At 66.8% G+C, this 115,343-nt stretch carries 87 protein-coding genes and 2 tRNA genes (2 of these 89 only partly in view); 44 read left to right on the plus strand and 45 right to left on the minus strand.

Going from position 1 to position 115,343, the window contains the following annotated elements; genetic code table 11:
• Together sufB and H1343_RS09610 are read right to left on the minus strand one after the other, a co-directional pair.
• Positions 1–1,119, minus strand: partial view of a Fe-S cluster assembly protein SufB gene (sufB, locus tag H1343_RS09605; RefSeq protein WP_185982708.1) — the 5' portion only. Its footprint begins 408 nt before the window's first position; only the first 1,119 of its 1,527 coding nucleotides appear in the window; the start codon lies at positions 1,117–1,119; the stop codon falls past the left edge of the window.
• Between the two features lie 138 nt (positions 1,120–1,257).
• On the minus strand, positions 1,258–2,523 hold the full coding sequence (locus tag H1343_RS09610) for a cysteine desulfurase family protein (protein WP_246332911.1): 1,266 nt from the start codon (positions 2,521–2,523) through the stop codon (positions 1,258–1,260).
• 99 nt (positions 2,524–2,622) lie between these two features.
• Between H1343_RS09610 and H1343_RS09615 the strand changes: the two genes are divergently transcribed.
• Positions 2,623–3,300, plus strand: coding sequence for an alpha/beta hydrolase (locus tag H1343_RS09615; RefSeq protein WP_185982709.1), 678 nt, complete (start codon positions 2,623–2,625; stop codon positions 3,298–3,300).
• A gap of 59 nt (positions 3,301–3,359) precedes the next feature.
• A complete protein-coding gene (gene tyrS / locus H1343_RS09620) occupies positions 3,360–4,607 on the plus strand; it encodes a tyrosine--tRNA ligase (protein WP_185982710.1) in 1,248 nt (415 codons plus the stop codon).
• Positions 4,608–4,662: 55 nt separating this feature from the next.
• On the opposite strand, the gene H1343_RS09625 is transcribed toward tyrS, so the two are convergent.
• Positions 4,663–7,968, minus strand: a complete 3,306-nt coding sequence (locus H1343_RS09625) for an AsmA-like C-terminal region-containing protein (RefSeq protein ID WP_185982711.1) — start codon at positions 7,966–7,968, stop codon at positions 4,663–4,665.
• A 215-nt stretch (positions 7,969–8,183) separates the two neighbouring features.
• Between H1343_RS09625 and H1343_RS09630 the strand changes: the two genes are divergently transcribed.
• The 3 genes from H1343_RS09630 to H1343_RS09640 all read left to right on the plus strand — a co-directional run bounded on the left by H1343_RS09630 (position 8,184) and on the right by H1343_RS09640 (position 10,793).
• Positions 8,184–8,663 (plus strand): peroxiredoxin, encoded by a 480-nt coding sequence (locus H1343_RS09630; protein WP_185982712.1) that lies wholly within the window; start codon positions 8,184–8,186, stop codon positions 8,661–8,663.
• Positions 8,660–9,478, plus strand: coding sequence for a ferritin-like domain-containing protein (locus tag H1343_RS09635; RefSeq protein ID WP_185982713.1), 819 nt, complete (start codon positions 8,660–8,662; stop codon positions 9,476–9,478). The genes H1343_RS09630 and H1343_RS09635 overlap by 4 nt, the downstream gene beginning before the upstream one ends.
• Positions 9,479–9,563: 85 nt before the next feature.
• Positions 9,564–10,793, plus strand: a complete 1,230-nt coding sequence (locus H1343_RS09640; RefSeq protein ID WP_185982714.1) for a M23 family metallopeptidase — start codon at positions 9,564–9,566, stop codon at positions 10,791–10,793.
• Here the strand turns inward: H1343_RS09640 and H1343_RS09645 are convergent.
• Both H1343_RS09645 and H1343_RS09650 read right to left on the minus strand, forming a co-directional pair.
• Positions 10,790–11,266 carry a DUF192 domain-containing protein gene (locus H1343_RS09645; RefSeq protein ID WP_185982715.1) on the minus strand — a complete coding sequence of 159 codons (477 nt, stop codon included), beginning with the start codon at positions 11,264–11,266 and terminating at the stop codon, positions 10,790–10,792. The two genes, H1343_RS09640 and H1343_RS09645, sit on opposite strands and share 4 nt — an antisense overlap.
• Positions 11,266–11,844, minus strand: a complete 579-nt coding sequence (locus H1343_RS09650) for a cold-shock protein (RefSeq protein WP_185982716.1) — start codon at positions 11,842–11,844, stop codon at positions 11,266–11,268. Before H1343_RS09650 ends, H1343_RS09645 begins: the two co-directional genes overlap by 1 nt.
• Before the next feature lie 234 nt (positions 11,845–12,078).
• Between H1343_RS09650 and H1343_RS09655 the strand changes: the two genes are divergently transcribed.
• The 4 genes from H1343_RS09655 to H1343_RS09670 all read left to right on the plus strand — a co-directional run bounded on the left by H1343_RS09655 (position 12,079) and on the right by H1343_RS09670 (position 15,561).
• Positions 12,079–12,519: a VOC family protein gene (locus tag H1343_RS09655; RefSeq protein WP_185985585.1), complete on the plus strand. Its 441-nt coding sequence runs from the start codon at positions 12,079–12,081 to the stop codon at positions 12,517–12,519.
• 183 nt (positions 12,520–12,702) lie between these two features.
• Positions 12,703–13,734: a YcbK family protein gene (locus tag H1343_RS17005; RefSeq protein WP_246332913.1), complete on the plus strand. Its 1,032-nt coding sequence runs from the start codon at positions 12,703–12,705 to the stop codon at positions 13,732–13,734.
• A gap of 82 nt (positions 13,735–13,816) precedes the next feature.
• Positions 13,817–13,891, plus strand: a tRNA-Glu gene (locus H1343_RS09665).
• A gap of 476 nt (positions 13,892–14,367) precedes the next feature.
• Positions 14,368–15,561: a TDT family transporter gene (locus H1343_RS09670; RefSeq protein WP_185982717.1), complete on the plus strand. Its 1,194-nt coding sequence runs from the start codon at positions 14,368–14,370 to the stop codon at positions 15,559–15,561.
• Between the two features lie 17 nt (positions 15,562–15,578).
• Here the strand turns inward: H1343_RS09670 and H1343_RS09675 are convergent, their stop codons facing one another.
• Positions 15,579–16,469 carry a LysR family transcriptional regulator gene (locus H1343_RS09675; RefSeq protein ID WP_185982718.1) on the minus strand — a complete coding sequence of 297 codons (891 nt, stop codon included), beginning with the start codon at positions 16,467–16,469 and terminating at the stop codon, positions 15,579–15,581.
• A gap of 494 nt (positions 16,470–16,963) precedes the next feature.
• Here H1343_RS09675 and H1343_RS09680 point away from each other — a divergent pair, with 494 nt between their 5' ends.
• Positions 16,964–17,674, plus strand: a complete 711-nt coding sequence (locus H1343_RS09680; RefSeq protein ID WP_185982719.1) for a response regulator transcription factor — start codon at positions 16,964–16,966, stop codon at positions 17,672–17,674.
• 179 nt (positions 17,675–17,853) lie between these two features.
• On the opposite strand, the gene H1343_RS09685 is transcribed toward H1343_RS09680, so the two are convergent.
• From H1343_RS09685 to H1343_RS09700, 4 genes are all read right to left on the minus strand, one after another.
• Positions 17,854–18,462 carry a hypothetical protein gene (locus H1343_RS09685; RefSeq protein ID WP_185982720.1) on the minus strand — a complete coding sequence of 203 codons (609 nt, stop codon included), beginning with the start codon at positions 18,460–18,462 and terminating at the stop codon, positions 17,854–17,856.
• On the minus strand, positions 18,462–19,769 hold the full coding sequence (locus tag H1343_RS09690; RefSeq protein ID WP_185982721.1) for an HlyD family type I secretion periplasmic adaptor subunit: 1,308 nt from the start codon (positions 19,767–19,769) through the stop codon (positions 18,462–18,464). The genes H1343_RS09685 and H1343_RS09690 overlap by 1 nt, the downstream gene beginning before the upstream one ends.
• Positions 19,762–21,483 carry a type I secretion system permease/ATPase gene (locus H1343_RS09695; RefSeq protein ID WP_185982722.1) on the minus strand — a complete coding sequence of 574 codons (1,722 nt, stop codon included), beginning with the start codon at positions 21,481–21,483 and terminating at the stop codon, positions 19,762–19,764. The genes H1343_RS09690 and H1343_RS09695 overlap by 8 nt, the downstream gene beginning before the upstream one ends.
• 90 nt (positions 21,484–21,573) lie before the next feature.
• A complete protein-coding gene (locus H1343_RS09700; protein WP_185982723.1) occupies positions 21,574–36,963 on the minus strand; it encodes a carbohydrate-binding protein in 15,390 nt (5,129 codons plus the stop codon).
• A 278-nt stretch (positions 36,964–37,241) separates the two neighbouring features.
• On the opposite strand from H1343_RS09700, the gene trhO reads away from it, so the two are divergent.
• Positions 37,242–38,123: an oxygen-dependent tRNA uridine(34) hydroxylase TrhO gene (gene trhO / locus H1343_RS09705; protein ID WP_185982724.1), complete on the plus strand. Its 882-nt coding sequence runs from the start codon at positions 37,242–37,244 to the stop codon at positions 38,121–38,123.
• Positions 38,124–38,382: 259 nt separating this feature from the next.
• On the opposite strand, the gene guaA is transcribed toward trhO, so the two are convergent.
• The 5 genes from guaA to H1343_RS09730 form a co-directional block, all read right to left on the minus strand.
• Positions 38,383–39,939: a glutamine-hydrolyzing GMP synthase gene (gene guaA / locus H1343_RS09710; RefSeq protein ID WP_185982725.1), complete on the minus strand. Its 1,557-nt coding sequence runs from the start codon at positions 39,937–39,939 to the stop codon at positions 38,383–38,385.
• A gap of 41 nt (positions 39,940–39,980) precedes the next feature.
• Positions 39,981–40,571 (minus strand): 5'-methylthioadenosine/S-adenosylhomocysteine nucleosidase, encoded by a 591-nt coding sequence (locus H1343_RS09715; RefSeq protein WP_246333583.1) that lies wholly within the window; start codon positions 40,569–40,571, stop codon positions 39,981–39,983.
• Between the two features lie 53 nt (positions 40,572–40,624).
• Positions 40,625–41,077 (minus strand): TspO/MBR family protein, encoded by a 453-nt coding sequence (locus tag H1343_RS09720; protein ID WP_185982727.1) that lies wholly within the window; start codon positions 41,075–41,077, stop codon positions 40,625–40,627.
• Positions 41,074–42,369 carry an RsmB/NOP family class I SAM-dependent RNA methyltransferase gene (locus H1343_RS09725; protein WP_185982728.1) on the minus strand — a complete coding sequence of 432 codons (1,296 nt, stop codon included), beginning with the start codon at positions 42,367–42,369 and terminating at the stop codon, positions 41,074–41,076. The genes H1343_RS09720 and H1343_RS09725 overlap by 4 nt, the downstream gene beginning before the upstream one ends.
• A gap of 124 nt (positions 42,370–42,493) precedes the next feature.
• Positions 42,494–43,999, minus strand: coding sequence for a catalase (locus tag H1343_RS09730; protein ID WP_185982729.1), 1,506 nt, complete (start codon positions 43,997–43,999; stop codon positions 42,494–42,496).
• Between the two features lie 100 nt (positions 44,000–44,099).
• On the opposite strand from H1343_RS09730, the gene H1343_RS09735 reads away from it, so the two are divergent.
• Positions 44,100–45,047 carry a LysR substrate-binding domain-containing protein gene (locus H1343_RS09735; protein ID WP_185982730.1) on the plus strand — a complete coding sequence of 316 codons (948 nt, stop codon included), beginning with the start codon at positions 44,100–44,102 and terminating at the stop codon, positions 45,045–45,047.
• Positions 45,044–45,709, plus strand: a complete 666-nt coding sequence (locus H1343_RS09740) for an MgtC/SapB family protein (protein ID WP_185982731.1) — start codon at positions 45,044–45,046, stop codon at positions 45,707–45,709. Before H1343_RS09735 ends, H1343_RS09740 begins: the two co-directional genes overlap by 4 nt.
• Before the next feature lie 10 nt (positions 45,710–45,719).
• Here the strand turns inward: H1343_RS09740 and guaB are convergent, their stop codons facing one another.
• On the minus strand, positions 45,720–47,225 hold the full coding sequence (guaB, locus tag H1343_RS09745) for an IMP dehydrogenase (RefSeq protein ID WP_185982732.1): 1,506 nt from the start codon (positions 47,223–47,225) through the stop codon (positions 45,720–45,722).
• Between the two features lie 111 nt (positions 47,226–47,336).
• Positions 47,337–48,341 carry an MBL fold metallo-hydrolase gene (locus H1343_RS09750; RefSeq protein WP_246332915.1) on the minus strand — a complete coding sequence of 335 codons (1,005 nt, stop codon included), beginning with the start codon at positions 48,339–48,341 and terminating at the stop codon, positions 47,337–47,339.
• Positions 48,342–48,465: 124 nt separating this feature from the next.
• Between H1343_RS09750 and H1343_RS09755 the strand changes: the two genes are divergently transcribed.
• Positions 48,466–49,854 carry an MFS transporter gene (locus H1343_RS09755; protein ID WP_185982734.1) on the plus strand — a complete coding sequence of 463 codons (1,389 nt, stop codon included), beginning with the start codon at positions 48,466–48,468 and terminating at the stop codon, positions 49,852–49,854.
• Positions 49,855–49,856: 2 nt separating this feature from the next.
• On the opposite strand, the gene H1343_RS09760 is transcribed toward H1343_RS09755, so the two are convergent.
• Both H1343_RS09760 and H1343_RS09765 read right to left on the minus strand, forming a co-directional pair.
• Positions 49,857–50,576 carry an RlmE family RNA methyltransferase gene (locus H1343_RS09760; protein ID WP_185982735.1) on the minus strand — a complete coding sequence of 240 codons (720 nt, stop codon included), beginning with the start codon at positions 50,574–50,576 and terminating at the stop codon, positions 49,857–49,859.
• Positions 50,573–51,667, minus strand: coding sequence for a Ppx/GppA phosphatase family protein (locus H1343_RS09765; protein WP_484463077.1), 1,095 nt, complete (start codon positions 51,665–51,667; stop codon positions 50,573–50,575). The genes H1343_RS09760 and H1343_RS09765 overlap by 4 nt, the downstream gene beginning before the upstream one ends.
• A 615-nt stretch (positions 51,668–52,282) precedes the next feature.
• On the opposite strand from H1343_RS09765, the gene H1343_RS09770 reads away from it, so the two are divergent.
• Positions 52,283–52,356, plus strand: a tRNA-Gln gene (locus tag H1343_RS09770).
• 368 nt (positions 52,357–52,724) lie between these two features.
• Here the strand turns inward: H1343_RS09770 and H1343_RS09775 are convergent.
• The 6 genes from H1343_RS09775 to H1343_RS09800 form a co-directional block, all read right to left on the minus strand.
• Positions 52,725–54,179, minus strand: a complete 1,455-nt coding sequence (locus H1343_RS09775; RefSeq protein ID WP_185982737.1) for a rhamnan synthesis F family protein — start codon at positions 54,177–54,179, stop codon at positions 52,725–52,727.
• A 624-nt stretch (positions 54,180–54,803) separates the two neighbouring features.
• The gene (gene recJ / locus H1343_RS09780) at positions 54,804–56,600 is read right to left on the minus strand and encodes a single-stranded-DNA-specific exonuclease RecJ (protein WP_185982738.1); all 1,797 of its coding nucleotides are present in this window, start codon (positions 56,598–56,600) and stop codon (positions 54,804–54,806) included.
• Between the two features lie 22 nt (positions 56,601–56,622).
• Positions 56,623–57,612, minus strand: a complete 990-nt coding sequence (glpX, locus tag H1343_RS09785; RefSeq protein WP_185982739.1) for a class II fructose-bisphosphatase — start codon at positions 57,610–57,612, stop codon at positions 56,623–56,625.
• 78 nt (positions 57,613–57,690) lie between these two features.
• Entirely contained in the window at positions 57,691–58,995 is a 1,305-nt protein-coding gene (locus tag H1343_RS09790) for a homoserine dehydrogenase (protein ID WP_185982740.1), read from the minus strand.
• A gap of 22 nt (positions 58,996–59,017) precedes the next feature.
• On the minus strand, positions 59,018–60,244 hold the full coding sequence (locus tag H1343_RS09795; RefSeq protein ID WP_185982741.1) for an LL-diaminopimelate aminotransferase: 1,227 nt from the start codon (positions 60,242–60,244) through the stop codon (positions 59,018–59,020).
• Between the two features lie 92 nt (positions 60,245–60,336).
• Positions 60,337–60,768, minus strand: coding sequence for a hypothetical protein (locus H1343_RS09800; protein ID WP_185982742.1), 432 nt, complete (start codon positions 60,766–60,768; stop codon positions 60,337–60,339).
• Between the two features lie 170 nt (positions 60,769–60,938).
• Between H1343_RS09800 and phaC the strand changes: the two genes are divergently transcribed.
• The 3 genes from phaC (at position 60,939) to radC (ending at position 64,424) form a co-directional block, all read left to right on the plus strand.
• On the plus strand, positions 60,939–62,771 hold the full coding sequence (gene phaC, locus H1343_RS09805; RefSeq protein WP_185982743.1) for a class I poly(R)-hydroxyalkanoic acid synthase: 1,833 nt from the start codon (positions 60,939–60,941) through the stop codon (positions 62,769–62,771).
• 110 nt (positions 62,772–62,881) lie between these two features.
• Positions 62,882–63,721 carry a type I methionyl aminopeptidase gene (map, locus tag H1343_RS09810; protein WP_185982744.1) on the plus strand — a complete coding sequence of 280 codons (840 nt, stop codon included), beginning with the start codon at positions 62,882–62,884 and terminating at the stop codon, positions 63,719–63,721.
• The gene (radC, locus tag H1343_RS09815; RefSeq protein WP_246332924.1) at positions 63,699–64,424 is read left to right on the plus strand and encodes a RadC family protein; all 726 of its coding nucleotides are present in this window, start codon (positions 63,699–63,701) and stop codon (positions 64,422–64,424) included. Before map ends, radC begins: the two co-directional genes overlap by 23 nt.
• A 6-nt stretch (positions 64,425–64,430) precedes the next feature.
• Here the strand turns inward: radC and H1343_RS09820 are convergent, their stop codons facing one another.
• The 5 genes from H1343_RS09820 to H1343_RS09840 all read right to left on the minus strand — a co-directional run bounded on the left by H1343_RS09820 (position 64,431) and on the right by H1343_RS09840 (position 68,021).
• Positions 64,431–64,712 carry an usg protein gene (locus H1343_RS09820; protein ID WP_185982745.1) on the minus strand — a complete coding sequence of 94 codons (282 nt, stop codon included), beginning with the start codon at positions 64,710–64,712 and terminating at the stop codon, positions 64,431–64,433.
• Positions 64,713–64,796: 84 nt separating this feature from the next.
• A complete protein-coding gene (locus H1343_RS09825; RefSeq protein ID WP_185982746.1) occupies positions 64,797–66,398 on the minus strand; it encodes an NTP transferase domain-containing protein in 1,602 nt (533 codons plus the stop codon).
• Entirely contained in the window at positions 66,395–67,111 is a 717-nt protein-coding gene (locus tag H1343_RS09830; protein WP_185982747.1) for an XdhC family protein, read from the minus strand. The genes H1343_RS09825 and H1343_RS09830 overlap by 4 nt, the downstream gene beginning before the upstream one ends.
• On the minus strand, positions 67,108–67,443 hold the full coding sequence (locus H1343_RS09835) for an XdhC family protein (RefSeq protein WP_425484579.1): 336 nt from the start codon (positions 67,441–67,443) through the stop codon (positions 67,108–67,110). The genes H1343_RS09830 and H1343_RS09835 overlap by 4 nt, the downstream gene beginning before the upstream one ends.
• Before the next feature lie 83 nt (positions 67,444–67,526).
• Positions 67,527–68,021, minus strand: coding sequence for a flavin reductase (locus tag H1343_RS09840; protein WP_343048869.1), 495 nt, complete (start codon positions 68,019–68,021; stop codon positions 67,527–67,529).
• A gap of 234 nt (positions 68,022–68,255) precedes the next feature.
• Here H1343_RS09840 and H1343_RS09845 point away from each other — a divergent pair, with 234 nt between their 5' ends.
• Genes H1343_RS09845 through H1343_RS09860 form a run of 4 tightly spaced genes read left to right on the plus strand, consistent with a single transcriptional unit; the run spans position 68,256 to position 72,110 of the window.
• On the plus strand, positions 68,256–69,080 hold the full coding sequence (locus H1343_RS09845) for an ABC transporter ATP-binding protein (protein ID WP_210270021.1): 825 nt from the start codon (positions 68,256–68,258) through the stop codon (positions 69,078–69,080).
• Positions 69,077–69,781: an ABC transporter ATP-binding protein gene (locus H1343_RS09850; protein ID WP_185982748.1), complete on the plus strand. Its 705-nt coding sequence runs from the start codon at positions 69,077–69,079 to the stop codon at positions 69,779–69,781. The genes H1343_RS09845 and H1343_RS09850 overlap by 4 nt, the downstream gene beginning before the upstream one ends.
• Positions 69,782–69,820: 39 nt before the next feature.
• Positions 69,821–70,807, plus strand: coding sequence for a branched-chain amino acid ABC transporter permease (locus H1343_RS09855; protein WP_185982749.1), 987 nt, complete (start codon positions 69,821–69,823; stop codon positions 70,805–70,807).
• Position 70,808: 1 nt separating this feature from the next.
• Positions 70,809–72,110 carry a branched-chain amino acid ABC transporter permease gene (locus H1343_RS09860; protein WP_185982750.1) on the plus strand — a complete coding sequence of 434 codons (1,302 nt, stop codon included), beginning with the start codon at positions 70,809–70,811 and terminating at the stop codon, positions 72,108–72,110.
• A 78-nt stretch (positions 72,111–72,188) separates the two neighbouring features.
• Here H1343_RS09860 and H1343_RS09865 read toward each other — a convergent pair whose 3' ends face one another.
• The gene (locus H1343_RS09865; RefSeq protein WP_185982751.1) at positions 72,189–73,391 is read right to left on the minus strand and encodes an ABC transporter substrate-binding protein; all 1,203 of its coding nucleotides are present in this window, start codon (positions 73,389–73,391) and stop codon (positions 72,189–72,191) included.
• 129 nt (positions 73,392–73,520) lie between these two features.
• On the opposite strand from H1343_RS09865, the gene H1343_RS09870 reads away from it, so the two are divergent.
• The 5 genes from H1343_RS09870 to H1343_RS09890 all read left to right on the plus strand — a co-directional run bounded on the left by H1343_RS09870 (position 73,521) and on the right by H1343_RS09890 (position 78,156).
• A complete protein-coding gene (locus tag H1343_RS09870; RefSeq protein ID WP_185982752.1) occupies positions 73,521–74,576 on the plus strand; it encodes a branched-chain amino acid ABC transporter substrate-binding protein in 1,056 nt (351 codons plus the stop codon).
• On the plus strand, positions 74,573–75,574 hold the full coding sequence (locus tag H1343_RS09875) for a P1 family peptidase (protein ID WP_185982753.1): 1,002 nt from the start codon (positions 74,573–74,575) through the stop codon (positions 75,572–75,574). Before H1343_RS09870 ends, H1343_RS09875 begins: the two co-directional genes overlap by 4 nt.
• Complete coding sequence (locus H1343_RS09880) at positions 75,571–76,293, plus strand: DUF2259 domain-containing protein (protein WP_185982754.1); 723 nt, start codon at positions 75,571–75,573, stop codon at positions 76,291–76,293. Before H1343_RS09875 ends, H1343_RS09880 begins: the two co-directional genes overlap by 4 nt.
• Before the next feature lie 61 nt (positions 76,294–76,354).
• Positions 76,355–77,656 (plus strand): adenylosuccinate lyase, encoded by a 1,302-nt coding sequence (gene purB, locus H1343_RS09885; protein WP_185982755.1) that lies wholly within the window; start codon positions 76,355–76,357, stop codon positions 77,654–77,656.
• A gap of 125 nt (positions 77,657–77,781) precedes the next feature.
• Positions 77,782–78,156, plus strand: coding sequence for a hypothetical protein (locus tag H1343_RS09890; RefSeq protein WP_185982756.1), 375 nt, complete (start codon positions 77,782–77,784; stop codon positions 78,154–78,156).
• Between the two features lie 61 nt (positions 78,157–78,217).
• Here H1343_RS09890 and H1343_RS09895 read toward each other — a convergent pair whose 3' ends face one another.
• Entirely contained in the window at positions 78,218–78,997 is a 780-nt protein-coding gene (locus H1343_RS09895) for an endonuclease/exonuclease/phosphatase family protein (protein ID WP_185982757.1), read from the minus strand.
• A 385-nt stretch (positions 78,998–79,382) separates the two neighbouring features.
• Here H1343_RS09895 and cls point away from each other — a divergent pair, with 385 nt between their 5' ends.
• Together cls and H1343_RS09905 are read left to right on the plus strand one after the other, a co-directional pair.
• Positions 79,383–80,822: a cardiolipin synthase gene (gene cls, locus H1343_RS09900; RefSeq protein ID WP_185982758.1), complete on the plus strand. Its 1,440-nt coding sequence runs from the start codon at positions 79,383–79,385 to the stop codon at positions 80,820–80,822.
• Positions 80,823–80,867: 45 nt separating this feature from the next.
• Positions 80,868–81,434 carry an RBBP9/YdeN family alpha/beta hydrolase gene (locus H1343_RS09905; RefSeq protein WP_185982759.1) on the plus strand — a complete coding sequence of 189 codons (567 nt, stop codon included), beginning with the start codon at positions 80,868–80,870 and terminating at the stop codon, positions 81,432–81,434.
• Between the two features lie 3 nt (positions 81,435–81,437).
• Here the strand turns inward: H1343_RS09905 and H1343_RS09910 are convergent, their stop codons facing one another.
• Both H1343_RS09910 and H1343_RS09915 read right to left on the minus strand, forming a co-directional pair.
• On the minus strand, positions 81,438–82,190 hold the full coding sequence (locus tag H1343_RS09910) for an HpcH/HpaI aldolase family protein (protein WP_185982760.1): 753 nt from the start codon (positions 82,188–82,190) through the stop codon (positions 81,438–81,440).
• Between the two features lie 4 nt (positions 82,191–82,194).
• Complete coding sequence (locus tag H1343_RS09915) at positions 82,195–82,512, minus strand: DUF1476 domain-containing protein (protein WP_185982761.1); 318 nt, start codon at positions 82,510–82,512, stop codon at positions 82,195–82,197.
• A gap of 191 nt (positions 82,513–82,703) precedes the next feature.
• Between H1343_RS09915 and purC the strand changes: the two genes are divergently transcribed.
• The 10 genes from purC to H1343_RS09965 all read left to right on the plus strand — a co-directional run bounded on the left by purC (position 82,704) and on the right by H1343_RS09965 (position 90,373).
• Positions 82,704–83,468: a phosphoribosylaminoimidazolesuccinocarboxamide synthase gene (purC, locus tag H1343_RS09920; RefSeq protein WP_185985591.1), complete on the plus strand. Its 765-nt coding sequence runs from the start codon at positions 82,704–82,706 to the stop codon at positions 83,466–83,468.
• Between the two features lie 73 nt (positions 83,469–83,541).
• Entirely contained in the window at positions 83,542–83,781 is a 240-nt protein-coding gene (gene purS / locus H1343_RS09925; protein WP_185982762.1) for a phosphoribosylformylglycinamidine synthase subunit PurS, read from the plus strand.
• Between the two features lie 7 nt (positions 83,782–83,788).
• The gene (gene purQ / locus H1343_RS09930; protein ID WP_185982763.1) at positions 83,789–84,472 is read left to right on the plus strand and encodes a phosphoribosylformylglycinamidine synthase subunit PurQ; all 684 of its coding nucleotides are present in this window, start codon (positions 83,789–83,791) and stop codon (positions 84,470–84,472) included.
• Complete coding sequence (locus H1343_RS09935; RefSeq protein ID WP_246332926.1) at positions 84,469–84,861, plus strand: hypothetical protein; 393 nt, start codon at positions 84,469–84,471, stop codon at positions 84,859–84,861. The genes purQ and H1343_RS09935 overlap by 4 nt, the downstream gene beginning before the upstream one ends.
• 21 nt (positions 84,862–84,882) lie before the next feature.
• On the plus strand, positions 84,883–85,509 hold the full coding sequence (locus H1343_RS09940; RefSeq protein ID WP_185982764.1) for a hypothetical protein: 627 nt from the start codon (positions 84,883–84,885) through the stop codon (positions 85,507–85,509).
• Between the two features lie 38 nt (positions 85,510–85,547).
• Positions 85,548–85,928 carry a hypothetical protein gene (locus H1343_RS09945; RefSeq protein ID WP_185982765.1) on the plus strand — a complete coding sequence of 127 codons (381 nt, stop codon included), beginning with the start codon at positions 85,548–85,550 and terminating at the stop codon, positions 85,926–85,928.
• A gap of 80 nt (positions 85,929–86,008) precedes the next feature.
• Entirely contained in the window at positions 86,009–88,222 is a 2,214-nt protein-coding gene (purL, locus tag H1343_RS09950; protein WP_185982766.1) for a phosphoribosylformylglycinamidine synthase subunit PurL, read from the plus strand.
• A gap of 77 nt (positions 88,223–88,299) precedes the next feature.
• Positions 88,300–88,533 (plus strand): BolA/IbaG family iron-sulfur metabolism protein, encoded by a 234-nt coding sequence (locus tag H1343_RS09955; RefSeq protein WP_185982767.1) that lies wholly within the window; start codon positions 88,300–88,302, stop codon positions 88,531–88,533.
• 67 nt (positions 88,534–88,600) lie between these two features.
• The gene (grxD, locus tag H1343_RS09960) at positions 88,601–88,942 is read left to right on the plus strand and encodes a Grx4 family monothiol glutaredoxin (RefSeq protein WP_185982768.1); all 342 of its coding nucleotides are present in this window, start codon (positions 88,601–88,603) and stop codon (positions 88,940–88,942) included.
• A 153-nt stretch (positions 88,943–89,095) separates the two neighbouring features.
• Positions 89,096–90,373, plus strand: coding sequence for a multidrug effflux MFS transporter (locus H1343_RS09965; protein WP_185982769.1), 1,278 nt, complete (start codon positions 89,096–89,098; stop codon positions 90,371–90,373).
• A 4-nt stretch (positions 90,374–90,377) separates the two neighbouring features.
• Here H1343_RS09965 and ttcA read toward each other — a convergent pair whose 3' ends face one another.
• The 3 genes from ttcA to H1343_RS09980 all read right to left on the minus strand — a co-directional run bounded on the left by ttcA (position 90,378) and on the right by H1343_RS09980 (position 92,323).
• On the minus strand, positions 90,378–91,232 hold the full coding sequence (gene ttcA / locus H1343_RS09970; protein WP_185982770.1) for a tRNA 2-thiocytidine(32) synthetase TtcA: 855 nt from the start codon (positions 91,230–91,232) through the stop codon (positions 90,378–90,380).
• 98 nt (positions 91,233–91,330) lie between these two features.
• Entirely contained in the window at positions 91,331–91,948 is a 618-nt protein-coding gene (gene rpsD, locus H1343_RS09975; protein ID WP_185982771.1) for a 30S ribosomal protein S4, read from the minus strand.
• A gap of 216 nt (positions 91,949–92,164) precedes the next feature.
• Positions 92,165–92,323, minus strand: a complete 159-nt coding sequence (locus H1343_RS09980; RefSeq protein ID WP_185982772.1) for a YqaE/Pmp3 family membrane protein — start codon at positions 92,321–92,323, stop codon at positions 92,165–92,167.
• A 97-nt stretch (positions 92,324–92,420) separates the two neighbouring features.
• On the opposite strand from H1343_RS09980, the gene H1343_RS09985 reads away from it, so the two are divergent.
• Entirely contained in the window at positions 92,421–92,930 is a 510-nt protein-coding gene (locus H1343_RS09985) for a hypothetical protein (protein ID WP_185982773.1), read from the plus strand.
• Here H1343_RS09985 and murI read toward each other — a convergent pair.
• On the minus strand, positions 92,927–93,709 hold the full coding sequence (gene murI / locus H1343_RS09990) for a glutamate racemase (protein WP_185982774.1): 783 nt from the start codon (positions 93,707–93,709) through the stop codon (positions 92,927–92,929). The genes H1343_RS09985 and murI overlap by 4 nt on opposite strands.
• Entirely contained in the window at positions 93,706–94,473 is a 768-nt protein-coding gene (locus H1343_RS09995) for an RNA methyltransferase (RefSeq protein WP_185982775.1), read from the minus strand. Before H1343_RS09995 ends, murI begins: the two co-directional genes overlap by 4 nt.
• 189 nt (positions 94,474–94,662) lie before the next feature.
• Here H1343_RS09995 and H1343_RS10000 point away from each other — a divergent pair, with 189 nt between their 5' ends.
• Entirely contained in the window at positions 94,663–95,880 is a 1,218-nt protein-coding gene (locus H1343_RS10000) for an NADP-dependent isocitrate dehydrogenase (protein WP_185982776.1), read from the plus strand.
• Positions 95,881–96,424: 544 nt separating this feature from the next.
• Complete coding sequence (locus H1343_RS10005) at positions 96,425–96,793, plus strand: hypothetical protein (protein WP_185982777.1); 369 nt, start codon at positions 96,425–96,427, stop codon at positions 96,791–96,793.
• A 110-nt stretch (positions 96,794–96,903) separates the two neighbouring features.
• On the opposite strand, the gene alaS is transcribed toward H1343_RS10005, so the two are convergent.
• From alaS to cckA, 3 genes are all read right to left on the minus strand, one after another.
• The gene (alaS, locus tag H1343_RS10010) at positions 96,904–99,567 is read right to left on the minus strand and encodes an alanine--tRNA ligase (protein WP_185982778.1); all 2,664 of its coding nucleotides are present in this window, start codon (positions 99,565–99,567) and stop codon (positions 96,904–96,906) included.
• A gap of 138 nt (positions 99,568–99,705) precedes the next feature.
• Positions 99,706–100,773: a recombinase RecA gene (recA, locus tag H1343_RS10015; RefSeq protein ID WP_185982779.1), complete on the minus strand. Its 1,068-nt coding sequence runs from the start codon at positions 100,771–100,773 to the stop codon at positions 99,706–99,708.
• 231 nt (positions 100,774–101,004) lie between these two features.
• Positions 101,005–103,563 carry a cell cycle histidine kinase CckA gene (gene cckA, locus H1343_RS10020; RefSeq protein ID WP_185985593.1) on the minus strand — a complete coding sequence of 853 codons (2,559 nt, stop codon included), beginning with the start codon at positions 103,561–103,563 and terminating at the stop codon, positions 101,005–101,007.
• 277 nt (positions 103,564–103,840) lie between these two features.
• Here cckA and H1343_RS10025 point away from each other — a divergent pair, with 277 nt between their 5' ends.
• On the plus strand, positions 103,841–105,316 hold the full coding sequence (locus H1343_RS10025) for a flagellar biosynthetic protein FliO (RefSeq protein ID WP_185982780.1): 1,476 nt from the start codon (positions 103,841–103,843) through the stop codon (positions 105,314–105,316).
• Between the two features lie 109 nt (positions 105,317–105,425).
• Here H1343_RS10025 and H1343_RS10030 read toward each other — a convergent pair whose 3' ends face one another.
• Complete coding sequence (locus tag H1343_RS10030; RefSeq protein WP_185982781.1) at positions 105,426–105,746, minus strand: 2Fe-2S iron-sulfur cluster-binding protein; 321 nt, start codon at positions 105,744–105,746, stop codon at positions 105,426–105,428.
• A 398-nt stretch (positions 105,747–106,144) separates the two neighbouring features.
• Here H1343_RS10030 and H1343_RS10035 point away from each other — a divergent pair, with 398 nt between their 5' ends.
• Positions 106,145–112,726 (plus strand): apolipoprotein A-IV repeat region-like domain-containing protein, encoded by a 6,582-nt coding sequence (locus tag H1343_RS10035; protein ID WP_185982782.1) that lies wholly within the window; start codon positions 106,145–106,147, stop codon positions 112,724–112,726.
• Between the two features lie 146 nt (positions 112,727–112,872).
• Here H1343_RS10035 and H1343_RS10040 read toward each other — a convergent pair whose 3' ends face one another.
• Together H1343_RS10040 and H1343_RS10045 are read right to left on the minus strand one after the other, a co-directional pair.
• Positions 112,873–113,466, minus strand: a complete 594-nt coding sequence (locus H1343_RS10040) for an ABC-type transport auxiliary lipoprotein family protein (RefSeq protein WP_185982783.1) — start codon at positions 113,464–113,466, stop codon at positions 112,873–112,875.
• A 53-nt stretch (positions 113,467–113,519) separates the two neighbouring features.
• On the minus strand, positions 113,520–115,343 hold the 3' portion of the coding sequence (locus H1343_RS10045; protein ID WP_185982784.1) for an MlaD family protein. Its footprint extends 111 nt past the window's final position; the window shows 1,824 of its 1,935 coding nt (coding positions 112–1,935); the start codon falls outside the window, past its right edge; its stop codon occupies positions 113,520–113,522.

A 115,343-nucleotide genomic window follows, 5' to 3' on the forward strand; every position in this document is an offset into this window, starting at 1 on the left:
CTTCGTGCCCGAGTCGATCTGCTGGCGCCCGTTGGACACCGCGATCGAGTAGAACTCTCCGCGCGAATTGTCGCCGCGCAGGATGCAGGACGGGTACTTCCAGGTGATCGCCGAGCCCGTCTCGACCTGAGTCCACGAGATGCGCGAGTTCGCGCCCCGGCAGTCGCCGCGCTTGGTGACGAAGTTGTAGATGCCGCCCTTGCCTTCCTTGTCGCCCGGATACCAGTTCTGGACGGTGGAGTATTTGATCTCGGCATCGTCGAGCGCGACGAGCTCGACGACGGCGGCGTGAAGCTGGTTCTCGTCGCGCTGGGGCGCCGTGCAGCCCTCCAGATACGAAACGTAAGAACCCTTGTCAGCGATGATCAGCGTGCGCTCGAACTGGCCGGTGTTGCGCTCGTTGATGCGGAAATAGGTCGACAGCTCCATCGGGCAGCGGACGCCCGGCGGCACGTAGACGAAGGAGCCGTCCGTGAAGACGGCGGAATTCAGCGTGGCGAAGAAGTTGTCGGACACGGGCACGACCGAGCCGAGATACTTCTTCACGAGTTCGGGGTGCTCGCGCAACGCCTCGGAGATCGGCATGAAGATCACGCCGGCTTTCTCGAGCTCCTTCTTGAAGGTCGTGGCAACCGAGACGGAATCGAACACCGCATCGACCGCGACCTTTCGGCCGTATCCGTTCTCGGTCGGCTCGCCGTCCTCGTCGAGCGTCGACGGCTCGTCCGCCCGGCGCACGCCTGCCAGGATTTCCTGCTCCTTCAGCGGGATCCCGAGCTTCTCGTAGGTGCGCAGGATTTCCGGATCCACCTCGTCGAGCGAGGCGGGACCGCTCATCGACTTCGGCGCGGCGTAATAATGGATGTCCTGGAAATCGATCTCGGGATAGTCGAGGCGCGCCCAGGACGGGCTCTCCATCGTCTTCCAGCGCTCGAAGGCGGCCAGGCGCCATTCGAGCATCCATTCCGGCTCGTTCTTCTTGGACGAGATCAGGCGGATGATGTCTTCGTTCAGGCCCTTCGGGGCCACGTCCATCTCGATCAGCGTCTCGAAGCCGTATTTATACTGATCGACATCGATGCGGCGGACCTGATCGATGGTTTCCTGGACTGCAGGCATTGGTCGTCTCCATACTCGCCGGGTTCAAAGCCCGGTGGACGGGGCAGGCGCGATTCACGCCTCTTTATAATCGTTCAAATGGGCACGCCAGCATCAAACTTGAAGTCAGAGCACAAGTTTAACGCCGACCGCTGCCGATCATGCGGCCTCTCTCGCACGCGCTCTGCCAAGCAGGCCCGCGATGGCGTCGGCCATAGCATCGATCTCGGCGTCTGTCGTCTCGAAGCCGAAACTGATGCGGACAGCGCCGAGCGCAGGCTCGATCGCGAGTCCGCCTCGGGCGTAGGCGGACAGGACGGGGCTGACGTCTACCTTGCCCGACGCGCAAGCCGAGCCGGACGAGACGGCGAAGCCCTGCAGGTCGAGCGCGATCTGCGCGGTTTCGCCGCGAAGGCCGGGCGCGGCGACGAGCAGGGTGTTCGGCAGGCGCACGGCGCCCTCGCCAACGAAGACCGCCTCAGGCGACGCGCCTCGCAGACGAGCCTCCAGCCGTTCGCGCATTGCGAGCATCGCCGCGCGCTCAGTATTTGTGCGCCGAAGGGCGATCCTGGCTGCCGCGCCGAAGGACGCGATCGCGGCGACGGCCTGCGTTCCGGCGCGCAGACGGCCTTCCTGCGCACCTCCGCGCAACAGCCGGGCCGGCGCGGTGTGTTCGTCCCGCAGGACGAGGGCGCCGACGCCCGTCGCCGCGCCGATCTTGTGACCGGAAAGGATCAGCGCATCCGCGCCGAGCGAGGCGATGTGGAGCGGCATGCGCCCTGCCGCCTGCACCGCATCGACGACGACCATCGTGTCCGAGCCGGCGAGGCCTTCTCGAACGGGATCGACCGGCTGGACGACGCCGCTTTCGTTGTTGGCGAGCGCGAAGGCCAGAAGTCCGGGGGCGCCCTGCCCGGCCCACGCGCGAAGCATCGAGCCATCGATCACGCCGCGCGCATCGACGTCCAGTTCCTCGACCGCCGCCGGATCGAAGCGCCCGCCCGCCGTCAGGCAGGGATGATCCCCCGCGCACACTGCGAGCCTTTCGCGGCGCAGAGCCTCGCCGCTGCGGGTCCAGTCCGGCGTCAGCGCGAGATTGGCCGCCTCGGTGGCGCCGCTGGTGAAGACGACACAAGCCGGCTCGGCGCCGACGAGCGCGGCCACGGCCTCACGTGCATGTTCCACGGTCGCATGCGCGCGCCGCCCCTCGGCGTGCACGGAAGACGGATTGCCGCCTGCGTCAAGCGCTTCGAGCAGCGCCTCGCGCGCCTCCGGCAGAAGCGGGGCGGAGGCGTTGTGATCGAAATACAAACGGGATGCGCCGTGCGTCATCGCGTTGGTCGGCTCCCCTTCGAAATCGGCGCCCATGCGCAAATTTCTTGAATTCGCGTCATGCCACGGACTACATAGCGCCGTCACGGACATCGCGTAGTTTTGAATTGTTCTAAACTGGAACGTACGAGGCTGCCTATCCTCCGTCAAGGCGGAGCCACCGACCGCCGGTCGATCCTATAGGACAAGAGAATGCCCGAAGTCATCTTCAACGGCCCGGCTGGGCGCATCGAGGGCCGCTATCAGGCGGCGAAGGAAAAGAACGCCCCGATCGCCATCGTCCTGCATCCGCATCCGCGCTTCGGCGGGACGATGAACAACCAGATCGTCTACCAGCTCTTTTACATGTTCCAGGAGCGAGGCTTCACCACGCTGCGCTTCAACTTCCGCGGCATCGGCCGCAGCCAGGGCGAGTTCGACCACGGGGCGGGCGAACTGTCGGACGCGGCCGCCGCGCTCGACTGGGTGCAGGCGCTCCACCCCGACTCCAAGAACTGCTGGGTGGCCGGATATTCCTTCGGCGCCTGGATCGGCATGCAACTCCTGATGCGCCGTCCGGAGATCGAGGGCTTCATGTCGATCTCGCCGCAGCCCAATTCCTACGACTTCTCCTTCCTCGCCCCCTGCCCGTCCTCGGGCCTCATCATCCACGGCGAGAAGGACCGGGTGGCGCCGCCGAAGGACGTCCAGACGCTGGTCGAGAAGCTGAAGACGCAGAAGGGCATCCTCATCACCCAGAAGACGATCGAGGGCGCGAACCACTTCTTTTCCGATCACATGCCCGAACTGATGGCGGAGTGCGCGGACTATCTCGACCGGCGCCTTGTCGGCGAGCTGACGCCCGGCGCTCAGCCCAAGCGCCTGAAATAGCCAGACGGGAGCGCGCTCCCCGCGTTCCCCAGCACACGCATGTTCCGGAAGACCACCCGATGAGCCAGTACAAGTCCGATTTCCTGCGCGTTCTCGACGAGCGGGGCTTCATCCATCAGATCTCGGACCCCGAGGGCCTCGACGCGCTTGCGATGAAGGGACCGATCACCGGCTATGTCGGCTACGACGCGACCGCGACGTCGATCCACATCGGCAATTTGATCACCGTCACCATGCTCTACTGGCTGCAGGAGACCGGCCACAAGGCGATCAGCCTCATGGGCGGGGGCACGTCGATGGTGGGCGATCCGTCGTTCCGCGACGACCAGCGCCAGCTCCTGACCCCTGAGCAGATCCAGACGAACATCGACGGCATCCAGCGGGTCTTCGGCAACATCCTGAACTACGGCGGCTCCAACCCCGCCATCATGGTCAACAATGCCGAATGGCTTTTGAAGCTCAACTACCTCGAATTCCTGCGGGACGTCGGCCGGCACTTCTCCGTCAACCGCATGCTGTCCTTCGATTCGGTGAAGCTCAGGCTCGACCGCGAGCAGTCGCTGAGCTTTCTCGAATTCAACTACATGATCATGCAGGGTTACGACTTCACCGAGCTTAACCGGCGCTACGGCACCGTGTTGCAGATGGGCGGCTCGGACCAATGGGGCAACATCATCAACGGCGTCGACCTGTCGCACCGTATGGGCGGCCCGCAGCTCTACGCGCTGACGACGCCGCTTCTGACGAAGTCCTCCGGCGAGAAGATGGGCAAGTCCGCCTCCGGAGCCGTGTGGCTGAACGGCGACCTCTTCAGCCCCTATGATTTCTGGCAGTACTGGCGCAACACCGAGGACGCCGATGTAGGCCGCTTCCTGAAGATATTCACGCGCCTGCCGCTGGACGAGATCGCCAAGCTCGCGAGCCTCGGCGGATCGGAGCTCAACGAGGCCAAGAAGATCCTCGCCACGGAAGCGACGGCCATCGTTCACGGACGCGAAGCTGCCGAAAAGTCCGCCGAAACCGCGCGGATCGCCTTCGAGGAAGGTTCGCTCGCAGTGGATCTGCCGACGATCGAGGTCGCACGCGGCGAACTCTCGGGCGGTCTTGGCGTCTTGACGCTACTGGTCCGAGCCGGCCTTGCCGGCTCCAACGGCGAGGCGCGCCGTCACATCCAGGGCGGCGCGGTGCGCGTCAACGACGCCTCCGTTTCGGATGAGCGCCAGACGGTCGACGACGCCGATCTTCGCGAAGGCGTCGTGAAGCTCTCGGTCGGGCGCAAGAAGCACGTTCTCGTGCGCCCGGCCTGACCGCAGGCCGGCCGCCGTCGAATCCGGGGCGCCCTCTGGGCGCCCTTTCTTTGTTTCAGTATTCGAAGATCTGCCGGAAGACGCCGGGGGCGACGAGCGAGATCGGGTTCACCGTCAGCGTCGGCGAGGCAAAATTGCCGGAGAGCTGGTAGGTGATCCCGAGGAGCCCGCCCTCGTTGCCGTTACCCAGGATCTGGCCCACCAGCGGCAGCGCGCCGAAGATGCGGTTCACCGTATAGGCGGGCATGAACGAGCCGGCGATGTCGATGCGGCTCTGGCTGTCGTAGAGTGTGCCCTCGAAGCTCGACCCGAAGATCGGCCCGCGGATGATGCCGTTGCGCGCCGCGAGCCTGCCGTCGGCATAAAGAAGCTCCGCCGAGGCCTGGTCGAAGAAGGCGCGGCTCGTGCGCAGATCCTTGCCGACCGCCTGGCTGAGGCTCTGCTGCCCGGGCGCGGGAGACGAGCCCACGAAACGCTCGAGGCGCGGCTCGTCCACGATGGTGAAGTTCGCGAGTTGGAGGCGGCCGACATAGCGCCCCTCGGCAGTGCCCGAGAGATCGAGGCTGCCGGCACCGCCGTCCATGTTTCCGTAGACGCCGGCAAAGCCAACGAAGGCACCCAGATCCTCGCTCGCGATGCGGATCGCCTGCCGTTCGCCGCGTGGCGAAAGGTCCGCACGCACCACGCCCGCCCCGATCCGGCCCGTGAGGGAGAGCGCCGCGACGCGCCCCTCGTAGCTCGCGTAGTTGACGGAGACGCCCTCCATCACCCGCTCGTCGAAGCCGCGCACGCGGTCGATCCGTGCCTCGATGTCGAAGGTCTGGCCGCTGCGGTTCGGCTCGCGCGAGCGGCCGGCATCGTTGCGCAATTGCTGGAGAAGCGGACGGGCGTCGAACTGCGTGCCCTCGACCGAGACCGAAAACCCGTTGGAGCTCCGCTGCATCGCCAGCGAAACCGCATCCCCCGGGTTCAGCGCGATGTCGCCCAACCGCGCAGACGAAAGGCCTCTTCCGTCGACCACGGCCGAGCCACTTGCGGAGAATCCGTCGCCCGTCAGACGCATGTCGCCGAGCCGCATCTCTTCGCCGTTCTGCTCGATCGAAAGGTCGAGCTTACCAGCGATGCCCGGCCCCTTGCGCCAGGCGATGGCCGGGATGGAGAGCCCGGTGCGCGTGAGGTCGAGCGTGGCGCGCAGGCCTGATGCGTCCTGGCGCAGCTCGCCTGCGATGGAGCCCTCCAGCGAGCCGGCGAGCGCCGGCACGATCTCGGTCGCCTTGCTTGCGGAGATATCGAGGTCGATGTCCACAGCCCGCTCCACAGTCGGGCTTTGGCCGACGGGGAAGCTCGCCGCAATCGTTGCGGGGATTGCATCCATCATGCCCGTAAGATTGGCACGCGCCGCGCCCGGGTCGACCGCAACCTCCCCCGACAGATGCTCGAAGCGCCGTCCTTCGATGGGCTTCGTGACAGAAGCGTCCATCAACTCGGCGATCACGCTCCAGTCCTGAAGCTGGTCAGCCGGTTCGAGATCCTGGCTGAGCCGCAGCGAGACATCGGCCTTGGCATGTCCGGTGCCCGTCGCATCCTGCGGCGTGAAGTCGAGGGCGCGAAGGGCGCGGATCGGGTGTGCGTCAGCGATGCGAAGGAGGTCGCCTGCCCCCCCGGAGACGTCGATCGCGATGTCCAGCAACGCGTCGCGCCGGTTGCCGTCGCGCGGCTTGGTGAAAGTCAGGGTCGAGGTGCCGAGCGCAGCCGCGTCATGGCCCTCTATCATCGCGTCCTGCGCGGTGATGACCGTGCGCGTGCCGCGCAGGCGTACATTGCCGTTGGTGTTGTAGAGGCGCGGAAGTTCGCCGAGGGTGGAGAGATCGGCCCCTTCGACCGCGACATCGACGGCGATCTCGCGCGGTCGGGCCTCGCCCCCGGGCCCGAACGCACGGCCGAAGCGCTCCCGCGCGACATCGAGGCGGATCGATGCCTGCGGCACCCGCCCCTCGTCGCCGAGATTGTCCACCACCCAGCCGCGCGCACGGCCCGCGATGTTGAAGGGCCAGAGCGCCTTGACGGTGGGGGCATCGAGGGTGGTGCCCTCGATCGTCAGGCTGCTGCGGGCCTGAGGCGCCGAAAGGTCGAGTACGCCCGTCCCGGCCAGCCGGTTTTCGCCGGACCGAAGGTCGAGGCTGGAAAGCTCGAAGCGCCCGGCCGAGAGGTTGACGACGCCCGCGACCGAGACGTCGGCCCGTATCGGCTCGTCCGCCTCCTCGGGCAAGCCGATGCGCGAGGCGAGATCGCGCGCCGCGGCCTCAAAGCGCAGTTCCTCGCCGTCTTCGCCCGCCACGGCCTCCACCTGGCCGGTGAGGCCGAAGGAGACGTCGGCAAAGCGCATGCGGCTCGGCGCGACCTCGATCCGGTCGGCGCCCTCCTCGTGTCGAAGGCGCAGGGCGATCTCCTCGACGCGGGTGTGGTTCCGGCCCGCCTGCACGGCGCCCGGCCCGACGGTCATCGTGAGCTCGGAGGAAAGCTTATCGGTCTCGCTCGAGCGCGAGACGCTCATCGTGAGGGCCAGATCTGCATCGGTCGCGAAGGGGCGGTCGTCGCGCGGATCGTCGGCCGGCCCAGGCGGCACGACGAGGCCGAGGTCGACCGGACCGGACCGCAGGCTGATAGCGTCCAGCCGGGCATCCTCGTCGAACTCGGCCCGCCCGTCCAAGGCCAGCGGAAGGCGGCCGAGCGTGACGGCCGCCGAAAGATCGAGCGTGCCACCGCCGTCGCGGCGCAGTTCGGCGAACTGCACATGGCCGGGCCGCCCCTCGCCGAGCGGGCCGGGAAGGCCCTCGATCGCGATGTCGCGGAACGCCAGCGCGTCGAAGCGCAGGGCATTCAGCGTCGAAAGCTGGCGCTCCAGCGCGACGACGGCGCCATCCGCCATCTGGGAGACCGAACGCCCTTCCTGCGGCGGCTCGGCCGACTGGCCGGAAAGGAATGCGCCAAGATCGATCTCCGCGCCCTCGATCTCCAGCCTGCCGAATTCGAGCCCCCCGCCCAGAAGCGGCATCAGCCGTACGGCGACGCCGATGCGGTCGATGCGCGTCGGCGGTTCGGTGCCGTCCGCGCGCGAAAGCGTCACGCCTTCCCAGCCGATGGCGAGCGTGCCGTCCCCGCGCATCTCGAAGCTCTGTTCGCCGAGATCGCCGACATAGGAGGGGCCGAGAAGGCGTGCGATCGTCGCCTGCGTCCGCTCGCGCGCGAAGCGATTGCCCGGTTCTGTGAAGACCACGAAGGCCACGGCACCGAGCGCCAGTATGACGAGAACGAGCGCGAGGCTCAGCGCCGCGACGAGAAGGCGACCCGCGAGCCTCATACCGTGCCGAGGACCCGCGGAAGGGTGGCAGCTGCACGATCGAAGAGGCGACGCAACGCGCGAGGACACCCGGATACGATCATGTGCAGGTTCATCGTCGGCTTCGCTCCGCTTTCGGTTTGTCGGCCCGGCCCGGTCGCGGCCGGGAGTGCCTGAATCGAACGGATACGGTAGGAGACATCTTCCACTTCATATGGCCGAAAGGAAGGCGTTCCATGCCGACGATCCACGAAGGCGACCCCTGCCCCGACTTCTCCCTGCCTCTGGCTGGCGGCGGCACGATCGGGCTCGACGACTTCAAGGGCCGCCCCTTCGTCCTCTATTTCTACCCCAAGGACGACACGGCCGGTTGCACGGTCGAGGCGAAGGACTTTTCGACGTTTTCGCCTGCCTTCGAGGAGATCGGCGTCAAGGTGCTCGGTGTCTCGCCCGACCCCGTCGCCTCGCACGACAAGTTTCGCGCCAAGCACGACCTCACCATCCGCCTAGCAGCCGACGAGGACAAGGCGCTGATCGGCGCCTTCGGGCTCTGGGTCGAGAAGAGCATGTACGGGCGGACCTATATGGGCGTCGAACGCGCGACCGCGCTCGTTGACGCCGGCGGCCGGATCGCCCGCCTCTGGTCGAAGGTCAAGGTGAAGGGCCATGCCGAGGAGGTTCTGGAGACCGCTCGCGCCCTTGGAGCCTTGGCGTGAGCGCTTGCGCACGCAGCCTGCGCGGCGCGGCCATCGCCGCTCTTTCGGCCCCCGTCCTCGAGGACAAGCTGGCGCTGACGGAGGACGCGGGGGCACGCTGGTTCGCGCGGCGCCTCGGCCTGCACGCCCCCGCCGACGGGCCGCTGCCGACGCGCCCCGGGCGCCCGGCCAAGCCCGACCTCGTCGCACCGCGGCATGTCCCGCGCCGCTCCGCCCACACGCTGGACGGGCGGCTCGCGATGATCCACGCGCTCGCCCATATCGAGCTAAACGCCATCGATCTCGCTCTCGACATCGTCGCGCGCTTTGCCGGCGAGCGCGTGCCGCGTTCCTTCTTCGATGGCTGGATGACCGTGGCGATGGAGGAGGCCAAGCATTTCCGCCTCCTGTCGACGCGGCTCGTGGAACTCGGCTCCTTCTACGGTGCGCAGCCCGCCCATGACGGGCTCTGGCAGGCCGTCGGCGTCACCGCCCACGACCTTGGCGCCCGGCTCGCAGTGGTGCCGCTGATTCTGGAGGCGCGCGGGCTGGACGTGACGCCGTCCCTGCTCGTGAAGCTGCGCGAGGCAGGTGACGAGGAGACGGCCGCGATCCTCGAAATCATCTACAACGACGAGAAGAAGCACGTCGCGATCGGCGCCAAATGGTTCCGCTTCCTATGTGCCCGGCAGGGGCTCGACCCGGCGGCGCGTTTTCAGGAGTTGGTGCGCCAATGCTTCCGCGGCGACGTCAAGCCGCCCTTCAACGATCGCGCACGCGCCGAGGCCGGCCTGACGCCGACCTTCTATCGCTCGCTTTCCCCGCTTTCGAGCTGAACGCACGGCGGAGGACTCACCGATCCTTAACCCTAACGATGCGTAATGGCTGCGTCAGATCGCTCTCTTCCTGCCCCGGATCGCCATGAAGCCCGCCTCGCGACCCCCGCTCTTCGAGACCGTTCGCCCGGCCCACACGCTGACGATCTCGTCAGGCGCGCGCACACGCAGTATTCGCCTGCGCCCCTGGGCACTGAAGACCGGGATCGCCGCTCTCGCTCTGTCGGCCACCGGCTGCGTGGCGCTCGCCGCACTCATCCTGTCGGGAGACAATGTCGCCGCTGCCTTCAAGGCGCGTGAGGCGCGCACCGTCTCGGCCTACGAGGAGCGGATTTCCGACCTTCGCCGTCAGCTCGACCACGCCGCCAGCCGTCAGGTCGTCGAGCAGCAGCGTATTGCGGCGCGCATGGAGACCATCCTCGAGCGTCAGCGTGCCATCGAGGCGCGCGCCGAGCTGATGGCCCCTCTCGTGGAGGAGGCGCGTCCCGCCGTCCTGACGCCGGCACCTGCTGCGTCCGCCTATGCAGCGGAACCTGCGCCTGCCCGCATGCCCTTCGAGGGGTTCGATCTGCGCACGGATCGCGCGAGCGATGCTCGCCTCGCTCTGGTCGAGGACGCCCCGCGAGACGTGCTGCTCGACACGATCGAAGCGAAGCTTGCCGTCGCCGAACGCCATCAGGCAGCCGAGCTCGACCGCCTCGCCGCCGAAGTGGAAATGCGCGCGGCGCAGGCCGCGTCCGTCATCGAACAGGCCGGCTACACCGTGCCGGCGGACGCTTCGGCGATGGGCGGCATTTTCATTCCGCTTGGGTCGGCCGGATCAGAGAAGGCCGACGAAGGCATCGCCCGTCTTTCCGGCGCGCTCGTCGAGCTTCGCCTTTCGCGCGAGGTGGCCAGCAGCCTGCCCCTCGGTCGGCCGGTCAATGGTGCCCGGCGCTCCAGCGCCTTCGGCGTACGCACCGATCCGTTCCTGCGCCGCCAAGCTCTGCACTCCGGCGTCGACTACGCCGCACGGACCGGCTCCCCCGTGCTCGCCACCGGCGACGGCGAGGTCGTTCGGGCAGGTCGCAACGGAGGATACGGGCTCGCCGTCGAGATCCGCCACCCGTCCGGCCATATTACCCGCTACGCGCATCTGTCCGCGATCGATGTCGCCTTGGGCGATCTGGTGGAGCGTGGCGAGACGGTTGGTCGTGTCGGCTCGACCGGGCGCAGCACCGGTCCGCATCTCCACTACGAGGTGCTCAACGAAGGCACGGCCGTCGATCCGGCACCCTATCTCAACGCCGGGCGCGGCCTCGAGATGCTTCTCTAGCGCGTGCCGATGACGGGGTGGACCAGACGGTCCCCCACCGCGACGCCGTAGTCCTGAGCTGCCCCGCCGTTGAGTTCCAGCACGTAACGCACCGGTTCGCTCGACGGGATCGGCGTCAGGGAGAACGGGCGGGCGTTGCGCGCGATCGTTGCGACACTCCCGTCTTCTCGCAGGAAAAGCATGTCGAGCGGGATCAGCGTGTTCTTCATCCACATGGAGACCGGCTGGGTCTCGTCGAAGACGAAGAGCATGCCGTGGTCCTCGTCCAGGCTCTCGCGGTGCATCAGGCCGGTCGCCCGCGTGTCCGGCGTGTCCACGACCTCAACCTCGATGCGGTGAGTGCCCCCTTGCGTGACGAGGGTCGCGCTCGAGCCGATCGAGTTGGTCGTGAAGACGAAGACCGAGGCGACGGCGAGGACCAGCACCAGCGCCAGGACGCGCCAGTTGCGGCCGGCAGCGGCGAGCGCGCCCATCAGTGCGACACCGGATGGACGGGCCCCGAAGCCGGATGGATTTCGGCGGCCATCAGGCCTTTGGCGCCATTACCGAAACGAACCATCACGGTCTGGCCCGGCCGCAGTTCCGTCATGCCGAATTGGCGAAGGGTTTCCATGTGAATGAAGATGTCCTCGGTCTCTCCGCCGCGTGAAAGGAAGCCGTAGCCCTTCGTGCGATTGAACCATTTGACGGTGGCATGCTCCAGATCGCTGGTCGCATCGACCTGAACATGGGTGCGCGCCGGCGCCATCTGCGACGGATGCACCGCGGTGGAGGAGTCCATCGATACGACGCGGAAGGCCTGAAGGCCACGATCTCCGCGCATCACCTCGCAGACAAGCCGAGCGCCCTCGATCGCGGTGGCGAAACCATCCCGCCGCAGACAGGTGACATGCAGGAGGATGTCCTCATCCTCCCCGTCCGGCACGATGAAGCCGAAACCCTTCGCGACGTCGAACCACTTGATCGTGCCCGCCACGACGCGGCACTCCACCTCCGGCGTATCGCCGGTGCGCTCGTCGTCCCGCGTTGCCGCGGAGGCCCGCTGCGTCATCGTGGAAATCCCGTCTGGCATCCTCGCCGAATCATGCATCAACCAGATTATTCGGCAAGGCGTTCCGTGTCAGCCACCGCCGAACATAGGGCCCCTCACAAGAGCGACAGGACCCTTCCGCAAAGCTTTCCGGGTCCTCGACTTGAACGAGGCTGGAGCCTGGCCCGTCCCGGACCTTGGCGTGTGCGACAGGCCTGCTATGTGTCGCGGCGTCATCGAACGGAAGGGACAATGATGCGATATCTCCACACGATGGTGCGCGTCGCCGACATCGACAGCGCGCTCGACTTCTGGTGCGGCAAGATGGGCATGGTCGAGACACGCCGGATCGACAACGAAGGCGGGCGCTTTACGCTGATCTTCCTCGCAGCGCGTGACGACGAGGAGAGAGGGCGCGCCGATATGGCGCCGTTGCTGGAACTGACGTACAACTGGGACCCCGAAGAGTATTCGGGCGGGCGCAATTTCGGACATCTCGCCTACGAGGTCGACGACATCTACGAGACCTGCCAGTCGCTGATGGACAAGGGCGTGACGATCAACCGTCCGCCGCGCGACGGCAACATGGCTTTCGTGAAGTCCCCAGACGGAATCTCCATCGAACTTCTTCAGAAGGGACCGGCCAAAGAGCCTGCCGAACCGTGGTCCTCTATGCAGAACACGGGAACGTGGTAACATCGCTGTCATCCTGACGCCGTAATCGAGCGCCAGTTCTGACCGATGCAGTGAGCGGCGAGCCGCCTCAGGCTCGCCCCGTCGAGGGGATCGACGTACCGAAAAGCCGGAAGAAGCGCCCCGTCAGAGAGGGGTGCGTCCGGCCACGAGAGGGTGGACAGGGGATTGAAAACCCGAAAATGCTTGCCGTCGGGCCAACCGCGCCGACGCTTCACGCCGGCTCTCGCCTCGGGGACCATTCTCCTTTCAGGGCTGCTGATCCTGTCGGGCTGCGTTTCAGCCGTCGATGACACGAGCGCCTTCGGTTTCACCCCGAACACCTCCCTTCAGGATGTCGCGCAGTCCGATGTCGCGCAATCGGGGGACGGCGCGCCCGCAGATGGCGAAGCCATCGCCTCGGTCGAGCGCGAAGCCTCCGGCGACGAGGCACAGGCCGTGCAGGTTGACGAGGCTGCGGCGGAGACCGGCACCGAAGTTGCTGCCGTTCTGCCGGGCGAGGAACCCTTGCAGGGCGACCGGGCTGCAACCGCCGAATCGGCCCGCACGCCTTCCGTGGTCGCCTTCGCGGCTCCCAACGCCCCCAGCCGCGATTCGAACCGCTCCCTCTACGCTTCCCTCTTCACCGATTCCGAGGCCCGCACGCCGGTCCGCAATGCCGAGCAGGGCAAGAGCGGCCGCGTCGTCGTCACTCAGACGGATGGCGCCGGGAGGGCTCAGCCCATGGAGGCCCTGCCCGGCGTCGACCCCTCATCGCTTTTCGAGATCGGGCAGCGGGCATCGGTGGATGACGAAGACTTCCTCGACGATATCGGCGGCTCCTATCAGGTCGCGTCGCTCTCGGGCATGGCGCGCCTCGCGCCCAGCGGCTTCCTTGTCCAGCGCGAGGACATCGTCACCAACTGCTTCGACACGAAGCTGGTCGGTCTTCTCCAGCAGATCGAGCGGCGTTTCGGCGAGAAGGTCGTGATCACGTCGGGCTATCGCTCGCCAGCGCACAACAGGCGCGTGCGCGGCGCGAAGGCCTCGATGCACATGGCGTGCAAGGCAGCCGACCTTCATGTTCCGGGCGTGAGCGGCCGTGCGGTCGCGGAATTCGTGCGCGCTCTGCCGAACCGCGGCGGCGTCGGCACCTATTGCCATACGGCTGCGATCCACGTGGACAGCGGCACGAAGCGGGACTGGAACTGGGCCTGCCGCAAGCGCCAGGACGGCTAACGGCAGGCTTGTCGGAAGCAAGGCTTCTTCGTTCGCGGACGCCTTGCGCCATCGGGCGACTCGCCTTATAGGTCCCCTCGCTGCGCCCATCGTCTAGCGGTTAGGACGTCGCCCTTTCACGGCGAAAACAGGGGTTCGATTCCCCTTGGGCGTACCAGCTCCCGCCCCGATCCTTCGGCGCGGTTTAAGCAATGCCAATTCCCGATCGAAGATGATGTGTGGACCGGGCTGCTCGGCAGTGGTGCCGTTTCCGTATCGGCCGCGTGATCGTCCTCTTCAATCGAATTCTCGAGCGAGCGTCACGAAATGCCGGCACGATCTCGGTTGGTGGCGCGCGTGGCCCATCGACTGCGACCGACATCCCAGCCTGGATCCGGGCCGCAAGGTCTCGGCCATTGGCGCCGACGCGCCGTGCGGCCCCAGTTCAAAGGCGCGTTGCGCCACTCTTTGTCGCCGAGAAGCGCTCCCGAGTGCGTTCCAACGCTGGGTTTGGCAGATCTGCCGTTCAAGAAAGGCTCGGCGTCGCATCGTATGACTAATCGATATTTCCGAACGAATCGACATTGATTAATCATTGGATCAGCAGGTCGGCGACCGTCATCTTTCCCATGACGAACCCGAAAGCCCTATTCAATGACGTTCGAACAGATGCGAGCCGTCTCGCTCGGCCTTCGACCTCTTTCTCGCCTCGACAGCCCGCGCGAGGTCGTCAGGCAGTTCACCCCCAACTGGTTCGCGGTGACGATGGGGACCGGCGTTCTATCGATCGCGCTGGCGCAGGTCGGTCGGTCTGTACCGGTGCTGCATGGTCTGGCTGAAGGGCTTTGGCTCTTTAACACCGGCCTCTTCGTACTGTTCACAGGGCTCTACGCCGGCAGATGGATTTTCTTCTTTGACGGCGCGAGGCGTATTTTCGGCCATTCCGTCGTATCGATGTTCTTCGGCTGCATTCCTATGGGGCTGGCGACGATCATCAACGGCTTCCTGATCTTCGGCCTGCCGCGCTTCGGCTCGGCGGCCGTTGAGATCGCTCACGCGCTCTGGTGGCTGGACGCAGCTATGGCCACTCTCTGCGGTATCGCGATCCCTTACATGATGTTCACACGCCAGAGCCACTCCGTGGACCAGATGACGGGGGTCTGGCTTCTGCCGATGGTGGCAGCAGAAGTCGTGGCCGTCTCGGGTGCGCTTCTCGCGCCGCACCTGACCGACCCGCAGAGCCAGTTCACAATCCTGACGGTATCCTACATCCTCTGGGCGCTGTCGGTCCCGCTCGCCATGAGCGTCCTCGTCGTCCTCGTCTTGCGCCTCGCCGTCCACAAGCTGCCGCACGCATCGATGGCAGCTTCGAGTTGGCTGGCGCTGGGTCCGATCGGAACGGGCGCTCTCGGGCTAATGACGTTGGGCGCCGCTTCCCCCGCGATCCTGGCCGCGAACGGACTGGAGCGGTTCGCCGGCACGGTGGAAGGCCTCGGCTTCGTCGGCGGGCTTCTCCTGTGGGGCTACGGCCTATGGTGGCTGGCAATCGCGACGCTCGTGACCCTGCGCTATCTGCGCGAGGGCCTACCGTTCAATCTTGGCTGGTGGGGCTATACCTTCCCGATCGGGGTCTACGCGTTGGCGACCCTCAAGCTCGGCACGATCCTGCCGGTGCCGGCGATTCATGTGTTCGGCGTCGCGCTTGTCGTGCTGCTCGCCGCCGTCTGGACGATCGTGGCCGCTCGGACGCTGCGCGGCGCGTGGCTCGGGGAGCTTTTCGCAGCGCCATGCCTCAAGGCCGAGCATGGTAGCCCGCAAGGCGATACGATAAGGACGGCTGCCTTCTGAACCCCAAGCCGTGCTATTCAGGGGTCGGACCTCGTGTGCGCGAGTGACAGGAAGGCGGCCGCCGCGCGGCTGATGTGGCGCTGGCGGTGGTGGACGGCGCTGAAGTGGCGCACCGGCAGGTCGAACGGCAGGACCTTCAGCCGTCCTTCTTCGATAGAGCTTTCGACGACGAGCCGCGACAGCGCCGCGATGCCGGCGCCGGCGAGGACCGCGGAACGCACGGCCTCGTTCGAGGGCAATTCGAGCGCGATGCCGATCGCGTTCCTCGCGATGCCGAGATGCTCGAGTGCCTTTTCCAGCATGGTCCGCGTGCCCGAGCCCGGCTCTCGCATGATCCAGTCAGCGGCGACGAGATCGTCTCTGTCGATACCCTCGCGACCAGAGAACGGGTGATCGCGACCGACGATGAGCGCGAGTTGGTCCCGCGCGACGTCCACACTGGCGAGGGCATCGTCGCGCGGCGTGTCCTCGACGAAGCCGAGATCGACCTCTCCTTCGAGAACGTCCGCCTCGACCCTAGCCGAATTGGCGATGCGGACGACGCAGTCGATACCGGGATGGGCTACATGGAACAGGGAAAGCAATGGCGGCAGCCAATAGTTCGCCACGGTGTGGCTGGCGGCGATCCGCAGGCGGCCATGCCGCAGATCCGTCACCGCGGAGAGCATCGCGGCAGCCTCCTCAGCGCGGGCCAGAACGGATCGTGCCTCGGGCAGGAACATTCTGCCCGTATCGGTCAGTTCGATCCGGCGCCCGACCCGGTCGAACAATCTGACGTCGTGGCGTTCCTCCAGAGAGGCGATCGCCGCGCTCGCAGCGGACTGCGTCAGGTTCAGGGCGCGGGCCGCCTCGGTTACGTGCTGTCGTTCCGCAACGGCGACGAAGATGCGAAGTTGCTCGAGGGTCATGGAGGCCTGGGGTCTTCCCGATAAGCGATCTGTTGCTCTTTTTGCTTCTCTTCGCCGTCTACGCCACCACGATCGGCGGGACGATGGCGTGAGAGGACTCCATCCCGCTGCGCGCACAGGCTCTGGCCGGCCGCGCCGCTCGTGCTTACGCTCCGGCCAGAAGGCTCTGCGCTGACGGCGTGGTCCTGCCCCGAACTCTGGTTCGCGATGAGCCGCCGGTGTCGGCCGTACGGACTGAAGTGCGATGACCTGATGGACGCACATCTCCCGCTGGGTAACACGTTTCAACGGCATGTTGCGGGCGAACAACTTCGCGATTCCCGCTAGGGAAGACGACACTAAAAACCTGTTGCTTATTGTTGGTGATTCGGGGATGATGAGTTGACAACAACTCTCGAATGAGCCCTCGACGGAGAATCGAGGTGTAGGAAATTATTGAATACACTCACTTTTTAAATGTTGCGCCGACGAGGGGCGATGGGAGAACTGAAGGTATGATGCCTGAAGTTTACTTGTCCGGCATGATAGACGCCGAACGCCACCCTGCGTTCGAGACCATCATCGTTTCGCGTCACAGCCTCCTGCGCCACAGCCTGCAGAAGCTCATCGAACCCCATCACGGGCCGGTCCGTGGCTATCAGCGCGTCGAGCAGCTCTCGCTCAGTGGTTATGTAGCGCCGGTGGGCAGCATCCTCCTTCTGGACCCGACGGGCGAGACGTCGCTCTGCAGGCAGATTCAACAGGCGGCTGGCTGCCTGCCGGGTGCGCGCGTCGTTCTCCTGCTCAAATCCTCCGACGAACTGGACATGACGGTTGCAATCCACGCCGGCGCGCGCGGCTGTATCGCACAGGAAGCCGCACCGGAAACGATTGCCTCGATCATCAGCCTGATCGCGGACGATCATGTCGTCTGGCCCTTCACCGCACGCACGGGCGTGCAGACCGATCGCCGGGCGACCGACACCGCCTCCAATGTCGCGCACCAGCGGCGGCCGCACGATTTCGACGCCCGCCTCGTCACCCTCTCCAAGCGCGAGATCGAGGTGCTGGAGCGCGTGGGCGAAGGGCTCGGAAACAAGCGGATCGCCAGTTCCCTGCACATCTCCGATACGACCGTGCGGCTCCACATGCGCTCGATCATGCGAAAACTCGGCGCGGAAAACAGGACGCAGGTTGCGCTGTTCGCCATGCATGGCCGCCATTAGATCGATCAAGCGACGAGGCTGAGGCGGTCGAAGGGCGCGGCGGAGTCAAAGTCCACGCGGCGGGTGAGGTAAGGTGCGTCGCTGTCAGAATGCTCTTGTCCAGGCGGCGGCACGGCTGCACCTTGCCGTCGATCGGTCCGGCCGATGTAAGAGGACCGAGACGCGGATGATGGGAGGCCTCACTCCCCGGTCCGCGCAAAGAGATCTGCCAGACCTCCTGCGCCTGAACCGATCGCGGCGGACGCCTCAGCTACGCCGCTCCGGACGATCGGGCTGGCGGATTCGACCATGCGACTCATCATACCGCCCTGCATCTCTGCCGCCAGCGCCAATCCGAGGACCAGATTGGCGCAAAGCGCGAGGGCCAGCCATCGGCGCGTGCGTGCCTTGGCTTGCTCCGCCGCGAAGACGACCGACAGCTTCGACGTAATGATCTCGTCGAGCTTCGGCGGCAACGTGATCGAGAAGTAGGCCTCCAGATGACGCATCGCGTCCCGGATCTCGACGATCGCACCATCGTCTTGGGGGGCGGACCCAGCATCCTTCCGGCCGAGCGCTGCGCGCAGCTCGGCAAGATCGGCGCTGAGCCGGGCGATATCCGATGGCGAGTGATCGTCGGCGGCTGTCTCTGGCGGGGATTGTGTCCGCGCCCCAAGTCGCACGACCCCGCGCGCCGGCGCCGGCACACTGCCCGGCGCGGCAATGGGGCCTCGCACCGCGTCGTTCTGCCCGCCATCCAAACGCCCCGCGACGCCGGCGCCGCTTTCCATCGTGAGGCTCGCCATCATCAATTCTCCCGCATGGCGTGGGTGATCTGGTCGTGCAGAGGCTTGGCCAGATAGGACAGGATCGTACGCATGTTCGTCTCGACGAAGACCTCCGCCGGCATACCCGGTCGCAGGACTTTCGCGTCGATCCGCGCTTCCTGATCCTCGGGGATATCGATCCGCGCAGTGTAATAGGACATTCCAGTCTTCTGGTCCGTGGTCAGGTCCGGCGAGACGTCGAGCACGTTTCCGTAGAGTTCGGGCGTGACGCGTTGATCGAGCCCGGTCAGGCGAATGCGTGCGACCTGACTGGGGCGGACCTGATCGACATCGGTCGGGCTCAGCTTGGCCTCGACGATCAAATCGTCGTCGTCGGGCACCACCTGCAGCAGGGTCTCGCCGCCCGCTACGACCCTTCCGATCGTATGGACGGAGAGTTGATGCACGAAGCCTGAAAGCGGCGAGCGGATGTCCAGCCGATCCAGCCGATCGAGCGCGGCGACCCGTTCCTCGCGCAGTCGCGCGATCTCGACCCGCTTGTCCTCCAGCTCCGTCAGCACCTGTTCGAGAAAGGTCTCGTCGACCTGGATCATCTGGAGTTGGCGCTCACCGATCGCCTGGCGCGCCTCGACGATCTCGGAGCTGAGCGCGGCGTGGCTTCCCATGAGCGAAGCACGCTCGCGCTTGATGGTGATGAACTGGGAGTCCACCACGAGGCCGCGCTCGTGGAGATGGGCGATGTCCTCGATCTGCTCCTCCAGAAGGCCCAGATTCTCGGCAATGGCGCCCTGCTCAGCGTTCAGTGCGGCGATCCGTTCGTGGAACTGACGTATCTGCTCCTCGAGTTGCGCCTTCCGGCCGTCGAGCGTGGCGCGGCGGGCATTCAGGAGTTCGATCTGACCGGAACGCAGAAGCACGGTGCGGTCGTCCTGACCGCCGAGGCTCGCGGGGAAGTCGATCTCCGTCTGCCGGCTCTGCTCCGCCAGCAGCCGGGCCTCGACGGCCTGAAGCTGAAGGAGCTGGCTCGTGACGATCGCCAGATTGGCACGCACGACCGTGCCGTCGAGACGGAAGAGGACTTCGCCCGCCTCCACCCGCTCGCCATCATAAACCTCGATCTCCGACACGATGCCGCCGTCGGCATGCTGCACCTCCTTGGCACGGCCCGCATTGATGACGGTGCCGGATCCGATGACGGCTGCGCTGATCTCGGCATAGGCCGCCACGCCGCCGAAGCCGCCGAGAAGGACCAGGATCGACGCCAGCGCCGTCGTGATCTGGAAACGCAGGGAGCGGTCGATATCGCGGTCGAGTGAGTTCTTAGCCATGATGGACCTTCCTCTGCGTGTCCTGCACGCCGACGGGGATGACGTTTCCAAGCATCTCGTCGCGAGGGCCGAACCCGGCCTGCTGCGCGTTGCGGATGATCAGGACCTTGTTGACGGCGGCCAGCGCGCTGGTGCGATGGGCGACGATGACGACGATCGAGCCCTGCGCGCGGATCGAGAGGATCGCCTCGGCCAGGGCACGCTCACCTTCGATGTCGAGATTGGAGTTCGGCTCGTCCAGAACGACGAGGAACGGGCGGCCGTAGAGCGCGCGGGCGAGGCCGATGCGCTGGCGCTGGCCCGCTGAGAGCCGAGCGCCTCCCTCGCCCACCATGCAGTTGTAGCCATCCGGCAGGTTGGCGATCATGTCGTGGACGCCGGCAAGTCGTGCCGCCTTGATGATCTCGACGATGGAGGGCTCGTTGCCGAAGCGCGCGATGTTGTCCGCCACCGTCCCGTCGAAGAGTTCGACGTCCTGCGGCAGGTAGCCGATGAAGGCGCCACGTTCGGCCTCCGGCCACTGGTCGAGCGTCGAGGCATCGAGGCGCACGGAACCTCGCATCGCCGGCCAGATGCCGACGAGCGCGCGGACGAGGCTCGTCTTGCCCGAGCCGGACGGCCCGATGACGCCAAGCCCGTCGCCCGCCACGAGGTCGAAGGTGGCGCCCTGCAGCGCCAGCACCGGTTCGCCGGGCGCGGCGGTCGCGAGTTCGGAGACGACCAGTTGGCCGCTCGGTGCCGGCAGGCTGCGCGTGCCGCCTTCCGGCAGGCACTTCTTCAGCGCCTCGGCCAGCCGTGTCGCGGCCTGGCGTGCCGAGACGAAGGCAGGCCAGTTGCCGACTGACTGCTCGATCGGGGCCAAAGCCCGCGCCATGATGATCGAGGCGGCGATCATGACGCCCGCCGTGATCTCCTGGTGAATCGCGAGGTAGGCCCCAAGGCCGAGCATTGCCGACTGCAGGAGGAGACGCAGCATCTTGGTGACGGAGGAGAAGAAGTTGCTGCGACCCGATACCGCCTGCTGCGCAGCGTAGTAGTCCGCCAACCGGTCATCGTAGCGCCGCGACACATTCTCGAACATGCCCATCGCCCGCAGGACTTCGGCATTGCGTCGCGAACCGGAGACGAGCGTCGCCTGCGCCGCGCTCTGCGCGTTCAGCTCGCGGCTCGGGGCGCGCGCGGTCAGCTCGTTGGCCAGGACGAGGACGAAGATCACCGCTCCACCGGCGAGAGCCAGCGCGCCGAGCCAGACGTGGAACAGGAAGAGGATGGCGAAGTAGAGCGGCATGAAGGGCAGGTCGAAGATCGCCGCCGGCCCGGACGAGGCCAGGAAGCGCCGGACCTGATCGAGGTCTCGCGTCGGGTCGACGGACGCGCCCTTGCGCCCCATCAGCAGCGGCGCCTGCACCGAGGCCTGGAAGGCCGGCCCAGAAAGCCGCGTGTAGACCCTCATGGCGATCAGCGAGAGGGCTTTCGACCGAAAGATGTCGAGCAGCCCGCTGAAGAGATAGAGCGAGATCGCGATCGCGGAGAGCGCCACCAGCGTGGGCACGGAATTGCTCGCCAGCACCCGGTCGTAAACCTGGAGCATGAAGAGCGGACCGGTCAGCATCAGCGCGTTGAGGACGGCGCTGACAATGAAGATGCCGAGAAGAGCGCTCCGGCATGTCCGCATTGCGGATCGGACAGAAACGCTACGCTTGTCCTTGGTCATGGCAGACCTCAGTCGTCGAGATTGGGAAACACCGGCGCACCGGGCGTCGGCAAGGAAGGGTCGGGCGCCGGCGGGCCGGCGCCCGGAGGATCAGACGACGAGGTCGTAGTGGAACAGCGGGTCGGGCGTGCCGCCGGTATCGTCCACACCGGCCGAGCCGTCGTCGGCTATCAGTGCGACGAAGGCGTCGAGCGGATCATCCTGCGCGAAGTCCGATGCGAAGGCCGTGGTCGTCATCGCGGCCGGGGCCAGCGGCGCCTTCTCGATCGAGATGGATTGCAGGTCCATGGCTCCACCGTTGAAGGCGAGGCGCACGGTCTGCACGCCCGCATTCAGCTCGACCCGCGCCGCCTCGCTTTCCGCGAAGGTGTCCCAGCCTCCCGTGAAGCCGATCGCGACGGACGGCGCGGTGCGGTAGATCACGCCGTTCTGCTCGAAGGTGGTGACGATCGAGCGTGATCCCGCCGCATCCCCGCGAGAGGTCAGGAACGAGACGTCGTAGAAGCCCGCTTCCTCGACGCTGATCGTGTATTCGATCCACTCACCGTTCGCGATCCAGCCAACCGAACTCGTGGCCGCCACGATGTCCACCGCTGTTCCCGGCCGGACTGCATTGGTGCCGAGCTGCGCGGGCGTCGTGTCGTTGTAGGCGACGCCTTGCCCGCCATTGTCGAAGGCAGTGGCGGAGAGCGTCAGCCCGTCGGCATCGACCAGATGCGGCGTGCCGCCGAAGGGCGTCTGCGCCGAACCCGGCTGCTGGGTCATGGTGAAGGACGCGAGGTCGAGGACGTAGCCGTTGGATGCCAGCGGCCCGTCGAAGGTCAGGCGGAGCGTCTGCGGACCGCTCGGCAGCGAGATCGTGATCGGCGTGCTGTTGGCGAATGCCGCCGAGCCGAAATTGCTGCCGCCCGCGTGGCCATCGGCCAGCGCCACCGTCCCGAGCGTCTGCCCTCCGGCGAGCGAGACCGCGATGGTCGCCCCCGTCACCGGTGTCTTGGCGTTCGCCACGAAGGTGTAGAGCCCGCTTGCCGGAACGTTGATCGTGTACTCCACCCACTCGCCCGGCAGCACATGGCCGATGTCGTTGCCCGGTCCGACGAACTCCACCCCGTCGCCCGGACGGAAGTTGGTGCCGCCGTCCTTGCCCGGATTGTCGTTATAGGCAACGCCCTGCCCGCCCGTGTCGTAGAACGAGGCATCAACCGTCAGCGCACCGTTGGTGAAGCTCGGAGCCGTGCCGCCATAGGGCGCCTGCGCCGAACCCGGCTGCTGGGTCATGGTGAAGGACGCGAGGTCGAGGACGTAGCCGTTGGATGCCAGCGGCCCGTCGAAGGTCAGGCGGAGCGTCTGCGGACCGCTCGGCAGCGAGATCGTGATCGGCGCGCTGTTGGCGAATGCCGCCGAGCCGAAATTGCTGCCGCCCGCATGGCCATCGGCCAGCGCCACCGTCCCGAGCGTCTGCCCTCCGGCGAGCGAGACCGCGATGGTCGCCCCCGTCACCGGTGTCTTGGCGTTCGCCACGAAGGTGTAGAGCCCGCTTGCCGGAACGTTGATCGTGTACTCCACCCACTCGCCCGGCAGCACATGGCCGATGTCGTTGCCCGGTCCGACGAACTCCACCCCGTCGCCCGGACGGAAGTTGGTGCCGCCGTCCTTGCCCGGATTGTCGTTGTAGGCAACGCCCTGCCCGCCCGTGTCGTAGAACGAGGCATCAACCGTCAGCGCACCGTTGGTGAAGCTCGGGGCCGTGCCACCATAGGGCGCCTGCGGCCCGGTGACGGGGGGTGTCGTCGTGTTCGGATCGAAGAAGTCGACCGTACCGTCGTTGTCGGTGTCCTTCTCGAGTGCGTCGTTGACACCGTTGCCGTTCGCGTCCTCCGCCGCGGTCAACGCGTGCGGGCGGACGTTCTTCACCACGAACATATGGTCGTTGTAGTCGTAGTTTCCGGCGCCCGGGTAATCCTGGATGCCGATATAGGTGCCCTCGATGACGTTGCCGTCCGCGTCCAGCGCCTGGAAGAAGCGGATGAGGTGCCCCTGCTGATCGTTGACCAACTGTCCGAAGTTCGGATCGATGCGGTTGGCGTTCGGGTCCGTCCACGAAGAGTAGGTCGGTCGCCCGTCCACCGAGATGTAGAGGCCGAAGGGCGTGCTCACGTTGATCGTGCCGCGTGCCACGCTGGCACCTGCGCCGGGGCCCGCAAGCAATTGGTCCGGCAGGACCGTCTGTCCCTGCTGGTCGTCATTGGCGAAGAGGTTCGTGACCTGCGAGGACCCGAGGCCGTGGAAGCCGAGGCGTGCAACGTTGCCCTGGTTGAGAAATGCCGCGATCTGGATGATCTCGATCGGTTTGGTGCCGTCGAGGCGCTCCAGATAGGGCATCAGCACTTCGTCGCCGATGGTCTCGACGAGGCCGCCCCCGGCGAGCTCGCCCTGGGCCACGTCCGTGCCGTAGCCGAACGCCTCGACGATCTGGGCGACGGTGGGCTCGGAATTGTTCTCGGAGAACTCCTGCGCCAGACCGGCAAGCTGGATGACCTGCACACCGTTCGAGATGTCGTCCGTACGGATGGTCAGGGTCGACTTGTAGAGATCGGCGCCCGCCGCGGTCCCGGCGTGGGTGCCGATGAAGCGGACCGTGATCGTGGCGCTCGCCCCGGCCGCGATGCTCGTCGGGATTGTCCCGACGATCTCGAAGGCAGCCGCATCGGCGATATCGATCCCGGCGATCGCCAGGGGGGCGAAGCCGTCATTGGTGATCGTGAAAGTCGCCTCGTTGCGGAAGGCCTGCGTGGCGCTGGCTGGCTGGTCGATACTGGTGAAGACGAGGCGATCGTCGGCCGCCGCGTCATCGAGACCAGTTACGACGAGGTTCTGCCCGAAGCCGACCGGTTCGACGCCCTCAATGATGAAGAGGTTGTCGTTATAGTCGTAGTTGATGCCCGTGTAGTCCATGATCCCGAGATAGACGTTGGGAATCACGTTGCCCTTGGCGTCGAGCGCCTGGAACATCTTCACGGTATGGCCCTGCTGGGCACCGGGCACGATGACCCCTCCTGTCGGGTTGAGGCGCGGATCGGTCGAGAGACCCGCCACCGAGATGCCGAAGACCTCGTTGCCCACCCAACCGTCCGGGATGGTCGCGTTGTCGAAGGTGCGGGTGGCGAAGGTCGCGTCGTTGCCGGCGTTGGGCAGGAGGCGTTGGTTGTCGTTGCCCTGGTGGTTCCAGAACTGGACGTTGGCGCCCTTGTTGCCTGGATTATGGATGTGGAGGGTCGCCCCGCCCGGCCCATGGAAAGCGGCGATCTGCGTGATCGTCGCGCTCGTCGCGCCGTCGGCGATCCGCCAATAGGGCGAAAGGACTTCCGTCTCGTCGGTCTTGGCGAAGACGTCGTTCGTCGACAGAACCGAGTTCTCGCCGCCGCCGCTCAGCGTCAGCCCTTCGATGACATTTCCGAACCCGAAGATCTTCCAGATCTCGTTGACGTTCGGCTCCTGCCCGCCCTCGTCGCGCGCCTGCCAGAACCCGGAAAGCTGGACCTTCGAGACCGGGTTGCCGGCATCGTTTGTAACGATGGTCAGCACGCCCTCGAAGATGGTCGAGGTGGCATCCACGTTCGTCGTTGGCGGCGTGTAGGCGGCGCGGTTGAAGTTCACCTGCACGTCGATCGACTGTCCGGCCGCAAGGACGAGTCCGTCGAGGATCGCGGGATTGGCGAGGACGAACGGGCCTGTCAGTTCGAAGTCGATGAACTCCAGCGGCTCCGTGCCCGTGTTGGTCAGCCGGACGGAGCCGGTGTCCTTGTAGTCGCGCGGGTCCGCCGGAACGACGGCACCCGGATTCTCGAGGTACGAGAAGTGGAGGCGGTCGGCGAAGAAGGCAGGATCGAGGCTCTCGACGAGGATGTCCGCATTCGGATTGCCCGGCGCAGGCTGCACGTCGAGATAGTCGATGCCGCTGGCGCCCGGCGCGTCGGAGACGATGCGAAGCTGATACTGCGTCCCCGCCGTCAGCTCGACATAGATCGACGTCTCGCCCGTCACGCCGACACCCGGGAAGGCGCTGTCGTCGATCGCGACACCGTTGAGGAACCAGGTCAGCCCCTGCCCGTTGGGCGCGCCGGCATTGGCCGCGACGTCGAGCTTGTAGATCCGATCCGTGTCGACCGTGAAGTAGAAGTCGACGGTCGAGCCGTTGATGGTGTTGGCCGAACCGTCCGTCGCCTCCAGCTCGATCCGCCCGCCCTCCCCGGTGATCTCGGCCGGATCCGGCTCGAAGACCGAAACCGGCTCCTTGGTGATGCGCAGGCTGTCGACGTTCGGCCCGTTGGCCGCCGGCGCGACGAGGGTGATGGTGTGAGTGCCGGCCGCGAGGTCGAGGGTGAAGGACTGCGGACCCCACAGCGTCTCACCGCCGTTGCTGTTGGCGACAAACGGCAGCGTCTGCGGCGGACCGCCGTCCACCGACACCGTCATCGGGCGCGCCGCCTTGCCGGCGCCGAGTGCGTAGAGGATGTCGATCCCGTAGGTGCCGGCCTGCGAGACAGAGACCGTCCACACGATGGACTGGTCGGCCGTGCCGACGAAATCGACGAAAGCGCCGCCCGTCTGGTTGCGGTTCTCTGTCACGATCGCCGCGCCGTCGAGCTCGGCCTTCTCGGCCTCGTAGATGAGATAGGTCGTCCCGTCGACGACGACCTCGCCGTCGTTCGGGAAGGTTTCGCGTTCCGCCGGTACCAGCACCTCCATCTGATCGATGTTCGGACCGGTGGCGTTGATCGAGCGCAGCGTGACGGTGTTCTGCCCGCCGAGAAGCGCGACGGGGACCTCCACTTCGGCCCACACCGTCCAGCCATCCGTTACGGCGCCGGTGGCGGTGGGCGCAAAGGACTGGATCTTGACGATCGAGCCGTTCACTTCGAGCTGCAGCGGGCGGTCCGCCGTGGCGCCGTTCGAATAGCGGAAGCGCAGCACCGCCGAGCCAGCCTGATCGGAGGGCACCTGGAAGGTGAATGTGATGAAGTCGGCATTGGTGGAGCCGAAGTCGGCATAGCCACCCGGAACGCCATCGGAGTTGTCGGTATTCCCGTCAGTTCCGAAGGCGCCGGGCCGCAGGCCGTTTATGTACCCGGGACCCGATCCGTTGAGCTCCGGGTTTATAGCATCGCGGATCTGGATCTGAGCGGCGGTGCCGGTGGCGATGGTGACGGCGGTGCCGTCGCCGGGCGTGCGGTCCTCCGCCTGGATGGTCACGAGATTGACGAGCTCACCCGCCAGCTCGCCGACAGTGAAGGAGACGTTGGCGCTCGCGGTGTTCAGGGCATCGTCGGTGACCACGATGGTGCCGGTGGCAGCGCCGGTGACGGCGCCCAGATCGATGGTGAAGCGGTTCTGCGCGTTCAGCGTCACCGTCGTCGCCGGGCCGCCGTTGAAGGAGACACGGATGGCGGTGATGTCGTCATCAAGGCCGTTGACCTGGAAGACCGCGGCCGAAGGATCGGTGACGTCGACCGGTACGAGCGCGAGGTCGTTTCCGACGTCGGCAGTGTCGTCCGTTGTCACGCCGCCCGGTGCAGGCGTCAGAAGGATGAGCTGGCTGGCGCCCGTGCCGCGATTGAGCGTCATCAGATAGAGCTGGCCCGTGGCCGGGTTCTCGATGATGTCGAGCGGGTCGATGTAATTGTCGATGATCGAGCCGTCGGGCCGGCGCAGGACGTCGTCGGCGATGATCTTGCCCGACGCATCGACCTGGATCATGCGCACATTGTCGCCGACCGAGAACTGGGCGAAGAGGATTGCGCCCGTCAGGTTCGAGCCGAACGCGTTGCCCATGTACTCGATCGCGCCGTTGGGCGAGCGGTTGTAGCCGAGATTGTAGACCCCGTCGAAATCGTAGTTCGGATCGACCTGGGTGCCCGGTGCGTAGCCGTTGGTGTTGGGGTTGCCGTCGTTGCCGCCGACGACCTCATGGGGATCGGCGCCGCTCGTCGGATTGCCGCCGTTCAGGATGTACTCGCCGTGCAGCGCGTTCGGGTGGCCGTAATATTTGCCCTCGTCGACGGTGAAGAAGTAGTCGTACTGCTTCGGCGAGTTGGTGATGACCTGGCTGCCGGGCTGGGTCGGGTCGTCCGGCGTGCGGCCGCCCGCAGCCGTGCCGTTGGTCGGCACGTACAGATTGCCGTTGGAGTGCCAGACGAGATCGTAGGCGTTACGCACGCCGGTGGCGAAGATCTTCAGAACCGCATCGGCCGCGTAGGGGTTGTAGAAGCCCGGATAGGTGCCGTCCGGGTTAAAGGCGCTGAGCGGATTCGTCGTCGTCGGCGCCGTCACAGGCTCGGTGCGCACGTCATAGCCGCCAGCCGGGGCGTCGCGCGTCGGGTCGATCTCGAGGATCGAGGCGTTGAGCAGGCGCTCGGGGCGGTTGCCCCAGGCACCGTCCGCCTGGCCGGCGGCCGAGTTGGAGCCCTGGCTGACATACAGGAGATACTCGGGTTCCCCGGCCGTGCCGAAGTCCGGGTTCTTGCGGAACTCCAGGCTGTTCGTCAGGTGGTCGCCGCCCGAGCGCGGCAGGCCCGAGATGTAGGTTTCGGCCGTGGCCCCGGCGAAACTGCCGTCTTCGCCGAGCGTTATCTTGGAGATGCGACCGGAGAATTCGGGTGTGTCGAACGCCTTGTTCTCGCGCGGGATCGGCGCATTGTCGCTGATCCAGATCGTGTTCGGGTCGTTCGGGTCGAACACAAAGCCAACGATACCGCGACGCTCGCCGCCGCCCGCGTTCAGGTAGTCGAGGCTGAGCGTCTCGATCGAGGCCTTGTCGATCGTGCCGTCCGGGTTGACCTCCCAGCGATGAACCTCGCCGGTGATCGTGGCGACATAGAGCTTGCCGTCGGGACCGAACTCGATGGTCGTGAAACCGCCGGCGCCGTCTGCGAAGCCGTTGAGGATGACGTTGGTGGTGAAGGCGACGTCGCGGGCCACCTCCTCCGGCGCCGTGCCCGTCACGAAGGTCGTCGTCAGGTCCTGGAACTGGCGCAGCGCGCCGTTCGGGTCCTCGATGCTGCCGAGGTCCATCACGTCCTGGACCTTCAGCGTGTAGCTCGTGTTCTCCTTCAGCATCTGGAGCGGACGGATGGTGAGCGAGTCCGCGCCGCCCGAAATCTGCACGTCGATCGCCACCTCGACGCCGGTCAGCGTCTCCACAAGCTTGATGTTCTCGACATACTTGATGTTCGGGCCGCGATTGCCGTCCGCCTGGAGATTGACGCCGACCACGAGGAAGGAGGTCGGGTCGATACCCACCGGCAGCTCGCCGTTGGCGCCAATGGCCAGCGACACCTGCCCGTCATTGTTGGCGGCCATCGGGGCGACGAACTGTGAGAAGTCGAGATCGGCGGAGCGGCCGTCATCAGGGGTGATGTCCGGCACCCGCTCCACTTCGAGATACTGGATTTCCGTGTTGGTGCCGCCGATCGAGTCGATCGTCAGGCGGCCGTCCGTGACGGTCACCACCTTGGTGACGAGCGTGGAGCGGAAGCCGCCGCCGCCCTGGCTTCCGTCGATCGGGTTCGCTGGAACCCAGCTCGGCAGCGCGCTCTCACCCTCGATGTTGATGACGTAGTTGGAATCGAACGCCCCGGCCGTATCGCCGATCGAAAGCGTGATCTGGTAGGTGCCGTTCTCCAGCGCCATCTCCCAGGCCCGCGCGCCAGCCGCGCCGGCGCCCGGATACTCGAAATGGGCATAGGTCTTCTGAAGATCGGAGGCACCCGGAACAGTGTTCTTGTACCAGTGAGCGTTCGCCGGCTGGGCCGCCGCGATTGTGCCGTTGCCCGTGCCGTCGGCGACGCTCGCCTCCGTCACCCAGCCGTAGGAGAAGCCGTTACCGCGATCTCCGAAGGCCGCACCGATGTCGGCGAGGTAGCCGTCGGGCGTGACGTAACCGCTCGGCAAGCCCTGCGCCGCCTGGCCCGGAGCGGGCTGGAAATTGATCTTCACGACCTCCTCGAAGCGAATCTGCTCGCGGGTGTCGATCGGCTCGCTGCCCTCGCGGCTGACGGTGACGTTGTCGATGTTCGGGCCGTTGGCCACGGTGTTGGAGATGGTGACAGTGTTGGAGCCGGCAGCAAGGTTCACCGTTACCGTCGCGGTCTGCCAGTTGTCCCATGCATCGACCCCGGTTCCCGGGAAGGAGACCGTCACGGTCTGCCCGCCGACGGTCAGGCTCATCGGCCGGTCGCCGTTCGCGCCGCCGCCGCCGTTGGAGTAGCGGAAGGAGAAGGTGTAGGCGCCGGCCGTCGGGGCATCCACGGTGAAGGACGCCGCATCGCCGATCTGGGTGCCCATGTCCATGTAGCCGGTGCCGGTGAAGCCGTCCCACAGGCCATCGCCGTTGGCGTCACGCGGCAGGTCGCGCGTCTCGGGGTTGGTGGCCGTGCGCGCCTGCGTCAGTTCGGCCGCGGTGCCGGTGTTGTCGATGGGCGTGAAGCTCTCACCCTCGACTGTGACCGAGAAGGGCGGCTGCACGACACCGCCGACGACGATCGGCATCGAACTGGAGGCCACATTGCCGGCGTCGTCCGTGACGTAGACCGTCGCGGTGTAGTTGCCGGCCGTCAGACCCGAGCCATCGGCGACGAGGTCGCCATCCGCATCCGGGTTGACGAGCGTGCGGGTGACGCCGCCGTCGAAGCTGATTTCGACCTTCACGATGTCGAGGTCGATGCCGGCGAGATTGAAGTTGATGGATTCCAGCGCTGCACCGGTGAGCGGGCCGTCCGGGCCCGAGAGGAAGAGGTTGCCGTCCTCGTCCGCAGACGTGTCCGGCACGCCGCCCTGCCCGGTGATGGTGATGGAGTCGACGTTCGGGCCGGTGTTCGCCCCGGCCGGGATGGCGATCGAGATCGTGTTCTCGCCCGCTGCGAGCGTCACGGAAATTGTCTGGACGCCCCAGTTGTTGAAGCCCTCGCCCGGCCCCTGCACGTTCGTGCCGGTGGCGACGAAGGGCAGGACGATCGCCGTGCCGCCGTTGACCACGAAGTCGAGCGGCCGGTTGGAGTTCGTCGCGTAGCGGATGGCGATCTCGTAGACGCCAGCCGTCGGTGCGGTGAAGGTGTAGCTCGCCTTGTCGCCGGCCGTGTCGCCGAAATCGAGATAACCCGTGCCGGTGAAGCCCGGCCGCAGGCCGTTGACGAGTTGCGTGTTGGTCGAGTTCTCGGGGTTCGACGGGTCTCGAACGGTCGTGTCGTTGTCGTTCGCGTCATTGTCGAGGATCGTCAGCACGCCGTCCTCGGCCTGGATGGTCAGCGCGAAGGGTTCTTCGGTGCCCGGCTCCGCCACGGTGAGCGTGAAGGAGACGGACTCCGAGTCCAGAGCGCCATCGCTGGCGAAGACGGTGATCTCGTAGGTGCCGACCGGCAGCGATGAGGCAACGACCAGTTGGCCGTCCTCGACCGTGATGCCGCTCGGCAGCGCCGCGCCGCCGGACAGAGCGATGTAGGAGACCGCAGCACCTTCGGGGTCGGTGGCGCCCAGAAGCGCCGCGAGGTCGAGCGTCTGCGTCGTGCCGGCCGTCAGCGTCAGGTCATCGATCCCGGCGCCGGCTGCAAGGACCGGCGCCTCGTCGACGTCGCCGACGGTGATCGTCAGCTCGCTCGTCGTGGAAAGGCCCTGGGCGTCGGTCGCCGTCACCGAGACAGTGACCGTATCCGCCGCCTCGTGGTCGAGCGCGACGCCGTCCGCGAGGCGCAGCGTCGCGCCATCGACGACGAAGCGCGCGTCATCGACCGTGTAGACGATGGCGGAAGGATCGCCGTCGGGATCGGTCGCCGAAAGGAGGCCGATAACGGCGCCGGCCGCGTTCTCGGCGACGCTCGCATTGTCGATCTGCGGGGCGCCCGGCGCCAGCTCCGGCGTCGGCGCGCGGGTGAAGCTCAGCTTGTCGATCCGGAGGAATTCGCCGCCGTCCGCGCGACCTGTGAGGCTGGCGAGCGTGCCCGGCTCGATGAAGACCGGCGTCTGGAAGGTGATGGTCTTTAGATTGCCCGTCTGGGCGCCGTCGCCACGCGGCTGCGTCGGGTTGAGGAACATGCCCGGCGCGTCGAAGCTGACGTTCTCGGCGAGAACCGTGTCTCCGATGGTCAGCGTGAACACGGCCGAGCCGTCCGTTTCGTCGTAGACTGTGATCGAGACCGTGTACCAGCCTTCCGACACGCCGTTGGCCGACAGGTCGGTCGTGATCTCGCCGGTCTGGTTGGCGTTGGTGCGGATGATCTGGTTTCCGGACGCGCCGACGGCGGCCGCCGCATAGAAGCCGATGGCCGAGCTTAGGCCCGTGAAGGCTTCGGCCTGGACGGTCGTCACCTCGCCGATCTGCGGGCCGGAGACGGTGAAGTCGAGGACGAGCTCGGCACGCAGGCCGAAGGGATCGGTGGCGACAATGGTGATCGTGCCGTCGCCAGTGCCCGTCGGCGTTCCGACGATAACGCCCTCCTCGTTGACCGTGAGGCCCGCAGGCAGGCCCTCGACGCTGAGCGTCAGCGTGTCTCCGTCCGCATCTGTGAAGGCGTCGGCGAAGAGCGCAAGGTCGATGCCCTCGATCTCCTGCCCGATCCTGCCGAAGAAGGGTTCGTAGGCCATCCCCTCGACCAGGGTCGGCGCGTCGTTGACGTCCTCCACCGTCAGTCGGAACTCCACCGATGCCGTGCCGCCGCGCCCATCGTCGGCCGTCACCGTCACGACGTAGGGGACGGTCGAAGGCGCAAGGCCGAGCGGTCCGGCGAGCGTGCCGTCAATGACCGTGAGGCCGCTGGCACCGGCGACGACATTGCCGTCTGCATCCGTGATGGTCACGGTGTAGGTCAGTGCGTCGCCATCGGCGTCGACGAAGGGCAGATCGATTTCCACCGCGCTGCGCTCGGGCAGCGTCAGGTCGGCGATGCCGCCGCCCACCACGCTCGGCGCGCGGTTGTCGACCGGCTCGCCGGCGCCCTCGCTCAGTTGCACAGCGCTGAAGCTGACGGAGCCGAGGCCGTTGCTGGCAACGTCGTCGTCAGCCACGAAGACCAGCGAGTTGATCGTCTTGCCGGCATGAGCGGAAAGATCGATCGTCAGGGTGATGACCTGGCCCGGCGTACCGATCGCGCCACCGCGGAGGTCCACGAAGGACGCCTGCCCCTGCGAACCCGCGATCTGGTAGACTGAGCGGTCGCTCATCTCGAAGGGCGAGTTGTCGTCGTCGAAGCCGATGGCGATGATCTCGGGCAGGTACTGTCCGATCGTCACCGTCACGGTCAGCTTCGTCTCGGAAGTGATCGTATAGTTCTGCCCGAGGGGGGCGCGCTTCCACAGATTGCCGCCGAGATCGAGCGATGCACCGTCCTGCGAGACGGACGCCGTGCCCGGCCCGTTGTCCTGCGCGCTGTAGGAGGTCAGCGTCGAGACGTCGAAGAGCATGCTCGTGGGGCCGACAGGCTCCACGACGTCCGTAACGGCGAGCGTCAGGGCACGCGTCGTCGTCTGCGTACCGTCCGATGCGACGACGCTGAGCGAAAGTTCGGGTTCCGCTGCAAAGTCGAAGACGGCGCCTTCGGCGACCACGATTTGGCCGGCAGCGTTGATGACGAAGCGATCGTCGTCGACCGTGAAGGTGACAGGCGCGCCCTCGGGGTCGACCGAGGAAAGCGTCCCGATCACCGTGCCGGCCGCTGCGTTCTCCGGCAGGGAGAGCGTGCCGGCGAAGGTGATTGCGCCGGGCGCCTCATCGACGTCGGAGACGGTGATCGAGATGTCCTGAGTGACCGACGTCGCGCCGTCTCCGACGGTCACGGTGACCTCGTACGTACCGTCGCCATCCGCGTCACCGGGCGCCTCGAAATCGGCCGCCGCCTTGAAGGCGATCGCGCCGGTGGCGTCGATGGTGAAAAGGTCGGCGTCCGCGCCGGAAAGCGCGAAGGTCAGTGCGTCGGCGTTGGCGTCCGTGGCGACGACGCTGCCGACGACGAGGCTGTTCTCGGGGATGACGAAGATCGGCTCGCTGGTGATGACCGGCGCGCTGTTCTCCGCCGGCGGCGCCTCGTCGACATCCGTGACCGTCACGGTGATGGATTGCGCCACCGTCGACCAGCCGTCCGAGACGGCCACCTCGACGGTGTAGACATTGCTGCCGGCCGCGGAGGCAGGGTTCTCGAAGTCTGGCGAGGCCTTGAAGGAGAGAACGCCGGTGACGGGGTCGATCGCAAAGAGGGAATTGTCGGCGCCCCCCGCCGTCAGGCTGTAGGTGAGCGTGTTGCCGTCCGCATCGCTCGCGTCGATGTCGATGACGGGCGCAGTGCCGTTCTCGGCGTAGGTCACTGTCGCGGCGCTGGTGAAGACCGGCACGAAGAAGGATGGCTCACCACCGACCTCGGTGATGGCGATGGCATCGATATTGGGGGCACCGCCACTCGCCATCTGCATGATGCCGATGGTGAAGGGCCCCTCACCCGTCAGTGTCACGGTGAAGGCGCGCACCTGCCAGACATCGAATCCGCCGGTGTTGGTCGTCTGGGCCTCGCCCTGCTGCGCGCCGTTCACCACCACGGCGATCGGGCGGTTGAAGCCGGGCGAGGTTGTCGCGCCCGTGCCGCCATTGGCGAGGCGGACATGCAGGACATAGGTACCGGCCGGAACGTCCAGGTCGAATGTGGCCCGCACGCCCGTGCCGGTGCCGTTGATGTCGAGATAGCCCTCGCCGGTATAACCCGGCCGCAGGCCGTCGGTGCCGTAACCCGGCGGCGGCGTTGGAGACGGCGTCTGCTCCAGGTTCTGCGTGCGGGTGCGGATGAGTGTGTCATCGGTCGCGACGCTGTTGCCGTCCGGCACGATGGTGAATGTCTCGCCCTGCCGCACGAAAGGCGAGAAGGCGCCCGGCTCTGGGTCGATGACGGCCGGCTCGATCGTCAGTTCGAAGCCCACCGCTCCGGACAGGAGCGTGCCGTCGCTGGCGACGATCTCCAGGCCGTACGCTCCTGCGGGCGTGCCGGCCGCAACAACGACCTTGCCAGCCACGAGGCTGATTCCGGCGGGAAGCGGATCCCCTGTCGCGCTGCGCAGCTCGAGCGTCAGCGGGTCGCCGTCGACGTCGGCTGCGACCAGAGACGACAGATCGATTTCACCGCCCCCGGCCGGAAGCGTGGTGTCCGCGATCGTACCGTCGAGCGTCGGCGCGTCGTTGACCGGGTTCACCGTCACGGCAACGCTGGAGGACGCGCTCGCGCCGCTCGGATCGGTGACGGTGTAGGAGATCGTCGCGGCGCCGTTGAAGTCGGCGGCGGGCACGTAGGTGATGATCGAACCGGCGACGGAGACCGTTCCCTGCGCGGCCGGCACGCTGGCGGTGAGCGTCAGTGCATCGCCGTCCGGATCGTCGATAAAGGCGGAAAGGTCGATCGCGACCGAATTGTCCTCGTTCGTCTGCGCGGTCGCGGCCAACGCCGTCGGCGCACCATTCTCGACGACGGGCGGCTCTTCGTCCTCGACCAGCGCGACGACGATCTTGTCGATGTTCGGTCCCGTGACCTGCGTGCCCAGCGACGTCAACCGAAGCGTCGTCGTGCCCGCCGCAAGCGTGAGGGTGATCGTTTCCGTGGTCCATGCCTCCCAACCGGTCGCAACCGCCGGCGTGTTGGCGTCATCGCTGGAGTTGGCCACGCCCGGTGTCGGGTCGATATCGGAGACGTCCGACGGCATGCGCGGCTGAGCCAGATTGTTTGTCGCGATAAAGGCGAACTGACCGACCTGCGAGCCGTCGGCGAGGTTCACCAGTTCCAGCGGCCGGGCGTTGTTGGCGCCGTCGCCGTTCGCATAGGTGATGGAAACGGTGTAGGTGCCCGCCGCTGGCGCGGTGAAGGTGAAGTCGACGAAGGCGTCCGCTCCGCCCCAGTCGAGGAACGCCTCGCCTTCCGCGCCGACGCGGAACTGCTCGTTGGTACCGCCCGTCGTCGCGTTCTTGTTCGCCATGAAGTCTGGCGTCACGGGGCGGTTCGCGGTCAGCGGCGTCGTGGCCGTCGCGGCCGGAACGAGATCTTCGGCCTGGAAGACGAAGACGTTCGGGTCGGCTTTGCGTACGTCGAGATAATCGATGTTCGGGCCCGAAAAGCCGTTCGCGGTCAGGCGGATCGTGTTGTCGCCCGCTGTCAGGAAGACACGAGTCGAGGCTTCGCTGTAGGTCGTGTTGGCGCCGGTGGAGCGCATATCGAAGATGCGGTCCCAGAGCTCGCCGTTGACGTCCATGCGCATGGAGCGGTTCGCATTCGCCGCTGAGAAGGCGTAGCCGACGTCGATGTCGTAGAACCCGTCCGCGTCGACCGCGAAGGTCCACTGAATGTACTGCCCCGAGCCGGCGTTGTTGTCCGAGCCGAAGCCGGCGAAATCGACATAGCCACCGCCATCGGCAGCCTGCGCGTTCGGAACGTCGAGAGGCGAAGCGCTCTGGACGGTGACGACGGTGGGGTTGCCGGAAACGTTGCCGCCCGAGTTGCCCAGAACGGCGCTCTCCGCCTGAAGGCGAAGCGGCGTGAAGGCGGCTGGCTCGACGACTGCCGGCTCGTCGGTTCCCGGGTCCTCCGCGTTCGGCTCCTCGGCATCTGCGGCCGGTTCTTGCGGCTCGGGGGTGGCCGGGGTCTCGCCTTCATCGTCGTCCGGCGTCTCCTCATCGGCGGACGGCGGCACGCTCTCATCGTCCACCGCCTGCGCCGCGAACGCGAAAGGACCCTCCGCCATCGTCGGCGGGGCGGAACGCGATGCGAAGGCGGGTGCACTCGCAGGCGCACCCTCGGACAGAGCCACTTCGATCCGGTCCAGTTCGACAAAGCCCGTGGGCAGCCCGCCATTCGGCACCGACCCCGCGCTGCCGAGCGCTTCGGTCAGAGGCGAGCCCGAGCCGACGGCTCGCTCGTCCGCACCGGCGCTGCGCGCACCGTCGGAGCCGCCGGCACCGTCGCCGTCGCCCTGCTCACCGGCCGAAGACAGATCGATGGCGGCGTCCACGCCCTCCGTCTCGGCTGCTTCCGCCTGCGAGATCTGACGCAGCACCTCGAGCGACGCGATCGCGGCGATGTTCTGGATGAGAACGATCGCGCTTTCGTCGTCCTTCGCGCCCTTTCTCTCGCCGCCCAGAAGCGTCGCCGCGACGGCGCGGATTGTCGGGCTGGTGTGGCTCGGGCCGCTGAAGCACAGGGTGTTCGGCCCGACGTCCAGCGGCATGTCGAGCACGACCTGTCCGGTCCCGCTCCAGGATTGCGTGGAAGGAAAAGCGATCTCCATGGGGTCGAGCGCGCCCACCTGCAGGAGGAGGCTTCGCTCGTCGCTCCAGCCGTTGGCGTAGTCGATGGTCACGCGATGCCGCCCGGCAAAGGCCGCGGCGACATGGAAGAGGAATTCCTCGCGAGTGCCCGCGCCGTTCGACGTGGAGTCGAGGTTCTGCAGATCGGTGAGATTGTCCATGATCGCCCCCTTTTGTCAGAGGCGCGTCAAGGCCCGCCCCGTGCGACGAAGGTCGCGCGGGTCAACTGGCCTCGCCTCTGCAAATCCGAATGGTTGGGAAGCCCTCGCTCCCCTAACGTTAATTCTTCATTCATCAATAAGGGCCGTGCAACTTTTGTTTTGCATCCTTCAACCTGACATTACGTTTAGGCATTAAACGAAAGGCGATAGCCGCTGCGAACGACGGCGCGTCGCCCCCCGTCTTGTCCGCGTGCCAGCGCGGCGCTATCGACGCGGAGATGCTGGATGTTGTCGCCCTCTATCGTTTCGTCCCTCTCGACGACCTTGAAGCCCTGCGCTCGCGCCTCGGCGCGCATTGCGACGAGCTCGGCCTGCGCGGCACCATCCTGCTCGCTTCTGAAGGTATCAACGGCACGGTGGCCGGCCCGCCGGACGGTACGGCCGCGCTCCTGCGCGAATTGGAGGTGCTCTGCGCCATCTCGAAGGGCGAGGTGAAGCATTCGAGCGCCCGAGAATGGCCGTTCGCGCGGATGAAGGTGCGCATCCGGCCCGAAATCATCACCATGCGTGCGCCCGAGGCGGATCCCTCACGGCTCGCCGGGACCTATGTCACCCCGGCCGACTGGAACGCCATCATCGCTTCGCAGGACGTGCTCGTTCTCGACACGCGCAACCGCTACGAGACGAAGCTTGGCACCTTCGAGGGCGCGGTCGATCCGCAGATCGAAAGCTTCACCGAGTTCAAGGCCTTCGTGGAAAGGGAGCTCGACCCCGCCGTCCACCGGAAGGTCGCCATGTTCTGCACGGGTGGCATCCGGTGCGAGAAAGCTTCCAGCTACATGCTGTCCAAGGGCTTCGAGACGGTCTTCCACCTGAAGGGCGGCGTCCTGCAATATCTGGAGGACGTGCCGGCAGAACAGTCGCGCTGGAACGGTGAATGCTACGTCTTCGACGAGCGCGTCTCGGTGGGGCATGGGCTGGAACAGGGACGCTGGGTCGCCTGTTATGGCTGCGGCCAACCGCTCAACGAAGACGATATCGCCCAACCTTCATACGAGGCGGGTGTCTCCTGCCGCCATTGCATCGACGATCTCACTCCGGAGCGGGCGCGAGACCTTCGCGCGCGGCACCGGCAGATGACGAAGACTGCCGAGAACTGACCGTTGTGCCGGAAATCGGTTGCGCTCACTGACCCACCGGCGCCGTATGGAGCACTGAAGCCGTATCAGGCGATTCTCGCCACGAATGACGTGACAAATCGGCCACCGCGCGTTCGAGGCCGTCGCCAGGCCAGCGCAGGCAGCACGAACGCCAAGCCGGAAAACGGATGGCTCTCAGGCTACGCGCTGCGTCCGCAAGAGGACAAGCCGGTCTGGATCATGCAGTCGCGCAAAACCGACATGCAGAGATAGGCCTGAATTATTCCCACTCGATCGTGCCGGGGGGCTTCGAGGTGATGTCGTAGACGACGCGGTTGATGCCGCGGACCTCGTTGATAATGCGCGTCGCGGCGTTGCCGAGGAACTCCATGTCGTATGGGTAAAAATCCGCCGTCATGCCATCGACCGACGTCACGGCGCGCAGTGCGCAGACGAATTCGTAGGTCCGCCCGTCGCCCATGACGCCCACCGTCTGCACGGGCAGGAGAACGGCGAAAGCTTGCCAGATCGCGTCGTAGAGCCCCGCCTTGCGGATTTCGTCGAGATAGATCGCATCGGCCTGGCGCAGAATCTCCAGCTTCTCGCGCGTGATCCCGCCCGGGCAGCGGATGGCGAGGCCGGGACCGGGGAACGGGTGGCGTCCGACGAACTGATCGGGCAGACCGAGCTCGCGGCCGAGCTCGCGCACCTCGTCCTTGAAGAGTTCGCGCAGCGGCTCGACGAGCTTCATGTTCATGCGCTCGGGAAGCCCGCCCACATTGTGGTGGCTCTTGATCGTCACCGATGGACCGCCGGTGAAGGAGACGCTCTCGATCACGTCCGGGTAGAGTGTGCCCTGCGCAAGGAAGTCGGCGCCGCCGAGCTTGGCCGCCTCGGCCTCGAAGGTCTCGATGAACAGACGGCCGATCGTCTTGCGCTTGACCTCGGGGTCGCTCTCGCCCTCCAGGGCATCAATGAACAGATCCTGTGCCTGCACGTGGACGAGCGGGATGTTGTAGTGGTCGCGGAACATGCCGACGACCTGCTCGGCCTCGCCCATGCGCAGGAGGCCGTGATCGACGAAGATGCAGGTGAGCTGTTCGCCGATCGCCTCGTGGATGAGGATCGCCGCGACGGATGAATCGACGCCGCCGGACAGGCCGCAGATCACACGGCCCGTACCGACCTTCGCGCGGATCTCCTCGATCGCCTGTTCACGAAAGGCCGCCATCGTCCAGTCGCCCGGCGCGCCGGCGATCTTGTGGACGAAGTTGGAGATGAGCTTCGCCCCATCCGGCGTGTGGACGACCTCAGGATGGAACTGGACGCCGTAGAAGCGTCGGCTCTCGTCAGCGATCGCGGCGAAGGGCGCGCCCGGCGAGGCGCCGATGATCTCGAAGCCCTCGGGCAGCGCCGTAACCCGGTCACCGTGGCTCATCCACACCTGATGCCGCGTGCCCTCGGCCCAGACTCCCTCGAAGAGCGGAGAATTCGTCTGAACTTCGAGGAAGGCCCGGCCGAACTCGCGATGGAGCCCGCCTTCGATCTTCCCACCGAGCTGCGTGCACATGGTCTGCTGGCCGTAGCATATACCGAGGACCGGGATGCCGGCCTCGAAGATCGCCTGCGGCGCGCGCGGCGAATCGTCCTCGATGGTGGAAGCGGGTGAGCCGGAGAGGATTACCGCTCGCGGCTTTAGGCGCCTGAAGCCCTCCTCGGCGGACTGGAACGGGACGATTTCCGAGTACACGCCGGCTTCGCGCACACGGCGCGCGATAAGCTGCGTCACCTGGGAGCCGAAATCGACGATGAGGATGGTGTCGGGGTGCTGGGTCATGGCCGGCTTTTCCGTCCAAGCCGGGCCGAATGCAAGTTCTTTCAGCCGGCGAGCGCGCGCTCGACCGCCGCCTCGTCGATCGCGGCGACAATCCGTGCCAGCCCCTCATCGACGACATGCAGAAGACGCGTCCAGTCGTCGTAGTGGCGTAGCTCCTCCGCGCCGTCCGAGATGCCGCGAAAGCCGGCGAGCGGGACGCCGAAATTCTGGCAGGCACGCAGGAGTGCGAAGGTCTCCATGTCGACCATCTCGGCGTCGATGGCGTCGTAGCCGAGCCCGGTGACGATGTTGCCCCCGGTCGAAAGACGCGCTGTCGGCACGTCCGGCAGCGGCGTGGCAAGAGGCGCGGCCACGGGATGATCGACGAAGGGTGTGATGCCTTTCGCGAACCCAAGTGCGGACGCATCCATGTCGCGCCACGAAACAGTTGAAACGGCGTAGATCGCGCCCTGCTCCAGCGTGCGCGAGCCGGCGGAGCCGAGCGAAACGACCAGGTCGGGAAGGCATTGCGCATCGGCGAGCCGCTGCAGCGCCATGCCGGCCTTCAGCGCGGCCTCGATTGGCCCGACGCCTGTCATCAGGGGCTCTATCTCACCCCGCAGAGATGGGCCATACTCGGCGGGCGCGGCCATGACGAAGAGTACGCGGTGGCGGCCGGCCTTGCGCAGCGCCGCCGGTTCTTTCGTCAATTCAGCCACCAGATCGAGGCGTTGAGAAGGGTCGCGTAAGCCACCCAGGCAGCATAGGGCACGAAGGCCCAGAACGCGGGGCGATCGCGCTTCACTGTGGTCGCCATGAAGGCGAAGATCGAGCCGAGAAGCGTTACGATCACAGCCAGCGCCGGCAGGACCGCGTGCGCGACGAAGAAGACCGGCGTCCACGCAAAGTTCAGAAGCAGTTGGCTCGTCCAGACACCGAGCGCCGGACGGTTCCGGGAGCGCCACACCCGCCAGCCGGCAAAGCCGATGAGGACGTAGAGGATCGTCCAGGCCACCGGGAAGGCGATGTTGGGCGGCGTGAAGGCCGGCTTGCGCAGGTTCTCGTACCAGCCCTGGGTCTGGGTCTGCGAGCCGATGAGAAGTCCGCCCCCGACGGTGACGACGAGAAACAGACCGAGGACACCGTAATGCTTCTTCATTCTGCTCGCTCCAGCGCGGCGAAGAAGAAACCGTCCGTTCCGCTGAGCCGCGGTGTCAGCGTCAGGACGGCGCCCTCGCCGATCTCCTGCGCAAGATAGCGCGCGCCAGCGGTCGGGAAATGCTCGGCCCACAGGCCACGCGCATCGCGAACCGTAAAATCCGGGTGCCGTGCGAGGAAGGCCTCGACCCGCTCGGCGTTCTCCGCCGTCAGCACCGAACAGGTGATGTAGAAGAGCCGCCCGCCCGGCCGCACGAAGGCGCTCGCAGCGTCGAGGACCTGATCCTGCTCGCCCTGTCGCTTGGCGAGTTGCCTCTCGCCCAAGCGCCACTTGGCGTCCGGCCGGCGCCGCCATGTGCCGGCGCCGGTGCAAGGGGCGTCGACGACGACACGGTCGAAGGAGCCGTGGAGCGCAGAAAGATCCTCGCGCGGCGCGTGGACCGTCACGTTGGCGGCTCCGGCGCGCGACAAGCGCTCCCAGATCGGCGCGAGGCGCTGGCGATCCGCGTCGTGGGCGTGCAAAGCTCCCTGCCCGCTCATGGCTGCGGCCAGCGCCAGCGTCTTGCCGCCAGCGCCCGCACAATAGTCGAGAACGCTTTCGCCCGGCCGCGCGCCGCACAGCGCGGCCGCGATCTGCGAGCCCTCGTCCTGAATCTCGAAGAGGCCCGTTTGGAAGGCGCCTTCCACCTGGACATTGGGATGGCGCCCGTCGCCCTCGATAGGCGCGATGCGCAGGCCGTGAGGCGCCAGTTCCGTGCGGACCGGCGCGAAAGGCGCCAGCGCCGACTCCACTTCTTCCACACGCGCCTTCAGCGCGTTCACGCGCATGTCGAGCGGAGGACGGTCCGCGAGAGCGCGCGTCTCCTCGATCCAGGCTTCGCCGAGCGATGCGGCGAGCGGTGCGGCCAGCCAGTCCGGAACGTCGGCCTGCACAGCCGGCGGCGCCCATTCGACTTCGGCGGACGCGAAGCGCTGCAGCGCATCCTCCTCCGGTATGGCCGGGGCGTAGCGGTCGCCATCCAGTTCCGCCCGCAGATCGCCCGGCCTGCGGCCTGCATCGATGACCGCGCCGTATATGAGGTGACGCGCATCGTCCGCCCCCATACGCCAGCCGATGGAGCGACGGCGACGAAGGACGTCATAGACGATGTTGCCGATCGCCGAGCGGTCCCCGGATCCCGCGAACCGGTGCGTCTGGCCCCACTCCTTCAGCGCGTCCGCCACGGGCCGACGCCGCGCGTCCATGTTCTCGATCACCTCGATCGCCGCAGCGATCCGCCCGCCTAAGCGCATGTCGGTCGTTCTTCGTGCATGAATTGGTGCGTAGCGGGCATTGCGCGGTGCGACAAGCCTCAACCTCGAATGCGAAGAAGGCCGGGATCGCTCCCGGCCTTCCGTATTCGTCGCGCCTGGAAGACTACTCGGCCGCAGCCGAATGGCTCGTCGTCAGGCTCGCCTCGGCATCGTCGCGCTGCTGCGCGGCAAGCGCCTTGCGCACGCCCTCGCCATAGGCCGGATCGACCTTGTCGAAGTGTGCGAGCTGACGATCCACGATGAACTGGGGCACACCCTGCATGGCGCCGGCCAGCGTTTTGAACAGACGCTCCTTGTGCGCGTCGTCGAACAGGTTGAACAGCGCCCGCGGCTGCGAGTAGTGGTCCGCCTCGCCGCGGAAGTCGTAGCGACCGACCTGACCGCTGTAGCGGTGCGGCGGCTCCTCGACGCTCGGATCCTCGACCGGTCCGTTGAAGGAGTTCGGCTCGTAATAGGCGTCCGGATTGGTCTTCAGGCCGAACGGCATCGAGCCGTCGCGGTTGTAGTGCGCCACCGGGCAGCGCGGCTTGTTGACCTCGAGCGACTCGTAATGGACGCCGATGCGGTAACGGTGGGCGTCCGGATAGGAGAACAGGCGACCCTGCAACATCTTGTCGGGCGAGAAGCCGATGCCCGGCACGACGTTGGACGGGTTGAAGGCCGACTGCTCGATCTCGGTGAAGTAGTTGTCCGGGTTGCGGTTCAGCTCGAACTCGCCGACCTTGATCAGCGGGTACATGCCGTGCGGCCAGACCTTGGTAAGGTCAAACGCACTCCAGCCGGTCTTCTCCTCGAACGCCTCGGCTTCCAGCTCCGGCATGACCTGGATGAAGAAGTCCCACTTCGGGAACTGCCCGTTCTCGATCATGCCGTAGAGCGCTTCCTGGTAGCTCTCGCGCGATTTGGCGATGACCTTCTCGGCTTCCTCGTTGGTGAAGGTCTTGTGCCCCTGCTTCGTCTTGAAGTGGAACTTCACCCAGAAGCGCTCGCCGGCAGCATTCCACAGCGAGAAGGTGTGCGAGCCGTAGCCGTTCATTCGCGACGGATCGACCGGGATGCCGCGATCCGACATCAGGATCGTGACCTGATGAAGCGATTCCGGGCAGAGCGACCAGAAGTCCCACATTGCGGTCGCCGAGCGCAGATTGGTGCGCGGGTGGCGTTTCTGCGTGTGGATGAAGTCCGGGAACTTGTAGGGGTCGCCGACGAAGAACACCGGCGTGTTGTTGCCGACGACGTCCCAGTTGCCTTCCTCGGTGTAGAACTTGAGGCTGAAGCCGCGCACGTCGCGTTCAGCGTCCGCCGCACCCTGCTCACCGGCAACCGTCGAGAAGCGCGCCAGCATCTCGGTCTTCTTGCCGACGGTATCGAACACCTTGGCGCGCGAGTAGCGCGTGATGTCCTCGGTCACGGTCAACGTGCCGTAGGCGCCCCAGCCCTTGGCGTGGACGACACGCTCGGGAACGCGCTCGCGGTTCTGGTGCGCGAGCTTCTCGACGAGTTGGTAATCCTCAAGGAGAACCGGACCGCGAGGACCGACGGTCTTGGAGTTCTGGTTGCTCGACAACGGCGCGCCGGCCGTCGTGGTCAGTCTCGGTCGATCGGTCATGCCGTCTCCTTCGTGGCGAGTTTGGAGACTTTCCAACATACTCTTTTGATAATTTCCAATCGTATTTTCTCGGCCCCACGATCGGATTATCCTATGGGCCATGATCACTCTTCGGCAACTTCGCTATTTCGAGGCGCTTTGCGAAGCGCTGCATTTCGGCCGCGCGGCGCGCCAGTTGAACATCTCGCAGCCTGCGCTTTCGGCGCAGATCGCACAGCTCGAAGAGTTTCTAGGCTGCGTGCTGTTCGAACGCCGACCGAACGGATTGGTACAGACCGCCGAAGGCCAGGCTGTCCGATCGCGGGCGCGGCGCATTCTTGCCGAGTTACGGGATCTCGAGAGTGTCGCAGGGCATCGGAGCGGCCTCTTGGCTGGCCGAATGAAACTCGGTGTAATTGCCTCGGTGGCGCCGTATCTCCTGCCGCGATGGCTGCCGCTCTTGTCCGCTCGCCATCCGCAATCGGGTGTCGCGCTGCGCGAAAGCGTTACCAGCGTGCTGATCGACGAACTGACGAGGGGCGCGCTGGACTGCGCGGTTGTCGCGATGCCTTTCGCTGCGACCGGCCTTAACGCCATCGAACTCGTCGAAGACCCGTTCGTCCTCGCGGTACCGATGGGCGATGCCGCCCGGTTTCGCGGCCCCGTACCGCTGTCAGCCCTGGCCGAGGAGCGGCTGATTCTCCTCGAGGAGGGGCATTGCCTCCGAGAACAGGCGCTCAGCGTCTGCCGGATCGCCGAAGCGGGCGACCTCGCCTCTCTCGGCGCAACCAGTCTTTCGACGATCCTGCGGCTGGTGGCCGCCGGCCAGGGGGTCACGCTGCTGCCGACCATTGCGGTCGAGAGCGAAAGCCGGACGGATGCGATCGTTTTTCTGCGCTTCGAGAACCCGGCGCCCTCGCGCCGCCTTGCTCTCGTGTACCGCGCCTCGTCCGGTCGCCAAGGGGAATTCGAGGATGTCGCCGACCTCTTGCGGCAGGCGCTCGCAGAAAACCTCGTCGCTGCGACACGGGCGCTATATCCTGCCCTCAAGGGAGGAAAGTTTGCATGAGCGAATGGGAAATCGTCGGTCGTCTGGCGCTCTCGGCCCTGCTGGCCAGTGTTGTCGGTATCGAACGTGAACGTCTTCTTTGGGCTGCCGGGCTGCGCACCCACATGCTGGTCGGCGTCGGCGCCACGCTTGTCATGATCGTTTCCGCCTATGGCTTCGACGACATGCCAGGCTCCGCCGACGGCCTTGATCCGTCGCGCATGGCCGCGCAAGTGGTCTCCGGGATCGGCTTCCTCGGCGCGGGGACGATTCTCCTGCGCGGCAACGCCATCAAGGGGCTGACCACCGCGGCGAGCCTGTGGAGCGTCGGGGCCATCGGTCTGGCGGTCGGGGGCGGTCTATATTTCGCTGCGGTCGCGACGACCGTGCTCCTCCTCATCATTCTTGCCGGCATCAAGCCGATCGAGAAGCGGTTTCGCGACGAGGTTCTGAAATGCCAGCTGGTCGTCGAGGCCGAGTCGGGAACGCTCAATCTCGATCGGCTACATAAGACCGCCGCCCCGCACGCGCTGCAGCGTACGCGGATCGGCCCCATGGAGGACGGGGGCGAAACCGCGACGCTCTATCTGCACTCCCGCTCTGCCGTGGAGGCCGACGAGGCGGTGCAGAGGTTCCGAGCCTTGCCCGGCGTGCGAAACGTCTACGTCACGAGCGGCTCATGACCGGCTCGGCTCAGGCGCCGAATCCGGGATAGTTCGGGCTCTCGCGCGTGATCGTCACGTCATGGGCGTGGCTCTCGCGCAGGCCGGCGTTCGAGATGCGCACGAAGGTCGCGTTCTGCCGGAAATCCTCCAGCGTCTTGGCGCCGGTATAGCCCATCGCCGCGCGCAGGCCGCCGGTAAGCTGATGCAGAACGGCCGAGACGGCGCCCTTGTAGGCGACCTGTCCTTCGATGCCCTCCGGCACGAGCTTCAGCGTGTCGCGCACCTCCGCCTGGAAGTAGCGGTCGGCCGAGCCGCGCGCCATCGCGCCGACCGAGCCCATGCCGCGATAGGCTTTGTAGGAGCGGCCCTGGTGGAGATAGACCTCGCCGGGGCTTTCCTCGGTGCCGGCGAGGAGCGAGCCGACCATCGCTGCGGACGCGCCGGCGGCGAGCGCCTTGGCGAGGTCGCCCGAGAATTTAATGCCGCCATCGGCGATGACGGGCACGCCAGCCTTGTCGGCGACCCCCACCGCATCCATGATCGCCGAAAGCTGCGGAACGCCGACGCCCGCGACGATGCGCGTCGTGCAGATCGAGCCCGGCCCGATGCCGACCTTGATGCCGTCCGCGCCCGCGTCGATCAGCGCCTGCGCGCCCGTGGGCGTCGCGACGTTGCCGGCCAGCACCTGGCAGGAATTCGAAAGCTTTTTCACGCGGGCAACCGCGTCCAGCACCTTCTGCGAATGGCCATGCGCCGTATCGACGACGAGAAGATCGATCCCCGCATCGATCAGCCGTTCGGCGCGCTCGAACCCGTCCTCGCCGACGCTGGTCGCTGCAGCAGCCAGAAGGCGGCCCTGCGGATCCTTTGCCGCGTTGGGGTTGAGTTGGGACTTCTCGATGTCCTTGACCGTGATGAGGCCGATGCAATGGCCCTGCTCGTCCACCACCAGCAGCTTCTCGATGCGGTGGCGATGGAGCAGACGCTTGGCCTCCTCCTGGTCGACCGTCTCGCGGACGGTGACGAGGTTTTCGCGCGTCATCAGTTCGGCGATCGTCTGCCGGTCGTCGGAGGCGAAGCGCACATCGCGGTTGGTCAGGATGCCGACGAGGCGGCCTCGCGTCTGCCCGCCGGAGCCTCCGTTCTCCACCACCGGGATGCCGGAGATGCGATGGTAACTCATCAGTGCGCGCGCATCGCCGAGCGTGGCGTCCGGCCCGATGGTCACCGGATTGACCACCATCCCGCTCTCGAACTTCTTGACCTGCCGAACCTCCTCGGCCTGCTGCTCGGGGGTCAGGTTGCGGTGGATGACGCCGATGCCGCCGGCCTGAGCCATGGCGATGGCGAGGCGCGATTCGGTGACCGTGTCCATCGCCGCCGAGAGGATCGGGATGTTGAGGTCGATCGTGCGGGTAATACGCGTACGCACATCAACCTGCCCGGGCATCACCTCCGAATGGCCCGGCTGCAGAAGGACGTCGTCGAAGGTGAGCGCCGTCGCGCCCGTTGCGGTCTCGATGATGCGTGCCATGGCCAGCCCGTTCCGATGATGGAGGCCGGGCGCAAGGAAGAAGTTGCCCGGCGAAGGATTGGCAAGGGCTGCTAGCACTTCACCGCCCGCTTGGGAAGGCAGCTTCAGGGCTCAGAGGAGCAGGCGGTAGGTCTCCGGCGCGAAGCGATAGCTGTCGCCTTCCGCCTCCACATAACCGAGAGCCGGGAACGGCAGGTGATAACCGGTGAAGGGGATGCCCTCTTCTGCCAGCATGGCCAGGACGCGGCGACGCGTCTCGACCGCGGCTTCCTTGTCCATGTCGAAGCGCACATGCCAGTCCGGCCGCTGGAACGAGACGACGAACTGCGAGAGCGTATCGGCCGTCAGCAGAAGTCTCTGGCTGTTCGATTCGAGTTCGAAGAGCATCATGCCGGGCGTATGTCCGAAGGCGGCGCGTGCCGTCAGGCCGGGCACCACCTCATCACCGTCCTCCAGAAGACGCATCCCGTCTTCCAGCGGCGTCACCATCGCGGCCACCGCCTCGGCGTTGCCCGATGCCGGTCCGTTGCGTGCGGCGTCCGACGTCCAGAACTCGTATTCCACGCGTCCCGTCACGACGTTGGCGTTGGCGAAGACCGGCGAGCCGTCCTCGATCAGCCCGTTGATGTGGTCACCATGCAGATGGGTCAGCACGATCGTGGTCACGTCCTGCGCCTGGATTCCCGCGGCCGCCATGCGGGCTGTGAGAAGACCCTGCCCGTTCGCGCGTCCGCCGGCGCCGAAGCCGGTGTCCACCAGGATCACATCGGAGCCGATCTGCAGGATCGTCGGCGTGAAGAAATTGACGAACTCGTTCTTCGGCAGAAGGTTCTGCGCCATCAGGGCGCCCACGTCCTCGGCGTTCTGGTCCTCACCGAAGGTCGGGTGCGGCCCCTCGCCCGGACGCACGCCGTCGAGTATCTGGGTCACGGTGACGTCGCCGATCCGGAAGCGGCGCCAGCCGGGCGCCATCGGATTTTCGTCCTGCATCGCGGCTGTCGCCCCCTCGCGTCCGGTTTCCTGTGCCGACGCCGTGGTGTGATAAAGCCCGCCGAGCGTGAAGCCTGCGGCGGCGGCCTTCAGAGCGTTGCGCCGGTTCAACCCGTTGTCGGACATTTCGGACCTCTCCATCCGTCGTGATCGGTTCTGAGACCTTTGCGCAGAATTGGCGCGCCGTCGTTGCGCGAAAAGGGCACGGGGCATAATAAGCGAGCCTTCCCGTCTCCTCGCGAGCCTCGCCTTGAAGCGCATCGTCCCGATCGTCCTCGCCGTCGCCCTTTTCATGGAGAACATGGATTCGACGGTCATCGCGACATCGCTCGCCACGATCGCCGAGGACATCGGCACCAGCCCCATCGCGCTGAAGCTCGCGCTGACGAGCTATTACGTCTCGCTCGCCATCTTCATCCCGATCTCCGGCCGCATGGCCGACAGGTTCGGCGCCAAGGCGATCTTCCAATGCGCGATCCTGGTCTTCATGCTCGGCTCGCTGGCCTGCGCGCTGGCCAGTTCACTGGAGGGTTTCGTCGCCGCACGCTTCCTGCAGGGCATGGGCGGCGCCATGATGACGCCCGTTGGCCGGCTTCTTCTGGTGCGCGCCGCGCCGCGCTCCGAACTCGTCTCGGCAATGGCCTGGTTCTCGATCCCCGCGATGATCGGCCCGCTCGTCGGCCCGCCGGTGGGCGGCGCCATTTCGACCTATGCCGACTGGCGTTGGATCTTCGTCATCAACCTGCCGATCGGGCTCATCGGCATCGTGCTTGCGCAGCGGTATCTGCCTTATGTCGAGAAGGTGAAGGGCGTCACCTTCGACTGGCGGGGCTTCGCGCTCTCGGGCCTTGCCTGTGCAGGCCTGGTCTTCGGTCTTTCCGTCGTCTCCCTGCCGGCTTTGCCGCCGGTCACCGGCGTCTCGATGGCGCTGGTGGGCGCCCTGTTCACCTGGCTTTACGTCTCTCACGCGCGGCGACGCGAACGCCCGCTCCTCGACGTGACGCTGTTCTCCATTCCGACGCTGCGCGCGGCCGTCATCGGTGGAGGCCTCTTCCGTCTGGGCGCAGGTGCCGTGCCATTCCTCTTCCCGCTGATGCTTCAGCTCGGCTTCGGCTACACGGCCTTCCAGTCGGGCCTCATCACCTGCGTGTCCATCGGCGGCGCGATGACGATGAAAGTCTTCGCCAAGCCGATCCTCAAGCGTTTCGGTTTCCGCGCGACGCTCGTCGGCACGGCGATCATCGGCGGCGCCTTCATGGGTGCGATCGGCTTTTATCGACCGGACACGCCGGTCGCCCTGCTTCTGGTGCTTCTCCTGATCGGCGGCTTCTTTCGCTCGCTTGTCTTCACTTCCATCAACACCATCGCCTTTGCGGACGTCACGCCGGCGCGCACGGGCGATGCGACGGCCATCCTCGCCGCGTTCCAGCAGGTGGCGATCGCCGCGGGCGTCGCCGTGGCGGGTGCGATTCTCGAGGGCGGCCTTGCGCTGACCGGCGGGGAAATCCCGACGCTTGCGACCTTCTCGGTTGCGTTCTTCATCGTCGGCGGCCTGACGATGGCCTCAGCGCTCGCCTTCTGGCGCCTTTCCCCGGACGACGGAGCGGAGATCGCAGGGCGCAGGGCGCCCGCCGAATAGGCTCAGTCGTCGCTCTCGTCGCCGTCCGCAGGCATTTCGCCCCGGCGTCCGCGGAAGTTCTTGGCGAGGAGATAGAGCTCGACGGACCCTTCGCGCGACGCCGGCGGCTTGACGTGATGGACGCTCGTGAAGTTGCGCTTCAGCATGGCGAGAAGTTCGCCCTCCGTGCCGCCCTGAAAGGTCTTCGTCAGGAAATGCCCGCCGGGCCGCAGCGTGCGCACGGCAAAATCGGCCGCCACTTCGCACAGATGCATGGTGCGCAGATGGTCCGTTCGCCGATGGCCCGTCGTCGGCGCCGCCATGTCGGAGAGCACGATGTCCGGATCGCCGCCGAGTGCCTCCAGAAGCCGCCCCGGCGCCGTGTCATCGAGGAAGTCGAGCTCCAGAAGCGTCACGCCCGGGATCGGCTCTACATGCAGGTAGTCGATGCCCACGACATGCGCCGCGCCGTCCTTCTGCGTGCGTTGGAACGAAACCTGACACCAGCCGCCCGGCGCCGCGCCCAGATCGACGATCCGCAGGCCCGGCTTCAGAAGCTTGTAGCGGTCGTCGATCTCGATGAGCTTGTAGGCAGCGCGCGAACGATATCCGTCGGCCTTCGACCGGCGCACGTAAGGGTCGTTCAGCTGCCGCTCGAGCCAACGCCTCGAAGACGTCGTCAGTCCCCGCTTCTTCTTGACGCGGACATTCAGCCCGCGATCATCGCCTCGTCCGCCGCTCATGCGTTCGTCCTCGTCCGGCCGCCGGACGAACGGCGCCATACGCCGTCCGCGACCATCATTTCCGTCAAAAGTCCCTCGCGCAGACCCCGGTCCGCGACGCGCAGCGCCCGCGCCGGCCAGACGCGGCGGATCGCCTGCAGGATTGCGCAACCCGCGAGCACGAGGTCGGCACGTTCGGACCCGATGCACGGGTTGGCGATGCGCTCCTCGAAACTCCAGCCCGCGATCTTCCCGACGAGCGCCTCGACGTCCGGTTCGGTCAGCCAAAGTCCATCCACCTGCCGGCGATCGTAACGCTCGAGCCCGAGATGAACGCCGGCGAGAGTCGTCACCGTGCCGGACGTGCCGAGAAGGTGAAAACCGGGCTTTCCGACGATCTCCGCCAGCTTGTGCCGACCGGCAAAGCGCGAAAGCTGCTCCTCGACATGGACGATCATCGTTTCGAAAAGCTCGGGCGACACGTCGCGACCACCGAATTTCTCGGCGAGCGACACGACCCCGACCGGCAGCGAGGTCCAGGCCACGATATGGTTGGCGAGGCGGGGCGAGTAGCCGGCGCGCAGATCGAGAAGCGCAACCTCCGTCGACCCGCCGCCGATATCGAACAGGACGGCGCCCTTGGCCGAGCGATCCACCAGAGAACCGCAGCCGGAGACCGCAAGGCGAGCCTCGGTCTCGCGGCTGACGATGGTCAGATCGAGCCCGGTCTCCCGGTGAACCCTCTCCAGGAACTCCTGCCCGTTCGCTGCTGCGCGGCAGGCCTCGGTCGCGATCAGCCGAGCGCCCGTGACCTCGCGGACTGAAAGCTTCTGGCTGCACACTTCGAGAGCCGCGAGCGCGCGATCCATCGCGGTGGAGGCGAGCGAGCCGGTGCGCCCAAGCCCCTCTCCAAGCCGCACGATGCGCGAGAAGGCGTCGATGACCCGAAACTGTCCCGGGCGAGTGGGCATCGCGACGAGAAGCCGGCAGTTGTTGGTGCCGAGGTCGAGCGCGGCGTAGACGGGGGCGGCGGTGTTTCGCGCCGCCTCCCCGGCTTCCGTCGGCGCGTTCGGTGCCCGATCGACGTCGATGCGCGGCTCAGGCTCCGCCACGCGTTCGGCCTTGCGTGCGCGCCAGGCAGACGACGAGGCGCCGTCACCCGGCTTGCTTCGTTCCGAATCAGCAGTGGCTCTCACGCGTCCGAGAGCGGCCTCGGCCTTCACCAGCTTGTCGTTGAGCGCCGGGGGCAGGCTGCGCGCCCCCTGGATGCCGGTGGTCGCGGATGTCTTGCGGCGGCGGCGGCGACGCTTGCGTATGCTCCGGTGCTTGTCGGCGGGCGAATCGCAGTCGCGAGGAGCTGCGTTCCGCGACGGCTGTTCGACAAAGGGTTTCAAAGCCGGCGGCGCGCGCTTCGCGCCCTGCTGCCCCTCTTCCGGTCCGTCGTCCTTCATCGTCCGCCCGCTCGGACGTGGCCTGCTTTCGGCATGGTTCCGCAATCTTCGTCCGACGCAGCTCCGATAAGGGGCGCACGGAATGTTTCTCGGATGTTGCGGCGGAGATTACCAAGACGGCGCCTCGATACAAGGAGGTGCCGTTGGGTGATGCGCGCCGAGGAGCGAAAACGGGCTGGCCGAAAGCATCCGAAGCGATCATGCAAACGTCACGAAGAGGCTTGCATCTGCGCCATGAGGCTGTATGTAGGGCACCGCGCTGCGGCGCACCCCTGCTGGGGGATAGTTTAAGGGTAGAACAGCGGACTCTGACTCCGTTAGTCTTGGTTCGAATCCAGGTCCCCCAGCCAGCTTTTCCTTCGGAAATCCACAAAGACTCCACTGTCCGGCGAACTGTCGCGGAACGCTCGTTCGTGGTCCAGATCATGTATCATCAGTTTCTGCCGTCGGCGGGCCGTTGATACCATGGCCCGGCTATGCTCCCGCGTGAGCGAGACGCAGTTCGATCATCGTCACATTAAGGATCGCGGTAAAGCAGCCGATCTAACCTCGGAAAGAGGGATTACTCCCCATTGAACGGGTCTATTCCTGGATGATGGTTTTGACCATGTGGAAGAACGCAATCACCGTCGTTTCCTCGCTGACCACTGTTATGGTCCGGGCAGGATAAAGCGCGGATCCAAAGAACCGCCCTCATGGAATGTGACTCGTCAGTTGTCTACGACACGCGCGAGAACATGAACTCGGACTTGCCGCGACTGTCTTCGGCGAAGGGGTCGTGGCCGTTGGAGCGCAGATAGGTCCAGATGTCTTCCGGGAACAGATCGCGATTCTCGCCCGAGACCAGAGCCATCTTGATGAAGGGAAAGCCATCGTCGATGAGGCGTGACCAGTCCCAGATACTCGGATTTCGGTTGTCACGGTAGGGCGGAAACAACTCGCCGACCCGAAGCCCTGCGCGCCGCATCCTCGGCGAGAACGTGGTCTCGTAGTCACGGATGACGTGATCTTTGTTCGGATGGTTCACCACACTACAGAGAAACTCAGGCAAGGCTGCGCTACGTAGCGCAGCACGTTTGAGAACCAGATAGTAGCTCTGCAGATGCAGAGCGTGCTCCCAGTTCGAGGTCAGTCCGACCACATCAAGATCGAGCCTGTCGATGCGCCTTTGCATATTCGTCATCCGCTCCGTGTCGAGCGGACCGAAGATGCTGTCATTGGTGAGCAGAACTTCCTCGGATTGGTAAAGCTGCGGCATCAGCGCCCAGACATGCGCCCAAGCCGCGAAGTCGAAGCCTACATTCTCTCGCACGAAGATACTATCGCAGGCGGACCGGAGTTCCCTCGGGAACTCCACCTCCATCACGTCCGCCGCGACAACGAGATGGATCGCATACCCGATGTCTTTGAGGGCTCGGACGAGGCGGGCGGTGTGCGGGCGGATGAAGCCGTTGCCCGAATGCGTGACCACGAGCGCGTTGCGGCGCCCCACCGCCCCGCGACGTACGGTGACGATCCGAGCACTATCGGCTCGAGCGCCGGGCGTGGCGCGACTCGACCACCGCGGCGCGTAGCCCGCTTCCATGCCGACTTCGAGGTAATGCTTGAGCGGGTTGCCCTCGATCGGCCCATATTCCTCCATGTAGCGTCGGGAATCAAAACGCGGCGACGGATCGAACCCGAGATGCCCGTTCGCGATGAAGTGGGTCAAAGGATGCACGTCCTCGGGGATCTCCGCGCCGTACGCTGAGATGTAGAAGGACGTATCGAAGAAGGGGCTTGGATCGAGCCCGAGCTCGACGCCATGATTCATGTAGTGGTGGAACGGGTTGGTGCCGGCCGGCAGCGCATTGCGATCGTTGTACCAGTCGGAGCGGAAGAAAAGGCTGGGCCAGTAGCCGAGGGCGGCCCCGATCGCCATGAAGTGCTCATGAGGCGACGCGCCGAAGCGGGCCACATCCGGGTATCTATCTAAATAGGCCTCGAGATCGAAAACACGGCTTTCAGCCAGCATCCGGACGTCGCCTGGTGTGGGCGTCTCATACCACCACTGCCGCCCCTCAGCATGGCCATATCGAATGAAATGCTCGGCAGGATCAGCTCCTGCCTCACGCACATCGGGGTTTAGAGCAAGGTACTTCTTAGGATCGAAATCCTCCGGTAGTTGCAGCATTTCGCCTCCGCCTCGGTGACTTGTCGAGCCACCGATCTTTCCTGTTCTGACACGCTCGCCGAAAGGCCTAGACGACCGACCAGATGACGTTGAGTGCTTCCTCATAACGAAGTCCACGCTCTCCGTCTTCACCGATCCTGAAAGCCACTCAGGCAATAAAACCAGTTGCAGGAGACGCTCGCCGCTTCCACTCCGCTCGATAAGAGTAGGGGAGACGCGGTGCCTGCGCTGCTGTGTTTTATCAGACCGCGAGAACAGATCTCTCGTTTGCCGCTATGCCCCGCGGAACTCAAGGACGTGAGGATTGAGCCAGACTTCGCGAACGCTTGGAGGTGTCCCCTACAGGGTTCCAAGACCATCGCTCGTCGCCCTTGCCGGTATCGCGTGTCACGCTCCACTACTGTCCGTCGTTACCGGCATACCGAAATGCGAGTTGGACACTCGTCACGATCGAAGCCTAGCGGCGATCTGCGGCGCTATTGACCGCGGCGTGTTCGCCAAGCTCAAGAGCCGGCCCACTCACCGCTTGACGATGCGATCGTCCCCCTCGAAGTCGCCCTCGTCCGCCTCGCGCTCGATCGTCACAAACTAGATGAGGGAGCGTCTGCTCGCCGGGCCTCACCCTCAGGCGAAAGCGTCCGCGGCGTCGACGATGCGGAAGGCGACTTTCTCGCGGCCCTGGAAATGGTCGATCGAGAGCGATCCGGCGACGTGCAAGGGGCGGCTCCCGGCTTCCAGCAGACGCGCGCCGAGATCGGTACCAGCCGCGCGGAAGGCGATCGCGAAAACGGTCGCGCCATCCATCGCCTTCAGGGTGGCGCGCACATGGCCGCCCGCGCCGACGGGCGCGGCGCTCGTCACGCGGTGCTGCGGCAGGGCAAAGATCGGCTGAGCGTGCCCGGCTCCATAAGGGCCAGCCTGCGCGACGGTGCGTGCCAGTTCCAGTGTCAGCCCCCCGGCGGCCACGGCGCCGTCGATCTGCAGGCTCTGCACCTGCGGCCGGTCGCCGAGGCGCCTGCGGCCCTCGCTTTCGACGAAATCGCGGAAATCTGCGAGCCGCTCGCGCTGGAGCGAGAGGCCGGCGGCCATCGCGTGCCCGCCGCCCTTCGTCGCGATGCCCGCCTCGACGGCTTCGCGCACGAGGCGCCCCACGTCGAAGCCCGGCACCGAACGGGCCGAGCCGCTGCCCTTGCCGGCCCCGTCGAAGGCGATGGCGAAGGCCGGGCGCGTGAAGCGTTCCTTCAGACGCGCGGCCACCAGCCCGACAATGCCGGGATGCCAGTCGGCCCGAGCGGTGACGAGGATCGGCGGCCCCTCGCCCGCGCCGATTTCATTGGCGACTTCCATTTCTGCCTGCGCGAGCATGTCGCGCTCGATCGCCTGTCTTTCCTCGTTCAGGAGATGGAGGCGCAGCGCCAGGGCCTCGGCCTCCGCCTCGTCCGCCGTCGTCAGGAGCCGGGCACCGAGATGAGATTCCCCGATCCGCCCGCCGGCGTTGATGCGCGGCCCGAGCAGGAAGCCGAGATGATAGGCGTCAGGCGGACCGGCGAGCCGCGCGATACGCGCCAGCGCCCGCAGTCCCGCGTGCTCCGCGCCGCGCATCACCTGCAGCCCCTGCACGACCAGCGCACGATTGAAACCGACAAGCGGGACGACGTCGCAGACCGTCGCCAGCGCCGCGAGATCGAGAAACGAAAGGAGATCCGGCAGACCCGCCGCCGGTCGCCCGCGACGGCGCAGTTCGCGCGAGACGGCCACGAGCGCCAGGAAAACGACGCCGGCCGCGCAAAGATGCCCCTGCCCCGACAGATCGTCCTGCCGGTTCGGATTGACGATCGCCACGGCCTGCGGCAGCGAAGCGCCCGTCTGATGATGATCGAGGACCACGACGTCGGCACCAGCCATGCGCGCCGCGTCCAGCGCTTCCGCCGAGGTGGTGCCGCAATCGACCGTGACGATCAGCGTCGCGCCGCCAAGGACGAGATCGCGCATCGCGGCCGGGTTCGGCCCATAGCCTTCCGTGATCCGGTCGGGAATGCGGATCGCCGGCTCGCGCCCGAAATGGCGCAGATAGAGCGCCAGAAGCGCCGAGGAGGCCGCCCCATCGACGTCGTAGTCGCCGAAGATCGCGATGGTCTCATCACGCTCGATGGCATCGGCGATGCGTGCGGCGGCCGCGTCCATGTCGGTGAGCGTCGAGGGGTCGGGCATCAGGTCACGTACGGTCGGCGACAGGAAGCGCTGTGCGTCCTCCGCCTCCACCCCGCGCGCCGCCAGGAGGCGGGAGACGATGTCCGGCAGGCCGTGACGCTGCGCGATCTCTACCGCACGCCCTTCCGCGCGCAGCGAGAGGGCGTGCTCCCAGCGCTGGGCGCGCAACGACCGCTCGACACCGAGGAAAAGCCGGCCTCCTGCGCTCACGGCATCGGCTCGCGAAGCGCAGTCAGAGCCCGAACCGGGCGCGGTCGTAATGGCGCGATCGGATGTCGCGGACCGTGCGGGTGCGCGAGCGCATCACCAGCGTGTGCGTTTCTATGCGGTTGCGATAGAAGCGCACGCCGCCGAGGAGATTGCCGGAGGTGACGCCCGTCGCGGCGAAGATGACGTCGCCGCTCGCCAGATCCCCGAGCGTGTAGATGCGATAGGGGTCGGTCACGCCCATCGTCTCGGCGCGGGCGCGCTTCTCGTTTGTGTTGAGCTGGAGGCGCCCCTCCATCTGCCCACCCATGCAGCGAAGGGCTGCCGCCGCGAGAACACCCTCGGGCGCGCCGCCGATGCCCATGTAGATGTCGATCCCCGTTTCTTCGGGATCGGTTGTGTGGATGACGCCCGCAACGTCTCCGTCGCCGATCAGCCGGATTGCCGCGCCACAGTCGCGGATCTCCTCGATCAGCTTGGCGTGGCGCGGGCGGTCGAGGATGCAGGCGGTGATTTCGCCGATCGGGACACCCTTGGCGGCGGCCAGAGCCTCCAGGTTCTCACGCGGGCTGCGGCGCAGCGAGACGACGCCTTCGGGATAGCCCGGCCCGACCGCGATCTTTTCCATGTAGACGTCGGGGGCGTTGAGAAGGCTGCCCTTGGCGGCCACCGCGATCACCGTCAGCGAGTTCGGCAGGTTCTTCGCGCAGACCGTCGTGCCTTCGAGCGGGTCGAGCGCGATGTCCACCGCGGGCCCCTCGCGGGAGCCGACCTTCTCGCCGATGAAGAGCATCGGTGCCTCGTCGCGCTCTCCCTCGCCGATCACGATCGTCCCATCCACCGGCAGGCGCGAGAGCGCCGAGCGCATCGCGTCGACGGCGGCCTGGTCTGCGGCCTTCTCGTCTCCACGTCCGCGCAGGAGAGCGGCCGCGATGGCGGCGGCCTCGGTCACCCTCGCGACTTCGATGGAAAGGATGCGCTCGAGCGGATCGTTCTGATCGACGGTGATGGTCATGGTCTCACGCCTCCCGGTGGCGTGGTCTTATGCTGGAAAGCGATGACGGCGCAATGTCGCTGCGCCGCCGGCTCCTCGTCAGTTCAGCGCCTCGATGCGGATCATCCGCGGCTCGCCGCGCAGATGCCCGTCGCGCGAGACATGCTCCAGCGCCTTGCGCACGGCCGCCTCGGTGGTCTCGTGGGTGATCAGCACGACGGGACGGGTCGCGCCGTCATCGGTCTGGTCACGCCGGCGCTGGACGATGGATTCCAGCGAAATGCCGTTCTCGGCCATCCGCCTCGCGATGGAAGCGAATGCGCCGACCTGATCCAGCACCGAGAGGCGGATGTAGTAGCCGCCCTCGTGTGCCCGCATCCGGGCACGCTTGTAGGGAGCAAGTTCATTTGCCGGCAGGCCGAGCGGCGGCACCCTGGCCGACCCCGCCGCGTCGATCACGTCCGAGAGGACGGCCGAGGCCGTCGCCTCGCCGCCGGCGCCCGGGCCCGCAAGGAGGATCGAGCCGAGGAGATCGGTGTCGACGGCGACGGCATTCGTCACGCCGTCGATCTGCGCCAGCGCCGAGGAGGCCGGGATCATCGTCGGATGCACGCGCTGCTCTATGCCGGTTTCGGTGCGCTGGGCGACGGCGAGGAGCTTGATGCGGAAGCCGAGTTCGGCCGCCGCCTCGATGTCGGCATTGGAGACCTGATCGATGCCCTCGATGAAGATCGAATCGAGGTCGATCTCGCAGCCGAAGGCGAGCGAGGTGAGAACCGCGAGCTTGTGGGCCGCGTCGAAGCCTCCGATGTCGAAGGTCGGGTCGGCCTCCGCGTAGCCGAGGCGCTGGGCGTCCGCGAGGCAATCCTCAAAGGCGATACCCTCCTTCTCCATGCGCGTCAGCATATAGTTGCAGGTGCCGTTCAGGATGCCGTAGACGCGGCTCGTCGCGTTGCCGCGAAGCGCCTCGCGCATCGTCTTGATGATCGGGATGCCGCCGGCCACAGCCGCCTCGAAGAGGATCGCGGCGTTCTTCTTCTGCGCGAGCCTGGCAAGCTGAACGCCGTGATGGGCAAGCAGCGCCTTGTTGGCGGTCACGACCGTCAGGCCGCGCCCGAGGGCCGCCTTCACGCTGTCATAGGCCGCCCCGTCCGAGCCGCCGACGAGTTCGACGAAAACGTCGATATCGGCCTTCTCCGCCAGTGCGACCGGGTCGTCGAACCATTCGATCGCGGAGAGGTCGACGCCGCGATCCTTCATGCGATCACGCGCCGAGACGGCCACGATCTCGATCGGCCGACCTGCGCGGCGCGCATAAAGCTCCTGCCGGTCCTTCACTAGACGGGCCAGCGAGGCACCGACGGTCCCCAGCCCGGCGAGGCCGAGCTTCAACGGGCGATCCATGACGCCCCCCTCTTCTGTCGTTTCAGAGCGCGGCCGAGGTCTCGGCCGGCGCGGCAGGGTTGTGCCTGTCTTCCCCGCCGGTGGCAAGGAAGCGGCGGATGTTGCGGGCCGCCTGGCGGATGCGGTGCTCATTCTCCACCAGTGCTATGCGCACGTAGTCGTCGCCGAACTCGCCGAAGCCGATGCCCGGCGCGACGGCGACGTCCGCCTTCTCGATCAGCAGCTTGGAGAATTCCAGCGAGCCCATGGCGCGGTGCGCCTCGGGGATCGGCACCCAGGCGAACATGGTCGAGGACGGCGGCGGAACGTGCCAGCCCGCACGCTCGAAGGAATCGCACAAGACGTCGCGGCGGTGGCGATAAACGTTGCGCACCTCGGCCACCGGCTGGTCGCCCGCGTTGAGCGCGGCCGTGGCGGCAACCTGGATGGGCGTGAAGGCGCCGTAGTCCAGATACGACTTCACCCGCGCGAGCGCAGCGATCAGGCGCTCGTTGCCGACGGCGAAGCCCACGCGCCAGCCGGGCATGGAAAAGGTTTTCGACATGGAGGTGAACTCGACAGCGACATCCATCGCTCCGGGCACCTGCAGCACCGAAGGCGGCGGTGCGCCGTCGAAATAGATCTCGGCATAGGCGAGATCGGACAGGATGATGATCTCGTTCTCGCGCGCGAACTTCACCACCTCGGCGTAGAAGTCGAGGCTCGCCTCGTAGGCCGTGGGGTTGGACGGGTAGTTGAGGATGATGGCGATCGGCTTGGGGATCGAGTGGCGCACGGCACGATCCACCGCGCGCATGAAGTCCTCGTCGGGCTTGGCCGGGATGGAGCGGATCGTGCCGCCCGTCATCAGGAAGCCGAAGGCGTGGATCGGATAGGTCGGGTTCGGACACAGCACCACGTCGCCCGGCGCGGTGATGGCCTGCGCCATGTTGGCGAAGCCCTCCTTCGAGCCCAGCGTGACGACGACCTGCGTCTGCGGGTCGAGCTTCACGCCGAAGCGGCGTTCGTAGTAGGCGGCCTGCGCGCGGCGCAGCCCCGGAATGCCCTTGGATGTGGAATAGCGATGCGTGCGCGGATCGCGGATCGCCTCGCACATCTTGTCGACGACGAACTTCGAGGTCGGAAGGTCCGGGTTCCCCATGCCGAGATCGATGATGTCGACGGAGCGGGCGCGCGCGGCGGCCTTCTTCCTGTTGACCTCTTCGAAGACGTAAGGCGGCAGCCTGCGGACCTTATGGAACTCTTCCATCGCACCATTCCCGAAACAGCAAGGCCACGTCTTACGCCGCCACCCCTTGCGCCGCAATCAGGATGCGATGTCGTTTCGCCCGCCAGAAAGCCTCAGGGCGTGCGGGCGCGCTCCTGCCGCTCGCGAGCGAGATCGCGTAGCTCCTGCGTCGAGCGCCGTGCCTCCGCCGCACGGGCCGCCGCCTCGCTCTGGCGGGTGGAGGCCAGCGTGGACAGTTCGGAGACGGACTGGTCGTAACGCGCAGTGCCCGCCGGCCCGGCGCGAGCAGCGACATTGGCAAACCGCGCCTGCGTCGCGGCCACCGTTGCCTGATCGGCCTGCGGGCCGGCCGTCGTCGGATAGGCTCCGATCAGCGGATAGCCGTCGCGTCCGAGCCTCTGCGAGGACGGTCCAGAAGGAGCCGGCGGGCCGGTGAAACCGGGCGGCGGTGTGGGCGTCTCGTCGCGCGGCATGTAGGCGGCGCAGCCGTTCAGCGTCAAAAGGCCCGCGATCGCCATCGCCGTATTGCGCCACCGAAGCATCATATCATCATCCCGTTCGCCGCTTCGACGAGCTTTACCCCGAAACCGTTCTCCGGCAAATCGCGGACGCGGCTTCGGGTGCGGTGCGGCGACGAATTTCGTCGTCCGAAGGGTGACAGAGCGGCGCGGCGACCCTTTCTTAAGGGCAGGCGCATGTGGCGAGAGGAGCATAGATGTCGCAGACCCATCGCGAGCCCCCGGAAGGCCCGCCGCCGGGCTCCGACTATCTCGTGCGCGATCCCGAAGCGTTCGCGCGCAACATGGCGCATGTGCTGGAGAATCTCGGCAAGGCTGCGGCGGCGTGGGTCGAGCCGCGCGAGCGCGGGCGGATGCGGGACCCGGCGACGTCCATCTACGGCGAGATGGTCTCGACGCTCTCCAAGGTCGGGCAGTATTGGCTGAGCGAGCCCGGACGCGCGCTGGAGGCGCAGACCTATCTCTTCGCCGGCTATCTCGACATCTGGAGCCGATCGATCCGGCGCATGTCGGGCGATCCGCAGGAGACGACTGAGGCGACACCGCCCGCCAGGGGCGACAAGCGCTTTTCCGACGAGGAATGGCAGCGCAACCCGTTCTTTGACTTCCTGCGGCAGGTCTACACGCTCACGACCCGCTGGGCGGACGATCTCGTGACGAAGGCCGAGGGACTGGACCCCCACACCCGTCAGAAGGCAGCCTTCTACGTCCGTCAGATCTCGAACGCGCTCTCGCCGTCGAACTTCGTCTTGACCAACCCTGAACTCTACCGCGAGACGCTGGAGCAGAACGGCGAGAATCTCGTCCGGGGCATGAAGATGTTCGCCGAGGACATGACGGCGGGTGCCGGCGTCCTCAAGCTCCGCCAATCGGACGTGGCTAGTTTCGAAGTCGGGCGCAATATCGCGACGACGCCCGGCTCAGTGATCGCGCAGAACGAGCTTTGCCAGATCATTCAGTACGCACCCGCCACGAAGACCGTGCGGCGCCGGCCCATCCTCATCTCGCCGCCCTGGATCAACAAGTTCTACATCCTCGACCTCAACGCCGAGAAGAGCTTCATCGGTTGGCTGGTCGAGCAGGGCGACACGGTCTTCGTCGTTTCATGGGTCAACCCCGATGCGCGGCACATGGACCGTGACTGGCAGGCTTATATCGAGGAAGGGCTCGTCTTCGGGCTCGACACGATCGAGGCGGTGACGGGCGAAAGCGAAGTCGACGCGATCGGCTATTGCGTCGGCGGCACGCTGCTCGCCTGCGGTGCGGCCTACATGAAGGCGCGCGGTGACGAGCGCATCCGCACGCTGACGCTTCTTGCCACGCAGGTGGACTTCGCCCACGCCGGAGACCTTCTCGTCTTCGTCGACGAGGGCCAGCTCAAGGCACTGGAGGAGACCATGACGGTGACCGGCACGCTCGCCGGAACCCATATGGCAACCGCATTCAACCTCCTGCGGTCTGGCGAACTGATCTGGCCGTATTTCGTCGACAACTATCTGAAGGGGAAGGAGCCCCTGCCCTTCGATCTTCTCTACTGGAACTCAGACGCGACGCGAATGACGCGCGCGAACCATATGTTCTATTTACGGAACTGCTATCTCGAAAACCGCATCACCAAGGGCGAAATGCGGATCGGCGACGTCGACATCGATCTTCGCTCACTGACGATCCCGGTCTACAACCTCGCCACGCGCGAAGACCACATCGCCCCGGCGAAGAGTGTCTACGCCGGCAGCACCGCCTTCGCAGGCCAGGTCACCTACGTCATGTCGGGGTCGGGCCATATCGCCGGCGTCGTCAACCCGCCTGCGAAGAACAAGTACCAGTTCTGGACGGGCGAGGAACCAAGCGAGGCGAAGAGCTTCGAGGACTGGGCGGAGGCCGCGAAGGAGACGAAGGGCTCGTGGTGGCCTCACTGGCAGGCCTGGCTGAAGAGGCGCTCTCCCGGCACCGTGCCGGCCCGTCCCGTCGGCGGGAAGGACCATGCCGAAATCGAGCCCGCACCGGGCAGCTATGTGCGCGCCAGATAACGCTGGAGATCGTGAAGGTCTTGAAGCGTCGGCCCATCGGTGCGACATCGGCTTGACAAGTGAACGCCGCGCCCGTTTCGGGGCTGCCGGCCAGCCAGCACCGCCGAGCCATGACCCAGTATCTCGAAGCCGAAGCCGAGCCCCTGCGCAACACCGGCGTCATCCGCCTCTATGGACCGGACGGGTTCGAGGGGATGCGCCGCGCCTGTGGCCTCACCGCACTCTGCCTCGACGAGGTCGCGGCGATGGTGGCGCCAGGCGTGACGACGCAGGCGATCGATGACTTCGTGTTCGACTTCGCGCGGCGCCATGACGCCGTGCCGGCAACGTACAACTATCGCGGTTATCCCTACGCCACCTGCATCTCCATCAACCACGTCGTATGCCACGGCCAGCCGAACGAGAAGCCGCTGCGCGAGGGCGACATCGTCAATATCGACGTGACGCTGATCGTCGATGGCTGGCATGGCGATTCCTCGCGCATGTATCCGGTCGGCAAGCTCAAGCGTGCCGCCGAGCGCCTGTGCGAGATCACCCACCGCTCCATGATGCTCGGCATCCAGGCGGTTCGGCCGGGCGGGCATACCGGAGACATCGGCGCCGCGATCCAGACCTACGCGGAGGCCGAGCGCTGCTCCGTGGTCCGCGATTTCTGCGGCCATGGCGTCGGCAAGCTCTTCCACGATGCGCCGAACATCCTGCATTACGGGCGACGCGGCGAAGGCCCCGAGATGCGCCCCGGCATGATTTTCACCATCGAGCCGATGATCAATCTCGGCCGCCCGGCCGTGAAGATCCTGAGCGACGGTTGGACGGCCGTGACGCGCGACCGCTCGCTCTCTGCGCAATACGAGCACACGGTCGGCGTCACCGATACCGGCTACGAGATTTTCACGCTCTCGCCGGGCGGGCTCGACATGCCGGGCTTTGCGCCCGCAGCCGCCGCCTGAGCGGGCGGCCGTGGGGGAAGCCGAGCGCGAGAAGCCGCATCACGACGGCCATCGGGACAGGCTGCGCGATCGTTTCGCGCAGGCCGGCGAAGCTGCCCTTGCCGACTACGAGCTTCTGGAACTCGTGCTCTTCCGCACCATTCCGCGACGCGACGTGAAGCCGCTCGCCAAGACGCTTCTCGCCCGCTTCGGATCGCTCTCGCAGGTTCTCAACGCACCGCCGCATCTTCTTGCTGAGGTTGACGGAATGGGCCGATCGACAGCGCTCGATTTCCGCATCCTCACCGCACTCCAGCAACGCACATTGCGCCAGGAGTTTCGCGGGCGGGACCTGCTTTCCTCGTGGGCCGCTCTCCTCGACTACTGCCGGGCGGCGATGGCGCATGAGACGCGCGAGCAGTTCCGCATCCTCTTCCTCGACAAGAAGAACGCTCTCATCGCCGACGAGGTGCAGCAGACGGGCACGATCGACCATACGCCCGTCTATCCGCGCGAGGTGGTGCGGCGCGCGCTCGAACTCTCTGCGACAGCGCTGATCCTCGTCCACAATCATCCGTCCGGCGACCCGGCGCCCTCCCGCGCCGACATCGACATGACGAAGACGATCGCCGCCACCGCGAAGCCGCTCGGCATTGCCCTTCACGACCACCTCATCATCGGCCGGTCCGGGCACACAAGCTTCAAGGCTGCGGGCCTTCTCTAGCCGGCTTCAGTGCAGGACGCCGGCGTCCCGCACCATCCGCACCTCCTGCGGCGCGATCAAGCCACGATGCATCACGCGAACGGAGTGGATCGCCGCCTCGACCTCACGTTCCCAGTGGTCGAGAAAGCGGCGCAGGCGCGGATAATGCGGCGCGATGTCGTCGAACTGCCAAGAGAAGCTCTGCAGGAAGGCTGGGTGGTCCGGCATGCGATAGAGAACTTCGGCGGTGGTCACACCGTATCCGGCGAGCATCCGCTCGAAGCTTGCATCAAGAACGCGGGGTGGCATCGGCAACGCTCCTTGTCTGCGGCGGCGCAGGTGCCGCCGAGCGTACAGCGTGCGCCTCGAAAATGAAGCGGAGCTTTCGCGGACTCAGCCCGCGAGGACGCCGCCCGCGCGTGCCATCGCCTCCGGCGTGTCGACATCGAGGCTCGCCGCCGCGCCGATCTCCACCTCGCGCACCAGCTCGCCATTGGCGGCGACGATGCCACGCGCGCCGACGTCTCCCGTCAGGGTCTCGACGCTCTCTGCGAAACTGCGCGAGAGCAGGACCGGGTTGCGCCGGCGCCCGTCGTCGGTGGCCAGAACGATGGAGCCTTCGCCGGCGGGCGCGAAGGCTTCGATCATCGCGTCGAGATGGGCGGGGGTCAGCGCCGGCTGGTCGGCCAGCATGACGAGGACGCCGTCGCCCTCGGACGCGCGAAAGCCCGCGACGAGGGAGGTCGAGAGCCCTTCGGCATAGTCCGGGTTGTCGATCACCTCGACGCGCAGGCCCTCCAGCGCCGCGCGCATTTCGTCCGCCCGGTGGCCGACGACGACGGTGACGGAGGCCGCGCGGCTGGCGAGCGCGGTCTCGACCGAGCGGCGGATCAGCGGCACGCCATCGAAGGTCGCCAGAAGCTTGTTCGCCGCGCCCATCCGGCTGGAGCGCCCGGCGGCCAGCACGAGGGCCGCCACGACCGGCTCATCCGACATCGTCTCGGCCTCGCGCGGCTGGGGACGGGCGGCGATCTCCATCAGGAGTCCGCCGACTCCGAGCGGCCATATATCCTTTGGCATCACTTCAATGTCGGCCAGCAGGCGATTGAGAATCCAATCGAAACCATTCTCCTGCGGGCTGCGCGCGCAGCCCGGCGCCCCCAGCAATTTCGCGGTGCCGAGCGCGCCGAGAAGAAGGAGGTTGCCGGGATCGACAGGCATCCCGAGATGGCGGACGCGTCCCCCGGCATCGCGGACGGCCGCCGGGACGACATCGTCGATGTCGATCACTGCGGAAGCGCCGAAGACCACGATGAGATCCGCGCTGGAGCTCTCGCGGAAGGCTTGCGCCACACTGTCCTGCCGATGCGGAACGCGCCGCTCGGAGACGATCTCCGATCCCGACGCGGCGAGACGATCCTCCAGGACGCGCCGCGTCTTGTCGAGGACACTCGCCTTCAGGCCCGGCAGCTCGGTCTGGATGAGCGCGACGCGATGGGCGCGATATGGCTTCAGGCGCAGCGCCCTGCCGCCCGACAGGAGCGTGATGGCCTCGTCCAGCACCGCCCCTGGCACGGCAAGGGGGATGATCTTCACCGTCGCGACCATGCGGCCCGGGTCCACGGGCGCGTAGGCCGGCAGCGTCGCGAGGGTGATCGCGGGATCGAGCGCGTTGAGGCGATCGATCGTCGCCTTGTCGGGCAAGAGGATTCCCGCCTCGCCTGCGAAAAGGTTCGCGCGGCCCGTCGCCGCCGGTGCCGCGCCGATGCGTGAGCCTGCGAGCGCCGCGGCGATGCGCGCGGCGGCCTCGTTCTCCGGCACGTCGCCAGGATCGAGCAGCGCCACCGTCGCTTCGCTTTTTCCGGCCTCCTCAAGGCGGGCCAACGTGTCGGCGTCAAGGCGTGTGCCTTTGGCGAGCCGGCCGTCTTGAAGGCGCACCGAATGGGCAAGGATCGCGCCCTCGCACTCTTTGAGCGGGAATGTGCCGAACTTCATGCCGCGCGCATCTCGCCGCGCCGTTCCGGGTGCATGTGGCGCTTGCGGAACGCCTCGATGATGGAGGCGAGAATGGCGACGGCGATCTCGGGCGGCGAGGACGCACCGATATCGACGCCGATCGGCGCCTCGATCCGCGCGATCGCGCGCTCGTCCAGGCCGGCAGCTTGCAGCCGCTCCACGCGCTTGCCGTGCGTCTTGCGGCTGCCGAGCGCGCCGACATAGAAGCAGCCTGCCTCCAGCGCCGCCCGGAGCGGAAGATCGTCAATCTTCGGATCGTGGGTCACGGCGACCAGTGCGCAATACGGATCGAGCGGCCGCGCGGTGAGAACGTCCTGCGGCCATTCGGCATGGAGCCTGCTAGCTTCGAAGCGCTCGGGCGTCGCGAAAGCCGTGCGCGGGTCGATGATCTCGATATCGTAGCCGGCAATCCGCGCCATCGGGGCGAGCGCCTGGCTGATGTGGACTGCACCGACCACCACGATGCGCGGCGGCGGCAGATGGACGTTGATAAAGTAGGTCTCGCCACCCTCCTCCACGTCCACCGAGCGGCCCGAGCGCAGCGCTTTGACGATCGCCTCGCCCCGTGAGCCGGCTTGCGCCTCGCTCTCCTCGACGAGGCGTTGCGCTCCGTCCGAGAGCCGGGTCTCCACGACGACGGCGCGCCGCGCAGCCCTCGCCTCGTTCAAAGCGCGCAGGAGAGCGAGCTTCACGCCTCCAGCCTCTCGACATGGACCCTGATGCGCCCTCCGCAGGAAAGCCCGACCCGCCAGGCGGTCTCATCGGCAACGCCGAACTCCAGCGTGCGCGCAGTGCCGCTTTCGATGACGTCCGCGGCTTCCGCGATGACCGCGCCCTCGACGCAGCCGCCGGAGACCGAGCCCTCGAAATTGCCGTCCGCGTCGATCACGAGATGGCTTCCGGCGGGTCGCGGGGCCGAGCCCCAGGTCTCGATCACGGTCGCGAGCGCCAGCCTGCGGCCCTCGCCGGCCCATCGTTCGGCGACGGCCAGCACGTCGCCCGGCATGGTCTGTGTTTCGCTCATGGCACCTTCCCCGTCACGGCCGTCCGGCCGCCCGGGATGACATAGGGATGCCACGCGTCACGCGCCACGGCGACCGCGCCGATTCAGAAGCCGTGATAGAGCCTGTCGCGATAAAGAAGGCTTCGGCCGGGCTCGCCGAGGCGAACCGCCGCCACCTCGCCGATCATCACTCGATGGGTGGCGACCGTCCGGCTGTCGACGAGGCGGCAATCGAAACTCGCGAGCGCACCCTCGAGAACGGGCGCCCCGGTCGAAAGCGTGACCCAGCGCGCGCTGGCGAAGCGCGCTTCGGCATCCAGTCCACCCTCACCAGCGAAGACACGCGCCACCTCTTCGGAGGTCTGGCCGAGAAGATTGACGGCGAAGACGCCGTTCTCCTCGAAGCGAGCGTTGAGCGGGCTGGAAAGATTGAGGCAGACCAGCAGCGAGGCCGGCTGGTCCGAGACTGAGCAGACAGAGGTCACGGTCACCCCGCGCCGGCCGGCCGGGCCATCGGTCGTCACGAGGTTCACCGCCGCCGCGAATCGGCTCATCGCCTCGCGGAAGGTCGATCGTTCGATGGTCGAACTCGTCAGCACATTCAACGCCTGAGCATCCCGGTCATTGCGGCCCGTCCCGCAGTCCTTCGCGCTCACTTAAGTGCGCGCGAGGAAGGCTGCGACCCGGCGCTTGGCACGATCGTGATGCGCCCGCAAGCCTCGCGCGTTCAATCGAAGGGTTTGAACTCTTCGACAGTTCCTCTAGAAGCGCGACGCGAACGTAAACGGCGTTTCGCCCGGAAATTCCCCCAAATGCCTGGAGACGAGGCCACGATGGCCATCGAACAAGAGATCAAGCCTGTCATCGAGGTGCGCAACGTGACGCGCCGCTTCGGCGGATTCGTTGCGGTCGACGATTGTTCGCTGCGCGTCGAGAAGGGTTCGATCACCGGGCTCATCGGTCCGAACGGCGCGGGCAAGTCCACGCTATTCAACATGGTCGCGGGCAATCTCGCGCCGTCCTCCGGCCAGATCCTCCTCGACGGCGAGGACATCACCGGTGAGGCGCCGCACAAGCTTTTCCATCGTGGCGTCCTGCGCACCTTCCAGATCGCGCACGAGTTCTCGCGCCTGACGGTTCTGGAAAACCTGATGATGGTGCCGCCCGAGCAGCCGGGCGAGAACGTCCTCGCCGCCTGGGTCTTTCCCGGCCGGGTGCGGGCCCGTGAGCGCGCAGTGCTCGAACGGGCCGAAGAGGTGATCGACTTCCTGAAGATCGGCCATGTGCGCGACGAACTCGCCGGCAATCTCTCAGGCGGCCAGAAGAAGCTTCTTGAGCTTGGCCGCACGATGATGGTCGATGCCAAGGTCGTGCTTCTCGACGAGATCGCCGCGGGCGTGAACCGCACGCTTCTCAACGACTTGGCGGCCAACATCGAGAGATTGAATCAGGAGCGCGGTTACACCTTCTTCGTCATCGAGCACGACATGGACCTGATCGGCCGCCTCTGCGATCCGGTGATCGTCATGGCCGCCGGCTCCGTGATGATGACGGGCACACTTTCCGAGATTCAGGCGAACGAGGCCGTCGTGGAGGCCTATTTCGGCGGCTCGGCGACGGGCCACGCGACCACCAGGGCAGGCGGAGCGGGCGCATGAGCATCCTGAAGCTCGACAAGGTCGTCGCCGGCTACGGCGGAACGTCCATCCTCAAGGGCGTCGACCTGTCGCTCGAGGCCGGCGAGATCGGCGTCATCGTGGGTCCCAACGGCGCGGGAAAGTCGACGACGCTGAAGGCCATGTTCGGCCTCCTGAAGGTGACGTCCGGCTCCATCGTCTTCGACGGGCACGACATCACCAACCGCCCGGCCGAGAAGCTGGCGAAGCTCGGCATGGCGTTCGTGCCGCAGGAAGCGAACGTCTTCAAGACGATGAGCGTCCACGAGAATCTCGAGATGGGCGCCTATGTGCGCCGGGACGACTTCTCGGGTCTCCTCTCGCGCGTCTACGACATCTTCCCGCCGCTGAAGGACAAGCGCAATCAGCCCGCGGGCGAGCTTTCGGGCGGGCAGCGCCAGATGGTCGCCGTCGGCCGCGCCCTGATGATCGACCCGAAGCTGATCCTCCTCGACGAGCCCACGGCCGGCCTCTCGCCTCTCTTCATGAGCGAGATCTTCGACCGCATCCTCGCGGTGAACGCCACCGGCGTCACCGTCGCGATGGTCGAGCAGAACGCCAAACAGGCGCTCGGCATCGCTCACAAGGGCTTCGTGCTGGCTGGCGGCACCAACCGCTTCACCGATACGGGCGAGGCTCTTCTGGCCGACCCCGAAGTCGCGCGCTCTTTCCTCGGCGGCTGACGCCGTGACGAACCGAACTCCAATCGCCCGGGCAATCCTTTGGACGAGCTAGTCTTCCTCATCAATCGCGGCGTCATCGGCGGGCTGATCCTCGGCTCGGTCTACGCGCTTGGCGCGGTCGGCGTGACGCTGATCTTCGGCATCCTGCGCTTTGCCCATTTCGCCCACGGCGACATGATGACGGCAGGCGCCTTCTTCGCCTTCATGCTCGCTGCGCTTCTCGCCTCCTTCGGCGTCGATCTGCCGGTGCCGCTCGCGCTGGCGCTCCTGCCTGTCGTCATGGGCCTGACGGCGCTCTTCGCCATCGGGCTCGATAAGGCGTTCTACAAGCCGCTGCGCGACAAGGGCGCCCGCCCCGTCGTGCTCGTGATGGCCTCGATCGGCGTCACCTTGATGCTGCAGGGTCTCATCCGCCTCTTCGCCGGCACCGGCACGCGCGACATGTATCTGAACGCACCGAAGGACATCTTCCGCATCCCCACCGGCGGTCGGCCGATCGTCGTCACCGAGCCGCAGATCTGGCTGATCTTGCTGACGATCCTCGCCGTCGTCGCACTGCACTTCTTCCTGACGCGTTCGCGCCTGGGCAAGGCGATGCGCGCCGTCTCCGACAACCCGGAACTCGCACGCGTAACCGGCATCCCGCTGGAAACGGTGGTGAAGGCGACATGGATCATCGGCGGCGGGCTCGCGGCGCTCGCCGGCACCATGCTGGCGCTCGACGTCTCATTGCGCGCCGACCTCGCCTACAACATGCTCCTGCCGATCTTCGCGGCCGCCATCCTCGGCGGCATCGGCCAGCCCTACGGGGCAATCGCCGGCGGCTTCATCATCGGCTTCGCGGAGACCTTCGCGATCTTCAACTTCTCGGTGATCCTGCGCCCGCTGGCCGACATCCTGCCTTTCGCGGTGCCGGCGAGCCTCGCGGTGGTGCCCACCGAATATCGCCTCGTCGTGCCCTTCGTGATCCTCGTCGTGGTTCTGATCTACCGGCCCACCGGCATCTTCAAGGGAAGGGTTTTCTGAGATGACGATCCTCACCCCCACCGAAGACCGCCGGCCGAAGCGCTCCTACCGCCGCGACATCGCGCTCTTCGCCGGGCTCGGCGTCCTCGTCGCGCTCGTCTACGCGCTGCAGGGTTCGGCCTACGCCACGCGCATGCTGGTGGAGGCGGCCGCCTACGCGATCATCGCGATCGGCCTCAACATCCAGTGGGGCTATGCCGGCCTCTTCAACGTCGGCGTCATGGGCTTCATCATGGCCGGAGCCTTCGCCTCCGTCCTCTTCACCTTCCCGGTGAACGAGGCGTTCTGGGCATCCGACGGCGCGCCGATGCTCGGCATCGCGATCCTCTGGCTGATTGGGGCCATCGCCTTCGTCGGCCTCGTGGCGCAGGGGCGGCGCATCGGCCTGCCGCAGGGGCTCGTCACGGCGCTGACGATCATCGCCGGCGCCGTCGCCTTCATGGTCGTCTCGGCCAAGTTCGACGCGCCGACGACGCTGATCGAGCGCGAGGCGGGCTTCATCGGCGGCTTCGGCCTGCCGGTGCTGGTCGGCTGGGTCGCAGCGGGCGTCGTCGCCGGACTCATCGCCTGGGTCGTCGGCAAGATCTGCCTCGGTCTGCGGGCGGACTACCTCGCCATCGCAACGCTCGGCATCGCTCAGATCATCAAGACCTTCCTGCGCAACGCCGACTGGCTGACGCGGGGAACGCTGACCGTCTCGCCCCTGCCCTGGCCGACGCCGACGGTGCAGGAACTCGGCTTCCTCTGGGCGCGCGGGTTCTACCTGGCGCTGACGGCTGTGATCCTCCTCGTCGTGTATCTTCTCGTGCAGCGCGCCTACCACGCGCCCTGGGGCCGGATGATGCGCGCCATCCGCGACAACGAGGACGCCGCGTCCTCGATGGGCAAGAACGTCAACGGGCGCCGGCTGGAGATCTTCATCCTCGGCTGCGTCCTGATCGGCATCGGCGGCGCGATCCTCGTCCATTTCGGTTCGATCTTCGATCCGTCCGGCTTCGTCGACCTCAACCACACCTTCCTCGTCTGGGTCATGGTGATCCTCGGCGGCGCGGGCAACAATCGCGGCGCGATCTTCGGCGCGGTGCTCGTCTACATCATCTGGGTGATGTCGGAACCTGCGGCGCTCGCGCTGTTTGGTCTTGCGCGTGACTGGGGCAACCAGTTGTTCGGCTGGGTGGCGCCGGGCGATCTCGACAGCCGCGCCCTGCAGATGCGCGTCTTCGTCATCGGCCTGACGATCACGCTCGTCCTCCGCTTCGCCCCGCACGGCGTCCTGCCCGAGCGCCTGCGCGGCCGCGACTGAAGACGATTGATCGCCGACAAACGAGAAGGGCCCCGGACGTCGCCGTCCGGGGCCCTTCTCGTTTCATTCGTCGAGAATCTACTCGGCCGGGCCGACGACGACGATCGTGCCGTTCTCGACGGTCACCTCGTCATACGAACCCGGCACGTCGCCATTGTCGTCGAAGTCGATCGCGCCGGACGCGCCCTCGTAGTTGATGTCCGTGCCGGCCGCGATCAGCTCCTTGGCCTTGGCCCACTCACCCGGCAGGATCACCTCGCCAGGCTCGGACGTGACGGCGCGCAGAGCCTCGTTGAGGCCCTCACGCGAGCCGCCGTTCTGCTCGATCGCCAGGAGCAGCGCGAAGGCCGCATCGTAGGAGGTCGCCGCGTAGGTCGCCTCGGGATCGAGGTTCGCGCCAGCCGCAGCTTCCGCGAAGGCGCCTGCGCCGGCCGCCTGCGACCCGCCCGGACGAGTCAGGATCAGCGTCTCGTCGCCGCCCGTCACGTTGGTGAGGTTCGCGCCCACCATGCCGTCGCCGCCGATGAAGGTGGAGAAGTCGCCTGTCTCGCGCGACTGCTGGACGATGCGCCCGCCCGAGCCGTCGACATAGGCGAGCACCACCAGCGCGTCGGCGCCCGTCGAAGCGAGCGAGCCGATCTCGGCTCGGTAGTCGGCCTTGCCGTCCTCATGCGCTTCTGAGGTGAGCACCGTCCCGCCTTCGGCCTCGAAGGCCGCCTGGAACGCCTGCGCGAAGCCCGTGCCATAGTCGTTGTTGACGTAGGTGATCGCCACGCTGTCGATGTCCTGCGAGCGCGCGACGCGTGCCAGAACCTCGCCCTGATAGGCATCGGACGGGGCCGTGCGGAAAACGAGGTCGTTGTCCTCGAGCGCGGTGACGGCCGGCGAGGTGGAGGCCGGCGAAACCATGACGACACCGGCGGGGATGGCGGCGGCGTTGGCGGCGGCGATCGTCGCGCCCGAGCACATGGCGCCGACGATGGCGACGACGGCGTCCGAATTCACCTGCGCGTCGGCCGCGTTCGAGGCGCGCTGGGCGTCGATGCAGCCATCGTCGCCGATCACGAGCTCGACCTGACGATCTTCTCCGATGCCGCCGCCTTCATTGACCTGCGAAACCGCAAGGCGCGCGGCGTCGGTGATCGGAGGCATCAGGCTCTCGATCGGGCCGGTGATGCCGCCGATGAAGCCGAGGCGGACGGGCCCGTCCTGCGCTAGCGTCGAGGCGGTGCTGAGGGCGAGCGCGGCGGCGGTCAGCGCGAGGATGGACCTGGTCTTCATGAAGGAATCTCCCTGGGCCGCCGTTCATCGGCGTGCAACGGGCGGACTAAACAAGGGCAGTGGCCCTGAATCAAGGGACGAACCGACGCGCTCTCGCCTGATCGTAAAGGCTCCGCTAGGATCGACGTCATGTCGCTCCGCCCCGCCCTTCTCGCCGTTCTTGTCGCTGGCATCGCTCCTGCTTCTGCGCAGGCCCAGGAGGCACGTCCGATCGGCGTCGTCGCGCCGCTGTCCGGGCCGTCGGAGATCCTCGGCCGGCAGGTCGTGGCGGGAGCGGCGGGAGCCATCGGAGCGCGAAGACCGCTCATCGCGGCCGACGACGAATGCACGGCAGAGGGTGGCGCGAGCGCCGCGCGCGAGTTCGTGCGACAGGAGGTTGCCGCGGTCGTCGGTTTCCTCTGCACCGCGGCCATCGAGGCGGCTCTGCCGATCCTGACGGACGCGCAGATCCCGGTGATCGACATCGGTGTCCGCGCCAACCGGCTGACGGACCGCCGCGAGCGGACCGGGCAACTCGTCTGGCGGCTCGCCCCCCGCTCAGACGACGAGGCCGACGCCATCGCCGATTTCGTGCGCGAGAACTGGCGCGACGTGCCCTTCGGCATCATCGAGGACGGCTCGGCCTATGGCCGCGACCTCGCCGACGAGGTGCGCGCGCGGCTCGGACCCGAATCGATCGAGCCGGCCCTCGTCGACAACTACCGCCCAGCCGAAGAGCGCCAGTTCGGCCTCGCGCGGCGCATCGCGCAGAGCGGCGTCACGCGCATCCTCGCTTTCGGGGCGCGCACGGATATCGCCGTTATCGCGCGTGACGCGGGCGAAGTCGGGGTCACGCTCGACATCGTCGGCGGCGAATCGCTGCTCGACGCGCCGGGCGAGGACGTCGAACTTCCGCAGGGCGTGCGCGCGCTGGCCGCCAACGAGGACGCGCTGGCTCTTCCCGGCACCGCCGAGAATTCGAGCGTCGTCGCCGAAGGCTACTACGCTCCGGCCTTCGCCGGCGCGCAGGTGGCGTTGCAGGCGCTGGACCGAGTGCCCCAGGCTCCCGCCGAAGCCTTGAACACCGCGACGTTCGACACCGTGCTCGGCCCGGTGCGCTTTGACGCTGCCGGCGATGCGGAGCGCGACTTCTTCAACCTCCTTGTCTGGGATGGCGAACGCTTCGTGCCCGCCCCGCAATCTTGATGAGGCCCGGTGGACGCAATCTCCTGACCGACGTCGCTGGCCTTCTCGTCGGCCACGCCGGCGACGCGCGGTTGAAAAGCGGCTCCACCGTCGTGATCGCGGAGCCCGCAGCCACCGCCGGCGTCGCCATTCTCGGCGGCGCACCGGGGACGCGCGAGACGGACCTCCTCGCGCCGGAAAACACCGTCGAGGTGGTTGACGCGCTGGTCCTGTCCGGCGGCTCGGCCTTCGGGCTGGACGCGGCCAGCGGCGCGCAGGCGTTCCTGCGCGAGAGCGGGCGCGGCTTCGAGGTGGCGGGTCATCGCGTGCCGATCGTCCCGTCGGCGATCCTGTTCGACCTCGCCAATGGCGGCGACAAGAGCTGGAGCCGCTTCTCGCCCTATCGCGAACTCGGCTACGAAGCGGCGGCGAACGCGGCGCAGTACTTCGAGGCCGGCAGCGTCGGCGCCGGGACGGGGGCGACGACGGCGAACGTGAAGGGCGGGCTCGGCTCGGCCTCGCTCGTCCTGTCGAGCGGCCTGACAGTGGCCGCGCTCGTCGCCGTCAATGCCGTCGGCTCGCCGCTGATCGGCGACAGCCGTTATTTCTGGGCCGCGCCTTTCGAGGTGGGCGGCGAGTTTGGCGGCCTCGGTTGGCCCGCATCGCTCCCGGCTGACGCTGCGGCCCCACGCACCAAGCTCGGCGCGCGGGCCGGCGCCAACACGACCATCGCCGTCATCGCGACGGACGCGATTCTGACCAAGGCGGCAGCGCGGCGTCTCGCGATCGCGGCGCATGACGGCTTCGCACGCGCACTCTGGCCGGCGCACACCGATTTCGACGGCGATCTCGTCTTCGCGCTCGCGACCGGGGCGAGCGGCATCGCACCCGATCCGCTCCAGACGATCGAACTCGCCGCGGGCGCCGCGAGCGCAATGGCTCGGGCGATCGCGCGTGGCGTCTACTCCGCCACGCCGGCCGAGGGCGACACGCTACCATGCTGGAGTACGCTTCGATGAAGACGCGCCTGGGAGCCATCCTCGCGCTGCTCGCCTCGCCGGCCGCGGCGGGCGATGTCGCGACGCTGAACTCGCTGGGCTTTTCGGGCGACGGCCGCGTCTTCGCCTTCGAGCAGTACGGTATTCAGGACGGCTCGGGCTTCCCCTACGCTGAGATCTTCTTCGTCGATCTCGACGAGGACCGCTTTCTCGCCCCCTCGCCCGTGCGCGTGCGGCTGGAGGACAACGGAGACAGTGTGGAGGAAGCCCGCGCGGAGGCACGCCGGCAGGCAGTCACCCTCTTCGACGAGCATGCGCCGGAGCAGAACCCCGGTCACCTCGCCGCCGCCAATCCGCCGACCGAGCTTTCGGCTGATCCGCAGCGCGTCGTCTTCCTGCCCCGCGCGATCGAGCCGCCGATCGACGTGCCGATCGAACTGCGCATTTCGCTCTTCAACGTACCGGGGGCTCCCGACTATTGCGCAGACCTCGGCCACAGCCCGGCAGGCTTCCGACTGACGCGGATTGCAGCCGATGCCGGCGAGACGGCAACGCTTTTGCATGAGGACGAGGCCCTCCCCGAAAGCCGCAACTGCGCCTACGACTACCGGCTCGCGGAAATCCGTGTCGCCGCGAACGGCCTCGAAGAGATGCGCGCCGTTGCGCTGATCGGGGTCAAGAGCGTCGGTTTTGAAGGGCCGGATATGCGCTACATCGCGGTTCCCGTGCCTTTGGATTGAGGCGCCCGCGATGCTCTGTTAGAGGCAGGCCTTCCCTTCCGCACGCAGAAAGCCCACGCCGATGATCCCCCGCTACTCCCGCCCCGAGATGGTGTCCGTCTGGTCGCAGGAGACGAAGTTCAGGATCTGGTTCGAGATCGAGGCGCATGCCTGCGACGCCCTCGCCGAGATCGGCGTCATCCCGAAGGAAGCCGCCCGGACGATCTGGGAGAAAGGCGGGGCGGCGACCTTCGATGTCGATCGCATCGACGAGATCGAGCGCGAGACCAAGCACGACGTCATCGCCTTCCTGACGCATCTGGCCGAATTCGTCGGCCCCGACTCGCGCTTCGTCCATCAGGGCATGACGTCGTCCGACGTTCTCGACACCTGTTTCAACGTGCAGCTCGTGCGCGCCTCCGAGATCCTCCTCGCCGATCTCGACGCCCTGCTGGCGGCCCTAAAGCGCCGCGCGATGGAGCATAAGGACACGATCACGATCGGTCGCTCGCACGGCATCCACGCCGAGCCGACGACTTTCGGCGTCAAGCTGGCGCTGGCCTATGCCGAGTTCGAGCGCTGCCGTGAGCGCCTCGTCCACGCCCGCGAAGAGGTCGCCACCTGCGCCATCTCCGGGGCCGTCGGCACCTTCGCCAATATCGACCCGCGCGTGGAGGAGCATGTCGCCAAGGCCCTCGGCCTGAAGCCCGAGCCCGTGTCCACGCAGGTCATCCCGCGCGACCGGCACGCCATGTTCTTCGCAACGCTCGGCGTCATCGCCTCCTCGGTCGAGCGGCTCGCCGTCGAGGTCCGGCACCTGCAGCGCACCGAGGTTCTGGAGGCGGAGGAGTATTTCTCGCCCGGCCAGAAGGGCTCCTCGGCCATGCCCCACAAGCGGAACCCGGTGCTGACCGAGAATCTGACGGGCCTTGCCCGCATGGTGCGCTCCTACGCCCTGCCAGCGATGGAAAATGTCGCCCTCTGGCACGAGCGTGACATCTCGCACTCTTCCGTCGAGCGCATGATCGGACCGGACGCGACGGTCACGCTCGACTTCGCGCTGGCGCGCCTCACAGGCGTCGTCGACAAGCTCCTCGTCTACCCTGAGCGGATGGAGAAGAACCTCAACCAGTTCAAGGGCCTCGTGCATTCGCAGCGAGTGCTTCTTGCGCTGACGCAGGCTGGCCTCAGCCGCGAGGATTCCTACCGCCTCGTCCAGCGCAACGCCATGAAGGTCTGGGAGCACGGCGCTGACTTCCTAGAAGAGCTTCTGGCCGACAAGGAAGTCACGGCAGCCCTTTCGGAAGAGCAAATCCGCGAGAAGTTCGACCTCGGCTATCACACCAAGCATGTCGATACGATCTTCCGCCGGGTGTTCGGATGAAAACTGCGCTCTAGTTCCAGTTTCCGAGAGCGCGTGACCGGAACCGGCGCGCGCTCCGGGGCCTCGGCCCTTGAGGAAACGGCAAGGCGCCGATCTCGCGCGCCGGAACTGACGGAGCACTGACCATGACGAACATCCCCCCCACCGATCCGGTCCCGCCCCGCGACCCGAACACCCGCGAGACGGTGACGCGCGAGACGGTGTCGTCGCGCGAATCGAGCGGGCCGAGCGCCATCTGGTTCATCCTCGGCGGCCTCGTCGTCGCGATCGTTCTCTACTTCCTGTTCTTCACGGGCACGCCCGATCCGGCGACCACCACCGGCGAATCCGGTGCGCCGGCCGTCGAGGAGACGGCGCCGCCCGAGGCGCCCGCCGCCGAGACCCCGGTCGAGCCTGCGCCGACCGCTCCGACGCCGCCGGCCACAGCGCCCGAGCCGGCTCCGACCCCGCCGGCCGAGCCCGCCGAGCCGGCCCCCGCAGCCCCTGCTCCGGCAAACTGATGCGCGAAAGGCCCCGCCAACCGGTGGGGCCTTTCCTCATTGCGCAGGTGGCTGCAAGGTGTCAGGCGGCGCGCACGGCCTGCGCGCTGGAGAGATTCGGGACGTCGAGGCAGAGCATGTCGTGGTCCGAGAAGGGCTGCGGCACGACCTCGATGGCACATGCGTCTGCGATGTCGGCCGAGACGAGGCAGGTGTCGAGGCTGGCCTGGTATGGGCCGAAACGGAAAGTCGGCCGGTCCGGCTCGTTCAGTCGAACGAAGCGGCCGTCTCCGGTCAGCGGTGCCAGTTCCCGGCAGCCGCGAAAGATGTTGAAGTCTCCCATCACGATCGTCGGCACGTCGCGCTCACGCGTCCATTCGGCAAGTTCCGCGAACTGGCGTTCGCGCACGCGGTAAAGCAGCGAACAATGCGCGATAAGGATACGCACGCCGTCCATGTCGATGTCGTAGACGAGGCGCTTCTTGCCATGAGACAGATGGCGCGCCTGGAACGCCAGCGGATGGTTCGCGAGGAAGGCGTTGGATTTGCCGCGTGAGATCGAGAAGCGGTGGAGCTTACGCCCCAGCGCATATTTCGAATCGATGCGCACGGTCGCGTGGTGGTCCTCGCGAAGGACGGGGAGCTGATCGAAGAAGCCGTTGGTCAACGACCCACGATCGATCTCCACGAAGCAGGACAGGTCCGGCTTCAGCTCGCGCAGCGTCTCCTTGACGAAGGTAAGGCTGCGGACCTGTGCCTGGCGCGGCGTGTAGATGTGGTGATGCACGCGCCCCACATGGTGGGCAATGGAACCGTCGATCTCGCGGGAGTATCCCAGATTGGCGTAGACGATGCGCGGCATGGGGCGTGCTCTCCGGGCCTTCGGCGCGTGCTGCCAGGGTCAGCACCCATCAGTACGGTCGAAATGGTGTGAGGTCATCCGTTCGGATGCGAGGAACGAGAGCACTGGAAGCCTTTCGGCTTTCAAGCCCTCGTGACGAAGCAGGCGGGCGGATGGACCACATCCGAAGGACACCGAAACGGCTTCGAGCTGCCATGTCGAACCCCTCGACCGGGGAACCACCCCGCCCTTCGCGCTTCTCCTCGCATCTCCTTGCCGCTTCCGGTGCCATTTCGATCGCACTAATGGGTGCTGACCCTAGATATGATATGTGGCGGAACGATGCGCCAGCCTTGAGGGTTGGCGCACGCCGATCGGGAATGTCCCGGTCGATCGGGGATGACGAATGGAATTCTTCAACGGCGCCTTCTGGGCCTATGCGCTCGCGATCGCGAACTGGACGATCATCTTCGGCGCCCTGATCTACATCCCCTTTCGCCGATCACCTGCCGCCGCTCAGAGCTGGCTTATCCTCTTCTTCTTCCTGCCCTGGGCGGCTCTGGTCATCTACCTCGCGCTCGGTCACGCCGAACATCCGCGGTGGCGCAAGAAGCGGCTGAAGGAAGTTCCCAGAATCATCGAGAAGGCGCTCGGCGACCTCTCGCTCGACCAGCGCGGTGGCTGCGACAATCTCGAGCCGCGCCACCGAATGGCCTCGACGCTGATCCGCAACATCGGCCGCCTGCCCTGCCTTTCCGGCAACGCGATTGACCTCGACGCCGACTACAACCGCGTCGTCGATCGTATCGCCGGAGACATCGACCGTGCGACGAACCATGCGCATGTGATGTTCTACATCCTTCAGGACGACGAAGCCGGCAACCGCGTCCTGAGCGCGCTGGAACGGGCGGTGAAGCGCGGCGTGACCTGCCGCCTTCTCGTCGACGCGATGGGCTCGCGCGCGGACCTTGCCAAGATTCGCAAGCGCCTGAAAGGCTCGGGTGTCAACCTGCGCGTGATCCTGCCGCTGTCGATCTGGAACCGCGCGACGCGCGCGGACCTGCGCAACCACCGCAAGATCGTGGTCATCGACGGGCTCATCGGCTGGGTCGGCTCGCAGAACATGCACCGCATCGAATACGAACCAAAAAGCTTCTACCGCGAGGTGATGGCGCGCGTCAGCGGCCCCGTCGTGCTCGAACTGCAGGCGATCTTCATCGGCGACTGGTATCTCGAGACGGAGGAGGACATCGCCTCGCCTGCCCTGATGCCGGCGCCGAGCGGCGAGCGTGCCGGCACGGCAATGGCGCAGGTGCTGCCGACGGGCCCGGACTACCCGGAGGCGCGGGTCGACATCCTGTTTACAGACCTGATCCATACGGCGCGCGAGAAGGTCGTGCTCGCCACGCCCTACTTCATTCCGAACGAGCCGTTGCTTCAGGCTATGGCGACGGCCGTTGCCAAGGGCGTGGAGGTGACGCTGTTCGTCACTTCGACGACCAACAGCAAGCTCATCGACCACGCGCAGCAGTCCTACTACGAGGAGCTCATGTCGTCGGGCGTCGAGGTGATGCAGTATCGCGAGCGCTTCCTGCACGCCAAGCACCTCTCGATCGACGACGACATCGCGATCGTGGGCTCGGCCAACATGGACCGGCGGTCTTTCGAGCTGAATTCCGAGGTCACGCTCGTCGCATACGACAAGCCGCTGGTGGAGCGGCTGCGCCGGATCGAGCGAGACTACCGTGGCAAGAGCCACCGCCTCGACCCGGTCGAATGGGAGAAGCGCGGCTTCTTCGTCAAGCTCGCCGAGAACGTCACGCGGCTCATCAGCCCGCTGCTGTGAGGCCGCAGACTTGACGCGGCGCGCGTCGCGATCCACTTGGCCGCGATGCGCGTTTCCCAAGCCGACATCATCATCGTGCCGGGCTACACCGGTTCTTCCGATCAGCACTGGCAGACCCGGTGGGAGCGCAAGCTCTCGACCGCGCGTCGCGTCGAACAGGCCGAGTGGTCGAAGCCGGTCGTCGAGGATTGGACACGTACGGTGGCCGATGTGGTGAACACGGCGGAAAAGCCGGTCGTTCTTGTCGCGCACTCGCTGGGCGTGCCGTCCGCGATCGGCGCGATCCCGCTGTTCCGTGTGCCCGTCGCCGGGGCTTTCCTCGTCGCACCGCCGGACATCGAGCGCGAGAACCTGCGGCCGAAGCACTTCCGTTCCTTCGGCCCCTATCCGCGCGATCCGCTGCCCTTCCCCTCGATGGTGATCGCCAGCCGCAATGACGAATTCTCCTCGATCGAGGCCGCGGAGGACATTGCGGCCGCCTGGGGCTCGGTCTTCGTTGACGCAGGCGAATCGGGGCACCTTAACGCCGAAAGCGGCCACGGCCCCTGGCCCGAGGGCCTTCTCACCTTCGGCAAGTTCCTGGCCCGCCTGCCGGCGCCGACGGACCAGTAGACGTCATCGCTCGACGCTGCCGGCCAAGCTGTCGGCGGCGCTCTTCAGCATCGCCATGTCGGACGAAATGCCGGCGAGATGGAAGCCTTGCGCCTTCGCGCGATGCGCAGCTTCGGCGTCCGACGCGTAGATTGAAGCGAACTTTCCGGCGGCAGCGACGCGATGCGCTATATGCGCCGTCAATTCGATCGTCTCGGCGCAGTTCGGGTCGAGTCGGCCCAGAAGCGCGACCGACAGGTCCGCCGGGCCGACGAGGACACCGTCGATCCCCTCGACGGCAAGGATCGCGTCGAGATCGCGATAGGCGGACTGCGTCTCGATCATGGCGAGCGTGAGCGTCGAATCATTCGCGGCCCGCATGTAGTCCGCCCCGATGCCGTAGCCGTGCAAGGCCACGGTTCGGCTCGGCCCGAAGGAGCGGTTGCCGAGCGGCGGGTACTTCGCGACATCGACGAAGGCCCGCGCATCCTCGACCGTCTCGATCATCGGCAGGATCACCGCCGCCGCGCCGAAGTCCAGCGCGCGTGACACGAAGGCGAGGTCGCCCACCGGCACTCGCACGATGGCCGGCTTGCCAGCGCGCGCCGCGATGGTGATGCCCGCTTCCATCGAGCGCACGTCGTGCATGCCGTGCTGCATGTCGAGGACGATCGCGTCGAACGACGCGGCCATCAGGCTTTCGAGAACGCCGGTATCCGGCAGCGACGACCAGGCGGAGAGACGGAACCCTCCGCCCCTCAGGGAGGGAATCGGCATGGCCTCAGGCCGCCGCGACCTGCGCCTCCGCCTCCACGAGAAGCTCGGCCAGATGGCGGCGGATCTGGTGGTCGGACTGATCGACATTCGCCGCGTCGAAATCGGCGCGAAGCTTGGCGAAGACGCCCTCGTCGCCCGGCCGCATGAAGCTCGCCTTCACGGTTTCCTGTGCGTACTCGTCTGCCTCGGCACCCGTCTTGCCGAGCTTTTCGGCCGCCCAGAGACCAACGAGCTTGTTGCGCCTCGCCTCGATCTTGAACTTCATCTCCTGATCGTGCGCATAGCGCGATTCGATGTCGTTACGGCGATCGTTGAGCGACATGAAGAGCCTCCTTTGAATTGCGATGTCAGCGCACTTAGGTGTGCGTCACCGATTTTGAAGACCGATCGCGCCGGCACCGCGGCGGAGCGGCAATTGTTTCACCGGCTTGTTTGGTCTATTCACCGGCCTTAACAGCTTTATCCGGTGCGGGCCTTTCCGCCCCGGTCAACCGTCACGATCGAGCATCCTCCATGACACGTCGCCGCCGGATCTACGAAGGCAAGGGCAAGATTCTCTACGAAGGCCCCGAGCCCGGCACGCTGGTTCAGTTCTTCAAGGACGATGCGACCGCCTTCAACAAGAAGAAGCATGAGGTTGTGGACGGCAAGGGCGTCCTGAACAACCGCATCTCGGAATACATCTTCACGCATCTGAACCGCATCGGCATTCCGACGCACTTCATCAAGCGGCTCAACATGCGCGAGCAGCTGATCAAGGAAGTCGAGATCATCCCTCTCGAGGTGGTGGTGCGTAACATCGCGGCGGGCTCGCTCGCCAAGCGCCTCGGCATCGAGGAAGGCACGGTGCTGCCGCGCTCGATCATCGAGTTCTACTACAAGGCCGACCAGCTCGACGATCCGATGGTGTCCGAAGAGCACATCACGGCCTTCGGCTGGGCGAGCCCGCAGGAGATCGATGACATCATGGCGCTGGCCATCCGTGTCAATGATTTCCTCTCCGGCCTTTTCCTCGGCGTCGGCATACAGCTCGTCGACTTCAAGATCGAGACCGGGCGCCTTTTCGAAGGCGACATGATGCGCATCATCGTCGCCGACGAGATCTCGCCCGATTCGTGCCGTCTGTGGGATGTCACCACCAACGACAAGCTCGACAAGGACCGCTTCCGCCGCGACATGGGCGGCCTCGTCGAGGCCTATCAGGAAGTGGCCCGCCGGCTCGGCATCATGAACGAGAACGAACCGCCCCGCCCTTCCGGGCCGGTGCTGGTCAAGTAAGGCGGCGACGGAAGTCGTCGAAACCGGCACCGGCTCTCAGGCTCGTATACTCGCAGGACAGACGGATCATTCCATGAAGGCGCGCATCCTCGTGACGCTCAAGAACGGCGTTCTCGACCCTCAAGGCAAGGCCATCGAAGGCGCGCTCGGCACGCTGGGCTTCGACGGCGTGGGCGCGGTGCGCCAGGGCAAGGTCTTCGACGTCGAGATCGCCGAAAGCGATCCTGACAAGGCGCGCGCCGCGCTCGACGCCATGTGCGAGAAGCTTCTCGCCAACACGGTGATCGAGAACTACGCCGTGGAGATCGTCTGACCCTGCCATGAAGACCGCCGTCGTCCTTCTCCCCGGCCTCAACCGCGACCGCGACATGATCGCCGCCCTGACGGCGATCACCGGCCAGCGCCCCGCGACCGTCTGGCAGACCGAGACCGAGGTGCCGGATGCGGACCTCATCGTCGTGCCGGGGGGGTTCTCCTTCGGCGACTATCTGCGCTGCGGGGCCATCGCCGCACGCTCTCCCGTCATGCGGGCCGTCGCCGAAAGGGCCGCCAGGGGCGTCCCGGTGCTTGGCGTGTGCAACGGGTTCCAGATCCTCTGCGAGGCCGGCCTCCTGCCCGGCGCGCTGATGCGCAACACGAGCCTCAACTTCGTCTGCCGCGAGGTGAAGCTCGAGATCGCGAATGCGCAGACACGCTTCACCACAGCCTACGAGCAAGGCCAGGTGATCCGCTGCCCGGTCGCCCACCACGATGGCAACTACTTCGCCGACGATGAGACGCTGGAGCGCGTCGAGGGCAACGGCCAGGTGGTGTTCCGCTATGCCGAGGGGACGAACCCGAACGGCGCGATCCGCGACATCGCCGGCGTCGTCAACGAGGCCGGCAACGTCCTCGGGCTGATGCCCCACCCGGAGAATCTCGTAGAGCCGGAGCATGGCGGCACAGACGGGCGAGGCATCTTCGAAAGCGTGCTCGGCATCGCGACCGCGCGAGAGGCCGCGTGAAACACGCCTTCGTAGGCGGGATCGTCGCGCTGATGCTCGGCGGCTGCGCCACGCAGGCGCCGACGCCCGGTCAAGGGGCGGCCGAGGATACCGGACTCGACCGGATGGAGCGCCTCACGCTTCTTGCCAACCGTTGCTGGATCCGCTCGGGCGATCCCGCCTTCTCGCGCTTCAGCCTGGCCCCCGAGCTTTCATCCTTCTCAGGCCGTCCCCGCTTCCTGCTCGTCCCGAAAGGGCGGGTGGAGGATCGGCCGCTTCTCGTCGTCGAGGGCCAGAGCGGCTCTCGCGAGGTCTCGACATATGGCCCTCTGCTGGGCGAGGCGGCAGGTTCGCGCATCCAGGCCGATGTAGACAGATGGGCCGGCGGCGGATCGTCCTGCACCGCCTGAGCAGTCCGACAACGGCCGATCATGTATCGTTTTTCCTCGCCCCGCCTTCTCGACCTCATGCTGGCCATGCTCGCATTCGGCGGTTCGGCGGCCATCATCGCGCTCTCGGACTGGCGCGGAGGCCTCTTCGTCGAGAACGGCCCGGTCGAGATGATGCAGGCGGCGCTCCTTTTCCTCGCCGCCTGCCTCTTCGTACGTGCCGGCTACAGGCTGCGCGAATGGGCCGGGCTCGCCGCGGTGGGCCTCGCCTGGATCTGCGTCCTGTTCCTGACGCGCGAGACGCCACGCTGCGCGAGCGACTTCTACGCATTCGGCCCATGCTTCGCAGATGGCTACAAGACGGCCGTCTTCGTGGCCTCCGCGCTGGCGGTCGTGCTTCTCGTCCTGGCGAACCCGACGCTGCGGCGAATGCGGCCAAGCGTGTCCTCCTTCGCCCGGCTTCGCCAGTTCCTGCCACGCCTCGTTCCGCTTATCCTGCCGGTTCCGCTGATCGTTCTCGGCCAGGTCGGGGAAGCGGTGGAATGGAACATTCTGGAGGAAACGGCCGAGTTGACCGCCTATGTCTTCCTGACACTCTGCGCCCTGCGGGCCGCGCAGGCTGGCGACATGCTTGGGCGCGATCATCAACTGGAGCCGGACAACTGCTGACCACCCTGCCCGACGCGCGCATCCTACGGCTGCCGACATTGCTTCTCGCCGTCGGCGCGGTGCTATCCGGCTGTGCGTCGAGTGATGCGCAGACGCCGCCCGCCCTCCGGCCGATCCCGCTGACGGCGTCCGAGATCGCCTATGTCGAACAGACGGCGGCGGTCGTCTATCGCCGTGCGAGCGTCGATCGGCTGGCGGGGCTTCTCTTCTCGGACGAGCGCGGCCACGGCGTGTGCGTGCGCTCACCGGCCGGCGCCGGCGATACCGCCGACTACACCCTCCTCGTACTCCAGCGCCGGGTCGTCGAAGACTTCATCTCGCAGGCCGACGACGACGTCCTGATCCTGCGTTCCGCCGCCGAGGCCGCGCCATGCCGACGGCTCGGTGCCGACCCGCGTCTGTGGGTGCGCGCCCGTTGAGCCACGCGGGGCTTCAATCGCGCGGCGCGCCGCGCTAGAGCCTTCACCAGAAACCCTGACCTCGCATCGAAGCCGAGTCCATGACCGATATCGCCATCACGCCGGACCTCGTCGCCTCCCACGGCCTCAAGCCGGACGAATATCAGCGCATCCTCGACCTCATCGGCCGCGAGCCCTCGATCACCGAGCTCGGCATCTTCTCGGCGATGTGGAACGAGCACTGCTCCTACAAATCGTCCAAGCGCTGGCTTCGCACGCTGCCGACAAAGGGTCCGCGCGTCATCCAGGGCCCCGGAGAGAACGCTGGCGTCGTCGATATCGGTGACGGGCTGTGCGTCGTCTTCAAGATGGAGAGCCACAACCACCCCTCTTACATCGAACCGTATCAGGGCGCGGCGACGGGCGTCGGCGGTATCCTGCGCGACGTCTTCACCATGGGCGCGCGCCCAATTGCGGCGATGAACGCTCTGCGCTTCGGTGCGCCCGACCATCCGAAGACCCGGCACCTGGTGGCCGGCGTCGTTGCTGGCGTCGGCGGCTACGGCAATTCCTTCGGCGTGCCGACGGTCGGCGGCGAGGTGAACTTTCATCCGCGCTACAACGGCAACTGCCTCGTCAACGCCTTCGCCGCAGGCTTGGCGAAGAGCGACGCGATCTTCTACTCGCAGGCCAAGGGCGTCGGACTGCCGGTCGTCTATCTGGGCGCAAAGACCGGGCGCGACGGCGTTGGTGGCGCCACGATGGCATCCGCCGAGTTCGACGACACGATCGAGGAGAAGCGCCCGACCGTGCAGGTCGGCGATCCGTTCACCGAGAAGTGCCTTCTGGAAGCCTGCCTCGAACTGATGGAGACGGGCGCCGTCATCGCCATCCAGGACATGGGAGCGGCGGGCCTCACCTGTTCGGCTGTCGAGATGGGCGCCAAGGGCGATCTCGGCATCGAGCTGCAGCTCGACAAGGTGCCGGTGCGCGAGGAGCGCATGAGCGCCTACGAGATGATGCTTTCGGAGAGCCAGGAGCGTATGCTCATGGTGCTCGAGCCTTCGAAGCAGGCCGAGGCCGAGGCGATCTTCGTCAAATGGGGCCTCGACTTCGCCGTGGTCGGCAAGACGACGGACGATCTGCGCTTCCGCGTCCTCTTCGAAGGCCGCGAGGTCGCGAATCTGCCGATCAAGGAGTTGGGCGACGAGGCGCCGGAATACGACCGCCCGTGGGTCGAGCCGAAAGTGCTGCCGACGATCACCGCCTCGCAGATCGCCGAGCCCGCCGACTACGGCAAGGCGCTCCTGAAGATCATCGGCTCGCCGGATATCGCCTCCCGGCGCTGGGTGTTCGAGCAGTACGACACGCTCATCCAGGGCAATTCGCTGCAGCGGCCGGGCGGGGACGGCGGGCTCGTGCGCGTCGACGGCCACCCGACCAAGGCCCTCGCCTTCTCCTCGGACGTGACGCCGCGCTATTGCGAGGCCGATCCGTTCCAGGGCGGTGCCCAGGCGGTGGCCGAATGCTGGCGCAACATCACCGCCACGGGCGCCGAGCCGCTGGCGGCGACCGACAACCTCAATTTCGGCAATCCTGAAAAGCCCGAGATCATGGGCCAGTTCGTGAAGGCCGTGCAGGGCATCGGCGCGGCCTGCGAGGCGCTGGCCTTCCCGATCGTCTCGGGCAACGTCTCGCTCTACAACGAGACCTTCGGTCAAGGCATCCTGCCGACGCCCACGATCGGCGGCGTCGGCCTGGTGGAGGACCGCACGAGAACCGCGCGGGCCGACAACATGGCTGCGGGAGACGTTCTTCTGCTCGTCGGCGGCGACGGCACGCATCTCGGCGCGTCGATCTATCTGCGTGAGATCGAGGGTCGCGAAGAAGGCGCGCCGCCGCCGGTGGACCTCGCACGGGAGAAGGCGAACGGCGACTTCGTGCGCGGGCTGATCCGAGCCGGAACCGTGCGCACCTGCCACGACCTCTCGGACGGCGGCCTCGCTGTCGCGCTCGCCGAGCTCGCGATGGCCTCGAATGTCGGCCTTCGCGCGGTCGTCGTGGGCGCGCGCCACGCTGCCCTCTTCGGTGAGGATCAGGCGCGCTACGTCATCGCCGTATCCGCGGATGCGGCCGACGCGGTGCTCGCCTCGGCGAAGGATTCGGGTGTCGAAATACGCCGCCTGGGCATGGCCGGAGGCGAGCGCTTCGTCGTCGAAGGCGCGATCGACCTGCCGCTTGCCGAACTGACGATCGCGCATGAAAGCTGGTTCCCGGACTTCATGTCCGGTGCCTCCGCGCAGGAAGCGGCCTGAGGGCCGCTCATTGCGGGCGCAGGCCAAACTTCCTATCCTTTCGGCATGTGCCGGCAGGATTCGAGGAGACGCGCCCCATGCCCATGAACGCCCATGACATCGAGAAGATGATCAAGGACGGCATCCCGGACGCGCAGGTCACGATCCGGGATCTGGCAGGCGACGGCGACCATTACGCAGCCGACGTCGTCTCCGAGAGCTTTCGCGGCAAGTCGCGCGTCCAGCAGCACCAGATGGTCTATCAGGCGTTGCAGGGGAACATGGGCGGCATCCTCCATGCGCTGGCGCTCCAGACCAGCGCGCCGAAATAGGTTTTTCGCGAACGGCTCGGGCCCGGCCTGGCCATGTTCGTTTCGAGATCAATGACAGGAGCTCACCATGAGCGGAATCAACGAGTGGATCGACAACGAGGTGAAGACGAACGACGTCATCGTCTTCATGAAGGGCACGCCGGATTTTCCGCAGTGCGGCTTTTCCGGCCAGGTCGTACAGATCCTCAACTATCTGGGCGTGCCATATAAAGGCGTGAACGTCCTTTCCTCGGACGAGCTGCGCAACGGCATCAAGGAATACGGTTCCTGGCCGACGATCCCGCAGGTCTATGTGAAAGGCGAATTCGTGGGCGGTTGCGATATCCTGCGCGAGATGTTCCAGGCAGGCGAACTGCAGGATTTCTTCGCCGAGAAGGGCATCGCGGTTTCGGCACCACAGACGGCCTGAGCAGCGCCTACCTCGCAGCTTTTGAAAAACGTGAAGGCCCGTTCGTGCAAGCGGGCCTTCGCTTTGTCATGTTCGGCGGCTATATGATCAGGCAGGCTTGCGATCCGCCTCCGCGTGGTTCGTCGCGCGCCTGAATTCGAGAAAGATCCGACCATGCCTTCCGCGCCGACCCCGCCGCGCCGGCTCCCCCATTGGGAGCTCGTCACGCTCATCGCCAGCCTGATGGCGCTCAACGCCGCGGCCATCGACATCGTCATCCCGGCGCTCGCCAATATCGGCGCCGCGCTCGACGTCGCGGACGAGAACAGCCGCCAGTTCGCGATCACCGCCTATGTGCTCGGCTTCGGCGCGGCGCAGATCCTCTACGGCACGTTGTCCGACCGCTTCGGTCGCAAGCCCATCCTGATCGTCGGCCTCGTGATCTATACGCTTGCCTCGGTGGCGGCCGCGTTCTCGCCGACCTTCGGCGCACTTCTCGCTTTTCGCGCGATCCAGGGCATCGGCGCTGCGGCGACGCGCGTCGTCGCCGTATCGATCGTGCGCGATCTCTTTGACGGACGGCGTATGGCGAGCGTCATGTCGATCGTGATGATGATCTTCATGGTGATCCCCGTGCTGGCCCCCAATCTCGGGCAGGTCGTTATGATGTTCGGCAACTGGCGCGAGCTGTTCCTCGTGGTGGCGGCGTTCGGCCTGGTCGTTTCGATCTGGTCGCTGCTGCGCCTGCCCGAGACGCTGCATCCGGATGACCGCATCCCGCTGACCGCCGAACGCGTGCTTCTGGCGTTTCGCACCGTCGTGACGAACCGCATGGCCTTCGGCTATGCGCTGGCCACCGCGCTGATCTTCGGTGTCCTCTTCGCCTTCATCAGCCAGGCCGAGCAGGTCTACACCGGCGTCTACGGCATCGGCCCGGAGTTCACGCTGTACTTCTCGGCCGTCGCGATCCTCATGGCCTGCGCCTCCTTCGCGAATTCGCGGCTGGTCGAGCGGTTCGGCACGCGGCGGTTGTCGCACGGGGCGCTGATTGCCTTCATGGTGTTCGGCGGCATCCAGCTCGTCATCGCCATCGCGATGGGCGGTTCGGCGCCCTTCTGGGCCTTCCTGCCGCTGACGGCGCTGACCTTCTGCATGTTCGGCCTCATCGGCACGAACTTCAACGCGCTGGCCATGGACCCGCTCGGTCACGTGGCCGGCACGGCCTCCTCGGTGCTGGGCTTCCTGCAGACGCTGGGCGGCGGGCTCATCGGCGCCGCGATCGGCTACCTCTACAACGGCACGACCATTCCGCTCCTGACGGGCTTCCTCGTGCTGTCGGCGGGTTCGCTCGTCTGCGTGTTCATCGCCGAGAATGGCCAGCTCTTCCGTGCGCGCAATGCTGCGCCGGAGGCCGTGTCGGTGACCGGCGGGAGCGAGCAGGCGGCGGAATAGCGACTCAGCTTCGCGGCGCCAGCGCCGCGAAATCGAACAGGGCCGGGTCGTTCAGATGGCCCGGCCGCACGTTCGCCAAGGCTTTTGCCATCGTTTCCTTGCGGCCGGGGAACCGCCGTTCCAGATCGCCGAGAAACGCCTTGATCGCGTTGCGCTGCAACCCGTCCTGGCTGCCGCACAGATCACAGGGGATGATCGGAAAGGCCATCGCTGCGGCGAAGCGCGCGATGTCGTCCTCGGCCGAGCCCATCAACGGGCGCAATACCAGAAGATCGCCCTCGTCGTTCAGGAGCTTGGCGGGCATCGCCGACAGCTTGCCGCCGTGCATCATGTTGAGAAAGAACGTCTCCAGCCCGTCATCGCGATGATGGCCGAGAACGAGCGCCTCGCAGCCCTCCTCCCGCGCGATGCGGTAGAGATTGCCGCGTCGCAGACGAGAGCACAGCGCGCAATAGGTCGCGCCTGCCGGCACCTTCTCCTTCACCACCGAATAGGTATCGCGATACTCGATACGGTGGGCCACGCCGTGCGCGGTCAGGAACTCCGGCAGGACACGCTTCGGAAAATTCGGCTGGCCCTGGTCCAGATTGCAAGCGAGAAGGTCGACAGGCAGAAGCCCGCGCCATTTCAGGTCCATCAGCAGTGCCAGCAGCGTGTAGGAGTCCTTGCCGCCGGACAGGCCGACCAGCCATCGTGCGCCCGGCCGCACCATCGCATGGCTATCGATCGTCTCGCGCGTCTGGCGGATCAGCCGCTTGCGCAGCTTGTTGAACGCACCGCTCTGCGGCGCGCCCCGGTACAACGACAAGCCACCCTCGGGCTCGGCCCCGGCGATTTCGAACTCCGGCGAATCCAGCATGGCTTCGATGATCCTTCAGGCCGGCGTTTTCCTGCCATCCTAACGAAAAAGGCCGCGACGAGCGCGGCCTTCTCCAGAAATCGAATGGCGTCCGCCGATCAGCGCGAGTAGAACTCGACGACGAGGTTCGGCTCCATCACGACGGCGTAAGGCACGTCGTGCAGGCCGGGCACGCGGGCGAAGGTCGCGACCATCTTGGAGTGATCGGCCTCGATGTAGTCCGGCACATCACGCTCGGCGAGCTGCGTCGCTTCGATCAGCGCGGTGAGCTGCTTGGACTTCTGGCGAACCTCGATCACGTCGCCGGCCTTGCAGCGGAACGAACCGATATTGGTGCGCACGCCGTTGACGCTGACATGGCCGTGGTTCACGAACTGACGCGCCGCGAAGATCGTGGGCACGAACTTGGCGCGATACACGATCGCGTCGAGACGCGACTCGAGCAGGCCGATCAGGTTTTCCGAGGTATCGCCACGACGACGGGCAGCTTCCTCGTAGATCTTGCGGAACTGCTTCTCGGACACGTCGCCGTAGTAGCCCTTGAGCTTCTGCTTGGCGCGCAACTGCGTGCCGAAATCGCTCATCTTGGACTTGCGGCGCTGGCCATGCTGGCCCGGGCCGTACTGGCGACGGTTCACCGGGGACTTCGGACGACCCCAGATGTTCTCGCCCATACGGCGATCGATCTTGTACTTGGAAGCTTCGCGCTTGCTCATCGCATTTCCTTCAAACGAAGATGCCCGGACGGACCCATTCCGCCGGGCGAGGAAACGCGCCCTCCTCTGCTCGCCTATTGGCGAACTGACAGGGCGGCGCTGCAAGAGCTGCCCGCCCACGGGACACGTAAAACCGGCGGGGGCAGGCCCCACCGGCTGCGGCTTTCCTAGTGGCGATGCCTGCCTATGTCAATCGCGTGTCGTCCCGCCAACACTTCAGCGGCGGGCGATGATCCACACCGCATGGACGATGCCCGGGATGTAGCCAAGCAGCGTCAGAAGGATGTTGATCCAGAAGTGCTTGCCAAGCCCCTCCTGCAGAAAGACGCCGAGAGGAGGAAGGATGATGGCGCAGATGATGCGAATGAGGTCCATGGAACTGCCGTGTGGTTTCTCGTCGCGCATCGAACGTCACAGGGGCGACGTCGGTTCCTGACAACCTGTGACGGAGAAGAATGGAGACGTCCCCGGAATGAAGCCCTTCCCGACTACCCTTGCCGCGTGCCTCGCCGTCCTTGCCGCCACGACCGGCGCGTCGGCCGAGGCGGACTATCTAACGCGCTTCGAGGGACAGTTCTCCGGTTCGGGCACCGTCCAGCGCGACGTCGATCCGCAGCCGCGCCGCGTCTCCTGCCAGGTGAACGGCACGCTACCCTCGGAAACGGAACTCGACATCTCCGGAAGCTGCCGCGCAGCGGTCGTCTTCACGCGGCAGATCGGTGCACAGATTCGCTACGATCCGTCGAGCGAGAGTTTCTCCGGCGTCTATATCGGCGGCGCGACCGGTCCGGCGCAGCTTTCCGGCGGGCGCCTGAGCGGCGACACGCTGACGATGACGCTGACCTACCCCGCGCCCGTCTTCGGTGATTCGACCGCCACGATGACGATCCGGGCCGGCTCGAACGGCTTTTCCTTCACCGTCACGGATCAGGTGAACGGCGAAAATGTCAGCACAACCGACATCCAGCTCTCATCGCGCTAGTTGCACGCCAATCCGAAGCCATGCAGCAGCCGTCGCGTCGGATAGTCCGGCGTCCCTGCGGTAAAAACGGCACGATCGAAACCTTCGGGCAGCGAGGCGACCACGTCCGGCAGAAACTTCGCGGCCTGCCGCGCGATGGCCTCGGCCGGGTCCAGCCAGTCCACCGGCCAGGGCGCGATCTTGCGAAACATGTTGGCGAGGAACGGGTAATGCGTGCAGGCGAGCACGACGATGTCGGTGCGGCGGCCGTCGCGCTCCACAAAGCAGCCTGAAATTTCAGCCTCCAACTCGTCGAAGCCGACGCGCTCCCCGCGGATATGCGCCTCGGCCAGCGCCGCCAGTCTTTTCGAGCCGACAAGCGTCACCTCGCAATCCTTGGCGAAGTCCGTGATGAGGCCGCGCGTATAGCCGCGCTTGACGGTGCCGGGCGTCGCCAGGACGCTGACGAGGCCCGAGCGCGAGCGCTCCGCCGCGGGCTTGATCGCCGGCACGGTGCCCACGAACGGGATGTCGAACCGCGTGCGAAGTTCGGTCATCACCAGCGTGGAAGCGGTGTTGCAGGCGATGACGGCAAGTTGCGGATTCAGATCATCGATCAGCGTGCCGAAGAGGTCGCAGATGCGCTCGATCAGCGCCTCCTCCTCCCAGTCCCCGTAGGGAAAACCCGCATCGTCGGCGAAGAAGACGTAGCGCCGGTCCGGGATGACGACGCGCATTTCCCGCAGGACCGTGAGGCCGCCGACACCCGAATCGAAGACGATGATCGGCTTGTCGCTCACGCCGCGCCCGCCCCGCGCCGGAGCGATCGGATCACCCCACGCAGTGCGTGGACCTCGCCCTCCGTCAGTTCGGCGCGCGTCAGGAGGTTGCGCAGGTTGTGGACGAGCGCCGGGCGCCGTTCGGGCGGAAAGAAGTAACCCGTCTCGTCCAGTTCCCCTTCCAGATGCGCGAACAGGCGGAAGAGGTCTTCCTTCGGTGCCGGCGGCTCGGGCGGCGACTCGACGCGCGGTCGCCCGCCCGCAGCGCCGCTGGCGCGCATCCACTCGTAGCTCATCAGAAGAACGGCCTGCGCGATGTTGAGCGAGGCGAAGGCCGGGTTCACGGGGAAGGTGACGATCTCGTCGGCCAGATCGACCTCTTCGTTCGAAAGGCCGAAGCGTTCACGCCCGAAGAGGATGCCGGTGCCCTCGCCTTGCCCCATGCGCTCGCGCAGCTTGTCGGACGCCTCGGCCGGGCCGATGACGCTCTTGACCGAATAGCGCGGGCGCGCGGTCGTCGCGACGACGTAACGAAGATCGGCCACGGCCGCCTCCACGGTGTCGAAGAGGCGAGCGGCATCGATCACCGGGTCCGCGCGGGAGGCGGCGGCACGCGCCTTCTCGCTGGGCCAGCCGTCCCGCGGGTTGACGATCCGCAGGTCCGACAGGCCGAAATTGGCCATCGCGCGCGCGACCATGCCGATGTTCTCGCCGAGCTGCGGCTCGACGAGAACCACCGCCGGCCCGCCGCTCAGCCACTCGTCGCTCCGGTTCGTTCCCGCCACGTCCGCACCCATCCTGCACATCGTCAAAGAGGCCGTCAGCCCGGCCTCGCCGCCACCTCGAAAGCGAGGCCATCCTCGCCTTTGCAGGCAGCGGAGCGGGTGTTATACGCGCCCTGACGTTTTTTGAAGAGGAGCGCCGAAAGTGCCGCGCCGCAAGGCCCGGCACCGGCGCCAAGGGAAGGCTGACGCATGGCGAAGATCAAGGTCGCAAATCCGGTCGTGGAACTCGACGGCGACGAGATGACCCGGATCATCTGGCAGTTCATCAAGGACAAGCTGATCCACCCCTATCTCGACATCAATCTCGAGTACTATGACCTCTCGGTCGAGAAGCGCGACGAGACGAACGACCAGATCACGATCGACGCGGCCAACGCCATCAAGAAGCACGGCGTCGGCGTGAAGTGCGCCACGATCACCCCCGACGAGCAGCGCGTCGAGGAGTTCGGCCTGAAGAAGATGTGGCGCTCGCCCAACGGCACGATCCGCAACATCCTCGGCGGCGTGATCTTCCGTGAGCCGATCATCATGCAGAACGTGCCGCGCCTCGTGCCGGGCTGGACGCAGCCGATCATCGTCGGCCGCCACGCCTTCGGCGACCAGTACCGCGCGACCGACTTCCGCTTCCCCGGCAAAGGCACGCTGACGATCAAGTTCGTCGGCGAGGACGGCGAGACGATCGAGCACGAGGTCTTCCAATCGCCCGGCTCGGGCGTTGCGATGGCGATGTACAATCTCGACGATTCGATCCGCGAGTTCGCGCGCGCCTCGTTCAACTACGGGCTGATGCGCAACTATCCGGTCTACATGTCCACCAAGAACACCATCCTGAAGGCCTATGACGGGCGCTTCAAGGATCTCTTCCAGGAGGTGTTCGACGCCGAGTTCAAGGCGGAGTTCGAGAAGCGCAAGCTCACCTACGAGCACCGCCTGATCGACGACATGGTCGCCTCCGCCCTGAAGTGGTCCGGCGGCTACGTCTGGGCCTGCAAGAACTACGACGGCGACGTGCAGTCAGACATCGTGGCGCAGGGCTTCGGCTCTCTTGGCCTGATGACCTCCGTCCTGATGACGCCGGACGGCAAGACGGTGGAGGCCGAGGCCGCCCACGGCACCGTCACGCGCCACTACCGCCAACACCAGAAGGGCCAGGAGACCTCGACCAACTCCATCGCCTCGATCTTCGCCTGGACGCGGGGCCTCGCTCACCGCGCCAAGCTCGACGACAACGCCGAGCTCGCCAAGTTCGCCGACACGCTCGAGAAGGTCTGCATCGACACGGTCGAGGCCGGCCACATGACCAAGGATCTCGCCCTCCTCATCGGCCCGGACCAGCCGTGGCTTTCCACGACCGGCTTCCTCGACAAGGTGGACGAGAACCTCCAGAAGGCGATGTCCGCCGCCTAATCTGGAAGGTCATCGAAGACGAAAGGCCCGGTCTCGACCGGGCCTTTCGCATTACGGGCCGTCGTCACGCCTTTTCGCACGTCGAGCCTCCCGCCGAGCGGTCCCAGGGGGTGCGAAGGCCCAGGAGAGCCCTCGACGTCTCGCCCGCAAGCCCGCGCGGCGCAGCGGAACACCGCCCGGGACCGCGCGATCGCGTCACGGCCGCTGGCTATCGCCACGTACGTGCCGTTGGCGCGGCGCTGGCCGGGTCGGCTTGCCGATGTGCGGCCGGATGTAAGCTGAAAGCTGCCTGAGCGTCGCGGACGCCTGAAGCGCCGTGCCCGAATAGGTCGAATGACCGCATCGTCGACCGATCGGAGCGACCCGATCGCGAGACCGCTCGTTACTCGGCACGGGGTCCGTTCAGCGCGCATTCAATCTTGATGGAACAATGGTGGGATGTCGCGTGCATCCAAGCCGCGCGCGGGGCGTTGCGGAAATGCGCGCCCGTTCCTTCGGCGGCTCGGCCGCCGCAAAGAGATAGGCAACAGGAGACCGACTGCCCATGGCCTTCACCAGAATCCTCGTAGCAGCCACGTTCACGACCGCCCTCTCGGGCGCAACCCTTGCGCAGACGACGCTCGTAGAGGTCGACGATCGCGCGATGGTTGCGCCCTTCGGCATCGCCGCTGATCTCCTCGACGACATCGACGTCTATTCGCAGGCCGGCGTCGAGATCGGCGACGTGGAAGAAATCGTCGGGCCCGACCGTCAAACCGCCACGCATCTCGTCGTCGATTTCGACGACGATGATGGCTACCCCGACCGCGACGACGTCATCGTGCCGATCGAAGCCTTCGCACTCGACGCCAACCGGCTGGTCATCTCGTTGACCCCGCAGGACGTTCAGCCGCTGCCCATTTGGGACGACTGACGACGACGGGCGCGGCGCAGATAGCCCGCGCCCAATCCCGCACGCGCAAACCCGACCTAGGTCCTATCGACATTCGCGCGCTGCGCCCGGCTTTCGATTGTCGGTCGGCCCTAGGCGGCCGAGAGCCGAGCCTCCACTGCCGCGATCGCGTCCTGCGCTCTCGCAGCCTCCGGTCCACCGGCCTGCGCCATATCCGGCCGGCCACCGCCGCCCTTGCCGCCGATCGCCTCGCTGGCCCCGCGCACGAGATCGACGGCATCGAAGCGGCCCGTCAGGTCGGGCGTGACGCCGACGACGACGCTGGCCTTACCGTCCGCGACGCCGACGAGCGCCACGACCCCGGAGCCGAGCCCGCCCTTCAGTTCGTCGACGAGGCCCTTCAGATCCTTCGCCGCGACGCCTTCGAGGACGCGCCCGACGAAGCTGACACCCGCGACATCGCGCGCGCCCGTCTCGCCAGAAGGCGCACCGTCGCCGACGAGCGCCAGGCGCTTTTTCGCTTCCGCAAGTTCACGCTCCATGCGGCGACGCTCCTCGACGAGCGCTTCCACGCGCCTGGGCACGTCCGCCGCGGACACCTTCAACAGGCTCGCGAGCTGGCGCATGCGCTCGTCCTGCTCGCCGAGATAGGCGCGCGCGGCCGCGCCCGTCAGCGCCTCGATACGCCGGACGCCAGCCCCGACCGCGCTTTCGGAGACGACATGAACAAGGCCGATCTCGCCGGTCGAACGGGCGTGCGTGCCGCCGCATAACTCGATCGAGAAGGTCTTGCCGGCCTTCTCGCCCTCCTGCGCCGTGCCCATCGAAACGACACGGACCTCGTCGCCGTACTTCTCGCCGAAGAGTGCCATCGCGCCCGTCTCGATCGCGTCATCGACGGCCATCAGCCGCGTCTCGACCGGCGAGTTCTGCAGGACGATCGCATTCGCCAACCGCTCGACCTCAGCCAGCTCGCCGGCATCCATCGGCTTGGGATGGGAGAAATCGAAGCGCAGGCGATCGGGCGCGACCTGCGAGCCCTTCTGCGCGACATGCGTGCCAAGGATCTCGCGCAGGCCCTCGTGCAGAAGATGCGTCGCCGAATGATTGGCGCGGATTTTCGCCCGGCGAGCGTGGTCGACCTCCAGCTCCAGAGCCGTGCCGACACGCAGCGTTCCCTCGACGACGCGGCCGCGATGCACGAACAGCCCGTCCGCCACCTTTTGCGTATCGGTGACCTCGAAGCGCGCGCCCTCACCCGTCATCGAACCCGTATCGCCGACCTGGCCACCTGACTCGCCGTAAAACGGCGTCTGGTTCAGGACGACCGAAACTTCCTCACCCGCCGCCGCATGCATCACCTCGGCTCCATCGCGCACGAGCGCGGCGACCTGCCCCTCTGCGGTCTCCGTCTCGTAGCCGAGAAATTCCGTCGCCCCGACGCGGTCGCGAATCGGGAACCAGATGCCGTCCGCCGCAGCCTCACCGGAGCCCGCCCAGCTCGCCCGCGCTTCGGCCTTCTGTCGGGCCATCGCATCCTGGAAACCGGACAGATCGACATGGATGCCGCGCGAACGCAGCGCGTCCTGCGTCAGGTCGAGCGGGAAGCCGTAGGTGTCGTAAAGCTTGAACGCCGTCTCGCCGCCGAGCGTGCCGCCTTCCGACAGATCGGCGGTCGCCTCGTTGAGCAGCGTCAGGCCGCGATCGAGCGTCGTCAGGAAGCGCTTCTCCTCGAGCTTCAGCGTCTCGGAAATCAGGCTCTCCGCGCGAACCAGTTCGGGATAGGCGTTGCCCATCTCCGCGACGAGCGTCGGCAGAACTCGGAAGAGCACGGGATCGCGCGCCCCGAGCAGTTTGGCGTGGCGCATGGCGCGGCGCATGATCCGGCGCAGCACATAGCCGCGGCCCTCGTTCGAGGGCAAAACGCCGTCCGCGATCAGGAAGGCCGTCGAACGCAGATGGTCGGCGATCACCCGATGGCTGGCCAGCGCGTCGCCCTCGGCGCGCGAGCCGACCGCTTCCTCGACCGAAGCGATCAGACGCCGGAAGAGGTCCGTCTCGTAGTTCGAGGTCACGCCCTGCAGGATCGCGGCCATGCGCTCGAGGCCCATGCCGGTGTCGATCGACGGGCGCGGCAGATCAAGCCGCTCGTCGGCCGAGATCTGCTCGTACTGCATGAAGACGAGGTTCCAGAACTCGAGGAACCGGTCACCGTCCTCGTCGGGCGATCCCGGAGGACCACCGAAGACGCCCTCGCCCTGGTCGTAGAAGATCTCAGAGCATGGACCACAGGGGCCCGTCTCTCCCATCGACCAGAAATTATCCGAGGTCGGGATGCGGATGATGCGCTCGTCCGAAAAACCCGCGATCGACTTCCACAGACGCGCCGCCTCGTCGTCTTCGGAATAGACGGTGACGAGGAGGCGGCTCTTGTCGAGGCCGAATTCCTTCGTGACCAGATTCCAGGCGAGGCTGATCGCCTCTTCCTTGAAATAGTCGCCGAACGAGAAATTCCCGAGCATCTCGAAGAAGGTGTGGTGCCGGGCGGTGTAGCCGACATTGTCGAGATCGTTGTGCTTGCCACCCGCGCGCACGACCTTCTGGGCCGTCGTCGCGCGGCTGTAGGGGCGCTTCTCGATGCCGGTGAAGACGTTCTTGAACTGCACCATGCCGGCGTTCGTGAACATCAGCGTCGGATCGTTGCGCGGCACCAGCGGCGATGAGGCGACTTTCTCGTGCCCGTTCTTCGCAAAATACTGAAGAAACGCCGAGCGGATCTCGTTCACGCCGTTCATGCCAGGACCTTCATACGCGCAAGGGATGCGGGAAGATGCCGGACGGTCAAGCCGCGCCGGCACCGGCGAGGCTTGTAACGCTCCGCCCCTGGACTGTCCATCACGACGCGGAGCCGCGCCGGCGGCCCTCCTCGCGGATCAGTCCTCCAGCGGGTCTGGGCCGCTCTGGTCGAGAAGCTGCTCGGCGATCAGCCCGGCATTCTGGCGGATCGAGGTCTCGATCTCGTTCGCCACGTCGGGGTTGTCGCGCAGGAACTGCTTGGCGTTCTCGCGGCCCTGCCCGAGCCGCTGCGAGCTGTAGGAGAACCACGCGCCCGACTTCTCGACGATGCCGGACTTCACGCCGAGATCGATGAGTTCGCCCGTCTTTGAGACGCCCTCGCCGTACATGATATCGAATTCGACCTGCTTGAAGGGCGGCGCCAGCTTGTTCTTGACCACCTTCACGCGGGTCTGGTTGCCCGTCACCTCCTCACGGTCCTTGATCGCGCCGATGCGGCGGATGTCGAGGCGCACCGAGGAGTAGAACTTGAGCGCATTGCCGCCGGTCGTCGTCTCCGGATTGCCGAACATAACGCCGATCTTCATGCGGATCTGGTTGATGAAGATGACCATGCACTTGGAGCGCGAGATCGAACCGGTCAGCTTGCGCAGCGCCTGGCTCATCAGGCGGGCCTGCATGCCGGGCAACGAGTCGCCCATCTCGCCCTCGATCTCGGCGCGCGGCGTCAGCGCGGCGACCGAATCGACGACGAGGACGTCGATCGCGCCAGAGCGCACCAGCGTATCGACGATCTCCAGCGCCTGCTCGCCCGTGTCAGGCTGCGAGATCAGGAGGTCTTCGAGATTGACGCCGAGCTTGCGGGCATAGACCGGATCAAGCGCATGTTCCGCATCGACGAAGGCGCAGATGCCGCCGGCCTTCTGGGCCTCGGCGACGGTGTGCAGCGCAAGCGTCGTCTTGCCCGAGCTTTCCGGTCCGTAGATCTCGACGATCCGCCCCTTGGGCAGGCCGCCGATGCCGAGTGCGATGTCGAGCCCGAGCGAGCCGGTCGACACCGTTTCGATGTCGAGCTTCTCGGTCGCGCCGAGGCGCATGATCGAGCCTTTCCCGAAGGCGCGCTCGATCTGCGAAAGCGCTGCGTCGAGGGCTTTTGTCTTGTCCAACGAACTGTCCTCAACGAGACGGAGAGTACTCTGTGCCATGGGGCAGGCTCCTTATTTCACGCGGGACTGAATGGCGCAATCACACCTCGGATAGATGGCATGTACCCTTTTTGTTCCACTTCGGCAAGAGATGTTCCCTTATTGTTCTCGATTAGCATGACTGATTTGCGCGGCGGCCGGTGAGCGGAATTGCCAAGAAAGAGTAAACGCCCGAATCGCTGCGCTCGCATGCCGGCGTCCAGCGCCCCCGCAGGCGGCCCGCCTCGGATGCTACTCGTCGAGCATGTCCTTCACCGCCACCGCAAGCTCTCGCAGCGAGAAAGGCTTGGCGAGGAAGCCGAACTTCTCTCCCTCCGGCAGGTTCTTGGCGAACGCGTCCTCGGCGTAACCGGAGACGAAGATGAACTTCAGATCGGGCCGCGTCTTGCGCATCTCGCGCAGGAGCGAGGGGCCATCCATCTCGGGCATCACCACGTCCGAGACGACGAGATCGATCTGCCCGCCCAGCTCGGCCATCACGTCCAGCGCCTCGACGCCCGAAGAGGCCTCGTGGACCTCGTAGCCGCGCATCTTCAGGGCGCGCACATTGCCCGCGCGCACGTGATCCTCGTCCTCGACGAGCAGGATAGAGGCCGTGCCGGACAGGTCGATCTTGGCCGAGGAGGCGGAGACGGCCGCTGCTGGGATCTCGCGCGCCGGCGCGCTCTCGGCCGGAACGTGGCGCGGCAGAAAGATGCGGAAGGTCGTGCCCTGTCCAAGCGTCGAATCGACGAAGATGAAGCCGCCCGACTGCTTGACGATGCCGTAGACCATCGAGAGGCCGAGGCCGGTGCCCTTGCCGATCTCCTTGGTGGTGAAGAACGGCTCGAAGATGCGCTCGGCGACATCCGCCGGCATGCCGGTTCCCGTGTCCGCCACCTCGACGAGCACGTAGTCCCCCTCGCCGAGTTCCCCGTAGGGCAGACCGGCCGCCTCGGTGGCGGGCACGTTGCGCGTGGAGATGGTGATCGTGCCGCCCTCGACCATCGCGTCGCGTGCATTCTGCACGAGATTGGTGATCACCTGCTCGAACTGGCCGATATCGGCCATAACGGGCCACAGGTCGCGGCCGTGGTGACGCTCGAGCTTCACAAGGTCGCCGACGATCCGCTTCAGGAGAAGATGCATGTCGGCGACGACGTCCGTCAGGCTCAGCATCTTCGGGCGCATGGTCTGGCGGCGCGAGTAGGCCAGCAACTGGCGCACCAGCGAGGCGGCGCGGTTGGCGCTCTGCTTGATCAGAAGAAGGTCCTGGAAGGACGGATCACCCGAGCGGTGATTGAGAAGGAGGAAATCCACCGAGGCGGTGATGATCGTCAGGACGTTGTTGAAGTCGTGCGCGATGCCGCCCGCAAGATTGCCGATCGCCTGCATGCGCTGGGCCTTGGCGAACTGCTCCTCAAGCGCCCGCTGGTCGGTGAAGTCGACGCCGTAGAGGATCACACTGTCGCCCGAGCCGTCCGTCAGGTCGGAAACGGCGCTGAAGTAGAGGCGCACCGAACGTGCGCTCTCACCCGCGAGGTCGACGTCAATGGACGGAATACCCGCCTGCCCGCGCCCGGCAGCCGAAAGCGACTGGCGGATCGGATCCCGGCTGTCGTCGCGCACCGCGTCCTGCAGCGCGACCGACCCGCCCGCCGCCGCCTCGCCGAAGAGCCGCGCGAAGGCCGCGTTGGCGCGGGTCGCTCGACCGTTTTCGTCAAGCGCGGCAATGGCCATGGGCGAAGAGTTGAAGAATCGCGTGAAGCGCAACTCGGCCGCTTCGAGACTGCGGGCGCCGTCCGCTTCCATCGCGCGGTTGAGGACGAGCGTGCGCGTGGGGCCGGGTGCACCGTCAGCGGTCGCCGTATCCTGGCGCAGCAGCCGGACAGGGAAGCGCTGGCCGCTCGTCTTGACGAAGTCGATGTCGAAGACCTGCGTACGCGGCGCGCCCTCCGCCGGGCGGCCGACGGCCGCAGCTTCCGAGCCGGCGAGGTCTTCGAGCGACAACGCGCCCGGCTTGAAGGAGGCGAGATCGACGCCGAGCCAGCTCGCCAGCGTTGCGTTCATATAGGTGAGGCGGCCGTCCTCGGACGCGGCAAAGAAGCCGGCGGGCGCATGGTCGAGATAGTCGATCGCGTGCTGGAGATCCTGGAAGAAACTCTCCTGCTCGCGCCGCTCGGGCGAGATGTCGGTGAGCTGCCAGATGCGCAGGTCGCCGTTCACACCGCCCTTGAGGGGCCGTACGGAGGCGCGATACCAACGAGGGGCGGGATCGCCGCCGCCGGCCAGCGGGCGCGAAAGGCGGAACTCCTCCTGCCCCGCCCCGCCCTCGCGCGCGAGATTGGCCAGCCTGTAAAGCGCTTCGGATGCTTCCGGCTCTCGCGCCAGAAGGCGCTCGAGCGTGCGCACGTCCCCGGCCGTGGCGGCGCCCGTCACCGCCCCATACGCGGCATTGGCGTAGATGATGCGCCCCTTGCGGTCGGTCACGATGGTGCCGTCCGGCAGGCCGTCCATGAAGCCGCGCGCGATGGCATCGTCGGCGCGGCGCGGCGCGAGCTGCACGAGGCCCAGCGCCAGGCCGAACATCGCGATGATGCCGACGATGGCGAGGAAGCCGAAGATCGTCAGGAGCGCGAGCGGCCCGTAGGCATGGCCGAACAGGGCGAGCGTCGCCGAGAAGACGAAGAGGAAGCCGCCGAGGAAGATCAGCCGTCGCATGCCGCCGGCGCGTGCGCCGCGATCGATCAGGGCGCCTTCTCCCGGCACCGGGGTCTCTGCAGGCTCGCGGGCTGGGCTCTGGGCGGGCATCTCGATGGTCATCGTTCCTGCGTGAACTGAAGGCCTCTGGAAGCCCGGTTTGCATCGCCTCCCGCGGCCGCACAAGATCGCCGCGCGCGCGACTCGGAGCCCTGCCCGGTTTGCGCCCGGCAGCTTCGTCCGACATGATGGCAAAGTCCATAGAGGGCGAAACTGACGCCGCCCTTGAAGCCCGGCGCGCGAAAAGCCATGAACGCGGTCCATGAATTTCGATCTTTGCGGCGAGCGCTTTCGATTCGCCTCCGAGGCATAGCAGGAGAGCTATCAGATGCAAGACTGGTTGGCCGGCATCGTGGGTGAAGGCGCGGCGCCGATCGTGTCCTTTATCCTGGCCGCCGTCATCGTGCTCGCCGTCGTGGTCATTGTGCTCGGCCTGATGCGCCGCATGATGGGCGGGCGCATCGGCATCGGCGGCTCTCAGGCACCGAGGCTCGCGATCGTCGACGTGACCGGCGTCGACCAGCGCCGCAAGCTGGTGCTGGTGCGCCGCGACGGGGTGGAACACCTCCTCCTGATCGGCGGCCAGAACGACCTCGTTGTCGAGGCCCATATCGGCCGGGCGCCGCCGCAGCCGCGCGGCGCACGCGTGGAGCCGGGTTTCGCGCAGCCGCCCCGTCCAGCACAGGCACCGGCACCCGCACCGGCCAGCGCTCCGATTCCCGTCGCGGCGGCCGCCGCGACGCAGCGTCCGCGCACCGTGGAGCGGACGCCTGAGCCGACGGTCGATATGCACGGCCCTGTGGCGTCCGCTCGCGGGCCACAGAATGCCAAACAGGACACTAGGAACGAAGACGCCTCCGTGCGCATGCGCGAAGAGCCTCGTCTCCCGGTCGCCCCGAAGGTAGAGCCGGTCGTTTCGGCGGAAGCGCGCACTGCGAACGTTGTGCCGCCCGTCGCAGCCCCCGCGGCGGCCCCTTCCCGGCCGCAGCCGTCATCGGCCCCGGCCAGGACACCCGAGCCGGCCGACATCCCGCCCGCTCCGCCGGCCCCTTCGTCGCCATTGGCTGCGAGTTCCTCCGCGCCGCAGGCGCCTGAACAGTCAGCACGCCCTTCGGCTCCCTCCATTGCCCCCCAGCCGCGCCCTGCGCCGCCGATGACCGCGCCCCTGCCGCGCGCGACGCCGGTTCTTCCAGCGGCCGAGCTCGCCGCCGAGCGCGTGCCGCCCCAGCGCCCGGCCCCGACCATCGAACCTCCAGTCGTCGCACCTCCGGCCTCCCGGGCCAGCTCGGTCGCTCCACCGGTTTCGTCCCCGGCCGCTCCTGCGGCCCCCCCGCCCGGTGAGCGCTCCGCGCCGTTCCCGCCCTTCGTGCAGCGTCAGCCCGCACGCGCAGAACCGCAGGCACCCCGCGTACCAGCTCCGGCCCCGCCTGCGCCTACGCTGCCGGTGCCCGAGGTGGCCCCGCCCGCAGAGCGCCAACCCTTGAGCGTGCGCAGCTTTGCCTCGACCATCCAGAACCGGCCGGCACCGGCTCCCACCGAACCGGTGCGCCGCGAGCCGGAGGTCGCAAAGCCGGTCCCCAGCGCGCCTTCCTCCGAGCCCGCTCGCAAGGAGCCGACGCTTGACGACGATCTCGGCGATCTTCTGGAGAAGGAGTTTTCGAGCTCCGACGATCTGAAGGCATCCGAGCCGTCCCGCGACGCTCCTTCGCCGTCCCGCGGGCGCAAGGACGCCGGCCTGTCGCTCGAGGAAGAGATGGAGCAGCTCCTGCGCGATTTCTCCACGCAGACCGGCGACCGCCGCTGACGCACTGCACCGGGGCGCCGTCAGCGCGCCCGCTTCCGTCGATCAGGCCCGCAAGTCACACGTGATCTGCGGGCCTGCTGCGTTGTGGAAGAGCCTGGCTGAAGCGCCGTCAGCCCTGGCGCTCGGGAACGCCGAGAACGAGGCCGTCGAGCGCCTCGCTCACGCGGATCTGGCACGACAGGCGCGAGCCCGCCCGCACGTCGTAGGCGAAGTCCAGCATGTCCTCCTCCATCTCGGAGGGTGCCGGCAGAGCCGCGCGCCAGGCCTCGTCCACATAGACATGACAAGTGGCGCAGGCGCAGGCTCCGCCGCAATCGGCGTCGATGCCCGGCACGTCGTTGCGCACCGCGTTCTCCATCGCCGTGGTGCCGTTGGCGGCGTCGATCTCGTAGCGCTCGCCGCCCGTCGTCTGGAAGATGATCCTGGTCATGGCGCTGGCTTTGGCTGCAGCGCGTGCGACTGTCAACGTGCGAAAACAGGTGCCGCGGGCGCTTCATCGCGTGCTCGAACTGCTAGCATGGTGTAGGCTGGCCTAACGTCCACGGTGGCATTGCACCGATCGTCCGGGGGCCAGGGCGGGCCGCTTTTCCGGCGCCGCAAGGGCTCCGCCCCCTTGCCGATCGAATTTTCGGCTTAACGTTAACCTTATGTTTAAACTTGTAGGGACCGCCCGGTTTTACGGTTTCTTTCGCCCGGACCGGCCACTACCATGAGGATGCGTCAATGCGTGCGCTCGCCCTTGGGCGGCGCGCGTCCCGTCCGGAGAGCGCTTCGTGCGTTCGCGGGGCCGGTGCGGGAACCCGGGTAACGAGTATCGAGGCGGCGAAGATGTCCAACACCAAGACGGCCGAGCAACTATCCGATGAAGCTCTCTTCGAGCTGGAGGAAGCGCTGCGGGATACGGACTTCCTTCAGCCCGGCGATCTCGACGCCGGCAGGCAGGAGCCAGATCCGGACGATCTCGACCTGAGCGATCTCGACCTCGCCTTCAGCGAGTTCGACCGCAATTTCGAGGAGGCCACGAGCGCCCTACGCCAGGACGCGGGCGCCGCCACCGCTGAGACCGGCCGGGCCGACAACGTCGTCGCCTTCGACATGCCGGAAGCAGCCGAGCCCGACGCCGGTCCTGTCGACGAGACGGCCGCGGCCGCGACGGCCGCCGCCATCGCCATGCTGCCCGCTGGCAACGCCGAGCGCGCGGCTTCCGCTTCCGCCGCCGATCGCACCCTTGGCGATCACCCAGCCCCTCGCGCCGACGAGGCCCCTCGCCGGGCCAACACGCCAGCGAACGACGAGAACCGTTCGGCGGCCGCGATGGCCGAGGGCATGTTCCAACGCCGCGCGTCCGCGCGTCCGGTCGTGATCGGTGCGGTCGCGGCGGGCATCTGGGTGCTCGGCGTCGGCGCGGCCGCCACCGCCTTCTTCTCCACGGCAACCCTTTCGTCGGCAGGCCCGGAGCGCGCACTTCTTGTCGCGCTCTTCGCCGCCGCCGCACTGTTGCCGGCCCTGCTCATCATGGGCGTCGCATTCATGACGCGCCGCGCGCAGGACCTGCGCCTGACCACCCGCTCACTTGCCGAGGTGGCACTGCGGCTCGCCGAGCCGGACGCGCTTGCCGGAGAACGCGTCTCGAGCGTCGGCCAGACGATCCGCCGCGAGGTTTCGGCTCTCGGCGAAGGCGTTGAGCGTTCGCTGGCCCGCATGAGCGAGCTGGAATCGCTCGTGCGCGGCGAGGTGAGTTCGCTGGAAAGCGCCTATGCCGACAACGAGGTCCGCATCCGCGCTCTCGTCGGCGACATGGGCGCCGAGCGTGAGGCGCTTCTTTCTCATGCCGAGACGCTGCGCGGCTCGCTCGTCGGCGCCCATCAGCGCATGATCGAGGACGTGGACGGCGCCTCCGGCGACATCCTCTCCCGGATGGAGACCGCTTCGGAGCGTTTCAGCACGCTGATCTCGGAGCGTGGCGAGGCGCTGGCGCGCGAGCACGAGGAGCGCATGGCCGCGATGCTGGCGGCCTTCGAGGCGCAGAGCCGCGAGGCCGACGAACGCGCAGGCCTCGTCGCCCAGACCCTCTCCACCCGCATCTCCGAAACGGCCGAGTCCGCCGTCGAGCGCCTGCGCACCGCCGGGGCCGAGATCGGCACCCTTCTCGACGCGCGCACCAACGCGCTCGATGCCCATGCCGAAGAGCTCGACACGCGCCTCTCGCGTGCGAGCGAAGAGGCGCTGGGCCGCCTGACCAAGGTCCACGACACGATCGAGACGGCGCTTCGCGACAACACGCAGGGTCTCGACGAGGACAACACGATCTTCATCGCCACGCTGGCGGCCACGCTGTCCGAGCGTACCGAGCAGATCGAGGCCGAGGGCGAGCGCCTCATTGCGCGCCTCACCGCCGCTCTCGACGAGCGCGCAGAGCGGTCGCAGGCGCTTCTTTCGCAGAACGGCGACGACATGATCGGCCGCTTCGACGAGCGGCTCGGCAAGCTGGACGAGGCCGTCAACGGCCGCGCGGCCGAGCTCGTCGAATCGATCGATCGTCGCGCGGCGGCCATCGACAGTTCCACCGGCCGCGTCGCCGATCTCCTGCGCGAGCGCACGTCGGACTTCGCCCGCACGCTGACGGAGCGTGCCGGCGAGATCGCGCGTGCCTTCGCCGACGGCCAGGCCGAGTTCGGCACCCGCGCTAGCGATGCCGTCGCCCTTGCGAACGCCTCTCTGGACGGGCGGGTCGACGAGATCCGCGCCAGCCTCAACGCGCGTCTCGATGCGATCGCCGAACTCCTCGCCGAGCGGGCCAGCGATCTGGATACCTCCCTCGCCTTCGCGCAGCACAGCCTGGCGGCGACGCTGGAGGAGCGCGGTGACGCCATCTCGCAGACGATCGAGGGCAATCTCGAGCGCGTCAGCGGCCTTCTCGAAGGCGTCGAAGGCAAGCTCGCGTCCGGCGTCGACGAGAAGGCCACGCGTCTCGGCGGTGCGCTCGACGAGCGTGTCGCGCGCTTCGCCTCGCTGGTCGACGACAACCGCGTGCGCCTCGAGCGCGGCCTGGAGGAGCGTCTGGGCGCCTTCGAACGCCTGCTCGCCGACCGCAGCGAGGCGATCACCGTCTCCTTCGATGCCGGCCATCGCTCCGTCTCCGGCATGCTCGACGACCATTCCACGCGCCTGTTCGGCGGCATTGAGGAGCGCGCACGCGACCTGTCCCGCTCGATCGAGGACAAGCTCACCGGCAGCGATGCGCTCATGCGCGAGAGCAGCGAGCGCATTCTTGCTTCGCTCGACAACCACGCCGCGCAGCTCGACGAGCATGTCGTCAAGCGCCTCGAAGACGCTCTCGCCGTCTCCGCCGAGAGCCGCGAACGCTTCGTGGAACGTGTGTCTTCGGAGACCGCGAGCGTCCGCGAGACCTTCGACGAGGCCGCACGCCGCGTGGCCGACGAGCTTTCCGGCCGCGTCGAGACACTGTCGCAGGCCGTGGACGCCTCGCGCAAACGGATGATCGAAGGCTTCGACGAGGGCGCGGGTCGCTTCCGCGAGACGCTGGAAGAGCGCTCGGACGGCTTCGCCAGGAATGTCGAGACCAGCCTTTCCAGCGCGCTGGCCGCAATGGAGAATGCGCTCGTTCTCATGACCGAAGGCCTAGACGGGCGCACGGCGAGCCTCAAGGCTGTCGGAGACGACATCCGCGAGACCGTGCTTTCGGGCCTGGAGGACAAGCTTTCGGCGGTCCAGTCGCTGCTGGATGGCTCGCAAGCCGGCTTCCTGGCGGGGATCGATGAGCGCGCGTCCCTTTTCGGAGCTGCCATCGACGAGCGACGCGACGCGCTGGCCGGTTCGGTCGACGAGCGCCTCACCGCCCTTCGCGAGACGCTCTCGCAGATCGATGCCCGCGTCTCCGGTGCGCTGGAGGATCAGCGCATCGACATCGCGACCAATGTCGAGGAGGCCGCCCGCTCGCTCGCCGCGACGCTCAGCGACCGCGCCGACGATGTGCGCCGCGCACTGGAGGACAGCGCCGGCGAGATCGGCCAGGCCCTCGATACGCGCCGCGAGGAGATCGCGGCCGTTCTCAACGGCGGCACGGACAACCTCAACACAGCTTTCGAGGAGCGTACCCAGGCAATTGCCACCACGCTCGAGCGTGGCCTCGGCAACGTCGAGCGCACGCTCGCCAACCGCGCCTCGCTGATCGCCGAGGCACTGCGCGAGGCGATCGTTTCCGCCACCGGGCTCATGGGTGCCGAGGCCGAGCGTGCCCGCGAAGGGCTCGAGGAGCAGACAAGGCGCCTCGCGCTCAGTGTCGGCGAGATCGGCACCGTGTTCGACCGCTCCAGCCAGACGGCACGCGAAAGCTTCAGCGCCGAGGCCGAGCGCTTCGGCGCGATGCTGGAGGAGATCGCCAGCGGCCTGCGCAGCCGCACGGAGGAAGCCCGTGAACTTCTGTCCGGCGAAGGCGAACGCGTCGCGACGAGCTTCACCGAGGCGAGCCGCAATCTCCGCCAGATCGCCGAGGACGTCCGCGGCGACCTCTCGCAGGACGCCGATACGCTGGCCAAGCGCCTTGCCGACGTCTCCGCGCAGTTGCGCCAGGAGGCCGAGGAGGCCCGTGCGGGGCTTTCGGCGGAGGGTGGCCGGTTCGTCACGCAGATCGGCGGCGCCTCGCTGGCGATGCGCACCGAGGCGGAGGCCGCCCATTCGCGCCTCTCCGGGGTGGCGGGCGAGTTCGTCGAGACGCTCGGCGGCCTGACCACGCGCTTCACCGAAGAGACCGAAAGCGCGCGCCGCGCGCTCGACCGCGGCTCCTCTTCGCTTGTCTCGTCGATCGGCGAAGCGACAAGCCTTCTGCGCGATGCCGGCGCAAGCTCGCGCGAGAACCTCTCGGAGAATGCCGCGCTCATGGCGTCGAGCTTCGAGACCGTCTCGCACACGCTCGCCGAGGAGATGGCGCGCGTTCGCACCGAGATGGGCGAGCGTACCACGCAGATCCGCGAGACGCTGGCGCGCGACGCCGCAAGCTTCTCCGAAACGGTGGCAGGCGCGGCCCTCGCCATCCGTTCGGCGACCGAGGCTTCGTCGTCGAACCTCGACGAGCGCGCTTCCCGCTTCACGCAGGAAATGGCCGCCCTCACCGAGCAGCTTCGCGAGGCGCTCGGCGATACGTCGCAGACGCTCGGCGGCGAGCTTCGTGCCGCCGGCGGCGTCCTGCGCGAGGAGGCCGATGCGGTTTCGCGTGGCCTGCGCGCGGACGTCCAGTCGATCACGCGCACGCTGCGTGAGGATGCGACCGGCGTTTCTGCCGGATTCGCCAACGATCTCGAAGGGATCCGGCGCACCGTTCTCAGCGAGGGCGAAGCGCTTTCCGAGCGTCTTGCAGGTGTGTCCGTGGCCCTTCGCGTGGAAGCCGACAAGGCTCGCCAGGCCATGCTCGATGGCGCCGGTGCCTTCGGCGAGGAGATCACGGAACGGGTGGCCGCGTCCCAGCATGCTCTGGCCGAGCGCGCGAGCGCCATCGGCTCCGAGTTCGACGGACATCTCTCCGCCTTCGAGGCGCTGTTCGCCGGTCGCAGCCGCGAAATCGCCCGCCTCATCGAGGAGGAGGCCCGCCCGCTCGCCGACCGCTTCTCCGCCAGCGGCGAGGAGATCGGCGCGGCGCTCGACGAGAGCGCCCGTGCCGCCGCCGACCGCCTGCGCATGGAGAACGAGCGTCTGGCGGCCGACTTCGCCCGCAACGCCGAAGAGGCGATCGGGCGCATCCGACAGAGCTCAGGCGAGATCGCCGAGATTCTGTCGGAGCGCTCGGATGCGGCGGCGGACGTGCTGGCCGGCGCCCGTACGCGCCTCGGCGACGAGGTTGAGGGCCTGATCGGGCGCCTCGGCGAGGCCGGCAGCTCACTGCATGCGCTCGTCGACCGAGCGTCGTCGGAGTTCACCGCCGTCGAGACCGCCTTGTCCGAGACGCGCGAGCGCTTCGGCGAGGGCGCCGAACGCGCCGCCGGCTCGATCGCCGAGACCTCGCGACGCCTGGAGAACAACGTCCAGACGCTCGACGGCCTGTCGGCCAACGCTTTCGAGCAGATTTCCGAGATCGCCGAGCGCTTCGGCGAACATGGAAGGATGCTGACCGAGGCGACGGCGCTCATCGACGCGACCCAGATGCGCCTGGGCACTTCGCTCGCCGAGCGCCAGGCGAGCCTGGAGGCGTTGTCCAACGGTCTCGTCGCGCGCTCCGAGGAGATCGGCGCGACGATCCGGTCCTTCGAGGAAGTCGTCGAGCGCGTGTTCGACGGAACCGGCGAGCGCTCGCGCAATCTGGCGAACGACCTGTCGACGCGCCTCACCGCGACGCTGGACGAGGCCGGACGCCGGCTGGAGTCCACGCAGGCCATATCGCGCGAGGCCGCGGATGAGATCCGCGAGACGGTGCGCACCGTGGTCGAGGAGGCGGCCCAGCGCTTCGCGCAGGCGACCGAGGAGATGCGCGGCACCGCCTCGTCGCTGCGCGGCGAACTCGAGACAACGCGCGAGGAACTCAAGCGTGGCGTCTTCGATCTGCCGGAAGAGGCTCGCGAAAGCACGCAGGCCATGCGCCGGGCGGTGTCGGACCAGATCCGCGCCCTGCGCGAGCTGGGCGACATCGTCGCCCAGTCCGGCCGCTCGCTGGACGTGCGCGCGCCTCGTGCGGCGGCCGTCGAGGCTCGGACCGTCAGCGCCGTGAAGACGGACGCGCAGGCCGAGGACGTCCGTTCCGCCGGCGCCATCCTCTCCGAGGGCAATCTCGCTCGCGACCTGCGCGGCTCTTTCGACACGAGCCGCCCTGGGCCGGTTCGTCCGGCACCGGTCGCGGCGCAGCCTGTCGCCACACAGCCACCGCGAGCGTCCTCTGCGCCGCTCCGCCCGGCGGCGAGCCCGGCACCGGTGGCCGGCGAAGGCGCGCGTTCGGGTGGCTGGGTCTCCGATCTTCTGCGCCGGGCTTCGCGCGAGCCGGATGAGGCCGAGGTCGAGGCTTCCGACCAAGCCATCGCCGCGGCGGCAACCGGTGGCCCGGCGCCTCGCTCGGTCGAGCATGTCGAGGAATCGCTGAACTCGCTGTCGGTCGACATCGCCCGCGCGATCGACCATGACGCCTCGCTGGAGCTCTGGGACCGCTACCGCAACGGCGAGCGCAACGTGTTCACGCGCCGCCTCTACACGCTGAAGGGCCAGCAGACCTTCGACGAAATCCGCCGCAAGTATCAGCGCGACGGCGATTTCAAGAAGGCGGTGGATCGGTACATCGGCGATTTCGAGATGCTGCTCGCGGACGTGCAACGCAACGATGCCGACAGCACCCGCACACGCGGCTATCTCGGCTCGGACACCGGCAAGGTCTACACGATGCTAGCCCACGCCTCCGGCCGCTTCGACTGAAGCGGCTTGGCGCCGCACCCCAGGGGGCGAGGCCGCGCCCTGGTCCGTTGATGCTGAGTGCTCCCTTGGGGGGAAGCCTAGAAAAGACAAAGGCCCGGTCGACGAGAGTCGGCCGGGCCTTTTCGTATCGGGCGAGGCCTCGTCCCTCAGAGCGTGCGCAGCGTCCAGGCGACGATCTCGTCCGTGACCTGTGAGAACGCCTGATTGAGCGCCACGACATAGGCCGGGTTGCCGCTGCCCTGCAGGGGCACGCGGGCCTGGAAGATCTGCGAAGCGCGCACCACACCGCTGCGATCGTTCAACGCCTTCACCGAGATCTCGACGACGGCCGCCGATTCATCGAGCGCGATCTCGAAGCGCCGGATCTCGGTGACGATCTGGAAGTCGATCGCCAGCCCTTGGCCGGGCACGCCGACAGCGCCCGCGCGGCCGGTGTTCTGGAAGGCCTGGAGAAGACGAAGCTGGACGAGGCGCGGCAGGCGATCGGTCCACTGCGCGTCGGCCAGATACTCGACGGTGAGCGCGCTGGGCTGGATGGCGATCTGCTGGCTGTCCAGCGTGCGCACAGCCGTCGGCTCGGCGATGAGAAGTTGCGTGCGCGTCGCCGCGCTACCTCTCGGCGCGCCAACCGGCGCCTCCAGATCGAAGGTCTGCGGCGGAGTGGAGAAGGAGGCGCAGCCGGCCAGAAGCAGCGCGGCGAGGCCGGCGGTCAGAAGGCGCGCGGCGCGTGCCGTGTTCATGGGTGTCCCCCTCATCGTATGCCCTGTCTGTCCCACGAGCGACGAAATCCCGCTCATCGCCGTGTCCGTCCGTCGAACTGGCGCACGTCGCCCGAGCCCGAACCACCGGTGATGATGCGGCTCGGATTGTTCGCAAGGTCGGTGATGGCGCGTTCGACGCGCGTGATCGAATCCGTCGTCGTGCGCGCCAGCCCCTGGATCTCGCGCAAGCTCTGGTCGGAGAGGTTCGTCACGCTCGCCGAGATCGGCGTGATGCCGCTGCGGATGGCGTTCGCGGCTTCCTGGATTGAGACCAGCGTCTCGCGCGCCTGGGAGGTCAGGCCCTCGCTGTTCGGCCCGTTGAGGAGCGTGTCAACCTGCGCGATCACCGCATCGACCCGCGCGGAGGCGACGCGCAGATTGGCGCTCGTCTCCTGCACGTCGGTGATGATGGTATCGATATCCTCGCGTCGCGCGCCGATGTCGCGAGCGATGTTGCCCACCTCGTCCGCCGCGCTGGCGATGTTGCCGGAGGCTGCGGAAACGTCCGTCACCGCCTGGTTCACCAGCGCCGGATCGATGCCGGCGAGAATCTGGTCGACGAGGCCGCGCGTGTCGTCGAGACCGGCGAGCGACTGCTGCAGTGATGTGAGGACGATGTTGGCACCGGAGATAAACTCCTGCACCTGCGGCGAGCGCTCGTTGAGCGCCGAGGTGAAGCCGGAGACGCTTTCGACGGTCGAGCGGACCTGAGCGGGATCGATCGCGGCAGAGATTTCACGCGCCGAGACGAGCGTCTCGTCGAGATTGCCGGCAATGCTCGTCGCGCGGTCGGAGATGGGCCCGAGCGTGCCCAAGAACTGGCTGATGCCGGCGATGTTCTGGCGGATCGCGTCGCCGAAGGCGTCGAAATTCTCCGCGCCGTCGGCAATCGCCGCGACGGCTCGCGCGATGGCCGCGTTCTGGCCGCGGATCGTCCCCGTGAAGTCGGCGATATTGTCGATCGCCTGATCGATCGTTGCGACGTCGATGGCTTCGATCACGGCCTGTGCGGATTGCAGCGTCGAATCGAGGCGCGTGGCCACGCTCGTCGCGCTCTCCGAGAGCGGCCCGAGATTGGCGAGGAACTGGTCGATCTGGTCCGCATTGCGATCCACCGTCTCGCCGATCACGCCAAAGCCCTCGGCGGCGGTCGAGACGGATTCGATCGCCGAGGCAAAAGCCGGGGTCTGCTCGCGCACCGCGTCGGTGATGGCGGCGACGTTCTCGATCGACTGGTTGATGGACTGTGAATCGAGCGCGCCGATGAAGGCCGAGACCTCGTCGATCAGGCCTGGAAGCTGGAGGGCGACGCCGTTGGCGCTGGTCGCCAGGCGTCCGAGGCTGCCGACGAAATCCTCGATCTGGTCTGCGTTCTCGGCAAGGCTCGCGGTGAAGATGTCGACGTTACCGGAGGTGCGCGCGATGTTGTTGGCCGTCGTCGTGACCGCCGGCCCGACCTCCTGAACGAGGCGTTCGAACTCGCCGAGGATGTTGTTGGCGCGGTCGGAGATGTCACGGGCTGTCGCGAGGATGTCGGTGACGTCCGAGGGGTTGGCGCGAATGACGGGCGTTGCCCCCTGCTCCAGCGCCGAGGTGATGATGTTGCGGTCGTTCATGTTGCCGCCGGTCAGGCCGATGAAGCCGATGCCGGTGAGGCCCTGAAAGCCGATGGAAGCCTGGGTGGAGGTGGTGATCGGTGTGTTGCGATCGACCTGCGTGGTCGCGATCACGGTGCGCGGATCGTTCGGGTCGATGCGCAGATTGGTGACGGAGCCGACGTTCAGGCCGTTGAACAGCACCTGGCTGCCCTGGCTCAGACCCGAGACCGAGCCCTGGATGCGCACGACGAGAGGCAC

It is taken from the genome of Aureimonas mangrovi (assembly GCF_014058705.1).
Taxonomy (GTDB): domain Bacteria; phylum Pseudomonadota; class Alphaproteobacteria; order Rhizobiales; family Rhizobiaceae; genus Aureimonas; species Aureimonas mangrovi.

Bases quoted from the DNA above. Each gene is read 5' to 3' on its own strand.
- glpX (WP_185982739.1), bottom strand. From the start codon at position 57,612: ATGACCATCACCGTCGATCAGAACGATCCGCTCGAGCGCATCCTTTCC.
- cls (WP_185982758.1), top strand. From the start codon at position 79,383: ATGGAATTCTTCAACGGCGCCTTCTGGGCCTATGCGCTCGCGATCGCG.
- H1343_RS09825 (WP_185982746.1), bottom strand. From the start codon at position 66,398: ATGAAGTTCGGCACATTCCCGCTCAAAGAGTGCGAGGGCGCGATCCTT.
- H1343_RS09630 (WP_185982712.1), top strand. From the start codon at position 8,184: ATGCCGACGATCCACGAAGGCGACCCCTGCCCCGACTTCTCCCTGCCT.
- H1343_RS09670 (WP_185982717.1), top strand. From the start codon at position 14,368: ATGACGTTCGAACAGATGCGAGCCGTCTCGCTCGGCCTTCGACCTCTT.
- trhO (WP_185982724.1), top strand. From the start codon at position 37,242: ATGCTGGATGTTGTCGCCCTCTATCGTTTCGTCCCTCTCGACGACCTT.
- H1343_RS09880 (WP_185982754.1), top strand. From the start codon at position 75,571: ATGAAGACGCGCCTGGGAGCCATCCTCGCGCTGCTCGCCTCGCCGGCC.
- H1343_RS09790 (WP_185982740.1), bottom strand. From the start codon at position 58,995: ATGGATCGCCCGTTGAAGCTCGGCCTCGCCGGGCTGGGGACCGTCGGT.
- H1343_RS09870 (WP_185982752.1), top strand. From the start codon at position 73,521: ATGTCGCTCCGCCCCGCCCTTCTCGCCGTTCTTGTCGCTGGCATCGCT.
- recA (WP_185982779.1), bottom strand. From the start codon at position 100,773: ATGGCACAGAGTACTCTCCGTCTCGTTGAGGACAGTTCGTTGGACAAG.
- H1343_RS09775 (WP_185982737.1), bottom strand. From the start codon at position 54,179: ATGCTGCAACTACCGGAGGATTTCGATCCTAAGAAGTACCTTGCTCTA.
- H1343_RS09905 (WP_185982759.1), top strand. From the start codon at position 80,868: ATGCGCGTTTCCCAAGCCGACATCATCATCGTGCCGGGCTACACCGGT.
- H1343_RS09820 (WP_185982745.1), bottom strand. From the start codon at position 64,712: ATGCCACCCCGCGTTCTTGATGCAAGCTTCGAGCGGATGCTCGCCGGA.
- H1343_RS09640 (WP_185982714.1), top strand. From the start codon at position 9,564: ATGAAGCCCGCCTCGCGACCCCCGCTCTTCGAGACCGTTCGCCCGGCC.
- H1343_RS09650 (WP_185982716.1), bottom strand. From the start codon at position 11,844: ATGACGCAGCGGGCCTCCGCGGCAACGCGGGACGACGAGCGCACCGGC.
- H1343_RS10025 (WP_185982780.1), top strand. From the start codon at position 103,841: ATGCAAGACTGGTTGGCCGGCATCGTGGGTGAAGGCGCGGCGCCGATC.
- H1343_RS09895 (WP_185982757.1), bottom strand. From the start codon at position 78,997: ATGCCGCGCATCGTCTACGCCAATCTGGGATACTCCCGCGAGATCGAC.
- H1343_RS09860 (WP_185982750.1), top strand. From the start codon at position 70,809: ATGACGATCCTCACCCCCACCGAAGACCGCCGGCCGAAGCGCTCCTAC.
- H1343_RS09735 (WP_185982730.1), top strand. From the start codon at position 44,100: ATGATCACTCTTCGGCAACTTCGCTATTTCGAGGCGCTTTGCGAAGCG.
- H1343_RS09965 (WP_185982769.1), top strand. From the start codon at position 89,096: ATGCCTTCCGCGCCGACCCCGCCGCGCCGGCTCCCCCATTGGGAGCTC.
- H1343_RS09750 (WP_246332915.1), bottom strand. From the start codon at position 48,341: ATGTCCGACAACGGGTTGAACCGGCGCAACGCTCTGAAGGCCGCCGCC.
- purC (WP_185985591.1), top strand. From the start codon at position 82,704: ATGACACGTCGCCGCCGGATCTACGAAGGCAAGGGCAAGATTCTCTAC.
- H1343_RS09690 (WP_185982721.1), bottom strand. From the start codon at position 19,769: ATGGCTAAGAACTCACTCGACCGCGATATCGACCGCTCCCTGCGTTTC.
- H1343_RS09760 (WP_185982735.1), bottom strand. From the start codon at position 50,576: ATGAGCGGCGGACGAGGCGATGATCGCGGGCTGAATGTCCGCGTCAAG.
- H1343_RS09800 (WP_185982742.1), bottom strand. From the start codon at position 60,768: ATGATGCTTCGGTGGCGCAATACGGCGATGGCGATCGCGGGCCTTTTG.
- H1343_RS09915 (WP_185982761.1), bottom strand. From the start codon at position 82,512: ATGTCGCTCAACGATCGCCGTAACGACATCGAATCGCGCTATGCGCAC.
- H1343_RS09985 (WP_185982773.1), top strand. From the start codon at position 92,421: ATGAAGCCCTTCCCGACTACCCTTGCCGCGTGCCTCGCCGTCCTTGCC.
- map (WP_185982744.1), top strand. From the start codon at position 62,882: ATGACCCAGTATCTCGAAGCCGAAGCCGAGCCCCTGCGCAACACCGGC.
- H1343_RS09615 (WP_185982709.1), top strand. From the start codon at position 2,623: ATGCCCGAAGTCATCTTCAACGGCCCGGCTGGGCGCATCGAGGGCCGC.
- H1343_RS09835 (WP_425484579.1), bottom strand. From the start codon at position 67,443: ATGAGCGAAACACAGACCATGCCGGGCGACGTGCTGGCCGTCGCCGAA.
- H1343_RS09675 (WP_185982718.1), bottom strand. From the start codon at position 16,469: ATGACCCTCGAGCAACTTCGCATCTTCGTCGCCGTTGCGGAACGACAG.
- ttcA (WP_185982770.1), bottom strand. From the start codon at position 91,232: ATGCTGGATTCGCCGGAGTTCGAAATCGCCGGGGCCGAGCCCGAGGGT.
- H1343_RS09720 (WP_185982727.1), bottom strand. From the start codon at position 41,077: ATGAAGAAGCATTACGGTGTCCTCGGTCTGTTTCTCGTCGTCACCGTC.
- H1343_RS09715 (WP_246333583.1), bottom strand. From the start codon at position 40,571: ATGGCCGCGCCCGCCGAGTATGGCCCATCTCTGCGGGGTGAGATAGAG.
- H1343_RS09685 (WP_185982720.1), bottom strand. From the start codon at position 18,462: ATGATGGCGAGCCTCACGATGGAAAGCGGCGCCGGCGTCGCGGGGCGT.
- guaB (WP_185982732.1), bottom strand. From the start codon at position 47,225: ATGGCACGCATCATCGAGACCGCAACGGGCGCGACGGCGCTCACCTTC.
- H1343_RS09865 (WP_185982751.1), bottom strand. From the start codon at position 73,391: ATGAAGACCAGGTCCATCCTCGCGCTGACCGCCGCCGCGCTCGCCCTC.
- H1343_RS09610 (WP_246332911.1), bottom strand. From the start codon at position 2,523: ATGTCCGTGACGGCGCTATGTAGTCCGTGGCATGACGCGAATTCAAGA.
- purL (WP_185982766.1), top strand. From the start codon at position 86,009: ATGACCGATATCGCCATCACGCCGGACCTCGTCGCCTCCCACGGCCTC.
- grxD (WP_185982768.1), top strand. From the start codon at position 88,601: ATGAGCGGAATCAACGAGTGGATCGACAACGAGGTGAAGACGAACGAC.
- H1343_RS09955 (WP_185982767.1), top strand. From the start codon at position 88,300: ATGCCCATGAACGCCCATGACATCGAGAAGATGATCAAGGACGGCATC.
- H1343_RS09730 (WP_185982729.1), bottom strand. From the start codon at position 43,999: ATGACCGATCGACCGAGACTGACCACGACGGCCGGCGCGCCGTTGTCG.
- cckA (WP_185985593.1), bottom strand. From the start codon at position 103,563: ATGCCCGCCCAGAGCCCAGCCCGCGAGCCTGCAGAGACCCCGGTGCCG.
- purS (WP_185982762.1), top strand. From the start codon at position 83,542: ATGAAGGCGCGCATCCTCGTGACGCTCAAGAACGGCGTTCTCGACCCT.
- purB (WP_185982755.1), top strand. From the start codon at position 76,355: ATGATCCCCCGCTACTCCCGCCCCGAGATGGTGTCCGTCTGGTCGCAG.
- H1343_RS09655 (WP_185985585.1), top strand. From the start codon at position 12,079: ATGCGATATCTCCACACGATGGTGCGCGTCGCCGACATCGACAGCGCG.
- H1343_RS09850 (WP_185982748.1), top strand. From the start codon at position 69,077: ATGAGCATCCTGAAGCTCGACAAGGTCGTCGCCGGCTACGGCGGAACG.
- H1343_RS09795 (WP_185982741.1), bottom strand. From the start codon at position 60,244: ATGGAAGAGTTCCATAAGGTCCGCAGGCTGCCGCCTTACGTCTTCGAA.
- H1343_RS09700 (WP_185982723.1), bottom strand. From the start codon at position 36,963: ATGGACAATCTCACCGATCTGCAGAACCTCGACTCCACGTCGAACGGC.
- alaS (WP_185982778.1), bottom strand. From the start codon at position 99,567: ATGAACGGCGTGAACGAGATCCGCTCGGCGTTTCTTCAGTATTTTGCG.
- tyrS (WP_185982710.1), top strand. From the start codon at position 3,360: ATGAGCCAGTACAAGTCCGATTTCCTGCGCGTTCTCGACGAGCGGGGC.
- H1343_RS09625 (WP_185982711.1), bottom strand. From the start codon at position 7,968: ATGAGGCTCGCGGGTCGCCTTCTCGTCGCGGCGCTGAGCCTCGCGCTC.
- phaC (WP_185982743.1), top strand. From the start codon at position 60,939: ATGTCGCAGACCCATCGCGAGCCCCCGGAAGGCCCGCCGCCGGGCTCC.
- H1343_RS09645 (WP_185982715.1), bottom strand. From the start codon at position 11,266: ATGGGCGCGCTCGCCGCTGCCGGCCGCAACTGGCGCGTCCTGGCGCTG.
- guaA (WP_185982725.1), bottom strand. From the start codon at position 39,939: ATGACCCAGCACCCCGACACCATCCTCATCGTCGATTTCGGCTCCCAG.
- H1343_RS10005 (WP_185982777.1), top strand. From the start codon at position 96,425: ATGGCCTTCACCAGAATCCTCGTAGCAGCCACGTTCACGACCGCCCTC.
- rpsD (WP_185982771.1), bottom strand. From the start codon at position 91,948: ATGAGCAAGCGCGAAGCTTCCAAGTACAAGATCGATCGCCGTATGGGC.
- purQ (WP_185982763.1), top strand. From the start codon at position 83,789: ATGAAGACCGCCGTCGTCCTTCTCCCCGGCCTCAACCGCGACCGCGAC.
- H1343_RS10000 (WP_185982776.1), top strand. From the start codon at position 94,663: ATGGCGAAGATCAAGGTCGCAAATCCGGTCGTGGAACTCGACGGCGAC.
- H1343_RS09725 (WP_185982728.1), bottom strand. From the start codon at position 42,369: ATGCGCTTAGGCGGGCGGATCGCTGCGGCGATCGAGGTGATCGAGAAC.
- H1343_RS09980 (WP_185982772.1), bottom strand. From the start codon at position 92,323: ATGGACCTCATTCGCATCATCTGCGCCATCATCCTTCCTCCTCTCGGC.
- H1343_RS10040 (WP_185982783.1), bottom strand. From the start codon at position 113,466: ATGAACACGGCACGCGCCGCGCGCCTTCTGACCGCCGGCCTCGCCGCG.
- H1343_RS09940 (WP_185982764.1), top strand. From the start codon at position 84,883: ATGTATCGTTTTTCCTCGCCCCGCCTTCTCGACCTCATGCTGGCCATG.
- H1343_RS10030 (WP_185982781.1), bottom strand. From the start codon at position 105,746: ATGACCAGGATCATCTTCCAGACGACGGGCGGCGAGCGCTACGAGATC.
- H1343_RS09890 (WP_185982756.1), top strand. From the start codon at position 77,782: ATGACGAACATCCCCCCCACCGATCCGGTCCCGCCCCGCGACCCGAAC.
- H1343_RS09680 (WP_185982719.1), top strand. From the start codon at position 16,964: ATGATGCCTGAAGTTTACTTGTCCGGCATGATAGACGCCGAACGCCAC.
- H1343_RS09845 (WP_210270021.1), top strand. From the start codon at position 68,256: ATGGCCATCGAACAAGAGATCAAGCCTGTCATCGAGGTGCGCAACGTG.
- H1343_RS09695 (WP_185982722.1), bottom strand. From the start codon at position 21,483: ATGACCAAGGACAAGCGTAGCGTTTCTGTCCGATCCGCAATGCGGACA.
- H1343_RS10035 (WP_185982782.1), top strand. From the start codon at position 106,145: ATGTCCAACACCAAGACGGCCGAGCAACTATCCGATGAAGCTCTCTTC.
- H1343_RS09910 (WP_185982760.1), bottom strand. From the start codon at position 82,190: ATGCCGATTCCCTCCCTGAGGGGCGGAGGGTTCCGTCTCTCCGCCTGG.
- H1343_RS09740 (WP_185982731.1), top strand. From the start codon at position 45,044: ATGAGCGAATGGGAAATCGTCGGTCGTCTGGCGCTCTCGGCCCTGCTG.